Source organism: Streptomyces sp. NPDC088194 (genome assembly GCF_040702025.1).
In the GTDB taxonomy this organism is placed as follows: Bacteria; Actinomycetota; Actinomycetes; order Streptomycetales; family Streptomycetaceae; genus Actinacidiphila.
In genome coordinates this window covers 1-91,235 of sequence record NZ_JBFBIV010000035.1, presented here as the reverse complement: position 1 = coordinate 91,235, position 91,235 = coordinate 1, and the positions used below count along the sequence as shown (strand labels likewise).

Here is a 91,235-nt window from a genome sequence, read left to right as displayed (position 1 = left end):
GCGGCGAGGTGTTCGTCGAAGGGGACGACCTGGACTCCGCGGCAGCGGGTCTGGAAGTGCGCCACGATGTCGTCGACCTTGATCATCTTGCCGGTCTCGCGGACGCCGGAGATGACGGTGATGCTGCGGGCGACGAGTTCGGCGTAGCCGTGGGCGGACAGCCAGTCGAGGGTGGTGCTGGCGCTGGACGCGCCGTCGACGGACGGTGTCGAGACGATGATCAGCTGGTCGGCCAGGTCGAGGACGCCGCGCATGGCGCTGTAGAGCAGGCCGGTGCCGGAGTCGGTGAGGATCACCGGGTACTGGCGGCCCAGGACGTCGATGGCGCGGCGGTAGTCCTCGTCGTTGAAGGCCGTGGAGACGGCCGGGTCCACGTCGTTGGCGATGATCTCCAGACCGGAGGGCGCCTGCGAGGTGAAGCGGCGGATGTCCATGTAGCTGTTGATGTAGGGGATCGTCTGCACCAGGTCGCGGATGGTCGCGCCGGTCTCCCGGCGCACCCGGCGGCCCAGCGTGCCCGCGTCCGGGTTGGCGTCGATCGCCAGGATCTTGTCCTGCCGCTCACTGGCGAGGGTGGAGCCGAGCGCGGTGGTGGTCGTCGTCTTGCCGACACCACCCTTCAAGCTGATGACCGCGATCCGATAACACGCCAGCACCGGCGTACGGATCAGCTCCAGCTTCCGCTTCCGCTCCGCCTCCTCCTTCTTGCCGCCGAGCTTGAACCGGGACGGCTGCGCGTTGGCACCGGGCTTCTTCGGCCTCGGCTGGTTGCGCAGCAGCCGCTCCGAACTCAGCTCGACCGCCGCGGTGTAGCCGAGAGGCGCGCCGCCCTGCGTGGTGCGCTGGCGCTGGTCGGGCGTCACGGTCGGCCAGCCGCCGGCCCGCGGGTCGACGGGAGGGCCGAATCCCTGCGGCACTCCGGGTTGCTCGGTCCGTGGGTCGCCGGGCGTGACACCCGGCTGCGGGGTGCCCGTCGGTGGTTCCGGCGGGCCGGAAGTCGCGGGTGCCGCCGGCACGGCGGGGGTCGCGGGTGTGGGCGCAGCGGGTGCCGCGGGCGCAGCGGGTATCGCGGTCACGGGCGCGGGCGCCGCGGGAGCCGCGGGCGGGCCGGACACCACGGGAGCCGCGGGCAGGCCGGGCGCCGCGGGCTGGTCCGACTGCGGGAACCCGTATCCGCTCCGCGCGGGCAGCCGCTGCGGCGCTCCCGCGGTCCCGGGCTGCGGCTGCTGGTTCTGCGGTAAACCGGCACCGCCCTGGAGGACGGGCCGGCGCAGAATCTGCGTGCGCGGCTCTTCCTCTTCTTCCTCTTCCTGCGACTGCTGCTCCTGCGGTGCGGTCGCCGGCACCGACGCCGCCGCCCCGGACGTCCCGGCCGCGGCTGCCGGCCCGGGCACCGCGTCCTCGGGCTCCGCGGTGTCCGGCTCGGCGGCGTCCGGCGCGCTCACCATGTACCAGGTGGGCAGCCGCGATCTGATCGTCAACTCACTGGTGCGGTCGGACTCTGACAGGTCGTCGCCAGGACCGGCCCCGCCCGCGCGGTTGTAGTCCCGATCGCTGCTCACGCTGCCTCCTGGTCTGCTGTCCTCAACCGCTCCGCACCCTTCCAAACAGTCCGTCGCCGCCCCCTGCCCCGTTCAGGGAAAGCCTAGGCAACCGATCGTGAACCTCACAGGCCCGCGCATCGCCGTTTGTGTTATAGCGGACGATCATGTGGGAGGGAAGCGCCCTACGGCAGCTGCGAAGTCTTGATCGTTGGGGTGTCTACGCAGGTCGGGTGAGTTGCTGGGGGGATGCGGACGGCGACCGTGATCATGAACGTATCTGACGACGGTCAAGAACAGGGGGCCGTGCAGCCCACGATAGCCGGGTAGAGGTGGACGAGGGCCTTCGGGGCGTTGAACTCCGCGGTCTCCGGGCGCTTTCCGCGACGCGGCCCGCGCCCACGATGTACTGGTGGACCCCACTCCGTCCACAATCCGGACCTCGTCACCATGGTCTTTCGCGTGACACCACCAAACGGGGTGTGGTGTTCGACCTGAAGGTACGGCGACCGGCAGACGATCTGGATGTCGAGGTGCAGGGGTTCTGCTGTCGCCGTGCAGCGTCGGATCACAGTGGGCGTGGAGGCGACGCTGGACATCAGCATGCTCCGCCGGCCCCGGATGCCCCCGTTCCCGGCTTCCCACGACCACGAACACCGGCCTTCCGCGCCCAACCGGCCGCCGTGTGACGGCTCACCCCGACTGCTCGAGCCGCACCCGCGACACTGCCGTCCTCCCGATCCAGCGCCTCGAAGAACCTCGCCTTCAAGCCCTCAAAATCCGCGATCCCCGCAACTCCCTGAGTCCAGGGTGTTGCGGGGATCGCCAGGACCCGCCTCAGCGGTGGCGGGGGCTTCCCGCGGTTGCCGGGGGTGTCGCGTCGCTGGACCTGGTCCGGGTACGCGGAGTTGTCCCAGATGGCGGGTGACCGGCCAGGTCTGGGTGACGGCGCGGTGCACATGCCGTCATGGCAGAAAATGTGCCTCGTCGAAGAGACGCGGCGGCTTCCTCCTCACGGAGAGATTTCAGGCTGCCGCGTCGAAGGAGGACTTCCGGGCGGTCGCACGTCGGGAGGCCGCAGCGGGGCGGCGCCGACCGCGGGAGGCCGGGCCGCGCCTGCCACGCTCAGCCGCCGGCGCGGTGATCGTCACGGGAACACCCGAGGGGGCCTGGGCGCCGGTGATCCGGCTCAGGTCCTCCCCGCCGGGGCACACCTGCGTGGTCTGAGGGGCGATGCCGGCGGCTGCCATGAGGCGGGCCATGGCGCGGCGCTGGTTGGGGGTGATCAGCGTGACGACGCTGCCGGACTCGCCGGCCCGCGCGGTGCGGCCGCCGCGGTGGAGGTAGTCCTTGTGGTCGGTGGGCGGGTCGACGTTGACGACGAGGTCGAGGTTGTCGATGTGGATGCCGCGCGCCGCGACGTTCGTCGCGACGAGCACGGTGACGTGCCCGGTTTTGAATTGGGCCAGGGTCCGGGTGCGCTGTGGCTGCGACTTCCCGCCGTGCAGGGCTGCGGCCCTCACCCCGCTGTTCAGCAGATCCCGCGTCAGCCGGTCGACGGCGTGCTTCGTGTCCAGGAACATGAGCACCCGGCCCTCGCGCGCCGCGATCTCGGTCGTCGTCCGGTGCTTGTCCGCGCCGTGAACGTGCAGGACGTGGTGTTCCATCGTCGTGACCGCGCCGGCGGACGGGTCGACGGAGTGGACGACCGGGTCGGTGAGGTAGCGGCGGACCAGGAGGTCGACATTGCGGTCCAGCGTGGCGGAGAACAGCATCCGCTGGCCCTCGGGACGGACCTGGTCCAGGAGTGCGGTGACCTGGGGCATGAAGCCCATGTCAGCCATCTGGTCGGCCTCGTCCAGCACGGTGATCGCGACCTGGTCCAGTCGGCAGTCCCCACGGTCGATGAGGTCCTTGAGGCGGCCCGGGGTCGCGACGACGACTTCCGCGCCACCGCGCAGTGCACTGGCCTGCCGGCCGATGGGCATTCCACCGACGACGGTGGCCAGACGCAGCCTCACCGAGCGGGCGTAGGGGCTGAGAGCATCCGTCACCTGCTGTGCCAGTTCGCGGGTTGGCGATGGATCAAGGCCAGTGGCTGGCGGGGCTCGGCGCGCTGCCCGGCGGTACGGCCCAGCAGGGCCAGGCCGAAGGCGAGGGTCTTGCCGGAGCCGGTGCGCCCCCGCCCGAGAACGTCACGGCCCGCGAGGGTGTTCGGCAAGGTCGCACCCTGGATCGGGAAGGGGACTCTCATGCCGTGCACGGTGAGCGCGGCCGACAACGGTGCGGGCATGTCGAGTTCGGCAAAGGTGTCGACGGCAGGCAGCGCCGGAGTGGTCGTCCTCGGCAGGGCGAACTCGCCTGAAGCCGCTGCGGGCCGCCGGCCCTGGCCGCCCGGGCGACTCGGCCTCGCGGATCGGCTCGAAACGGGTGCGCCGAAGCGGCTGCCCCGGCCCGAACCTTCGCCGGAGCCGTAAGCGGACCTGGCGGTACGGCTACGCGAGGCGCGGTAATTCGTACGTGTGGAGTTCAATGGAAACCTTCCTTGATACGGGCCAGGCCACGTATCAAGGAATTCTCGCAGCGGAAGAAAGCGGCGGGGAATCTCAGGAACGGGCCGAACGGAATACGAGAGGAGAGCCGGTGCCGAATCCGACTACGGGTGCAGGCGATTCAACGGGGTCACGTCACGGGACGTGAAACAAGACGTCGCCGCATGCGGATTCAAGGTTTTGCGTTCCTCGAAAGACATCCGCGGACACCTGCCCACACCAGCGAATGAAAACCCCGGGAGATGGAGGAATGACGGGGGAAGCCCCGCTGGGGCCCGCGGCCCCTTGGGATGTGGGCCCCGGCTACGACGTACGCGTCGGCTCAGACGGGAACGATGTTCTCGGCCAGCGGGCCCTTCGGGCTCGACGCGATGTCGAAGGTGACCTTCTGCCCTTCGAGCAGCTCGCGGAGGCCGTAGGCGGCGATGTTCGAGAAGTGGGCGAAGACATCGGCTCCGCCATCGTCCTGTTCGATGAAGCCGAACCCCTTGGCCGCGTTGAACCACTTCACAGTGCCAGACGCCACGTCATTATCTCCTCTGGGGCAGTACACCGGTGTCCGCGATCCACGGACACCGGGTCGCCGCGATGATGCCCCACCCGGAAGATGACCGGAAATACAAAATGCTTCGCGCGGCCGAAGAAGCCGACCGGGCGTTGAAGCTTCGGGAACCACAACTGCAACTGAGATCGACAGTAGCACACGGAAATGGCGTGCACCCGGATCGTGACAGCACTCTGTTCACACCCGTAGAACACTCCTCGCGCGGCACGTCAAATCCTCATCCAGCGGTTATAGATATTGATCCATCCGAAGCGTCGCCTTTCATAAGTTGCCGGCGAACACCTCCACGATGTCCGGCGGACGGAGAGGATCGCTCCGGGGCCTGCCGCACAGCAGAACGTCCACCCCGAAAACGTGGGGAGAGGAGAACCGCCTCCCCACGGCCGGTCTTCTCCGCTGCGGCCGTTGGGCCGGTGGCCCTCCCGGTCATGTGGCTGCGAGGAGGATGACCGTGTCATGCGAGGCGAAGGCGGCGATGGTGGACGGTGGCCGTCCTCCCGGTGGCCGGCCGGCCGGTGGTGCCCACGGGCGAATCGAGCGCGGTCGTGTGGAGGGCGCCGGGCGTGGCTCCGGGGGTGGTGGAACTCCTGCCCGCGCGCCGGCAGTTGGGCATCTTCACCATGGCCACGTACGACGAATTCGGTGGAAGGGTGCAGCCTTGAGCTTCCGCGGAATGCGGGTCACTTGCCGGTCGGCTCCTGGGACGCGGCCTGGCGGTACGCCTCGTTGAGGCGTTGGGCTTCTTCAAGTTGGTCTTCGAGGATGATGATCCGGCAGGCCGCCTCGACGGGGGTGCCCTGGTCGACGAGTTCCCGTGCACGGGCGGCGATGCGCAGCTGGTAGCGGGAGTAGCGCCGGTGGCCGCCCTCGGAGCGGAGCGGGGTGATCAGGCGGGCTTCGCCGATGGCGCGCAAGAAGCCGGGAGTGGTGCCGAGGAGTTCCGCGGCGCGGCCCATCGTGAAGGCGGGGTAGTCGTCGTCATCGAGCCGGCCGAACGAGTCGTCTGCTGTCATTGCACCTCTCTGTGGAACGCGTGGAGGGGTCCTGGCACCGTACGGCGCCAGGACCCCGAAGGAACTACTACACCATCTGCCGGCCTCGGTACTGCGCCGACCTTCTGTTTCCGCTGGCCCGACCGTGCTGCTGTCGGGGCTGCGGGGATCGCGGTTGCTTGACCGGAGACCACCTCACTATCGATGTCCTGCGGTACCCGGGCCCTCAATTTCCGCCCGGGCGATCCTGATGGCGCCTGGCCCCTCCGTTCTTCCCTCTGGGATCGATCACTTACCAAGCGGGTACTGCGTACTGCTGGTGATGCGAACTGCTCCGTGGCCTGCGGTAGCGCCACTCTCCGGCAGCCGGCCCCGTTGCCTGTCTTGCGTCTGCTCTGGCCTGGAACCCCACCGCCGAACCTCCCGGTGCGCGCGCCCGCAGCCGACGCCTTCACCGAGGTGCTGCTCACTGACTTCACTGCTGAGTACTGCGAACTGCACATACCGAACTGCTACTGCGTGAACTGCGGTACTTCTCACGGCGGCCCCTGATCGCTGCGGGCCACCCGGTCCGGTCGTCAGCCCCGTCGCCATCTGGCAATCCGGCTTCGGATCTCCACCACCGCACCGTCCTGCAACTGCGGGTACTGCTGCCCGGCAGTTCGTCTCTGCCGGGCCTTGCTCGATCTCGGCTACAAGAGAAACCATAGCCACACCGCCGCCCAATGTCTACTCCGGCCGACATAGATTTCCGCATGTCGGCCGAGAAGGTAGTCACCCTCAACCACCGCATGGAGACTCAGCGGCTTCCCTCCCACCAGCCGCACACGCCCGGACCAGCACCGGCACGCCGGTCTCGACGATTCCCAGACACAACAGCTCCGCATCTGACGCCGTGAAGGCTCAGGCGGCCACCCTCCGCAACCCGACCCCGCACGGTTGACGCACCGCGAGGCAGGGCGCAAACACCGGGCAGACACATCGCGGTCACTCCTCGTGCGCCCGGACCGGACATCAGCTCGGCGGTATCGCAGGGCACTCCCCGGCAAAGCCGCGCGATACGGGCTGCCACACGCCGTGGTCCTCACGCACGCTCAGCCGATCCGCCTGCCCCGCGGTCTCGATCAGCTGGGCAGTGGTCAAATCCCGCGGAGCCTACTGAGACGCCATCCGCTTTCCGAACGTGATCGCTTGGTTCGGGCTGGGTGGGCATGAACTCCGGCTGGCGGCGGGAGAGATGGGGACGGTTCGTTCACTCGCGTCGCGCGTGGAGGTGGCTGGTGCCGTCGGTACTCGGTCTGTTGGAAGCCCAGGCGAAGAAGGTGCGGGAAGAGGTCGCACGGTTGCAGGAGGGAGGCCGAGCGGGTGCAGGCCGCGCTCGGCGAGGCGGAACGGGCTCTTCAGAGACTGGTGGATGCCCGTGCAACGGTGGCCGAGGTGCCGGCCGAGCCGCCTTCCGTAGTCGATGAGCCGCAGCGGGGTTCAGTGGCTTGCTCGGTGGTGCCCCACCGGACCGACGGCATGACGGTGTCGGCGCTGGCGCCGGACTACCAGCGGATCGTGTCGGTGCTGGAGTCGGAAGCAGGCAGGGAGGGCATGCGCTGTCAGCAGCTGGCCACGGCTCTGGGGCTTCAGGTGGTTCCAGCGAAGGTCGAGGGGCTGCGGTCGAAGGCAAAGCGCCTGGTGGAGCGGGGGTGGGCTCGGCAGGCGCGGCCGGGAGTGTTCACCGCGCTCGTGGTGCCGGCCGGCTGAAGGCGCCGCGGCGACGTCCGGCCAAGCGGCCGCTCATGAGCAGCGTCATCGACCACAGCACCATGGCCTCGTGCATCACGGGCAGGGTCTCGTAGTCGCGCACCAGGCGGCGCGAACGCATCAGCCAGCTGAGCGTTCTTTCCACCACCCACCTGCGCGGCAGCACCACGAATCCCGTGGTGTCGTCGGTGCGTCTGACGATCTCCAGGGTGAGTGGAGATTCTCGGCTGCCCAGTCGACCAGCCGCCCGGCATAGCCGCCCTCCGCCCACACCCGGCGGATGGAGAAGTACATCTGTCGCAACCGCTCAAGCAGCGGGACACGGCGTCGCGGTCCCGCACGCTCGCCGCGGTCACCGCGACGGCCAAGACGCGGCCGAGGCAGTCCACCACCAGGTGCCGCTTGCGGCCACCCACCCTTCTTCCCGCCGTCCCAGCCGGACGTGGAGCGCGGGATGTTCGCCGCTGCCCGCAGTGACTGCGAGTCCACAATCGCGGCCGTCGAGTCCGGTGAACGGCCCTCCTTGTCCCGCACGCGATCACTCAGCCGGTCGTGGAGCTCGGCGAGCAGACCTGTCACCTGCCAGCACCGGGCGAATGCATGCACACGTCGGTACGGCGGGAAGTCCACAGGCAGATTGGCCCACTTGACGCCGCTGTCGACCACGTAGCGGACGGCATCCAGCATCGCACGGTGGCAATAGCTCTCCGGCCGGCCGCCCCCGTCCTTCAAGCCACGCGGACGCCGGCAGCACCGCCCGGATGACCTGCCATTCCGCATCCGTCATGTCCGAGCCGTAACACCGCACGCGCTCCGGTCCGTCGGCCGCGTTGCCGAACCTGCGCGCGAGGCAGTCAAACGACAGGGACGGCGAGTTGGACTCCACACAGGTGAGCGCGAAAGACTGCGGCAACAGAGCCTCCTGGTGATCGGTTCGGTTCGCACCCCCGACCAACCAACAGGCCCTGCCGTCATGCGCCGGCCCTCGCGCGATCACCCGAACAGGAACCCTGTTCGACCAGACCAGCCCCGCCATCGACAAGCGGATGGCGTCTGAGAGACAGTTCCATGAACGGCAGTTCGCGGATGCCGAAACCGCGATTGCAAATCAACGCGCCGAGCACGGCGGAAAACCTGGTCTCGGCGGGACGGCGGCCCGGCACTTGCCGGCCTGCGCAGCAGCCATCACGAGGCGGCCCAACGTTCGTTCGGGCACCGCGGTCGCGTGTTGACGGGATGCCACAAGTCAGCAGGCCCAACGCAGCGCTCCACCTCAAGGCCGTCCGCCGTCCGGGCTCGGCTCATCATCCGGCTGAGAGCGTCCGGTGCTGTCGCCGGACCACCGCGCGGACAGTCCCGCGTCGAGCTTCCGCCGCGCGCACCGCGCGCTCCCCGGGAACAGCCCGCTGTCCCTCACCCGTCCCCGCTGCGCTCCCCTTGGGTCTCCGCAAGCACCACCGGCCGGACCGGCGGACCGACGAGGCGCAGGAAAAGAGGAAACCCCAGGTCGCAGGCTATGCGCCCTGGGGTTCAATGGAGCCGCCTTCGGGATTCGAACCCGGGACCTACGCATTACGAGACCGTGAGCGATCCTGTTGCGTGGTGCCCGCTCGTGCTGCCTGGTGCTGTCCCGCCTGATCAGAGCACATACGGCTTGTTGGCCTGTGCCGCCCCTTGCTACGTCGTCCAAGGGCGTCCGGCCCCCGCCCGGCCACCGGGAGGATTTCGCGCCACCGGCACGGCGCGCCCGGCTCCTTGTCGAACCTGGTGCGAGGGAGGACATCCCTTCGGCAGCAGGATCCTACCGACACTGTTCAGGTCGGTGGCCGGCCCTCTGTCCGATCAGCAAGCAGCCGATGGGTGTCTCGTCAGGCGGTGCTCAGCGGCCGCGGCGCTTCATATAGAGGTCGAAGGCCCGGTAGATCTTCGGCCGCAGCGGCAGATCCCACTCGCCGGCGTACCGTACCGCCCGGCCTCCGGTGCCGACCTTGAACTGGATCAGGCCGACGTGCGGGTCGTCGGCGTCGAGGGTGGGAGTGATACCGCGCAGGTCGTAGACGTCACAGCCGGCGGCCAGCGAGTCGCGGATCATCGCCCATTGGCACGCATTGGAGCCGCGCACCTCGCGTTTGCCGGTGGAGGAGGCGCCGTACAGGTACCAGGCACGGGCGCCGACGCGGACGAGGATGGCGGCGGCGACCAGGTCGCCCTGGTGGTGGGCCAGGTAGAGCCGGACCCGCTCGGGATCCTCGGCGCGCATCGCCGCGAACATGGTCTTGAAGTAGCGCAGCGGACGGGGCGTGAAGCGGTCGCGCTCGGCGGTGTGGACGTAGAGATCGTGGAAGCCCTTGAGGTCGTCGCCGACCGTGACCTCGACGGCTTCCTTGGCGGCCTTCTTGATGTTGCGGCGCCAGAGCTGGTTCATGCCGCCGAGCAGGTCGGCCTCGGTGCGGCCGGCCAGCGGAAGCTCGTAGACGAACTGCGGCTGACCGGCCCCGAAGCCGTCCTCCGGGCTCTGCGGCAGCCAGCCGCGGTCCCTGAGCCGGCCGGTGATAGAGGCGCCGACCTGGTCGATTCGCGGGTCGGGCAGGTCGGTGAGCCGCTTGACGCCCGGGTCGGCGACACCCTCCTTGACCTGGGCGGCGCTCCAGGTGTGCGTGCGCACCGGCGGACCGAGCCGGATCGCGAACGCGCCGCGTGCCTTGAGGTGGGCCGCCAGCGGGTCGAGCCACGCGTCGATCCCGCGGTGCTCGCCGGTCGCGCCGACTTCCCCGCTCTCCCCTGCCCAGTCGACCACCGGGCCCTGGGGCAGGTACGCCAGGGTGAAGCGCTCGAGCCGCGGCACCGGCCGATGGAGTACGAGCGCGGCGCCGACCAGCTGCCGGCCGTCGTACCAGCCGAGGGACTCACTGCGCCACTCGGTCTTGACGCAGCCCCATCCCGGGGTCTGCAGAAAGCTGACCGACCGCTGGGCTCGTACGAACGCCAGGTGCTCGGCGGCACTGATCGGCACCACGGTCAGCGGCACGCCCGCGGCACGGGCCGCACCCTCGACACCGGCTCCTGCCGTACGTACGGGTTCTCGTCGAGCGGATTCGCGGTAGGACATGGCTGCCAGTCAAGGAAGCACGGGGTTGCCGCGACGTATGGGGTTTTCGATATACCGACGATATGCCGGGGCTCGTAGCATCGACAGCATGCGTGTGCTGATCGTCGAGGACGAGCCCTTTCTGGCGGAAGCCGTCCGCGACGGCCTGCGCCTGGAGGCGATCGCGGCCGACATCGCAGGTGATGGCGACACCGCGCTGGGACTGCTGAGCATCAATGCCTACGACATCGCCGTCCTCGACCGCGACATCCCCGGGCCTTCGGGTGACGAGATCGCGAAGAGCATCGTCGCTTCCGGCAGCGGCATGCCGATCCTCATGCTCACCGCGGCCGACCGCCTCGACGACAAGGCGTCCGGGTTCGGACTCGGCGCCGACGACTACCTGACGAAACCCTTCGAACTCCGCGAACTCGTCCTCAGGCTCAGAGCGCTCGCCCGCAGACGTGCCCACAGCAGGCCCCCCGTGCAGGAGATCGCGGGCCTGCGGCTCGACCCGTTCCGCAGAGAGGTCTACCGGGACGGCCGCTACGTCGCGCTGACCAGGAAGCAGTTCGCCGTCCTCGAAGTCCTGGTCGCGGCCGAAGGCGGGGTCATCAGCGCCGAGCAACTCCTGGAACAAGCGTGGGACGAGAACGCCGACCCGTTCACCAACGCCGTACGCATCACGGTCTCCGCACTGCGCAAGCGGCTCGGTGAACCCTGGATCATCGCCACCGTGCCGGGCGTCGGCTACCGCATCGAGGCGCAGCCGGGGACCGGGCAGGGAAGAGGCAACGATGGAAACCACGGAGTCTGTGGGTAGAGCCCCCGGTCTGAGCGTTCGCCTCAAACTCACCCTCAGCTATGCCGGATTCCTGATAGCAGCCGGCCTCCTGCTACTCGCCGCGATGGGCGTGTTCATCCTGCGCTTCGGGCGGGTGGGACCTCCCCACTCAGGGTTGGTGTTCACGTCGCAATCCGCCGACCTGGCGCGCGGCTTCGCCCCGACGGCCATCGCGGTCATGGTGGGCCTGCTGGTCTTCGGGCTCCTCGGCGGATGGATTCTCGCGGGCCGCATGCTCGCGCCCCTGACCCGCATCACGGCCGCCACCCGGATGGCGGCGGACGGGTCGCTCTCGCACCGGATCCGGCTGCCTGGCCGCAACGACGAGCTTCGCGAACTCGGCGACGCCTTCGACGCGATGCTCGCACGGCTCGAGGCGCAGGTCGCCGCGCAGCAGAGATTCGCGGCCAACGCCTCGCACGAACTGCGCACACCGCTTGCGATCTCGAAGACGCTGCTCGAGGTGGCCCGCACCGATCCGTACCACGACACCGACGAACTCATCGACCGCCTGCACGCCGTGAACACCCGGGCGATCGACCTCACCGAGGCCCTGCTCCTGCTCAGCCGCGCCGACCAGCGGTCCTTCGCCCGGGAACCCGTCGACCTGTCCCTCCTGGCGGAGGAAGCCACCGAAACGCTCCTCCCGCTGGCGGAGAAGCACGGTGTCACCCTCGAGACCGACGGTGACGCCGCCGCCACGACCGGATCGCCGGCGCTGCTGCTGCAGCTGACCACGAATCTCGTGCACAACGCGATCGTCCACAATCTGTCCGGACCGGGCGGCACCGTGTGGATCCATACCGGCGTCCGTCCGAGAGGTGTGGTGCTCACCCTCGAGAACACTGGCGAGCGGCTCACCCCGGGACTGGCCGCGTCGCTCACCAATCCGTTCCAGCGCGGCACCGAACGCGTGCACACCGACCACGCGGGCGTCGGCCTCGGCCTGGCGATCGTCAAGACCATCACCCACGCGCACGACGGCACGCTCACCCTCACCCCGCGCCCCGAGGGAGGGATCCGCGTCACCGTGGAACTGCCCGGGACGGCCCCGCGGGCCGACGTGCTCACCGGACCCGCTGGACCCGCCGGCTCCACCAGCTGATCCCGGCCGCCACCGGCCGGTGGTCGCTGCCGGCGAACGCGCGGCCGTCCATCGTGCTGTTCAGGTCGCCGAGCAGCAGTGCCAGCCCGGCGAGCACCGGGCCGCGCTTCCAGATGCTCCGCGTGCGCTCTGCCGTGCCCGCCATTTGCCCCGTACGTGCTGCGTCCGCCGTGTCCGCCTGCGCCATCGTCCGTCCTCGCTATGTGATGGGGAAATCGAAATAGGTGTCCGGATAGGGTTCGTCCCGCAGGGTGTAATGCCACCACTCGCAGGCGTAGGAACTGAAACCGCATTCCTCCATGAGGGAACGCAGGTGCTGACGGTTCGCTGTCTCGGCTGGCGTGATTCCCCGCGCACCGTGATGCGAGACCGAATCCATCAGGTCGTGGCCGCCACCCATGGGGGTGAGTTCACCGGTGGCCAAGTGATAGAGCGTCAGGTCCACGGTACTGCCCCGGCTGTGGCCCGACTTGGCGGCGACATATCCCTTGTCGAACATCTCGGCCCTGTCGATGTTCGGATAGTGCCGCGGCTTCGTCCGGCCGTCCTCCGACTGCTCCGACCAGCGCAGAAAGCAGTCCACGGCGCGCTGCGGGCGGTAGCCGTCCCAGAGCAGCAGACCCAGGCCGAGGGTTTCCGCCTTTTCCCGCGCTCTGTCCAGGGCACCGCACAGCGCCCGCGTGCCGACGATTCGATTGGCCAGATACCCGTCCACCGGTTTGCCGGTGAAGTTGTCCCAGGTGGCGTATTTGGCGTCCCAGCGTATTCCGGGTACGTGCTCGTCCACAAATCCGAAGTCCTCTTTCATCGGCCCTTGCCCGCCAGCGCCAGCGCCACCGCCCGGTCGATCACGGCGGCGAGCGACAGCCCGGCGGCCGCCATCATCCGCGGATAGCGGCTGTACGAGGTGAGACCGGGCAGCGTATTGACCTCGTTGAGGATTACCTCTCCGTCCTCCTTGAGGAACAGGTCCACCCGCGCCAGCCCACCGCACCCCATGGCCCGGTACACGGCCTTCGCCGTCTCCTGAACGAGCGACCGCGACTCCTCCGGAATGTCGGCGGGCACGATGGGCGTCGAGTTGTCGGAACCGCTCTCCGGCCGGATCTCTTGATGGATCCGAAAGAAGCCGTGCGACAGCGCGATCCGGTCCACCTCGCCCGCGAACAGGTCGAGATCGTTCCCCAGGATCGAGCAGCCGACCTCGCTGCCGACCACGGCCTCCTCGACCAGCACCTTCGAGTCGTACTTCCGGGCCGCCTCCACCGCGCTCGGCAGCTCTTCTCCCCGCGTCACCTTGCTGACGCCGAAGGACGACCCCGAACGGGCCGGCTTCACGAAGACGGGGTAGGTGAACCGGCAGGGATCGACCTCCTCGCCCGCGGTGAGCGTCCAGAAATTCGGCGTGCCGATTCCGGCGCTCCGCGCGACCGTGTAGGCGAGGGATTTGTCCAAGCACAGCGCGGAACTCTGGACGTCGCAACCCACGTACGGAATGCCGGAGAGCTCCAGCAGACCCTGAATCGCACCGTCCTCGCCGAACCTGCCGTGCAGGACGGGCAGGACGACATCGAGACCGATGGTTCCGAACCGCCCCTGCTCCATGACGAGCAGTCCGCCGACGCTGCTGTCCGCCGACAGCACGGCCGGCCGGAGACTGCCGCTCTCCCACTCGGCGTCGGGTCCGTCGCAGAGATTCCACGCACCGCTCTTCGAGATCCCGATGTAGAACGGTTCGTACTTCGTGATGTCGAGGTTCCTTGCGACCTCTTGTGCGGACTTGACCGAGATGGGGTGCTCTTCGGAGGCTCCGCCGAATATGATGCCGACCTTCATCTTAGCCATGCTGATTCCCTCTTTCGAATGTCAGGCAGTTGACGATGGAGTTCTCGACGGTGTCCCTCAGGGCATGGTCCGTGTAATACGCGGTATGCGGACTGATGAGCACATTCGACAGTCCCTGCAACCGCGACAGCGGCCCGCTCACGGCGGAGGTGTTCCGGCGGTCGACGTAGAAGACCCCTTCCTCTCCTTCGAGGACGTCCAGCGCCGCACCGCCCAACCTCCCGCTCTCCAAGGCCGGCACCAGGGCCTCGGTGTCGATCAGCCCGCCGCGACCGGTGTTGACGATGAAGGCGCCGTGCTTCATCCGCTCGATACGCCGGCGGTTCAGGAGATGGTGCGTTTCCGCGGTGAGCGGAGTGTGGAGCGTGACGATGTCGCTCCGCCGCAGCAATTCATCGAGCGGAACGTATTCCGCGGCGGTCTTGGGACGGTTGTCGCAGGCCAGCACGCGACTGCCGAATCCCCGCAGCCGGTCGAGCACTGCCGCGCCGATGCGCCCTGTTCCCACTACCCCGACGGTCAGATCGCGCAGTTCCCTGCCGCGCACATCACCCAACCGGTAATCATGACCGTCCACCCGGCGGATCATGGATTTCGCGTGGCGCACCGCCATCAGCATCAGCATCAACGTGTAGTCGGCCACGCTGTCCGGCGAATAGGAGACACTCCCGACGGAAATGCCGACGCTCTCCGCGTATGTCACGTCGATGTGGTTGCAGCCGATGCTGCGCGTGGAGATGTAGGTGACGCCGACCCGGCTGAGCGCGAGGAGGGTGGTATTGGCGATCCGCGTTTTATGACCCACGCTGACGCAGCGGTTCCCAAGTGCCAGGTCGATGGTGGCTTCGGATACCGCGGCCTCGGTGATGACGGGCGTTACGCCGAAACGCGGCGCCATCGCCCGGAACAGGAGGGCCTCGTCCTGACCGCAGGAGTAGACGGTGATTCCGGTGGTCGGGACGGGCAGGGAGAATACGGAGGACGTGGCGGGCGGGGAGGCCGGCGATCGGGTGCGGCTGTCCGCCGTTCGTGCGGGTTCGTTGTAAGTCACGCATCGAATTCAAGAGAGCCTGGTGTTGCCCCCGCGTATGCGGTTTTCGATACACCGGCGATACACCGCGCGCCCTTCACTGGACCCATGATTCCTCTCAGCCTCCACGAGATCGCGGCGGTCGTCCACGGCAGGGTCATCGGCGGCGGGGCCGTCGGCGGGACGGGCGAGATCGAGGGCGAACGCGACGGCACCCCGACCGTGACGGTGACCGCACCGGCCGTGCTCGACGGCCGGCTGGCCGAACCGGGTGGCCTCTTCCTCGCCTTCGCCGGCGAGCACACCGACGGCCACGACCACGCCGGCCAGGCCGGCCTGAGCGGTGCGGTGGCCGCGCTCGGCTCCAGGCCCACGGCGCTGCCCACCGTCGTCGGAGAGGACGTCCAAGCCGCGGTGCAGGCGCTCGCCGCCCACGTCGTGGCCCGGCTGCGCGACGGGCTGACCGTCGTCGGGCTGACCGGCTCCCAGGGCAAGACCGGCACCAAGGACCTGCTGGCAGCGGTACTTTCGGAGGCCGCCCCGACGACCGCCACGCTCGGCTCGCTCAACAACGAGCTGGGCGTACCGCTCACCATGCTGCGCGCCGACGCGGCGACCCGGTACCTCGTCCTCGAGATGGGCGCCCGGCACGTCGGTGACATCGCCGCGCTCACCGGCCTGGTCACGCCCGACATCGCCGTTGTGCTCAACGTCGGCCAGGCCCACCTCGGCGAGTTCGGGTCGCGCGCAGCCATCTCCAGGACCAAGGGCGAACTCGTACGGGGACTGGCCCCCAACGGCACCGCCGTTCTCAACGCCGACGACCCTCGAGTGGCCGCGATGCGCTCGTTCACCGACGGTCCCGTGCTGACCTTCGGGCGGGCGGAGCACGCCGATGTGCGGGTGCTCGACCTGACGCTGGACCGGCTCGGCCGCCCGTCCTTCGCTCTGCGGACGGCCACCGCCTCGGCTTCCGTTACGCTGCCGCTCGTCGGCGCCCACCAGGCGCTCAACGCGTCGGCCGCCGCCGCGGCGGCGCTGGCGGCTGGCATACCCCTCGACGTGTCCGCGGCGGCACTGGCCACCGCCGCACTGTCGAAGTGGCGCATGGAGCCGCGAGAACTCGCCTGCGGCGCCACGCTGCTCAACGACTCCTACAACGCCAACCCCGACTCCACCCGGGCCGCCCTGAACGCCCTCGACACGCTGGCGGTGACCGGGAGCGGGCGCCGTATCGCCGTCCTCGGCGAGATGCGCGAACTCGGCGACGAGAGCGCGGCCGAGCACCGCGCCATCGGGGAGTACGCCTCCTCCCGCGCCGAGGTGGTGGCCGCGGTCGGCGAGGCCGCCCGGCCGATCGCCGACGCAGCGGCGACCCGGACGGGTGTCTTGGCGCTGACCCTCGCCGACAACGACGCCGCCGTCGACTGGCTGCGCGACCACCTCGCCGCCGGCGACGTCGTCCTCGTCAAGGCCTCCCGCGGCGCGCACCTCGACGAAGTCGCCGCCGCGCTCCCGTAGTCCGGCTGACGAGGGAATTCCCTGTGCACCCGATGATCGCGAGTGACGTTCCGCAGGCACGTGTCGGCGGCTCGAAGTGGGCGGGAGGACGGCAGAACGAGTCGGCACGCCTGCGAAGGGGCGGCGGGTTCGAGGTCAGGCCGTACGGCGGTGGTGCCGGCGGGGGTGCTCGGAAGCGGGCTGTGGGTGTTCCGGACGACGTCGTCGACCGACAGTGTCCCGCGTCCCGCGACGCGCTCGGGCGGGCAGGAGTCCGGCGTCGCGATGCGTATCCGGGGCGCCGTCGTGCGAGGCGCTGCTCGGCCGGACCTCGCAGAACCGCTGGGGACGCCCGTGGAGACCCCGAAGGCCGCGAGTAGATCGGCGGGCGGACGGCGCGGCCCCGCGATCCCTTACACCGACCGCACCCTCCGACTCGACTTCCGGCTCGACGGGGAGCGACTCCGACAGCAGCCCGGCGCCCTGGCCCGCGTGCTCTGAACTCCAAGGGCGGCGACGACTCCTTCGCACGCTCGCTGCACGAATGGCCACCGGTCGGCCACCGGCGAACCCAAACGGCGTGCCGGGACGAATCCGAGGGCGGCCACGTGAGCGCGGACAAGGAAAACCCCAGGTCACGGCGAGTGAGTCCTGGGGTTTCGTGGAGCCGCCTTCGGGATTCGAACCCGAGACCTACGCATTACGAGCACGCAAGAGAATGCCCCTATGCTTCACTCCCCGTCCCCGTCTTCCCTATTTTACCAGGTCAGAGCACCTATGGCGTCTTCGGTGACGATGATCCTTACCGGGGTTTCACCGTCCTTCCGGCCCCATCTTGGCCCCAGGTCGGCCACATCAACCATCCCTCATAGGGGTGACGCGCTGGCTTCCCAGGTCAGCGCAGGACTCGAACCGATCTCCAGCGCATCGCCCTTGCAATGCAACGAGGCTCTACCTCGGTGAGGTAGAGCCTCGTGAGCGCGTGGGCGGCGCGTGCCAGCAACCACCCCTTGCCACAGGCGGCCATCGCAAGAGAGGTCCGCCAACGACTCTACGGGAAGAGAAGGCCGCGGCGCCGGCGTCGGGGCTTGGTCTTCGCTGGGGCTGGCGGGAGGTGTAGAGGCGGCGGGGCTCTCGCAGGGCATCACCGGTAAGAAGACGGTTCCACTCCATCCAGTACCGGAGCTTCCCGCACTCTTCCGTCGAGACGGCCGGCCACTCCGACCTCGGCGCCGAGCTGAAGATCTGGCTCTCGGGCACCGCGGCCTCCATCGAGAAGACGTTCACCAAGGGCGTCGACATCTACGAGGTCCAGGCGATCCTCACCCAGTTCGTCGCCAAGTAGACGGGCACGAGTTGCTGCCGCCGGCCCGCAATACGGACATCATCGTCCACGTCCTGCCTCCAAGCTCTTAGGATCGTTTGGTCACGATACGTTGGGGAGAGGCCGGTGGGACGAGCGCGATGCGCAAACAGACAGCGGATCCAAACACGATGCAGTCCCCTGTACCGGCTCCGGGTCAGCGAGTGACGGTACGCAACCGCCCCTGGGTCGTCATCGACATCCTCCGCTCGACCGCCGCCAGCGACGATCCGGCCCGTGCCGCCGAGGCCGCGCCTAGCCACTTGATCACCCTGGCTTCGCTGGAAAGCGATGGCCGCGACGAGGAACTGCGGGTGGTCTGGGAGCTGGAGCAGGCCACTGATGTCCACAACCAGTACGAGCTGCCCTCACCCAAGGGCGGGTTTGACGACCCCGGTCGCCTGGACGCCTTCCTGGACGCGGTGCGCTGGGGGGCCATCGCCTCCGCCGACAAGACGGCCCTCCAGGCACCGTTCCGCTCGGGCGTCGAGATCCAGGACTACCAGCTGGACCCGGTGGTTCGCGCCCTGTCCATGCCGCGCACGAATCTGTTGATCGCGGATGACGTCGGCCTGGGCAAGACGGTGGAGGCCGGCCTGGTGATGCAGGAGCTTATGCTGCGCCACCGTGCCCGCTCCATGCTGATCGTCTGCCCCGCCGGGCTGACGCTTCAGTGGCGGGACGAGATGCGGGACAAGTTCGGCCTGGACTTCCGCATCGTCAACACTCGGATGCTGCGTGAGCTGCGCCGCTCGGCCGGGCTGTACGCCAACCCGTGGACACACCATCCGCGCCTGATCGTCTCGATCGACTGGCTGAAGCGAGAGCGCCCGCTGCGGATGCTGCGGGAACTGCTGCCGCCGGTCCCGGAGTACCCCCGGGCGTTCGACCTGCTGGTGGTGGACGAGGTGCACACCTGTGCGCCCTCCGGTACCGGAAAGTACGCGGTGGACTCGCAGCGCACGCGGGCCGTGAAGCTGCTCGCGCCGCACTGCGAGCACCGCCTCTTCCTCTCCGCGACTCCGCACAACGGCTACCTGGAGTCCTTCACCGCGCTCCTGGAACTGCTCGACGACCACCGTTTCGCACGGGGCATCAAGCCGTCTGAGGAGCAGCTGCGCCGGGTGATGGTCCGCCGCATGAAGTCGGATCTCCCGCCGCTGTGGAACGGCAAACCGCGCTTCCCCAGGCGGGTGCCGCACGCCTTGGAGGTGGAATACACCGACGGTATGCGGGAGGCATACGGGAAGCTGGCGGCGTACGCGCGCTCGCGCCGCGACGGCCAGGGGGACGGGAAGTCCGGCCGGACGGCCGCCGACTTCGTGACGACCCTGCTGAAAAAGCGCTTCCTGTCTTCCCCGAAAGCGTTCGCGGAGACGATCAGCACCCACCTGAAGACGATGACGTCACGCACGGCCGGGCCTACGGACGAACCGGCCCCAAGCGTCCGGGTGCTGCGACCCCTGATCGACGGGATCGAGGACGCTGAGGAGGAGAACGAGCAGGAGCAGGCGGAGGCGGCGGCCCGAGCCCTGACTGCCGCCCGCCAGGCCATGCGCCCGCTCTCGGACCACGAGCACAGGCTGCTCAAGGAACTCGACGCGTGGGCCGTGACCGCAGGGAAGCGGCCGGACGCCAAGTTCGCCCGCTTCCGTGAGTGGCTGGACGGCATCGTCTGTCCGGACGGCCCGCTGGGCGACTGGGAGGCGGAGCGGGTCATCGTCTTCACCGAGTACCGCGACACCCAACGCTGGCTGTACGGCCAGCTGCTCGCCGCCGGATACCCCGCGGAGCGGATCGCGCAGCTCTACGGCGGCCAGGACCAGGAGGAGCGGGAACAGGTCAAGCAGGTCTTTCAGGAGAGCCCCGACCTGTCCCCGGTCCGTATCCTGCTCGGCACCGACGCGGCCAGCGAGGGCATCAACCTCCAGGCGCACTGCCACCGGGTCCTGCACTGGGAGATCCCGTGGAACCCCAACCGGCTGGAGCAGCGCAACGGCCGTGTGGACCGGCACGGGCAGAGGGCCGACCAGGTGGACGTGTACCACTTCGTGCCGCGCGGCTGGCAGGGCTTCGACCCGGCCCACGACCACCAGACGGACTCCGGCTACGAGGACGGCGCCCTGGAGGACGAGCTGCACTTCCTCGCCGTGGCCGCCCGCAAGACCGAGCGGATCCGCGAGGACTTGGGCAGCGCGGGCGAGGTGATCGCCGCGCAGGTCGAGCAGAAGATGCTCGGCCGGCGCTCGAGCTGGACCACCGCCGACGCGGAAATCACGAAGCGGTCCGGCAGGGCCGTCCTGAAGGTCGAGCGCGACCTGGCCCGCGACCTGGAGCGGCTGGTGGATGCCCTGGCGGACAGCCGCATGCAGCTGCACCTGACCCCGGAGACCGTCGAGCGTGTCGTCCGTACGGGCCTGCTGCTGGCCCACCGCAAGGATCTCACAGAGATTCCCGACCCCCAGTCCGGCCGGGGCGCCCGCTGCTTCCGGCTGCCCGAATTGCCCGGCGCCTGGGCACGCGCCCGCAACGATGGCCTGCGCCACCCGCTCACCGGCAAGGAGCGCCCGGTCGTCTTCGATGAGGCGGAGGCCCGCGACCGCACGGACGTGGTGCACCTCCACCTGGGGCACCGCCTGGTCCAGATGTGCCTGCGCCTGCTGCGGGCGGAGCTGTGGTCGAGCGGCGCGAGCGCCCGCCTCTCCCGTGTAACGGCCCGGGTGGTGCCGGACGGTGTGCTGCGGCAGCCGGCGGTGGTCGCGCACGGCCGGGTGGTCATCACCGGCAGCGGTGGGACGCGGCTGCACGAGGAGGTGATCACCACGGGCGGGCTGATCGAGGGCGGCACGTTCGTTGCCGGGAAGATGGAGGACGTCGACGGGTGGCTGGCCGAGGCCACGGAGGAGCTGCCCGCAGAGGCCGTCCTCTCCGAACTGACCGACCTCTGGCCCCAGCTGGAAGACCGTCTCACACGCGCCCTGAGCAACCGGGCGAACCGGCGCTTCCGCTCACTCGAGACGATGCTCGCCGAACGGTGCGAGCAGGAGGTCGAGGGCATGCGCGCGGTCCTGGAGGACCTGGGCCGTTCGATCCGGGCCCGCCTGGACGACAGGGGATACTGGCAGCAGGAATCGCTCTTCGACATCGACGACGAGCGCCGCCAGCTGCGTGCCGACCGCGAGGCGCTCCTGGAGCGGCTGCGGAGGCTGCCGGAGGTGACGCAGACGGAGACGGCCGCACTGCGCCGCCGCTGGTCCGATCCCTCGCCCCGCTGGTTCCCAGTCGCCGTGACCTTCCTCGTCCCCCGTTCCCTCTCCGCCACCGCCCGCCAGGAGAACCGCTGATGCCGCCCGCCGCCCGCACCTCCAGGAGGATTCCGCCGAAGGGCTCGGTCCCCACCCCAGCCCAGCAGCACGAGGACTGGCTGCGGCTGCTGCGCCCCGACGGCCCGTTCCTCTCGCTGCCGGTGTTGGTCGACGCGTTCCCGCAGGGCCTGGACACGGTCCCGCCGGAGACGTGGGAGCGGCTACGGCAGGCCTGGGCGGAGGTCCAAGAGGACCCGGCACTGCTGCGCTCCGCGTGGGAGACGTTCGTGCTGGCGGAGCTGCTGGGATGGCGGGCGCCCGGCCTGCGCGAGGGTGCCGCGATCCCCGAGTCGCTGTGTGCCGGCGTCAACACGCCCGACGCGGTCCTGGTCGGCCCCGGCCGGTCGGGCGGTCTGGCCCCGCGCGCTCTGTTCTTCCTCACGGCCGACTGGGAAGGCCCCCTCAACCGCCCGCGCGGCGAACAGCCCGGCCTCGCCGATCGCGCGGCCGAACTGTGCCGCGCCCGCGAGGTGCCGCTCGCCTTGCTGACGAACGGCCGCGAATGGGCCCTGGTCCACGCCCGGCCGAAGGAAGCGACGACGATCGCCGTCTTCGACGCGGACCTGTGGACCGAGGAACCAATCCTTGCTCGCGCATTCACGAGCCTGCTCACCGCGAGCCGTGTGGTCCGCCCGCCACTGGACGCGGAGGGCAAGCCCTCCGATTCCACGGCAGGCCTGTTCGCCCGCACCGCCGACGCCCAGTCCGAGGTCACCGACACCCTGGGCCGCCAGGTGCGCGAGGCGGTGTCCCTGCTGGTGGCGGAGGTGTCTCGGCTGGACCGCGAGTCGGGCGGCGACCTGCTGCGGGGCGTACCGGCCAAGCAGGTCTACGAGGGCGCGCTCACCGTGATGATGCGCCTCGTCTTCCTCCTCTACGCCGAGGAGCAGCGCCTGCTGCCCTCCTGGGACAAGCTGTACCGCGACTCGTACGCCGTCGGCCCCCTGCACGACGAGCTTGCGAAGGCGCAGAACCTGCACGGCGACGAGCTGGGTGACCGGGTGGAGGCGACCTGGCCGCGCCTGCTCGCGGTGTTCGCCGCGATCCACGGCGGCAGCACTCACGACCAGCTGTGGATCCCGCCCTACGGCGGCTCGCTCTTCGACCCGTCCCGCTTCCCGTGGCTGGTCCAGGCCAAGGTGACGGACCGGGTGGTGTACGAGATCCTCGACGCCCTCCTCACCCTGCGCGCCCGCAGAGGCTTCAAGGGCAAGGAGCGCCTGTCGTACAAAGGCCTGGACGTCGAGCAGATCGGCCATGTCTACGAGGGTCTGCTGGAGTACGGCTGCCACTGGGCGGAGGAACCGTACGTCGGGGTCTCCTTCGGCCGGGACCGCAAGTACGAGGCGGTACTGCCGCTGGCCCGCCTGGAGGAGTGGTCGGCGGCGAGGACGATCGCCGACCAGGTGGCGGCGGCGGCCGGCGCAAAGCCAGCGACGGTGGAGGCGGCACAGGCCACGTCCGGCACGGTGACGGTCGAGCTGGAGACAGCGTGCGGCAGCGACCCCGTCCTCGTCGAACGGGCGGCCGCCTTCTCCGGCCTGTACGGCACCGACCTGCGCGGCGAGCCGAAGGTGTGGCCTGCGGGCTCAGTCATCATAGTCCGTTCGGGAAATCGGCGAGACACCGGCACGCATTACACGCCGAAGGCGCTGGCCGAGGAGGTCGTGGAGCACACGCTGGCCCCGCTGTGCTTCTCGCCGGGCCCGGCGGAGGGTGCGGAGACGGGTGTCTGGCGGGCGAAGAAGGCCGAGGAGCTGCTGAAGCTGCGGGTGCTGGACCCGGCGATGGGTTCCGGCGCGTTCCTGGTGTCGGCGTGCCGGTACCTGGCGGACCGGGTGGTTGAGGCGTGGCTGCGCGAGGCGGAGCTTCCGCCGGAGATCGCACGGGACGTGGACCGGGACGACCACGAGCAACTGCACCAGATCGCCCGGCGGTTGGTGGCCGACCAGTGCCTGTACGGCGTCGACCGCGACCCCATGGCTGTGGAGCTGGCCAAGCTGTCGCTGTGGCTGGTGACGCTGGCGAAGGGGCGGCCGTTCTCGTTCCTCGACCATGCGCTGCGGTGCGGCGACTCGCTGATCGGCGTCATCGACGTGCGCCAGGTCCGGCAGTTCCATTTGGACTGGCAGGACCGGCAGTTGAGCCCGGAGGTCGCACGGGCGCTGGAGAACACGGAGTCGCTGCTGTCCCGGGCGGCCGAGCTGCGACGGCAGATCGAGTCCACGGCGGTCACGGACATCCGGGTGGTGCGGGACAAGGCCAAGCTGCTGGCGCAGGCGGAAGCCCTGAGCGGCAAGCTGCGGCTGGCGGCGGATGCCGTGGTGGGGGCTGCGCTGGCCGCCGAGGGCATCTCCGACGAGGAGGCGTCCGAGATCACCGGCGAGGAGAACGTCGGCGGGGCACGGGGCGCTGCGCGGTTCCGTGACGCCAAGGAGGACGCCAAGAGCCGGGCGTACCGGTACCGGCTGGAGGCTGTGGCGGGGCTGGTCGCCACAGCGCTGGGGGACGACGAGTCGGCTGCGGAGGTTGCGGCTGCGCAGGCGCAGGCGCAGGCGCAGGCGATTGTGGCGGGGTGGCTGAACGGGCCTCGGGCGGAGGCGGTTCGGCCGTTGCATTGGCCGTTGGAGTTTCCAGAAGTTATGGGGGGCGGCGGCGCTGCCGGGTTTGACGCGGTGGTGGGGAATCCGCCGTTTATGGGTGGATTGAAGATCACCGGCGTGCACGGGCACGCCTATCGCGAGTACCTGGTCAACCGGCTAGCCAGCGGCACACGTGGGCACGCTGACCTCTGTGCGTACTTCCTGCTGCGAAACCTAAGTATCGCACCGGGACGGCGCACGGGCATTATCGCTACGAAGACGATCGCGCAGGGCTACACCAAGGAAGTGGGGCTTGAACAGGCGACGACGAACGGCTGGACCGTTAGCCGGGCAAACAGGTCTCAGCCCTGGCCCGGTACGGCCAACGTCGAGGTTGCCCTTGTCTGGCTGGCTCAGAACTTGGGATCCACCGAAGCCGTATCCCTTGACGGCAAGCACGTAGATGGGATTACCCCGCTCCTCACAGCCCGTACGCAAGCCACTGGCAAGCTCCATCACCTCGTGGAAAACGAGAACCGAGCATTCATCGGATCGTACGTTTTGGGTTCCGGATTCCTCCTTGAACCTGAACAGGCCCAGGAACTCATGGAAAAGAATTCTGCAAATAAGGACGTCTTGTTTCCATACTTCAACGGCGACGATCTAAACCAGCGAACCGGGGCACCAGCGCGACGTTGGGTAATCAACTTCCGCGGATGGTCCACCGAAGAAGCATCTCGGTACGAGGATGTCTTTGCGATCGTTGAACGCGAAGTAAAGCCGCTACGCGCGAAAAACAAGAGACCAGCGCGCCGAGACCGCTGGTGGCAGTTCGCTGAGCGTGCACCGCAGTTGTACGAGTCCATCGCAGACCTTGAGCAGGTCATCGTTATTGGCCAAACAACCAGTACGCAACTGCCTGCACTCATGCCTAGCGCCTCTGTCTTCGACCAGACGTTGATCGTCTTCCCGACGGACAGTCACGCAGAACTGGCCTTCCGTAGCAGTGAGTTCCAATTTTGGTGGACCGTCCGATACGGTCCTACCCGTACCGCAGATTTGCGCTATACACCAACGACCTGCTGCGCACCGCTTCCTGCCCCAGAACTGAACGAGGAACTTGTCAGCCTGGGCAGGGCAATGGAAACCTTGCAGAAGCGTGTTGGTCTCGCACTCACACCGCTGTCGCAGAGCATCCACTCACCCAAGGAGACAGCCTCCGACATCATCGCGCTCAGAGACCTCCACCGCAGGATCGACCATGCCGTGTTGGCCAGCTATAACTGGGACATAGATCTTGAGTATGGCTTTCACGAGACCCGGCGCGGAACCCGCTACACCATGTCACCAAGGGCCCAGACGAAGGCACTGGACCTGCTGCTTCAACTGAACCACGCACGGTACGAGGAGGAAGTTAAACGGGGAGAGCACACGCCGGAGGCAAAACGGCGGAGGGCTGCCGCCCGTAAGGCCAAGGGGAAGACTCGGGCCGCCACGCGTAATTCCAGTGCTGCCCAGGGACACTTCGACGAGGGCACTCTGTTCGCTCAGCCCGACGCACTTTTCTGAGCCGTACGGCAATTCCCCGCGCCCGGCTGGGCCCGCGGGATCCGTCCCGTCATCGCCGGACGAGGCGTCGTACATGGCTCCGGCCTGGGTGTTTTCCGCTGGGTGGTAGAGCGCACCATCGCCTGGCTGCACGGATTCCGCCGCCTGCGGATCTGCTGGGAACGACGCGACGACATCCACGAAGTCTTTCTCGGCCTCGCCACCTGCCTCATCATCCACCGCCACGTCCAACGCCTTTGCTAAGGACCTCTTAAACCACACCAGCCAGCACGGTTTCCTGCAACTGACCCGGCGATCGCACCACCCGTGAGACGGCCAGCCGCAGTCGCGCCCGGTTACACGCCCCCGGACGAGCCCTCGCCACGCCAGCGTCGCCTCCTCGCCGTCCCGAAGCCATCGTGCCGCTCGCCCGACCTCCTCCATGCCGCAGCCGACGTCGTCGCCGGCCTGCGCCGCCACGACCCCCGCCTGCTCCTGTCCGCCACCGAGGCCGAACACCTGGTACCCGGCGTCGCTGCCTGGCTGGAGCGCGACCTCACCCCCACCGCCGTACGCCATGCCCTCACCGCGAACCTGCCGAACAATTCCCTGATCCGCCCGGCCCCGCTCCTCGCTCACCGCTTGACCGCCTGACCGCCTGACCGCCCAGCTTCCGCCCCCGCCGCCGTTCCGGCCCCCGGACCCTGAGCCCCGCCACCTCCTCCAGACCTGCGACCACGGCGACCACGCCTTCCGGGCACCGCAACCGGGTAGTGCCGTGAGTGCAGAGAGGTGGACGACCAAGTGCCGGAAATCTCTGACGGGGTAAGACCCGCACGGCAGGATGATCCGTGGCTGCAGAACTCGCCGTCATACTCCGCACCCTCACGGCGTCCATCCGTACCCGACAGGACTTCATGTGCTGCCTTCCTTCGCCGCGAACGGCTTCCTTCCGCTGGGCCGCTATTCCGTCTCCTTCGAGGAGGCCGAGGCCATGTTGGTCGGCGCGCCGGAGTTCCAGGACTCAGACACACGCCAGTCACTGTGGGACGGACTGCACGCCTTTCTGGATCCCTTCTTCACGCTGGAGGACGCGTACGGGGACGTCATGGACGGGCACACGCTCATCCACAGGCTGTGGCTCGGCGGCAGCTTCGTAAGCGCGAAGACCGATCCGCGGAACATCGACGCGACCCTCCTGATCGACGTGAGTGCCGAGCGCGCCGTGCGCGGCAGACCCGGCTCCAAATGGCTGACCACCGCTTTCCAGAGCCGGGACAACATGCTGCGCAAGTTCGGAGTCTCACCGGTCAGGGTCGGGTACCAGCCCGTCGGCCATGTCTTCCGGCCTGACCGCTTCACCGCCGAGGAACGGACATACTTCATGGAACGGGGTGTGTGGGACGACTGGTGGCAGCGATGCCGACTGCCCGGCCAGACGGACCGCTCCCCGTCGCGCGAGAGTGCCGCCCCGGCACGCGGATACCTGGAGGTGCGACTGTGACCACCGGCGACAGCTGGCGTGAGCGCAGGCGTGCGCTGCTCGGGGACGATCCGGCCGCGGCCGAGAACGCTGCGCGCCTCCTCGAGGAAATGGGCACCGAAGAACGGGACGACGAGGAGGTCGAGGCGGAGCACCGGGCCAGCCGTCTCGCCGCGGTACGTGCCTACGAGCCCGACGCCCGCCTCGACGAGGAACTGCGGCTCCGGCTGACCGGGCCGGACACTGAAGGGGGTGCACTGCGCTTCCAATGGGGCGACGCTCTGCTGAATCCGGTAGAGAACGCCATCTCCGTCGCAGCGGGCACTCCCGTTCAGCTGGAGCTCACGGGCATCTCAGCCGGCAGCACCGTGGTCCATGCGCGTCCCGTGCCGTCCGCCGCTTTCTCGGAGCCCCCGGCCATGGACGCTCCCGCCACATCGGCCACGAGTACCGGCATGCAGATGCTCATCAGACTGCTCGGCGCGCTCGAGGCTGAACAGGACGTGCGTGAGTGGTCGCGTCTCTTCGACGCGGTGGACACCCTGGCACGGGCCTTGAGCAAGTACGAGCTCGATTTGGGGATGACCTGGTACGGCGCTGACGGAGACACGCGCAGGGCTCAGCTCACGGAGCGCGGCAGGCGCTATGTCGAGCGGCTTCGTGAGACGAGGCCCCGCGACCAGGAGATCATCATCTCGGGCCGCATCACTGAGCTCCGCGAAAGCGGCTGGGTGAAGGTCAAGACGGGCACAGCCAGGAACGCGCACGCTTACGACGTCCACTTCGAGGAGCCGGAGGCACTGCTCCGCATGCGTCCAAGCCTCGGCGACAACGTGCACTTCCGGGTCCGCTTCCGTCAATGCCTCGATGCGGTGGGAATCGCCCGATCAACCGAGTACAAGTATCTCGGCCCGGCGGCGGAACAGTCTTCTCTGCCGCTTGAACCCTGATCAGAGCGACCCGAGGACGAAGATCCCGCCGCGGCAGGGGCTCTTCTGGAGCCGACCGCCGTACTGGACGAAGCCATGAAGGCAGTATGCGGCTGCCTCCACGCCCTCCGCACAAGCCCCTACTCAGGCCTTACCACGAAGTCCCGAACTTCTCGCATTCGCATCCCCGTACCCCGCGGCTCCACGTCACCGCTGACCGCGACCTCCCACCCGTTGCGCCCTGCCTCGGTGGCCCTGTCGATGTCCTGCGCCCGCAGCACCACCCGGACGCTCCGATGCCGCTGGGAGTCATCGTGGAGGAAGGAACCGTAGACCGTCGCCTCACGAGGGTTCACATCCCAGTGCAGCTTGGTCACCACCCCGTGCAGGATCGCGTTCTCCTCACGTCCTAGCCGCTCGCGCAAGTTCTGCGCCACGGCCTCCAGCGCCACTACATGACGTCGGTTGATCACAACCGGCGGTGAGGGCTGCTCCACCGGCCGCTCGGCCGACCACGCGAAGGCGAGGGAGAAGACACGGCGCTCCTCGCCCGCGATCCTCACCAGGGCCTCGCACAGGTTGGCGGACAGGCCGGCACCCGACATGTGCTCGACGCGCGGCACGGAGTCCTGGGCCAGGGTCAGCTCGGCGGCCTCGTGCGCGCAGGTGACACCCGCGTACAGCATCCGGGACACCCGGCGGGCGAACGGTTCGGACCGCTGCGCCGCCAGGCTGCGCTGCCGAGTCAGCTCCGTCTCGTCGAAGAGAGAGCCCTGGCCCCTGCGGTCCTGTCTGCCGTAGGGGCCCTCCGGCAGGGGGACGTGAGCGGCGACGACGTAACTGCCGACACGGGTCTGGTCCAGGCGTACCGACGCCACATGGTCCTTCACCGGCTGCGGTTTCTGTGCGGGCTGTACCGCGCGAGGGCCCAGCGCCGAGGACGCCGCCGCCGTGTGCAGGTCCTTCAGGCCGGTCAGCGCCGACACCAGGTCGAGCAGGGGAGCCGTACCCGAAGGGCCGGGCGGCACCAGGCGCAGGAACTGCCAGTCCACCGGGGGCAGGCGCATCTCCCGGAGGATGTCACCGGCGGGCCGCGCCTCCACCACGGCCAGCGTCTCCAGGATGTCGGCGACCCGACCGGCGTAGTCACGGCGGCGCCGCACCGGCACCAGCAGTTCGTAGGGCGGGCCCGGCTCGTCGCGCGGCCTCCACTCCCACAGCTCTGCGCCCGACAGGTCCCGCTCCGCGCTCCAGCCCTTGCCACTCAGATAGCGCCGGACGACCTCGGGCGCGAGGGTCGCGGCCCGCTCGAACTCCGCGTCAGTGATCACCGTCATCCCACCCCCACCAGCTCCCGGTAGTCCTCGGCGAACAGATCGTGCAAGGAGTCGGCGGTCAGCAGGTTGGCACGCGGGACGTAGACAGTGCGCGTACTCGAACCCGATGTGCTGTCCGGTGCGAGGGGCTCCTGATCGTGCAGGCACAGCCAGTACGCGGCGTGGCTCAGGCGTAGCCGCTCCTCGGTGACGTGCGACCAGGCATGGGGGTCGACCGGAGCCAGCACGAGGAACAGGAAGCGGGGCATCTCGTAGTCGGTGCCGGCCAGCTGGTTGTAGTTCTTCACCTTGAGCGGATAGCGGATGTGGTCTTCGTGGAGGTCCGGCGACGCCGTGCACTTGACCTGCGCCTCAATGGCCGGATATTTACGGGTCCCCCTGCGCCCGGCGTACCCCAACTGCCAGTCCACTCCGACCCGGTCGCGCTCCTTGCGCGTCACGTCGAGGTTGGCCGCTGTGGCCAGCATGCGGATGAACTCCTCACCGAAGGCACCCCGATGGCCGTTGTCGCCGAAACCGTGCGATCCCTGCACCCAGGCGGGCGCGGGCACAGGACTGCTCGGCCCAGTGGATTTCGGGGCGAACAGGCGCTTCAACAGGTCGTTCGGCTGCTGGTGGGGGATGCCACCGGTCGTGCTGTCCGTCATCTGCCCCCGATCACCCAACGCACAGGGCACGTGCGGTCCTCGTGCACCTGTGTACCCCTCGTTCAACGCACAGTAATGGAGGTCACACCTTCGGCCAATAGCCTTGATCAGAATCAGGCCGCACCAGTCCGCCCCGGACGGCCCTGAGAACAGCCGACCGCCGACCTAATGATCGGCTCCGTTACGGGAAGTCCGTTCACGATGTCAGCGCATCGGCCTACTCTGAGCCCGTGACCCAGCAGCCTCTCACCGGCCCCGATCCCGAGCCGGCCGTCGACCCCGCCGCACCGGTGCTGTCGGCGCCCACGCACCGGCAACTACGGGACAAGCTCGCCGAGCTCGTCGTGCGCGACCTCCTCGGGCCCAGCGGGGACGAGCAGGAGGAGTTGTCCGAGGGCAACCCCCTGGATCACTACATCATCGGGCGCCTGGCACCCGGTAGTGTCCGCGACGAGGACGGCCCCGACCTGCGGACCGTCGGCAAGGTTGTCGAGCCCGAGACGCTCGAAGAGCCGGGTATGGCCCCCGAGCAGGAGCCCGAGGCTGGTGACCCCGACCCGTCCGCGCCCTCCATGCCCAGCCTGCATCCGTCGACGCTGGGACTGACCCTGCGGGTGGCCCGCGAAACCCAGGAGCTGAGGGTCGACTGCGCCTGGGCGCGATACGAGCGCGGCGAGTCGGAGATCGAAGGCAACTACCGGCGGGTGTGGCGCCGCGTGCCGTGCTCGGGCACCGTCACCGTGAAGCTGGCGGAGGGCAGACTCGCCGCCCAGGCGGTGCACCCGAGGGACTACCCCCACATCGTCGTACGCGGCCGGGCCCGGCTGCATGAGGGCTCCTGGCTGGTCTCGCTATTCTTGGTCAACGGGCAGGAGAACAAGCCCGGTTGCGCGCACTGGCTGTTCCAGGCCTCGATGACGGTGGCGGGCGCCCCCGGCACCGCTCCCTTCCTGCCGCGCCGGGCCGTCGAACTGCCGGGCGACGACCACGACGAGCGGCGCTCGCTCGCCATGGCCTACCGCTTCCACCCGGAGTTCGCCGTCGGGCACGGCACCGGTGTGCACGCCGTGCCTGCCCCGGCCGACCCACGGCGCGCCGTGCGCCTGTCCACGACGGCCACCCCGTCGTACGAGATCCCGTACACCGACGTCCCCGACCCCCGCCGTGACCGCCGCGACCAGGACCTCCCCGAACTCAGCGACCTCGTGCTAGACATGCGTGAGCTGAGCCGAGTGGAGGCCGCTCCCCTGCGGGCCGCGCTGCAACCCCTCGTCGACGGGTACCGGACCTGGATCGAGCGTCAGCGCCGGTCCGTGGACAATCCTGCCGTCGGCCTCGACGCGTACCGGGCCGAGGCCCTGGAGAACCTGCGGCTCGCCGGTGTGGCGGCCGACCGCATCCAGGCCGGCATCGACGTGCTGCGGGACGACCCCGACGCCCTCGACGCCTTCCGCTTCGCCAACCGTGCCATGTGGCACCAGCGTGTGCACACCATCGCGGCCGCGGACCGGCGCCGTGCGCCCGCGCTGACGCTGGACGAGGCGGTCCAGGCCGTCGACCTGCCGGAGAACCGCAGCTGGCGTCCCTTCCAGCTGGCGTTCCTGCTACTCAACCTCCCGTCGCTCGCGGACCCCGCTCATCCCGAGCGCGCCGACGACCGCGGGGCACTGGCCGACCTGCTGTGGTTCCCGACCGGTGGCGGAAAGACCGAGGCCTACCTCGGTCTGACCGCGTTCACCCTCGCCATCCGCAGGCGCAAGCCGCATCTCGGCGGCCTCGACGCGGAGCACGGCGTGGCCGTGATCATGCGGTACACGCTGCGACTGCTCACCATCCAGCAGTTCCAGCGCGCCGCCGCAATGATCTGCGCCTGCGAGGTGATCCGCCGCGAGGAACCTTCCCGCTGGGGCGACAACCCGTTCCGCATCGGGTTGTGGGTGGGTGGCCGCGTCACCCCCAACACCACCGACCAGGCCGCCGAGTGGGTCAAGGAACGCAAGAAGGACAAGGGGTTCAGCGGCTTCGGACGCACCGGTTCACCGCACCAGCTCACCAGCTGCCCCTGGTGCGGCGCGAAAATGGAGGCGGGCCGCGACATCGCCGTGGAGCCCACCCTGCGCCGGACGCTCATCACCTGCCCCGACGCCTACGAATGTCCCTTCGGGGCCGCCGCCTTCGGGCTGCCGGCCGGGCAGCAGGGACTGCCAATCCTCGTCGTCGACGAGGAGATCTACCGCCTCCCGCCCAGCCTCGTCATCGCCACCGTCGACAAGTTCGCCCAACTGCCCTGGCGCGGGGAGACCCAGGCCCTGTTCGGCCAGGTGTCCCGCCTGTGCACGCGCCATGGATACGTAACCCCGTCCGCCGTCGACAACGACTGGGAATCGTCCAGCCATCCGCCGGGCCATGGCCACGAGGCTGCTTCCACCGTGGACGCGCAGCGCGTACGGCCGCCTGACCTGATTGTCCAGGACGAGCTGCACCTCATCTCCGGCCCGCTCGGCTCCCTCACCGGGCTCTACGAGACAGCCGTGGACCTGCTGTCCACCTGGGAGCCCGACCCGGGCCGCAGCGTGCGACCGAAGGTCATCGCCTCCACCGCCACCGTGCGCCGGGCCGACCGGCAGATCCACGACCTCTTCGCCCGCCGCACGGCCGTCTTCCCGCCCTCCGGACTCGACGCCGACGACACGTTCTTCGCCCGTCGCCGCGACACCGCCGAAACCCCCGGCCGTCGTTACGTCGGCATCTGCGCCCAGGGTGTGCGCACCAAGTCCGTGGCGATCAGGGTGTTCGTCGCCCAGCTCGCCGCCGCACAGTACCTGTACGACACCTACGGTCCCAGCGACCTGACCGACCCGTACATGACGCTCGTCGGCTACTTCAATAGCCTGCGCGATCTCGGAGGCATGCGGCGACTCGTCGAGGACGACGTGTCGGCGAGGCTGCTGCGAGCCGACCGCCGAGGGCTCGCCTCCCGCCGTATCGGGGAACCCGCCGAGCTGACCAGCCGCATGGCCTCCGAGGCCATCCCTGACATCCTGGCCAAACTCGACCTCACCTTCGGCCGCAGGCCCAAGGGATCCCCCCGGCCCATCGACGTCCTGCTCGCCACCAACATGATCGCCGTCGGAGTCGACGTCGCCCGGCTGGGCGTCATGGTCGTCAACAACCAGCCCAAGTCGACCGCCGAGTACATCCAGGCCACGAGCCGCGTCGGCCGCCGCGCACCCGGTCTCGTCTTCACCCTTCTCAACTGGGCCCGGCCGCGCGACCTGTCGCACTACGAGACCTTCGAGTCCTTCCACGCCAGCATCTACCAGCATGTCGAGGCCCTGTCCGTCACGCCGTTCGCCGACCGTGCCGTGGACCGGGGGCTGACCGGTGTCCTCGCCTCCCTCGTCCGCAATCTCAAGCCCGACTACAACCCCAACCGCGGCGCCCAGTGGGTGGACCGTCGCGGCGAGGTCGTCAGTCATGCCGTGCGCTCCCTGGAACTGCGCGCCCGGGACGTCCTGGCCGACCAGCACGTCGTCAACGAGGTGCGCACCCGGCTCGACGCCCGCCTCGATTATTGGGAGCAGAAACGCCGCGCACCCGGCGCCGTCCTCGGGTACCGCGCGGCAAAGCGGCAGGGCGACGTCGCCCCGCTGCTGCTAGAGCCGGACAGCGGCCCGTGGCGGCTTATGACCTGCCCTACCTCACTGCGCGAGGTGGAACCCCCGATCCGGCTGATCTTCACCGGTGCGACGGGGCCGGAGCCCGACGAGGAACCGCCCTACGCACCGCGCGCGCAGGACGACGACCACACCGGCCCGGCCGACGGTGACGACGACCCCTGGGAGCGGACATGAGCAGCCCCACCACTCAAGCACTGCGCGTGGGCGAACTACGGCCGAGCCAGCTTCTGCACACCTACGGCATCGGCGCGGTCACCGACTTGCCCAACCTCTCGACCATGGTGATGGGCCTCGACGAGTGGGACCCCGTCCGTGCGCGCGTCCTGACGGAGGACCGTCTCCTGGCCGCCGTACGCCGCCGCCTCGGCGGCTCGGTCACCGCGCTGCGGACCCCGCCCCACCTGCCGGAAAACCCTGCTGACCCGTACGGTGATTGGACCAGGACGGGTGTGCCGGTCGCCCTGTTCCCCCGGTGGCTGCGCTGTTCCCGCGAGCGGTGCAATCAGCTGGCACCGGCTTCCAGCGGTCTCTTCCAGCTGCGGCCCAACCTGTACCGGCCGGAGAAGACCAAGTACGTCCACACCAACTGCGGTGGTCCGGGAAAGGGCCAGCCGACAGCCCTGCCCGCCCGGTTCCTGGTCGCCTGCAAGGACGGGCACATGGACGACTTTCCCTGGGTCTACTTTGTCCACAAAGGCGGCAGCCACTGCGACAACCCTACTCTGAGCCTGACCGAGTCGGGTACGACCGGTGAAGCCGCCAATGTCTTCGTGCGCTGCACGTGCGGGGCGGTCCGTTCCATGGCAGACGCCATCGGTCAGGCCGGGGAGAGCAACCTGCCGGCCTGCCGCAGCCACCACCCGCACCTCGGGACCTTCGCGCCGGGCGGTTGCCGCGAGTTCGCGCGGACGATGGTGTTGGGCGCCACCAACAGCTGGTTCGCCTCCCAACTGAAGGTCTTCAGCATTCCGCGTGCCGAGGAGCCGCTGACCCAGGCGGTCAAGGAGCACTGGCAACTACTGTCCCCACTCGCCGCTGTCCCGTCGCAGGCCGCGAAGATGCTGCTGCCCACGCAGGCCTGCTGGCCCGAGCTGGAGCAGTACGGGGCGGACGCGGTGTGGGCTGCCATCACCCGGGAAGCACAGGCGGTCACGGGCGAACCGGAAGAAGAGGACGAGGAGTTCGACCTCATCACGCCCGAGTGGCGGGCTTTCACTCATCCACGCGACCACACCTTGCCGGACTTCACCACGGTGCGGGAACGGCGCGTGCCCGACGGGACCGCCGACTGGCTGGACAGTGTGGTCCTGGTCCACCGGCTGCGCGAGGTGTCGGCGCTCACCGGCTTCACCCGGATCGAGGCTCCCGAGTGGCTCCCCGACGAAGAGCTGCGCACCCGCCCCGGAGCGCCCCTGAGCCGCAGCGACCCGACCTGGGTTCCCTGTGCCGAGCTGCGGGGTGAGGGCGTCTTCCTCGCGCTCAAGGAGAAGCCACTCGCCCAGTGGGAGCGACGCCCAGCAGTGCTCGCCCGCGAAAAGTTCCTGAAGGAGGCACACCGGGACTGGTGCCTGGCCCGCGGCGTGGAACCACGCTGGCCAGGAATCAGGTATGTGCTCCTGCATACTCTCGCCCACGTCCTGATCCGCCAGTTCGCTCTGGACTGCGGATACGGGGCGTCAGGGATAGCGGAGCGGATCTACGCCCGGTCCGGGACCGACCCCATGTCCGGCATTTTGCTCTACACCGCCGCCCCCGACAGCGAGGGAACCCTGGGTGGACTCGTCTCGCTCGGACGCGGTGAACGGCTCGGGCCCGCCATCGCCGCCGCCCTCGAGGAGGCCAGGCTGTGCAGCTCGGATCCGATGTGCGCGGAACACGATCCGCGCATCCATGCCCGATTGCACGGGGCAGCCTGTCATGCGTGCCTGTTCGCGGCGGAGACGTCCTGCGAGCGGGGCAATCACTACCTGGACCGCGCGCTGCTGGTGGAGACACTGGCAGACGACAAGTGCGCGTTCAGGCCGTGAACCAGCCGAGTGGGACGCCGGACCGGGAGGGGGCGAGCAGACCGTCGTCCCATCCGGCGGATGTACCGATGGCCCGGAGCGGCACACCGCCGCGTCGCCTCGGGAGGCTCCTCGCCACTCTGTGCGAACGTTTGCCGGACGAACGCCTTGTCGCTGTCGGGCAGGTCCTTGAGACGGCGGCCGGCCCGGATGACGTCCTGGTCAGCCACTTTATTGCGGCCCAGACTGCCGCCGGTCTGGCACGGCAGCTCTTGGAGATCACCCATGCCTGGCACGCTGAGGCACCTGGCATGACTGGAGCCGGACTGGCTTTGGCTCTTGCCACGGCCAGGTCGTACCCACGGCCCAGAGCACCGCAGGTCGTCATCCGCGGGCCCATGAGCGCGTCGGTTCCGGCACGGCTGACGAGTGGTGTCGCCGTGGAGGTGATCCGCTCGGCAACCACGTCGCTGCTCATCGCCAGCTTCGCTGCCCACGGCGTTCGGGACGTCGTAAGAGAGATTGCGCAAGCCGTCGATCGAGGCGTGCACGTCGATCTCATGCTCGAAGAGTCCACGCAGGCAGCGACGGCCTTTGCCGCTCTGCCCAAGGGGGTCCGCATCTGGTATCGGGCGGAGGCAGTGGGCGTGCTGCACGCGAAACTGATCGTTGCCGACCGGCACACAGCCCTGTTGGGCAGCGCCAACCTCACCGACCGCGCCTTGTCCGACAATATCGAGCTCGGTGTAGTGCTTCGAGATCCAAAGCTCGTGGACCCTCTGATCCAGCATTTTCGCTGGTTGCTGGTACCTGAGAACAACGTGATGCGCCGTGCGTAAACGACTCAGACGCAGGCCTGGCTCAAAGCAAAAGAAGGCGCCCGGGACCGACAAGGTCCCGGGCGCCTTTGCGATCCGTGTGCCTGCCACTTCGGCTGCGGCTTGCGCACCGACAGGTGGGAATTCGCGTAGGCGGGCTCGTCCAGCTCAGTCGGGGCGCCCATCATCAGGTCCTGGGCGTTGCCGTTGAGCGGGAAGGGGATCGTCTCGCGGATGTTGGGCTCGTCCGTGATGAGCATGACGATCCGGTCGACGCCGGGTCGATGCCGCCGTGCGGCGGGGGCTCGCGCCTGGGCGAGGGCGCGGTTGACGGTTCGTTGGTGGGCGTTGGTGGGTCTGAGGTCTCCGCCTGGTGGACGCCTCAGGCCGGTGGTGACCCATGTGCCAGCGCCCTGGCAGGGGCGGTCGGCGTTAAGCCCGTGGGCGCAGAACCGATCCATGGGTCTCGAGTTGATCGGAGTGGGAAGCAGCCTGCTGGTCGATGCACCTCGCGCACCCTAGCTGCACCATTCCGGCAAATTGGGCAATAGTCGACCAATGCTGGAGCCCTTCCTGCTCGCTCCCTCGGCCCCATATAACGATCGTTAACTGGTGGACTAGACCTCTCAAGAGCGCGATCAAAGCAAAAGCCCAGATCAGAGGGTATCCGACCTGGGCTAGATGGAGCCGCCTTCGGGATTCGAACCCGAGACCTACGCATTACGAGTGCGTTGCTCTGGCCAACTGAGCTAAGGCGGCTTGGTGCGGGGTGTGCTGCTGGGCACAAGGGTGTCAGCAGCAGCGGGGGAAAGTCTACAGGGTTGAGGAGGGTGCTCGGGACCGTGGGGGGATCATGGGGAGGGGCTGGTCAGGAGCACTTCTTGTGGGCGGGGGGGACGGTGCCCGCCAGCAGGTAGGCGTTGACGGCGGAGTCGATGCAGGAGGACCCGCGGGCGTAGGCGGTGTGGCCGTCGCCGTTGTAGGTGAGGAGGTGGCCGGAGCTGAGCTGGGCGGCCAGCGACTGGGCCCAGGCGTAGGGGGTGGCGGGGTCGCGGGTGGTGCCGACGACGAGGATCGGGCCGGCCCCGTCCGCGGTGATCTTCGCGGGGTGCCCGGTCGCGGGGACCGGCCAGTAGGCGCAGCCGAGGGAGGACCAGGCGAGGGTGGTGCCGAAGAGGGGCGACGCCTTGCGGAAGGAGGGCAGGGCCTTCTCGACGTCGGCGGGGGACTTGAACGCCGGGGGCAGGTCGAGGCAGTTGACCGCGGCGTTGGCGTACATGAGGTTGCTGTACTTGCCGGAGTCGTCGCGCTCGTAGTAGCTGTCGGAGAGCTGGAGGAGTGCCTCGCCCTGGCCCTTGGTCGCGTCGGCGAGGGCGCTGCGCAGGCTCGGCCAGGCGGACTGGTCGTACATCGCGGAGATCACACCGGTGGTGCCCAGGGCCTCGGTGAGCGGGCGGGCCGCGTCGCTGGTCTTCAACGGGTGGGCGTCGAGGGACTTGAAGAGGGCGGTGAGGCGCTTGCCGGCGTCGGCGACGGAGGTGGTGCCGAGCGCGCAGCCGGCGCGGGCGACGCAGTCCTTGGCGAAGGCGTCGAAGGCGACCTCGAAGCCGCCGGCCTGGGTACGGCTGCTTTCCAGCGCGCTGATGGAGGGGTCCATCGCGCCGTCGAGCACGACGTGGCCCACGTTCTTGGGGAACAGCCCGGCGTAGGTGGCGCCGAGGAAGGTGCCGTACGACTTGCCGACGTAGTTGAGCTTCGGGTCGCCGAGGACGGCGCGCAGGACGTCCATGTCGCGGGCGGAGTCGACGGTGGAGACGTGGCCGAGCAGCTTGCCGGAGCGGCGGTTGCAGGCCGAGTCGAAGCCGCGGTCGGCGGTGGTGAGGGCGTTGATCTCGGCGCGGTCGTCGGGGGTGGTGTCGACGGCGGTGAAGGCGTCCATCTGCTTGTCGCTCAGGCACTCCACGGGCTCGCTGCGGGCGACGCCGCGCGGGTCGACCCCGACCATGTCGTACCGCGAGGTGACGGCGGAGGGGTAGCCGAGGGCCGCGTACTGGAGGTAGTCGATCGCGGAGCCGCCGGGGCCACCGGGGTTGACCAGGAGGGAGCCGAGCTTCTTGCCCTTGCCGGTGGCCTTCTTCCGGGCGACGGCGAGCTTGAGGTCGTCGGCCGCCACGGGGTGGGCGTAGTCCAGCGGGACCTTCAGGGTGCCGCAGTCGAACCCGGGCACGCCGCAACTGTGCCAGCTGATCTTCTGCTTGTAGTACGACGACAGGTCCGCGGAGGAGGTACTCGACGCGGAGGGCGCGGACGAGCCGGCCACCGACGACGACGCGGAGGGCGCCGGCGAGGAGGCCGCGGCCGCCTTGTGGCCGCTCCCTCCCGAGCATGCGGTCAGCAGCAGTCCGGTCACCGCGATCACGGTGGCGGGGATGCGGAGCAGGCGCGTGGGGTGCGTGGCGGCGGGCATCAGCGGCTCAGGTCCTCCCGTTGGGTGAGGCGAGCGTATCCGGCGGAAGCCGTCGAGGTTCGCCAACCCTGTCGCCTTTTGAGTGATTCCGGGTTTTACGGGTGGTTTCAGGGTGTGACGTGGGGGTGGCTGGGCATCGTGGAGGTGTGGGCGCGGGGTGAAGGGGTTCGCGGTGGTGTCGGCGGGGTTCGCCGGGCCGTGGAGGTGGGTGCGGGCGCGGGTCTGGGTGCGGTGACCGGCGCGGATGTGGATACGGGTGCGGATGTGGATACGGGTGCGGTGGCGGGTTTGCGCGCGGGTGCCGGTGTGTGGGCGGCGGGTGCCCTGGAGGTGGGTGCGGACGCGGAGTGGGGTGCGCGCGGGGGCTTGGTGGGCGCGGTGTGCGTGGTGCCGGTCGGCGTGGCGGTTGACGTACCGGTCGGCGTGGCGGTGACGGTCGGTGCGAACGGCGACCCGGGCGTCGGGGTGAGGCTCGCCGTCGGGGTGCGGGCCGGGCCGTCCAGCTTCTCGGTGAGATACGCGGCGACCTGGGCCGGCAGGTCCTTCGCACGGGGCACCCCGTCGAGCAGCCTGACCTGGTCGCCGGTCGGCCGGAGCGAGGTCCGCAGCCGTACCGCGGAGGCCCGTTGGCCGGCCTGCGCGGTGGTGGAGGCGAGCAGGAGGGAGGGATAGCGGCCGGTCGGGCGGGTCATGGCCGGGTAGTCGCCGGAGATGCCGACGGCGGCCGCGTAGCGGTCCGGGTGGGACAGCGCCTCGCGGACGGCGCAGGGTGCCTGCGAGCCGATCCCGATCACACCGTGCGCGGTGCGGGCGGTCAGGGTCCGGTAGCGGGCGGCCACCTCGGTGAGCACGGCCGCGGAGTCGGCGGCGCACCGGGGCGGAGCGACGAGCAGGAAGGAGTTGGCGCGGCCGCGGTTCGCCTGTCCGGCGAACGCGGAATACAGGCCAGAAGCGGCGGAGGAGCCGGCGGAGGAGGTGTGGACGATGACGACGGGATAGGCGACGCCGGACGCGGACGGGGTCGTGTAGTGGCGCGGCAGCCATACGCGGGTGCCGTCGCGCAGTTCCTGCAGGGTGCCGCCCGCGGGGTGGCCGAGGACGCGCAGTTCCGGCGGCGGCGGTGCGGGCTCGGGAGTGCGGGCGGGCGGCGACGGCATGACGTCGGGCTCGCGTGCGGCCACGGCGCGGGTACGGACCGGGCCGGCCGCGGCATCGTGCACGAGCGGCACGGCGACGGTCGCGGCGAACAGCGCGGCCACGCCCGAGGCGCCCGCGCGCAGCAGGGTGCCGCGATGGTCGACGGGCAGTTCGTACACCCGCCCGGCGCGCTCGCCGTACCAGTGCCGCAGGGCCCGTACCGCCAGCAGTGCGGTCGCGCCGAGGGCAGCCAGCAGGAGGAGGACGAGTACGGCGTCGGCCACGGCGGAGCCCCTTCGGGACGGCTGCGGCCCCGCGGGGACACGGCGAGCGGCGGGGACGCTGCCTGCACCTTGCATCCGCGGGTGCCCGGCGGGCGGGACCCGGGTGCGCCCGGGCCTCGTGATCACCCGAAGGCAGCACAGGGGGCGGGGTGCGACGGGTGGAGTCCGGGCTCGTACGGGAGCAGGGCGGGAGCGGGGCTGATGGTGCCCGGGTGCCCGGGTGCCCGGGTGCCCAGGCGCCGGCTCGGGCTCAGGGTTCGGGCTCGGGGCTCGGGCTCGCCGTACGGGCAGGGGCGTGGCAGGCGGGACCCGTGACGTCCGGGCACCGCCGAACCGTGCCCCGTGGGACCCGGGCATGCGTGGCGGCGGCGTCCGGGCGACCTCCACGGTGCGCGCGGCACGCACGGCACGCACGACTCGCACGGCGCCCACCGCCGTCGCCACACCCGCACCCGACGCCGTACCCGGGCGCGAACGGGTGCGCGGGTCAGCCGGCGCGGAGAGCGAGGGTCATGGCCTCGACGGCGAGCAACGGCGCCACGTTGCGGTCGAGGGCCTCGCGGCAGGCGAGCACCGCGTCAATGCGGCGCAGGCTGTGCTCGGGCCGGGAGGAGGCGGCAATCTGCTCGATGCCGTCGAGGAGGTCGATGTTGGCGACGCGGTCGGGGGAGCCGCCGAGTTGGAGGTTGAGGACGTCGCGGTAGAAGCCGGCGAGGTCGGTCAGTGCGAGGTCGAGGGTGTCGCGCTGGGTGCGGGTGGCACGGCGCTTCTGGCGGTCGGCGAGGTCCTTCATCACTCCGGCGGTGCCGCGCGGCATCCGCCCGCCGGTGCCGGACGCGGCGCCCAGGGCGGCGCGCAGTTCCTCGGTCTCCTTGGCGTCGACCTCTTCCGCGACGGCCTTGGCGTCCTCGCCGGCGGCGTCCACGAGTTCCTGTGCGGCGCGCAGGCAGCCGCCGATGTCGGCGACGCGCAGCGGCAGGCGCAGGACGTTCGCGCGGCGGGCGCGGGCGGACTCGTCGGTGGCCAGCCGGCGGGCCCGGTCGATGTGGCCCTGGGTGGAGCGGGCGACGCGGGCGGCCAGGTCGGGGTCGATGCCGTCCCTGCGGGTGAGGACGTCGGCGACCGCCTCCGGGGAGGGGGTGCGCAGCGTCAGCAGCCGGCAGCGGGAGCGGATCGTGGGCAGCGCGTCCTCCACGGACGGCGCACACAGCAGCCACACCGTACGGGGGGCGGGCTCCTCGATCGCCTTGAGCAGCACGTTGGCGGCGCCCTCGGTGAGCCGGTCGGCGTCCTCCAGGACGATCACCTGCCAGCGGCCGCCGGCCGGGGAGAGCGAGGCGCGGCGGACCAGGTCGCGGGTGTCCTTGACGCCGATGCTGAGCAGGTCGGTGCGGACGGTCTCCACGTCGGCGTGGGTGCCGATCAAGGCGGTGTGGCAGCCGTCGCAGAAGCCGCAGCCGGGGGGCGCGCCCAGCTTCCGGTCCGGGCTGACGCACTGGAGCGCCGCCGCGAACGCCTTCGCCGCGGTGGCGCGGCCCGACCCGGGCGGGCCGGTGAAGAGCCAGGCGTGCGTCATCCGGGAGGCGTTGGCCGCGGGGGCGCCGGGCGGCTGTTCGGCGCCGTGGTCAGGCGTCACGAGCGCGTCCGCGGCCTGGGCGGCCGAGGCCAGTTCGGCCACCACGGCCGGCTGCCCCACCACGTCGTCCCACACGGCCATCGCGCCCGCACCTCGCCTCACGTCCGGCATCCGCCCGGCCGGCGTCTGCTCGTGTCCTGGTCTTCCGGGTACCACCGCGGTACCTCTGCCGCGAGCCGCTGCCGTACCCGGCGCACCCGCTCCCCCATTCTGCGGGACACCCAGGACACTCGGGCCACCTCGCCGGGCTTCAGCCGGCCCTCGCCGGGCCCTCGCCGGGCCCTCGCCGGACTTCCGCCAGGGCTACGTCCCGGTCGCCCCGTCCGCCCCCCCGGCCGTCCCCCCGGCCGTCCCGTCCCCAGCGCCGGCCGTCCCGTCCACGCCCGCCCGGGCACCCCGCTCGCCCCCGCGCCCCAGGCGACCGCCCACCGCAACGCACCGCCCCAAGGCGCCCTCCTCACAGGGTGAGCCGCTGCACTCCCCCGGCCAGCGCGCGCTGTTCTGGCGCGTCCGTCCCCGTCCAGCACGAGCCGCGGCGCCCGAGCAGCCGGCGCAGCCACAGCTCGGTGGCCACGATCTCGCCGAGCCCTTCCAGCGCGAGCACCTCACCGCTGCCCGCGGCGCCGCCCGAAGCCCCGCCGGAGCCCGCTGCCGCCGAGGCCGCCGCGCGGAACGCCCCGCGCAGCACCCGCGCGTCGACCAGCCCCGCGTCCGCGAGCAGCGGCGCCTCGAAGAGGTCCAGCAGTGGGTCGAGCGCGCTGCGCAGCCCGATCCGGGCGGCGGACGACCCCGCGGCCGCCGGTGACCCGCTGCCCCAGCCCGGCGGCAGCCCGTGCACGCCGGCGCCGGACAGCGCCACCCGCAGCACCTCCGCGCGCGCCCCCGGCCGGACCCGCAACGCGCTCGGCAGGGCCTGGCAGGCGCGCACCACCTGGTTGTCGAGGAACGGCGCGTGCAGCCGCTGGCTCGGTACGGTCGCGGCCTGCTCCAGCACCCGGTAGTCCGCGGCGTGCCGGGCCAGGGCGGCGCGGGCGCGCCGTTCGCCGGGCCGTTCCAGCGGCCAGGGCCGGTGTGCCGCGTCCTGAAGGCGAACCGATACTTCGGCCAGCGCTTCCCCGGTCAGCCAGCGCGCCGCCGGGCCGGAGCGCACCCACACCATCGCGGCCAGTGACGCGGTGAGCGCGCCGCCGCCGGGACCGTCCGGTCCGCCGAGCCCGAAGTCCCGCCGCAGCAGCGCGGACGCGACGTCCTCGACGCCCTGCCGGTACGGCGTACGGGCCAGCCGGCGCGCGGCGCGGTAGACGGTGAGCGGCACGGTCACGGAGGTGAGCGACCCGGTGAGGGTGCCGCCGCCGTCCGCCCGGGTGAGCGCGGCCACCGGTCGCAGCAGGTGGCGGCGGCGCCGGTCCATCAACAGGTCGGCCAGCCGCGCCGGATGGGCGTCGAGCACCTGCCGGGCGCCGTAGCCGATCAGGTGGTCGGCGCCGCCCGCCGCCAGCCGTCGCCGGTGGCGTTCGGCGCTGACCAGCGCGGGCCCGGGCTCGTCGGTGAGCGCGCCGAGCCCGCCGGAGCCCTCGGACCAGCCGGAGACGAGGTCGGCGTAGGGCAGCGCCTCGGGGCCGCCGGGCACCACGATGTGCCGCAGCCGGGGGTCGGCGGCCATCTCCCGGGCCCGTTCGAGTTCGGAGAGTTCGGCCGCCGAGCCGTGCGCGCCGTCCGCGCCGCCGAGCCCGCCGACGAGGTCGTTGAAGGTGACCGCGAGCAGCCGCTCCCCGGCGAGCGACCCGGGCGCGCCGGGCAGCGTGCCGGGCATGCCGGGCAGCCCGGCCGCGAGCAGCGCCAGCGTGGAGGACGCGATGCCACCGGAAAGGTCCGCGCCGATCCCGGGCGCCGGCCCGGCCCCGTCCAACGCGCCGTCGGGCACGAAGCGCGGCTGCGCCAGCCGGACCCGTACCGCGTCGAGCAGCGCGTCGCGTACGCCCTCCACGGCGGCCAACCCGTCTGCGGTGCTGGCCGGTTGGTGGCCGACGGCCAGCGACGCGGTGGGCTCGTAACCGGCGATCTCGGGTGCGCCGTCGCGAAGGATCAGCGCGTGGCCCGGCGGCACCCGGCGCACCCCCAGGTACGGCGTGCCGTCGAGCAGGGCCTCGGGCGCGTCCGGGCAGGCGAGGGTGGCCGCGAGGTGGGTGACGTCGAGCCCCGCCTCGATCAGGTCGGCGAGCGGGAGTGCCGCGGTGGCGTACGCGGTGCCGTGCCGCCAGCGGGTGTGGAAGACCGGCAGCGCGCCGGCCAGATCGCCCAGCACCGTGATCCGGCGGCCGAGTTGGAGCACCGCGGTGTAGCTGCCGGGCCACGCGGTGACATGCCGCAGCGCGCCGCCGCGAGCCGCGACCAGGCCGAGCCGCAACTGCGCGTCGGTGGCCCCGCACCGCCCGAGCACGGCCAGCCGGGCCACGCCCCGCGAACTCCCGTACGAGGCCGCGCCGTACGCGCCCGCGCCGCCGTAGGAGTCGACGCCGCCGTGGCCGTTCGCGTCCCCGTAACCGCCGCCGTACGCGGCGCCGGCGCCGTATCCCGCCGAACCATTGGCCCTGGCACGGGCGTTGGCGTCGGCGTGCACGACCCGCACCTCGTCGGGGCGCCAATCCCCCACCGCCCACAGCGGATCGGGGTCACCCCACAGGAGTTGCGCGCCGACGGGCTGGAGTGCGCGGGACCGCGCGCCGGGCAACGGACCCGCAGTGGCACTGCTCCACCCCACCAACCACCGCATCGCCGCCTCCACAGGCTGTGGACAGCCGGCACGGCTCGGCTCCGCTGCTCCCGCTGCTCGCCCCGCCGGGCCGCCACGTCTGACGTCCGAAAGACCATGCTGCCACGTGGAGACGCGCAAGGAGGCGCATGGGTGCACCAAGGCAGGCCGGGTCGCGCGCTCGGCCGGGGGGCGAAACCCGCCCGAACCGACCCGCGCGTCAACCGGCGGCGGCCCGGCGGCGAAACGTCTGGTTCGCGCCAAAGTCCGCGGCACATGCCGCAGTTGATATGCCTCGACAGCGCCGGGCAGGTCGCCTGCGGTGATCGGTGACGGTCACGGAACGTGTCCCGGAGCGGCCACCCGCCCGGGAATCACCTTTACAGAATCGGCCACGGGGTCAACGGCCCGGGAGGCGTTCGGACGCCGCCCGGGCCGGTCCGCCACCCGCGGGGATTGTGGCAGCGGAACCCCGTGGCCCGCTCCACCCCGGCATAGCCGCCTGCCGGGGTCCACGGGCCGACCCATGGCACCATGCAAGCCCAACGGCACAGCACGGCACAGAGCGCACGGCCGGGCGCACGGCCACATATACCGGGAGCACACGCCGGATCGTGCGCGCATCGCACGCCGGGCGCCCGAGGGCACCCGTCCGTTTCCGGCCATCCGGCACGAGCCTCTTAACGGTCGGGATGCGGCGAACTACGCTGGGTGTACCCGGTTCGCACACGTACGCGCGGCTCGGGTGCCCGGCACACGCACCGTACCGGCCGCACCGCGGCTTCCGCGGTGGCCGAATCGGGCTCCAGGGGAGGGTGAACCCCGTACCCCATGACATCACCAGGCCGGGCCGGCCTGCCCCCAGCGGCATCACGAGGTGAACCGCAGTGAACAGAGAACACCGCGGGCCGAACGAGAAGCTCGGCACCCTTCTCGCCATGGCGGGCATCAGCAACGCCGGACTCGCCCGCCGGGTCAACGACCTCGGCGCGCAACGCGGTCTGACGCTGCGTTATGACAAGACATCGGTGGCCCGCTGGGTCACCAAGGGCATGGTGCCGCAGGGCGCGGCGCCGCATCTGATAGCCGCCGCCATCGGCAGCAAGCTCGGCCGGCCCGTGCCGTTGCACGAGATAGGTCTGGCCGACGCCGACCCCGCGCCCGAAGTCGGCCTCGCCTTCCCGCGCGACGTCGGCGAGGCGGTGAAATCGGCCACCGATCTGTGGCGACTGGATCTCGCCGGGCGCCGCGGCCCCGGCGGCAGCGGCATCTGGCAGAGCTTGGCCGGTTCTTTCGCAGTGAGCGCTTACGTCACTCCCGCCTCCCGCTGGCTGATCACCCCGGCCGACGCCACCGTGGCCCGCGACGCCCCCGCCCCGGGCATGGCCCACGTCGGCCACACCGACGTCACCAAACTCCGCGAGGCCGCCGACGACGCGCGCCGCTGGGACTCCAAGTACGGCGGGGGCGACTGGCGTTCGGGCATGGTGCCGGAGTGCCTGCGGGTCGAGGCCGCGCCCCTGCTGCTCGGCTCCTACAGCGACGACGTCGGCCGCGCGCTGTTCGGCGCCACCGCCGAACTCACCCGGCTGGCAGGCTGGATGGCCTTCGACACCGGCCAACAGGAGGCCGCGCAGCGCTACTACATCCAGGCGCTGCGGCTGGCCCGCGCCGCCGCCGACGTCCCGCTCGGCGGCTACGTCCTGGCGTCGATGTCCCTCCAGGCCACCTACCGCAACTTCTCCGACGAGGGCGTCGACCTCGCCCAGGCCGCCCTGGAGCGCAACCGCGGCCTGGCCACCGCCCGCACCATGAGCTTCTTCCACCTCGTGGAGGCCCGCGCGCACGCCAAGGCCGGCGAGGCCGCCGCGTGCGGCGCCGCCCTGTCCGCGGCCGAGGCGCTGCTGGAGCGCGCCCGCGCCGGCGACGCCGACCCGAGCTGGCTCGGCTTCTACTCCTACGACCGGCTCGCCGCCGACGCCGCCGAGTGCTACCGCGACCTGCGCCTGCCGCGCCAGGTCCAGCGGTTCACCGAGCAGGCCCTGGCCCAGCCCACCGAGGAGTTCGTCCGCTCGCACGGCCTGCGGCTGGTGGTCTCCGCGGTCGCGGAGCTGGAGTCGGGCAACCTCGACGCGTGCTGCGCCGCCGGCGTCAAGGCGGTCGAGGTGGCGGGCCGGATCTCCTCCGCCCGCACCACGGAGTACGTCCGCGACCTCCTGCACCGCTTGGAGCCGTACAACGACGACCCCCAGGTGCTCGATCTGCGCGAGCGCGCCCGCCCCCTGCTGGCGGCCCCGGCGTAGGAGGCAGGGCGGCGCTCAGCGGCGGGGCCGGCGGAGCGGCGGAGCGGCGGCGGTGCCGACACGGGTACGGGCGCGCCGGTACGAGCGCCGGGTGCCGGTGTCGGTGTCGGTGCCGGATTCGGTGCCGGCGGTACGGGTGCCCGCAGCGGCACGGTGACCGGCGTCACCCACTCCACCCGCGTGACCTGCGTTACTCCCGCGTCCCGCCCGCCCCGCGTCGCCCCGCCGCCCCGCGCGGCCCCCGTAGAATCGACGGCATTGTGTCGACGCCGTCCTCCACCCCCGCACCCGCACCCGCCCCCGCCCCCGCCGTGATGTTCCCGTCCGGGCCCGCGCCCGATCCGGCCGGGTCGCGCGGCGAGCACCGCATCCGCAGCTTCCACGCGCGGCGCGGTCGGCTCACCAAGGCGCAGGCGGCGGCGATCGACCGGCACTGGGCGCGCTGGGGCGTGGAGCTGGACGGCTCCCCGCTGGACCCGGCCGGGCTGTTCCCCGCCGCCGGCGGCGCCCGCCTCCCGGTCGTCGTCGAGATCGGCTTCGGCATGGGCGACGCGACCGCCGCGATGGCCGCCGCCGATCCCGCGACCGGCATCCTCGCGGTCGACGTGCACACCCCCGGCCAGGGCAACCTGCTCGCCCTCGCCGACCGCGGCGGGCTGACGAACATACGGGTGGCCAACGGCGACGCGATCGTGCTGCTGCGCGACATGCTGCCGCCCGCCTCGCTGGACGGGCTGCGGGTCTACTTCCCCGACCCGTGGCCGAAGGCCAAGCACCACAAACGGCGGCTGATCCAGCCGGAGTTCCTGGCCCTGGTCACCCCGCTGCTGCGGCCCGGCGCGGTGGTGCACTGCGCCACCGACTGGGAGCCGTACGCCGACCAGATGCTGGACGTGCTGACCGCCGCACCGGGTCTGGCGAACCGGCACGGCGACGGGTTCGCGCCGCGCCCGGAGTTCCGGCCGATGACGAAGTTCGAACGGACCGGGCTGGCGAAGGGCCACGTGGTGCACGACCTGCTGTTCGTCCGTACCTGAGCCCGTGCGGGGGCCGGGTTGTCCCGTACTCTCGCGCGGCGCCGTCCCGCCCCCGTACTGTCGTCATGGTGACGACGTTTTCGTACCCTTCCGCGCCTGACTCCCCCACCGGGGACGACGCGGCACGGGAGCCCACCACGGTGCACTACGGGCCGCGGCGCGCCTTCTGGGAGAGCCGGGCGGTGCGGACGGGTGCGCTGTTCACCGGGCTCGCGGTGTGCGGAGTGGTCATCCTGGCGGTGCTGCGGCACCACATCGGCACCGAACCGTTCCTGGTGGGCATGGCCCTGGCGCTGCTGCCGGTGCCGCTGATCATCTGGGCGTACCTGTGGTTCGACCACGTGGCGCCCAGCCCCTGGCAGAACATCGTCTTCGCCTTCTCCTGGGGCGCGTGCGCGGCCACGCTGGTGGCGATCTTCGCCAACGAGTACGGCGCGAAGCTGCTCGCCACGGCGTTCTCCGCGACCCAGACGCAGTCCGACCAGTGGGGGGCCACGTTCGTCGCGCCGCTGGTCGAGGAGACCGCCAAGGGCAGCGCGCTGCTGCTGCTCTTCCTGTTCCGGCGCCGCCACATCGAGTCGCTGCTCGACGGCATCGTGCTCGCCGGACTGACCGCGACCGGCTTCGCCTTCACCGAGAACATCCTCTACCTCGGCACCGCCTTCGACCAGGACAAGGCGCTGGGCGGCGACGGGATCGGCACCACCGTGGCCACGTTCATCGTCCGGGTGCTGATGACGCCGTTCGCGCACCCGCTGTTCACGTCGATGACCGGGATCGGCTTCGCGCTGGCGGCCACGATGCGGCCGGGGATGCGCTGGCGGTGGCGGTGGGTGCCGCCGGTCTGCGGCTGGCTGATGGCGATGGTGCTGCACGGCTCGTGGAACGGCAGTTCCGAGCTGTCCCCGATCGGCTTCCTGACGACGTATGTGTCGGTGATGGTGCCGGTGTTCGGGCTGGTGCTGTGGCTGGCGTTCTGGTCGCGGTCCAACGAGTTGCGGACGATCCGCCGGCACCTGCCGCCGTACGCCGCCGCGGGCTGGCTGGCGGTGGGCGAGCCGAACGCGCTGGGCACCATGCGGATACGCGCGGAGGCCAAGCGCGAGGCGAAGCGGCTGGTGGGCGAGCAGGCCGCCCGGGCGGTCCGCGACTACATCGCGTTCGCCACCCACCTCGCGTTCCTGCGCGCGGCCGCCGAACGCGGCGCCCCCGAGCCCGACTTCACCGCACGTGAGGCCGAACTCCTCTCCCACCTGTGGCACCGCAGGGCGCTGGCACAGCCGGCCCTGGCCCACGCGGTGGCGCTGGACCAGCCGGTGACCCCGCAGTGGCCGCCGCGTATTCCGCCGCCCCGCGCGGGGCAGTGGGGCCCGCCCGCGCAGTACCCGACGTGGCCGCCGCAGCCTCCGCAGCCGTACGGGCCGCCGCAGGCGTACGGTTCGGCCCCGCCGTACGACTCACCGCCCCGGTACGACTCACCGCCGCCGTACGACGCCCCGCCCCCGTACGACTCACCGCCGCCGTACGGCCCTCCGCGGCCGTACGACCCGACGCAGTCGGCGCGGCACGTACCGAAGCATCTCTAGGCCCTCCGGCCGTACTTGAGGGGCTCTGCGGGCGCGCAGGGGACCGGCCGGTGCGCCGGTCGCATGACGTTGCGCACCGTACCTCCCACTTCACCCCCAATGCACCCTTTCAGGTGATTGATTTCCTGGACGGATTCGGCCTGGAAATCCAGTGATGCTGCTGTAACACTCTGTGCCGGATGGGTCGTTTCTCGATCCAGGGGGGCTCCTACGCGTCGGGGGACGCCGATCGCGGCGCGCGGCGAGCCAGGGAGGTCGGTCTGGCGATGAAGTCCGAACAACCGGCGGGCGTGGCGACGCAAGAGCCGCACGCGGCCCCGTATGTCGGCTACACGGCGGGGGGCGCAGGGATGGGCATGGGAACGGGAACCGGAGCAGGTACGGGCACGGGTACAGGTACGGATCAGGGGGCCGGTGGGCTGCCGGAGCGGGTGCAGGTCACGGTGGACCAGTTCAGCGGGCCGCACGCCGGGGAGTTGGTGCTGCGCGAACTGGCGGCCGCGGTGCGGCGATCCGCGGACACGCTCCACCAGGACCCGCCGCCGCTGGACCGGGCCGAGCTGGAATGGCGGTTGGAGGCCGACGCGGCGCTCGCCCGGCGCGGTGTCCGGGTCCGGGCGGTGTACCCGCGCGCGGTGCTCGGCGAGCCCGTACGCGCCCGTTTCCTCCAGGAGTTGTCCGACGCGGGCGTCATCGTCCGGGTGATCGACCATGTCGCGCACGACATGCTGATCTTCGACCGGCACACCGTCTGCCTGCCGGCGAGCGAACGGCCCGCGCCGCGCGCCGGGTACGGCCAGGCGGGGCCGGACGACCTGGACGGCGCGACCGGCGCTTCCCGCTCCCCCGACGCGCCCCACGCTCCCGACGGACCCAACGGGTCCGAACCGCCCGGCCCTTCACTGCTCCGCGTCCGCGGCTCGGCCCTGGTCCGCTCCTTCACCGCGATCCACGAGTCGTACTGGCAGCGCGCCACTCCGCTGCCGCTCGCCGGCGCCGGGTTGCGGCATGCCGCGCTCGGCGAGTTGGAGCGGGCGGTGATCCGGCTGATGACGAGCGGCTACGGCGACGACCGGATCGCCCGCAAACTCCGCATCGAGCGGCAGGCGGTGGAGGATGTGATGGCCGCGCTGATGGAACGCCTGGGCGCCGGCAGCCGTTTCGAGGTCGGGTACAAGCTGGCCCGTGCGCTCGATCCGTCCGAGCTGTCGCCCGGACACGGATGACGGCCGCCTGCCGCCCGGCCGGAGCGCGGGCCGACCGGGACGGCCCGAGCGCCGCGGCGGTCGGACCGAACTCTTCGAGAGGGAAGTGTCGTTGAACGACCGTCAGGCCATGCGGAACCTGCTCGCCCGTGCCCGCGCCCGTCAGGACCCGGCCGCGCTCGGGCTGGCGCCCCGCGCCGAACCGCGCGGCCGCAAGGTCGAGGGCCTGACCCACGAGCACATGACGCGGCTGCTCGGCTGGCCCGAGCACAAGTACGGCTATGTCGAGCGCGGCCGGCTCGCGGTCATCGACACCGAGATCCTCGAACCGATCGCCCGGATACTGTGCCTGACCGAACAGGAGTGGGAGTCGCTGGTGTTGTACGCCACCGGCACCCCGCCCGCCTTCCCGCTCGATCCGCAGGTCGGCCGTTCCGTCCCCCGGCCGTGGCGGCGGGTGCTGGCCGGCAGCCGGGACATCGCGTACGTCAGCGACGCGGCATGGGACCTGGTCGCGTACAACTCCGCGTTCGCCCGGCTGTTCACGCCGCACGGCGTGCCGGGCAACGTGATGCGGTGGATGCTGCTCGCCCCGGCGGCCCGGGTCACCCTCGCCGACTGGGCGAACAGCTGGCTGCCGCTGCTCGTGCCGCAGTTACGAGCGGCGGCCACCGCCCGCCCCAACGACAAGACGCTCCAACGGCTGATCGCCGACATCCGGCGCGACCCGGTGGTGGGACCGTGCTACGACGCCCCGACCACGGAGTACCTCCAGCCGCGTGCGGAGGGGGCGCGGCCGCTGCTGCACCCCGAACTCGGCCCGGGCTGGGCGACGATGTGCGCGGCCGGACCGTTCGGCGTGCCGGGCGGACGGCTGATGTTCGTGCTCTTCGACCGGGGCGAGCAGCCGGGGCCGCAGGAGCCGATGCACGCTCCCGCGACGACGGGTCCGGTGGACCTCGACACGGGTCCTGACTCCGGTCCAGACCGCTCCGCAGGTCCTGGTTCCGATCCTGGTCCCGCTTACGTAGGTTGAGCCTGGTTCCGTAGGTTGAGCCTGCGCCCGGGCGCGGCTCCGTACCCGGCGACGACCATCCCCGCGATTGCCTTCCGCCACGACATCAGCAGACTGGGACGACATGAGCATCGAACCACCGCGCAGCCTGAGGGCGTTGACGCCCGCGGTCCACGCATGGCTGCCCGACGGCCACGACACCTGGGGCCTGGCCAACTGCATCCTGATCACCGACCAGGACAGCGCGCTCCTGGTCGACACCCCCTACACCACGGACCTGACGCGGCACCTCCTGAACCTCACCGCCGAGGTACTCCCGCCGGGCGTCGCCATCACCACGGTCGTCAACACCCATGGCAACGGCGACCATTCGTACGGCAACGGGGTGTTCACGGCGGCCGGTGCGGAGGTGGTCAGCACCGACGCCAACAGCGAGCACCTGTGCAAGGAGCCGAGTCCGGCCCAACTCGCGCGCCTGGTGGCGGAGAGCGACCCGGACACGCCGCTCGGCGCGTACCTCCACCGGCACTTCAGCCGCTACGGCGACTTCGGGGTGAGCGAGGCCGTGCCGCCGACCCGCACCTTCAACGGCCGGCTCGACCTCGAAGTCGGCGGTGTGGCCGTCGAGTTGATCGAGGTCGGTCCCGCGCACACGGCCGGCGACCTGATCGTCAACCTGCCCGGCGAGGGCGTGGTCTGCTCCGGCGACGTCATCTTCTGCGAGGACCACCCGGTGCACTGGGCCGGGCCGCTCGACGAGATCCACCGGGCGGTCCAGCGGGTGCTGGCGTGCGAACCGCGCATCATCGTGCCCGGGCACGGTCCCGTCATGACGCCCGCGGACGTGGCCGCCAACGCGGAGTACCTGCTCCGGGTCCGCGACCGTATCCACGCCTCCCACGCGGCCGGCCATCCGCTCGCCCAGGCCGCCGCCGAGCTGATCGCCGCCGAGACCAACCCCCGCTGGGGGCTCACCGAGCGGCTCGCCATCCTCACCGCGCTCGAGTACCGCGTCCTGGACGCCGACACGTCCCCGGTCGACATGATCTCCCTGGTCGACCTCGCCGCCCGGCACGCGGCACCGGCTCCTCGGACCGCCAAGTCGCCTGCCCTGTGAAGGACTTCCCCGCGCCCCGGTCAGGGGCGCGGGGAACGCTCCGGGCCGGGCCCGGGCCGCGCCGCCAAAGCCGACGGCCCCGGCGCCGGGGGGGTGGTCGCCAGGGCCGCCGGGGCGGTGGGGCCGGTCATACGGAAGGAACGCGGGGCCGCCGGGTTCCGCTCGCCCGCTCGACGCGGGCGGCTCGCTAGACGGTGACGTCGTGGGCGCGCAGCCAGGGCAGCGGGTCCACGGGGGCGCCGCCGTCGGGGCGGACCTCCAAGTGGAGGTGCGGCGCGGGCACGTTGCCGGTCGCGCCGACCCGGCCGATCGTGTCGCCGGTGGTGACCCGGCCGTCGGTGACGACCATGGTCGACAGGTGGCAGTACCTCAACTCGGTGCCGTCGTCGAGGGTGAGGACGACCCGGTAGCCGTCGCTGCCGGCCCAGCCCGCGGAGGTGACGGTGCCGCCGTGCACGGCGTGCACGGGGGTGCCGGTCGGCGCGGTGAAGTCCTGCCCGTTGTGCAGGTTGGCCCAGGGGTCGGTCTCGCCGAAACCCGCGCCGAGCGCGGCGCAGGCGACCGGCTTGATGTAGGAGGCGGCCAGCCGGGCGAGGCGCTCGGCCTCGGCGCGGGCCGCCGCGGCGGCTTCCTCGCGGGCCTTCTCCTCGGCTGCGGCCTTCGCCGCGGCGACCTGCTCGCGCACCTTGCGCTCGGCGGCCTCGCGGGCGGCCTGCTCGGCCGCGGCCTTCTCGACCGCCTCGCGCTCGGCGCGGGCGGTGGCCTCGCGCTGGGCGGCGACCTGGCCGAGGATGCGGGCGCACAGCGCCTCGCCGGGGTCGGCGGGGGCGGTCCCGGCCTCGCCGGTCCGGCCGGTCTCGGTGGTGTCGGCGATCTCGGGTTCGGCAACGGGCTGCGGCAGCAGGGTCGTTGCCTCGGCCTGCGCGGGAGCGGGGGCGATCGGCTCGGCCGGAGCGGGGGCCGGTGCGGAAGCCGGCGCCGGGGCCGCGGGCACGGTCAGCGCCGTCGGGTCGTACGTCGGCAGGCCGGCGAGCGCGGCGCCACCGGGTCCGGCGTCCGGCAGGGGGTACGGCGCGGGGCGCCCGGCGGGCTCGACGGCCGGCGCGGGGGCCAGGCCCGCCGCTCCGGCACCGGCGAACGCGGCGAACGCGGGAGCCGGGACGCCGGAAGCGCCGGTGGCGGCAAGGGCGTTGGCCCGCTGACGCGGAAGTCGGAAGTCTTCCCGCTCCTGGCCGGCGATGTCGCCGTCAGGCCGGGCGGGGGCGTAGGCAAGCTGGTCGGACGCCACGACGGGCGCTCTCCTTTCCTTCCCTCTCGCCTACCGGGTTAGCTGACGGGTTCGGAGGAAGAAGGTCTCCTACGGGCCTGACTGCTGCCCGATTCACCCCATTTTCACGGGTCCCCGGTTCCCGCGGACGGGATTCGGCAAGCGCGCGGTCCGCCGTCCTGGCGGCGGCGGTGACGACCGCGCTGCGTTATCGAACGTTAATAGAGCCGGAGGCGTTTTCCAAGCCGAATCGGAGAGTTGGGCATGGGAACAAAATGCGCAGGGTATAGGCAGAGTAGGCAAATCGGTCAGGCGATGTGGCCGGGCGGTGATGTGAGCGTGCATCAGTCGTTATCCGAACGGGGACCAGTGTGATTACTTTGCGTGAGTGGGCGAACTCGGCGCGCAGGCGGCTGCGCGGGGCCGTGCGGCAGGTCCGCCAATGGCGTGGACCTCTGCCATTGCGCGAACCGCTTGGCAGGCCAAGGACCCGGGCCCCACGATGGGCGAGCCCGATGTTCTTGTCATGGACCCGACCACCTCGCGACCTCTCAGGGAGCCCGCCATGGAACGCCCCAGCAGCCCCCGACTCCCCCACACCCGACGGTCCTTGCTGCGCGGCGGCCTCGCGCTGGGCGCCGCCGCGGGCGCCGCGTTCGCCGGCGAGCTGTGGACCGGCAGCGGCCGTGCCGCGGCGGCCGCCGCCGTCGACTACCCCGGCGCCACCTGGGCTCCGGCCAGCACCGCCAACTACACGGCGTCCAACCGCCCTTCCACCTACGCGATCGACATGGTCGTCATCCACGTCACCCAGGAGACCTTCGCCGACACCATCACCCTCTTCCAGGACCCCGCCCACGCCGCCACGGCGCACTACGTGGTGCGCTCGGCCGACGGCGCCATCGACCAGTGCGTCCGCGAGCATGACGTGGCCTGGCACGCCGGCAACTGGGACTACAACACCCGCAGCATCGGCATCGAGCACGAGGGCTGGGTCGACGACGCGTCCTGGTTCACCGACGCGATGTACCACTCCTCCGCCGCCCTCACCACCGAGATCTGCGACAAGTACGGCATCCCGAAGGACCGTCAGCACATCATCGGCCATGTCGAGGTGCCGGGCACCGACCACACCGACCCGGGCCCGAACTGGGACTGGGTGCGCTACATCCGCCTGGTCAACGGCGGCTGACCGCCACTCAGCCCTCTGCTTCCGCCTCGGCCTCGGCCTCGGCCTCTGCCTCGGCCCTCGGCCGGGGCCGGCGCGGCGCGGGCAGCGGAGTGCCGGGGCCGTCGAGGGCGTCGGCGAGGAGGCGTTCGGCGGGGATGCCGCGGATCGCCGCGTCCAGCACCTGCACGGTGTGGGCGACCGGCATCCGCTCGCCCATCCCCGCGAGGGTGCCGGCCACCTGCATCCAGCAGCCCGGGTTGGCGGTGACCATCAGCCGGGCGCCGGTGGACAGCACCGCGCGTGCCTTGCGCTCGCCCAGTTCCCGGGCCGGTTCGGGGTGCAGGAGGTTGTACGTCCCCGCGCTGCCGCAGCAGATCTCCGGCTCGGGCAGCTCGCGCAGCTGCACGCCGGGCACCCCGCGCAGCAGCCGGCGCGGCTGGTCGCGGACGGACTGGGCGTGCGCGAGGTGGCAGGCGTCCTGGTAGGCGACGGTGAGCGGCAGCGGGTGGCGCGGGGCGAGCGGGCCGATCTCGTCGAGGAGTTCGGTGATGTCGCGGACCCTGGCCGCCAGCGCCTCGGCCCGCGCCGGCCAGTCGCCGCCCTCGTCGCGCAGCAGGTGGCCGTACTCCTTGAGCTGGGAGCCGCAGCCGGCCGCGTTGACCACCACGGCGTCCACGTCCGCTGCCTCGAAGGTCTCGATGACGTGCCGGGCGAACCGCACCGCCTCCGGGAGCCGCCCGGCGTGTGCGGACAGCGCCCCGCAGCAGCCCTGCCGGCGCGGCGCCACCACCTCGCAGCCCTCGGCGGTCAGCACCCTCACGGTGGCGGCGTTCACGTCGGGGAAGAAGGTGCCCTGGACGCAGCCGGTGAGCAGGCCGACCGTACGTCGGCGGGTGCCGGTCGCCGGCGTCCGCTCGGACAGCGCGGGCGCCGGTCCCAGTCTCGGTGCCAGCGCCTCCATCGCCCGCAGCACCGATGGGAGTCGGCGCAGCAGCCCGACCCGGGCGAGCAGGCCGCGCAGCCCCGAGGACTGGTAGGCGCGCAGGGGGCCGCGCAGGGCGCGCAGCCGGCGGGGGTAGGGGAAGAGGCCGTAGACGAGTGCGCGGATCAGCCGCTCCCGGCGTGGGCGGGTCGTACGGCGCTCCAGTTGCCCCCGGGTGGCCTCGATCAGCTTGTCGTACTGCACCCCCGACGGGCACGCGGTCATGCACGCCATGCAGCCCAGGCACTGGTCGAGGTGGTGCACGGCGGTCGCGTCGAGCAGGTCGCCCTCCAGGCCGCCCTTGATGAGGTCGATCCGGCCGCGCGGGCTGTCCATCTCCTCGCCCCACAGCACGTAGGTGGGGCAGGTCGGCAGGCAGAAGCCGCAGTGCACGCAGTCGCCGGCGAGTGCGGCGTCCGGCGGGTCGCACCCGTCGAACGCGCCCCCGGGCAGCCCGAATCCGGGCATGCCGAGGCCGACCGTCGCCGCGTCAGCGCTGGCCGCGACGGTGGCTCCGAGCGGTGCCGGGGGGACGGGTGGCGGGGAGGCGGGTGGCGGGGAGGCGGGCCGCGGCGCTTCAGGTTGGGGGGCGTCCGGCTGCGGCGGACCGGGCTGCGCGGAGTCCGGGTTCCCGGGCGGCGGGGTGGCGGTCATCGCGGTCCTCCCGGCAACGGCCCCGCCGCGTTCCACGGCGAGTTCACCGGCTCTGCCGGCACCGGCTCTGCTGCGGCGGGCCCCGCCGTCACCCGGTCCGTGACGTCTCGTGCGCCGGGTGGTGGGCAGGGAGAAGTCGGCCGCATCGCGGGCGGTTGGGGGTGATGCGGGAGGGTGGAGCGCGAGGCGGGGGTCATCAGAGTCCTCCCAGAAGGCGCCCCGGGGACAGGCGCCGGGCGGGGTCGAAGCGGTCCTTGACGCGGGTCATCAGGGTGAAGGCGTCGCCGGGCGGGCCCCAGTGGTCGAGCGCCGGGCGGAGGGCGGGGTCGGCGGCGAGCACCACGGCCGAGCCGTCGTAGGGGGCGAGGGCGGCGCGCAAGGCGGCGAGGTCGGTTGCGGCGGGCACAGCCGCGTACGCCACGCCCACCGCGGCCGAAGCCGTGCCGGACGCGCCCGGTGGCAGCGCGTCGAGCACGTGCGGGAGGGCGGCGGGCGCGAACGCCAGCCGCAGCACCAGCGGTCCGGCCGGCCGTGTGCCGAACCACGCGGGCGGGGCGTCGCCGACCTCCACGGCCAGGCCGCCGGCTTCGCCGGCCAGCAGTTCCGCGCACCGGGTCGCCTGGTCGTGGACCGAGGCCGGGATGCTCTCGAAGAGGGCCACGAGTTCGCCGGTGGTGGCCGACGTGCCGCGCCGCCAGCGCAGTTCGAGGGCGGTCGGGGTGAGGGTGGAGCGGGCGACGAGGGCGGCGAGCCGGCCGGCCCGCGCGCTGCCGTCCACCCGCGCGGTGACCGTCGCGGCGGCCGGCGGCAGCGGGTGCAGCCGCCAGGTGGTGGAGGCGATGACGCCGAGGCCGCCGTGGGCACCGGTGTGGAGCTTGCCGAGGTCGTAGCCGGCGACGTTCTTGACCACTTTTCCGCCGGAGCGGGCGACGGTTCCGTCGGCGAGCACCACGGTGACGCCGATCAGCAGGTCGCGCACGGTGCCGTAGCGCAGCCGGCGCGGCCCGGAGGCGTTGGCGGCCACGACGCCGCCCAGCGTCGCGCCCTCCTCCGGCGGGTCGAGGGCCAGCATCTGCCCGTGCGCGGCGAGTTGGCGTTGCAAGGCGGCCAGCGGTACGCCCGCCTCCGCGACGACCACCAGGTCCCCGGGGGCGTACTCGGTGATCCGGTCCAGCGCGGTGGTGCGCAGCAGCAGGTCGCAGGAGGTGGCGGGCGCGGCCCAGCCAACCTTGGTGCCGGCGCCGACGGGGACGAGCGTGCCGGTGGTGGACCGCAGCAGGTCGGCCAGCTCACCGACCGAGCCGGGCTGGGTCGAGGCAGGCCGGGCCGCGCCGGGCTGGGTCGGGGCAGGCGCGGCGGAACCCGGGTCCCACGAGCCCGGCTCACCCGAACTCCGCTCGCCCGAACCCGACCCACCCGACCCCGGCTCACCCGAACTCCGCTCGCCCGAACCCGCCCCGGCCGAACTCGGCTCACCCGAAAACTGCTCACCCGCAGCGGAATCGGCCCCGCTCACCTCAGAACACCTCGCCCAGTGCCGCGTCACGGCCCTCGTCCTCGGCCGCCGTCCGTACCCCCGGTCGTTCCCCGCACAGCCGCGGGGTGGGGAACTGCTTGCCGGGGTTGGCCAGCCCGGCCGGGTCGAAGGCGCAGCGCAGCCGGTGCATGGTGTCGAGGTCGTCCGCGCTGAACTGCGCGGTCATCTTGGACTTCTTCTCCACCCCGACACCGTGCTCGCCGGTGATCGACCCGCCGGAGGCCACGCACAGGTCGAGGATGGCGAACCCCAGCTGCTCGGCGGCGTGTGCGGCGCCCTCGACCTTGTCGTCGAAGAGGATCAGCGGGTGCAGGTTCCCGTCGCCGGCGTGGAAGACGTTCGCCACGCGGATGCCCGCCGCGTCCGCCAACCTCCCCACCTCGTCGAGGACCTCGGGGAGCTTGGTGCGCGGGATCACGCCGTCCTGCACGTAGTACGCGGGACTGATCCGGCCGACCGCGGCGAACGCGGACTTGCGGCCCTTCCACATCAGCGCGCGTTCCTCCGCGTCCCGGGCGATGCGGGTCTCGAAGGCGTGCCGGGCGGTGGCGATCCGTTCGACCTGGCGGAACTGCTCGTCCACCTCCACCCGGGGGCCGTCGAGTTCGATGACGAGGACGGCGACCGCGCCGCGCGGATATCCGCAGCGCACCGCCGCCTCGGCGGCCTCGATCGCGAGGGCGTCCATCATCTCCACGGCCGCCGGCAGGATGCCCCCGGCGATGATGTCGCTGACGGTGCCGGCCGCGTCCGCGACGCTGTGGAAGCCGACCAGCATGGTCTGGACCGACTCCGGCGCCTGGATGGTGCGGACGGTGACCTCGGTCGCGATACCGAGGGTGCCCTCGCTGCCGACGAAGGCGCCCAGCAGATCGAAGCCGGGGTGCTCGGGGGCGGTGCCGCCGAGGTGCACCACCTCCCCGTCGGGCAGCACCACTTCGGCGCCCATGACGTGGTTGACGGTGAAGCCGTACTTCAGGCAGTGCGCGCCGCCGGCGTTCTCCGCGACGTTGCCGCCGATCGAGCAGACCTGCTGGGAGGACGGATCGGGCGCGTACGCCTGGCCGTACGGCGCGGCCTCGCGGGTCACCCACAGGTTGATCACGCCGGGTTCGACCACCACCCGGGCGTTGTCGGGGTCGACGGAGCGTACGGCCCGCAGCCGGGAGAGCACGATGAGGACGCCGTCGGCCACCGGCACCGCGCCGCCGGACAGCCCGGTGCCCGAGCCGCGTGCGACGAACGGCACGCCCGCCTCGGCGCACAGCCGTACCGTCGCGACGACGTCCTCGCGCCGCTCGGCGAGCACCACGACCGAGGGACGGACCCGTACGGTGGCCAGCCCGTCGCATTCGTAGGTGCGCAGTTGGGCGGGGTCGGTCAGCACCTTCGCGGCGCCGACGGCGGCCCGGAGCCGGCCGGCGAGCCCGCTCGCCCGCGCGGCGCTCACGATGCGCCCGCCGGGTGCGGGAGGGCGGCGTGGACGGTCCAGCGAGTTGACGACACGGATTCCACCAGTCGGTAGGTTCCTATCGAATGGTGGAAACGATGCGCGTGCCGTCGTCGGCATGTCAAGACCACCGCGCCCGCGGACCCACCGCTCGCACCCGAGCGGCGGCGCCTGTCCGGCGGGCGTGACCGGCCGCGCTGCGCGGGGGCGACCGCGGCGGAACGGGCCGTTCGTACGGTGCGAGGGCCGGCCGTACCCGAGGGGGCCCGCGTCCGTGACCGCGACCGCGCCCCGCCCCCGGCCGCGCTCCGCCCCCGGCAGCGCCCTGCCCCTGGCGGCGTCCCCGCGGCGCCTCCGTGAAAGCGGCTGCGGCAGAGGTCAGTTCAGGCTCTGGGCCGCCAGCTCGTAGTCCTGCGCCTGGGCGGGGGTGAGCACTTGGGAGACGCGGACCAGCGAGGTGCCGACGTAATAGTGGTACTCGCCGGCGCTCGCGGAGCCCTGCGCGCCGGTCTCGATCGCCTTGGCGCGGGCGTGCGCCTGCGCGGAGGTCGCGAACGTCTCGACGCTGCCGCCGCGCACGATCGCGTCGGACTTGGTGCCCTCGACGTCGGCGGGCTGGACCCGAGAGTCGGAGAACGCCACCTTGGACAGGTAGCCGTGCGTCTTGCCGAGCAGGTGGTCCGGGTCGGTCGCCGCCGTGTACACGACCGTCGTCGTCATGGTGGACACGCTCTGCTCCAGCGTCGACGCGACCTGCTCCGCCGACGTCAGCCCGACCGCGACCGGCTGCTGCGACGTCGCCGCCGCGCTTCCCCCGCTACCACCCGACGAGCACCCCGTGAGCAGCACGCAGGCGGCGATCACCGCCACGGCAGCGCTGGTACCGGTGGTGCGGAAGGTGGTGCGGATGCGCATGTTTCCCCCAGATCGGGACGCGAGGGGCACACCGTAACGCCGCCGTTCCGGTTTCCGGGAGCCCCGGGAAGGCATCCGGTCCGTCAAGACCTGATAACGGGCACGGCAGCTCCCGCTGGTCCCGCCGTCGATCAGCCGCGCAGCGGTGCGGCCAGCGCCTTGCGGAGCCGAGCGCGGGCGAGCAGCCTGCGGGTCTCGCGCTTGCCGGGCTCGTGGTAGATCACGAAGTCGTCGAACCGGTGCACGCCGGGCCGGTCGGCGACGGAGACGGCCGCGTCGCGCACCGCGACGAGTTGCCCGACGGTCATCGCGAGGGCCCGCTCATCCGGCTGGAAGGTGGCGCCGAGCGGGTAGTCGCGGCCGGGTCGGCGCTTCATCTCGACGTGGCAGCCCACCACATGGCTGATCCGACGCGCCTGGGCGAACTCCACCATCCGCCGCACCGTCGCGAGGAAGGCCGGGAAGTCGGCGACATAGAGCCGGCCCGGGAGAACCGTGTCACCGGTGAACAGGATGCCGGTCCAGCGGTCGTGGAAGGTGACGGACGACTCGTGGTGGCCGGGCGTGCCCAGCACGTCGAGCACGCGGCCGCCCAGGTCGAAGCCGACCTGCCCGGTGGGCCAGCTCTCTGCGAAGCCGAAGAAGTCCCGTACCGCGTCCGCCTCCTTCGGCACCACCCTGGTCGCCGGGCGGTCGGCGAACTGGGAGTCCCCGGCCACATGGTCGCCGTGCGCATGGGTGTGCGCCACCACCAGTTCGTACCCCTCGCGCGGGTGCGCGGCCAGCCACTCGTCGATCAGCCCGTCCACGGTCGCGCGCAGCGGGAACAGCTCCGGGTCCGCGGTGGCGCCGGAGTCCAGCAGCAGCGCCCGCTCGTTGCCGAAGAGGAGGAAGACGAAGGGTGCCTCGTAGTTCACCGCCTTGCTCTGCCGCAGCACCAGCGTGTGCTCGTCGTACCGGTGCACCTGGATACGCGGTTCCCGCTGCCATCGGGTGCGCACCCCATGTATCCAGTCCACGTCGAACGAGCCGGCCACCGGTGCGGCGGTCTCGAAGTCGATGTCGGTGTCACCTGTCGTGGCCATCGCTGTCCCCTCCCGTCATGTACGCCCGCGCCGCCGCGGAAGCGGCGGCCGAATCCCCGCCCCGGCCCTCGGACGCCCCCTCGGGCACGCCCTCGACCGGATCACCCGTCATCCCGTCCAAGGCCCCGACCGGAGTCGCGGCCATGAAGTACCGCACGAGCCGTCGCTCCGACGACGCCCCGCCCGCCGCCGCGTCGCCGACCTCGACCCCCGGCTCCCCGCGCGCCTCCGCCCGCGCGAGGTAGGGCCGCAGCAGCTCCTGCCACTTCCGCTCTATCTCCGGCATGTCGTCCGCGGAGACGACCGCGAGCCCACTCACCACGCCGGCCTTCCCCCGCCACTGCGGGCTCTCCTCGCTCCGGCGCTCCGCGTACCGGAGGATCGCCGCCATCTCCCGCTCCACCACCGTCCGTTCCAACCGTCGTCCGATCGCCTCCGCCGCGGCCGTGTCCGCCCCGGCCACATCGACCCGCATCTCCCTGCTCCCCTCGACCAGCCGCCACCTCCGCTCCCGCCGGTCCTCCCCCGGCTCCGCCTCCTCCACGAAGCCGTACTTGCCGAGCTGACGCAGGTGGAACGAGCAGTTGGCCTGCGGCACGCCCAGCGCCCGCCCGCACCAGGCCGCCGTCGCCGACTCCACCATCGACAGCACTTCCAGCAGATCCAGCCGCAGCGGATGCGCCAGCGCCCGCATCGCCTTGGGATCATTGAGCTTCATACCCCAAAGGGTACTTTGACATTCGCCACTGTCAACGCTTTCTTTGGCATCTCCTCCGATCGGCCCAAGCCGGACCCGCCCGACCGCCCCGGACCGCCCCGGACCAAGCCGGACGGCGCCGGACCGATCCGGCCCAGCAGCCCCAAGCCGACCCACACCGGTGGGAGGAGGTGCGGAGAAGCTGTCACAGCACGGTCACAGCGACGGGCACGCGCCCCCAGGTGCGGCAAGGTGACGGCATGCGTACCCGAATCGCCGCCGCGGCCGTGGCCGCCGCCGCACTCGCCACGTTCTGCGCGACCGCGTGCTCGTCCAGCAGCGACGACAAGAACGCGTCCGACAAGGCCACCACCGCGGCGCCGACCACGACGGGTTCGGCCGGCCCGAGCACCGGCGCGGCCGTGCCCCGCCCCCCGGCGCCGAGCGGTGTGAACCGGCAGACCTACCTGGCCGCTCTGAAGGCGATCGACCCGTCGCTGGCGGCCGACCCCAACCAGGTGATCGACCAGGGCCGCACCCAGTGCACCGAGATCAACGGCGACCCGCAGACCGCCGACCACCTGGCCGCCGAGCGGTTCGGCAGCCCCGGCCACCCGCTGACCGACGCGCAGGGCGCGGCGATCGACGCGGCACTCAAACTGACCGTCTGCAAGAGCTGACCGCCCGCGCCAACCCAGCAACCGCCGACCGCCGAACGGCCAACGACCACCGGCCCCCCGGCCAACGACCACCGGCAACCGGCCACGCCCGCACCCCTGACCGCATCCCCGCCCGCGCCGTCCCGCGCGAGCTCCCGCGCCCGTTGCCGTACCACCGCCACCACCACCGCCACCGCCACCCGTAACGCACGCACGTACGCGCTTCGCCCGCCACGCCACCAGGCCCGCGCGGGAACGGGGAGCCGCGAACCGTACGTCGCGGGAGCCGAGTTGCGCGTGAGGCACTTCGCCAGGTATCCACAAGCCTTAACGCTGCGGGAAGGTGACGCCATGGCAGGACTGACGGACGCCTGGAAGCGGTCCGCGCTCGGACGCTTGTCGAAGCAGGCGGCGCACATCGAGCTGATGCACCGTTCGATGGGCTTCGCCGCGCTCGGCTTCGTCACGCTGATGCCGCTGCTCGTCGTGGTCGCCGCCGCCACTCCCTGGGAGAACCGGCCCGGCTTCGCGCAGTGGGTCATCGACGGCATGGGCCTCAACGCGCATGGCGCGCAGAGCATGCGCAGCATGTTCGCGGCGCCCAACCACATCCTGAGCGCGACCGGCGCGTGGAGCCTGGCCTCGGCGGCGTACTTCGGGCTGTCGTTCGTGGCGAGCGTCGAGACCGGCTACCGCAAGATCTGGGACCTGCCGTCCGGACCGTGGCACCGCGACTGGCGCCGCGCGGTGTGGCTCGCGGTGCTGACCGCCTACCTGTTCTGCGAGTCGCAGAGCGCGGCGGTCCTGGGCAGCGGCCTGATGCCGAGCGTCGCGCGCGCCGTCCTCACCTTCGTGCTCGGCGTGCTCTTCTTCGCCTGGGGCCAGAACTTCCTGCTCTACGGCTCCGTCCGGGTGCGCACCGCGCTGCCCGGCGCGGTGCTCACCATGCTCGGCCTCGCCGGCCTGCGGATCTTCTCGCACCTGTTCTTCGCCCCGCTCGTCGTCTCCAACGCGGTCACCTACGGCCCGGTGGGCAGCGTGCTGACCGTGGTGACCTGGCTGGTCGGCGTCGGCTTCGTGGTCTTCGGCGGCGCGCTCGTCGGCCGCCACGTCCGCGACGGCCGCACCCTGCGCCGGGGCGGCGAGATACCGCGTCCGCCGCAGCCCGAGGGCTGGTTCGAAGTGCCCGAGGCGACCATCCCCGCGCTGCCCTGGCGCTCCGACGGCGCGGGCGGCGCGATCGACTGAACGCGCCCGCGGCGCCGCCCGGTCGGCCTCGCTCGCGCCCAAGGTGCCCATGCCCTGCGGCCGTTGCCCACGGCGCCGGACCCCTCCCGTACGGTCCCGGTCCCGCGTCCTCCCCCACCCTCCCCTACGCTCCGCGCCGGACCGCCGACGCTGCGCCGCCACCGGCCCCGTACGGCGTGATCACGCAGGCCAGGATGCGGAACTCCGTTCGTAGGCAGGACTGTTGACGTGAGACGCTGTCACCCGTCGGGCGTTCGGGGGCGAGGCGGACGGGCCCGTCACGGAGAGAGGAGCGCAGCGTGACGCAGAACGGCTTCCGTGCCGAGGAGATCGACACCAGCAGGCCGCATCCCGCGCGGATCTACGACTACCTGCTGGGCGGCAAGGACAACTACGAGGTGGACCGCGAGGCCGGCGACCAGCTCATCGACGTGGCGCCCGAGGCGCGGATCGGCGTCCAGTCCAACCGCCTGTTCCTCCAGCGCGCCGTCCGGCACGTGGTCGGCGCCGGCGTCCGGCAGATCCTCGACATCGGCACCGGGCTGCCCACCTCGCCGAACGTCCACGAGGTCGCCCAGGAGGTCGCCCCCGACGTGCGCATCGCGTACGTGGACAACGACCCGATCGTGAACACCCATGCCAGCACGCTGATGAGCGGCGCCGGCACGACCAGCATCGTGCTCGCGGACCTGCGCGACCCGCGGGCGATCCTGGACCACCCCGACGTCCACCGGGTCATCGACTTCGACCAGCCGGTCGCCCTGCTCCTCGTCGCGATCCTGCACTTCCTCACCGACGCCGAGCAGCCCGCGCAGGTCGTCGCCACCCTGCGCGACGCGCTCCCGGCCGGCAGCTACCTGGTGCTGTCCCACGCCACCAGCGACTTCAACGACCGTAGCGACGCGCAGGACGCCTACCGAACCGCCACCGCGAGCATGAACCTCCGCACCCGCGCCGAGGTCGAGCACCTCTTCGAGGGCTTCGAGCTGGTCGAGCCGGGTCTGGTGCAAGTCCCGTTCTGGCGGCCGGACTCCAAGCCGCCGCGCAGCGCCGGCGAGATCGGCATCTACGGCGGCGTGGCCCACAAGAACAGCTGACCCCACGCTCCTCTCCTTCCTCCCTCCGCACGGGTCGCGCGGCCTACCCGGTCACCGGCATGTCGCCGGGGGCAGTACCCTCTTGAGCCTCACGGCCCCTCCTCACCGGTCCCCGGGCGCTTCCCGGGTCCTGCCCGGTTTCCCGACGCCGGCCTCTCTCGCGGGAGATGCGCCCGCACGGGTGCCGTGAGCCCCGGCAGATCGGCCCGGCTGCCGGCGGAATCCGACGACGGATCAGGGCGTCGAGGGGTTGCGAGCGGCAACTCCTCCACAAGGGGCAGCGCGAGGGGCGGTTTCAGGTGGACGACCACGAGGACACGGGCGCGGACGCGGGTACGGGCATACCCGGCGGGGCCGGCGAACCGGCCGGACCGCAGCAGCCGGCCGGGGCAGGCCCCGGACCGCAGAAGCCCGCCGGGGCACGCCGTCCCGCCCGGAAGACCGCCCCGAAGCCGGCGGCGAGGAAGGCCCCCGGGAAGCCCTCGGCCGAACCGGCTGCCGCGAAGGGCGCACCGGCGGCGCCGAGCGCGCCTTCCGACGGCACCGCATCTCCCGAACCGGCCGACCCCGCAGGCGAAGTGGCGGACGGCGACAGCGCACCGGCCGAGACGGAGTCGCGGACGGCTCCCACCGACGCGGGTGCATCGCGTACGAAGGCGGCACCGGCCCAACCCGCCGCGCGGGGACGCAAGCCGGCACCCGCCCGGGCGACGCCACCGGCCCAACCCGCGGCGCGGGCAAGGAAGTCGGCCCCGGCGAAGAAGACGGCAGCGGCGGGCGCGACCAAGGGCGCGAAGGCCACCGCCTCGCCGCGGTCCACACCCGCCCCGAAGTCCGACGCGGCGCCCGAGGCTCCCGTCGCCGCCCCCGAGGCGGCCACCACCGCACAGCCACCCGCACAGCCGCCCGCGCAGCCGCCCGTCCCCGTGGACGCCCCCACGGCAGCCCCCTGGCAAGTGCCGGGCTACGCCCACGAGTCGGTGCCCGGCGCCGGCCCTTCCAGCGAGGTGGTGCGGGCGACCCGCGAGGCCGACGGCGTCCCGGTCGCGATCACCTACCTGGCACCGGCTCTCGCCGAGGACCAGTCCTTCCGCGCCACTCTGCGCGCCGAGGCCGAGCGGCTCGGCACGCTCGAATCGCCTTACGTCGCGCGGCTGTACGCGTACGTCGAGGACGGCCCGCACGCCGCGATCGTCCGCGAGCCGGTCGAGGGCGCCGTCCTGGCCGCCCTCCTGAGGGAGAACGGCGCGACCACCCCCGAGGCGGCGCTGACCGTCCTCAAGGGCACGCTGCTCGGGCTGTCCGCCGCCCACGAGACGGGAATCGCGGGCGGCGCCGCCTGCGACCCCGCGCACCTGCTCGTCACCGCCGCGGGCACCCCGTCCCTCGTCGACCTCGTCGACCTCGGCGGCACGCCCAGCGCGGCACCCGGTACGCCCGGCGAGCCCGTTGACGTCGCGCCCGTCGATGTCGCGGCCGACCTCCACACGGCAACGGCCGCCTGCCGCGCATGCCTCACCGGCGAGCCCCCGCACGCGTCCGGCGCCGACTCCGAGGCCGACGTCCCGGCCGCGCCCGTACAGCCCCTGCTCGCCAGGGGTTTGGCCACCGACCCGGCCGAACGCCCGCAGAGCGCCATCGACTTCGCGGTCGAACTCGAAGCGGTCGCCGTGGCGGCCTACGGCGAGGCGTGGGAGGAGCGGGGCAGGCAGGAACTCGCCTCGCTGGTAGGCGTGTTGACGTCCCAGGTGGAAACGGTGGAGGCGGCGGAGCCGGTGCAGGGAGCCGTACCCCTACCGCTCCCCGCCCCCGCGCCGATCCCGACCGGGGGCCCGGCGCACCCCGACGCCGCCGGCACCGCAGGCACCGCCACCGGCGCGGGCATCGGCGGCCTGGGCATCGGCCGTACCGAGGCCCCCGGCCGCGGCACCGACGACGGCGACGACCGCCGCCTCGGCCGCCGCACCAAGGCGCTCCTCATCGCGGTGGCCGCGGTGATCGTCGCGGGTGCCATCACCGCCACCGCCGTGGTGATCGGCGGCAAGCACGACGCCGCCGCCGCGGACACGACGCCGACCGCCACGGTTCCGCGTTCCTCCGCCACGACGCCGCCGCCCACCACCACCTCGCCCTCGGCGGACGCCACCACCGCCTCGCCCACGGCCAGCACCCCTCCCTCGACGCCCACTTCGGCGCCCGCCGCCCCGTCCACCCCGCCGACGACCGCGGCCACCACGCCCACCGCGCCGAGCCACCCGCCGGCCACCCACGCGGCCCCTCCGCCGAAGCCGCACGCACCGCACGTCGCTTCCGTGGCCATCACGGGTGTCCAGTGCGACGCCGGCGGTCGTACGGACACGGCGAACGCCACGATCCGCGTCCGCTACGACGGCAGCGCGGGCACCGTGCGGGCCACCTGGTGGCGCAGCGCCACGGGCACACCGCGGGGAGCGGTCGATCTGGTCTCTCCGCAGACCGCGCAATTCCCCAAGGGCGCATCGGGATTCGCCTACACCGTCAAGCTCTCGGACGTCGCCAAGGACCCCGACCGCCCGTACGTCGGCATCACCGTCTCCACCAGTCCCGCGGCCGGCTCCGGCAACAACTCCTTCGCGGTCGTCTGCCGTTGAGCCGACGGCCCGCTGAACCGACGGCCCGCCCGCACACCGTGTGCGGGCGGGCCGTCGTGCCCTCGGCTCTGCCGGCTCAGGCCGGCGACAAGCGGTAGAGCGCGGCCGCCCCCGCCTTCAACTGAACGTGCAGCGTGGCCCGGCGGGCCGCGCCGCTGTACCGGCCGGTGGCCGGCACGAAGTCCGCCACGCCCCCGACGTTCGTCCGGTTGATGCCGAGGCGCACCGAGGCGGCGGCGTCGGGGTTGCGGTTGGTGACCAGCAGGTAGCGGGTGCCGTCGTCCTGCGGGTTCCTGAACAGCCCGATGACGGCGGCGTCCCCGGTCGCCGACGTCAGGTGGTCGCCCGGGGCGAAGGCCACCGCGCTGGGCGGCAGCGGGGTGTCGTTGGCGTGCTGGACCGACTCCGAGACGAGCGGCTTGAGTTGGCGGCCGACCGGCTGGAGCCAGTTGCGGTTCAGCTTCCGGGCCGCGCCGTACAGCGGGGTCTGCTTGCCGTCGGGGGTGATCAGCGCCTTGGTGAAGCCCTCGCCGCGGGCCGGGTCGGGGGTCCAGTAGGTGAAGTACTGGATGCCCTTGCAGCCGTACGCCAGGCTGATGTTGGTCTGCCAGGCCAACTGCGAGGCGGTGGGCACCCGGTGGTTGTTGAAGCCCACCGACTGGATGTAGGTCCAGGCCGGAAGACCGGACTTCAGGGACGCCTCGCGGTAGATCGCCCAGTTGTCGAAGTAGTTGAGGTCGATGCCGTCGGCGAGGATCGGGTAGCGGTCGAACGAGATCAGCGGCGGCTGGACCGTGTCGATGTACGCCTGCACGAAGGCCGCGTAGCCCGGGCCGTTGCCCGGCACCAGGTTGGAGTACGGCAGCAGGCCCGGCGCGACCTTGCGCACGATGCCGGTGAGCGCCCCGACCGTGGGGAACCTGGACTGGGCGGGCTCGTCGAAGACGTTGAACCCCGCGAGCGAGGGGTGGCTCGCGTAACTGCCCAATGCGGACTGGACCCATGAGGTCGCGTCGGCGGTGGTGAGGGAGGACGGCACGCTCCGGTCGTCGGTGACCGCCATGTACTGCGCGATCGCCTGGACCCGCGGGTCGCCGGCTATCAGCACCTTCAGGCCGACCTGGTCGGCCATCTGCAGGGCGTAGCCCCCGCTTTGCGGGTCGAACTGGTAGTTGCCGGTGATCAGGAAGGTGAACCCGGCGTCGCTGATCTCCTGGTAGCGGTCGAGCGTGGTCTCGTACGGGTGCGGCGGCCAGAACAGCCCGATCGGGAAGTCCGGCCCGCCGGTGAGCGGAAGATCGGCGCTGCTCGCGGCGGCCGGTTCGGTAGCGGCCGAACTCGCCGTGGCGGAAGCCGAGTTGCCCGCCGGCGAGTTGCCCGCCGACGGGTCGGCCGCCGCCGCCCGGCCGGCGGCCATCCCGCTCGCGGCGAGCACGCCGGCGCCAAGGCCCGCGGCCTGCAGCAGCGTTCGGCGGTGCATCGGCTGCGAAGTACCGGAGATGGAGGGGTTCTGCTCTGGCATGGCCTACTCCGATCGTTGGAACGCGTGAACGAGGAGGGGGGCTTCAGGTCCGATCGGTGCGCCGGCGTGCGGAGTTCGGCGGGTGGGGGCTCCGGCGGGGCGCCCGGGAACAGTCCCGGACCCGCCCGCATCGGTTCGACGGCCGCCGGCGACCGTATCGGGACGCACACATGCTGGCAGACCATGATGGTTCAATCAACCATTGTGCGCGCACTTGATGAATGAACCATGCAGAGTTCCACGGCGCGGGGTTCAGCGCCCGGCCCGGAGTTCGACACCCACGGCAACGTTCGGCACCCCACGGCAGCGTTCGGCGCCCCCGGCCGGGTTCGGCGCCCACGGCGGAGTCCGGCGCCCCACGGCAGCGTTCGGCACCCGCCGCGAAGTTCAGCGCCCGCGCCGCCCCTTCACCACGTGCTGCCCCGCGATGTGCCCGGTGAGCGCCATGGACGCGCTCGCCCGGCCGTACGACAGCTGCGCCACCCGCACGTACAGGCAGTCGATCAGCACCAGCACCGAGTGCCGGGCGCCGATGCTGCCGGCGCGGAAGGAGGTCTCCGCGGTCGTGGAGATCAGCCGGACCTCCGCCGCCCGCGCCAGCGGCGACCTGGGGTCGGCGGTGATCGCCACCGTGGTGGCGCCGCGCTCCCGGGCGAGTTCGAACGGCTCGATGGTCTCCCGGGTGGACCCTGAGTGGGAGATGCCGATCGCGACATCGGCCGGGGTGAGCAGGGCCGCCGACGTCTTGGCGGCGTGCACCTCGTTCCACCCGCGCACCGCGCATCCGATCCCGAACAGCCGCAGTTCGGTCTCCACCGCCACCGCTCCGCTGCCGCCGACGCCGTACACGTCGATCCGCCGGGCCCGCGCGATCGCCTGGGCCGCGCGCTCCACCGCCGCGAGGTCGATGGTGTCCAACGTGCGCTGCACCGCGCCGAGATCGGCCTGGCCGACGACGGTGACCACCCGCCGCAGGTCGTCGTCCGGGGAGATGTCCGGCCCGATCTCCGACGTGCCCCAGGTGGACTCGTCGCCGCGGGCACCCTCCCGGGCCAGCTCGATCAGCAGGTGCTGGTAGGAATCCAGGCCCACCGCACGGCAGAACCGCGTCACCGTCGGCTGGGAGGTGCCGGTGCGCCGCCCCAACTCGGCCGCCGAGCAGCCGATCACGGAGGCGGGATCGGCGAGCACCAGCTCCGCCACCTTCCGCAACGAGCCCGTCAGGTGCGGCAACTCGGCCCGGATCAGCGCCGTGACGTCCGCGCGTGCGCCCCCGTGGCCGAAGCCCTTGGCATCCATACGGCTCCCCGATCGCTCACGCCTGCCGGCCGTTCGGAAGCCCATGATGTCATGCGATTACGCCATTCAAATCACATCGCCCGTGCGGATTGGATCATTCAGAATCCGCTCGCAGGTCCTCCGGCGCGATCGGCACGCCACGGCGGGCGAGCAGGGCCTTCAGCGACTGGATGATCGGGAAGACCTCGTTGTTGAGGTCGGCGCCCTGGGTCTCGTAGGCGCGCTGCTCGGCCTCGACGATGACCCGGTCCTGGCCGAAGATGCCCTCCGTGAACAGCGTGATGACCGGCCAGAGCAGGTGGATCACGCCGGGGATCGGCGGCTTCTGCACCATGATCAGGCCGAAGGTGTGGTTGTGGTGCTGGGCCCGGTCGGTGGGCACATACGCGTTCCACAGGTCGAGCGCCGGGGGCTCCTCGCGCTTGCCGTCGGTCCAGTAGCGCAGCGTCTGGTACGGGTAGCCGGTGCGTATCGTCATCAGGTCGGCGTACTTGTCGTCGTTGCCGCTGCCGATGATCAGCCGCTCGCCCAGCGACTGCTTGCCCGAGGTGCGGGAGAAGGAGTAGTCCGCCTCCAGCCAGTCCTCGCCCTCGCGCACGTCCAGCAGCTTCGCCCGAATCCGGCCCATCAGGCTGCGGTGCAGGAACTGGTGGTTCATGTCCATCAGGTTCTCGTGCATGAACGAGTAGTGGCAGGCGATGTCCCGGTCCAACACCCGTGTCTTGTAACGGCGGTCGCCGTGGTAGGGAAGCTCCGGCACCGGGGTGACCTCGGCCAGCTCCTGGTTGCCGGGGAAGACGAACACGAAGCCGTGCTCCTCCCGGCAGGCGTACGCGCGCACGCCGTTGGGCAGCGTCCGCTTCCGGTCCAGGTACGGGATGCTCACGCACGCGCCCGTCCGGTCGTACGCCCAGCAGTGGTAACCGCACTGCAACTGCTCGTCCTTCACCACGCCCATGCTCAACGGCACCTGGCGATGGGCGCAGCGGTCCTCCAGGGCGTACGGCGCGCCCTTCTGCGGCCGCACCAGCACGAGTTCCGTCCCCGCGAACTTCACCGCCAGCGTCTTGCCCGGCTTCAGGTCCCGGGACCGGGCCAGGGGGTACCAGAAGTCCGGGTCGATGCCGGTGGTCCGCGTGGTGGGGACGTCGCCCTCAGGGGCCACATCGCGGTATTTGCGCAACGGGGGCTTCGCCTTCGGCAGCGTCATATGATCGAACGTACCCGGCGGCTCCGGTCCCGTTCCGCCCAGCGTCGGGTATTGAGTTGGTCAAATCTGCCGTCCGCGACGACCGCTCGACGAACGCCGCAGGTCCCTCGACCTCCGTACGGCCGGCCCCGCGCCGCCCTCCCCCTCCGCCGGTGCGGCCGCCCGCTCGGCCTCTCCGCTCGGCCCCTCTGCCCGGCTGCCGGCGCCCTCCGTCAGGTGCTGCGGGAAACGCTTTGTAACGTACCCGCGCCCCCATCGCGTCATTGAAGTGTGGCCGACGGGAGGAGCCAATCGGAATGCGCGCTGCAGCGATACGGGCCTATCAGGAGTTCGCCGCGGCCCGGACAGGTCACCTGTTCCGATCCGCGTGCCTGCTCACCGGCGGCGACACGCACCTCGCCGAGGATCTGGTCCAGGAGACGTTGGGGCGCCTGTACGTCGCGTGGAACCGGATGAGCGAGGTCGACAATCCGGCCGGCTACGCCCAGACCACGTTGGTGCGCTTGTTCCTCAGCCACCAGCGGCGGCGGAGCAACCGGGAACGTCCGGCCGCGGAGCTGCCCGATCGCGTCTCCGTGGACGCCGGGGGCGACGCCGCGCTCCGGGTGGTCCTGCTGGCGGCGCTGGCCGCGCTGGGGCCCAAGGACCGGGCCGTGCTCATCCTGCGCTACTGGGAGGACCGCAGCGTCGAGGAGACCGCCACGGTTCTGCAGGCGAGCGCCGGCGCGGTGCGGACGCGCTCCACCCGCGCGCTCGCCCAGCTCCGCCGCCACCTCGGCGACAGTCACGCCGACCTCACCACCGGCTGAACCACTCCGCCGGCGGCTCCCCTTCGCGCGGCGAAGCCGCCTCACCCACCTCACCCACCTCACCCACCCGACCGCACGACCCGCCAGTTCCCGACCTCTCCGAAGGAGACCGTGATCCGCCATGCCCGTTCCTGCCGACGACACCCCCGACACTCCCGACTCCGCTGAGGCCGCGGCCTTCGCGGACGCCCTCCACCACATCGCCGACGGCCTGGCGCCCGCCGACCGCCACGCCCTGACGGCGGCCGGCCACGCCCGCGGCCGCTCGCTGCGCCGCCGCCGCACCGCCGCGGTCACCGCGGGCGTGGCCGTGCTGGCCCTCGCCGGAGGCGGCGGCCTGCTCGCGGCCACCTCCGGCAACGGCACCGGCCACGCCGCGGCGAACGGGACCGGGGTCGCCGCCCCGAGGTTCCCCAGCGACGCGCAGCTGACCGCGGCCACGCGGGCCCCGCAGTCGTTCACCGCGCGGCAAGTGGAGAACCTCCTGGTCTCGCTGCTGCCGCACGGCAAGATCTCCGGCCGGGACGGCCGCGGCACCGACGACACCGCGCCGTACGCACAGGTGGTCTTCGACGACGGCCACGGCCCGGCCGAGATCAGCGTCGTCGTCCAGGCGCGGAGTGGCGCGCCGGCGGACTGCGGGGCGGCCCGAGCCGCGCACGACTACTGCCGCCAGACCACGGTCCCCGGCGGCACGCTCACCGTGTGGAAGGGCTACGAGTACCCCGACCACCGGGCCGACACCAGGGAGTGGATGGCCGAGTTCCATCGCAAGGACGGCGCGCTGGTCTCGGTCACCGAGTGGAACGCCCCGGCCGAGAAGGACTCTCCCGTCAGCCGGCCCGCACCGCCGCTGAGCACGAGCCGGCTCGCCGCGATCGCCACCGCCCCTGTCTGGGCCAAGGTGATCGCTGCCGTTCCGCCCGGGACGAAGTAGCCCACGGCCCGGCCGCGCCGCCGCCGAGCGGCCCGGTGCGCGAGGGCCCGCCGCCCAGGCAGGCGGCGGGCCCTCCCCCCGGTGTCCGCCGGCGGCGTACGACGCGCCCCGAGGCCGGCGGGAGTGCGGCCGCGGCCGCTCAGTGGCGGCCCTTCGCCACCAGGAAGACGGGGTTGGTCAGCGCTGCCATCGGGCCGAACAGGAGCGCGTCGCCCATGGTGTTGCCCTGGCCCGGGGTGCCGTCGGCCATCGGGTGGCGGACCTCGGCGCGGACGTACGCGGCGAGTGAGGCGGTCGTCCGCCACACCACCGTGCCGGTGCCCGCGGCGTTCAGCGACTCCTGGTGCATCTGCCCCTCGTCGGTGACGAACCGGACCGTGCCGCCCGGCACCCCCTCGACGTCCAGCCGGACGTCCACGGGCGCGTCCGCGGGAACGCTCAGCTTCTCCCCGATGCCCGCCTGCTTGCCGTTGCCGCTCGCGGTGAAGGTCAGCTTGACGGCGGAGGACTCCGCGATCCAGCTGTGACCCGCGCGGATGCCGGCCAGCACCGAGTCGGTGGCCAGGTCGTCGGCGTGGACCACGTTGTGCGGCAGGCCGATCACGTTGGGGTCGCTGTGCGCGTCGCTGTTGCCCATCGCGGGCAGCCAGCGGGTGCCGGTGCGCACCGCCTCGCCCAGCTTCTGGTCCCACGTGCTGACCGCGTGCTCGTCGTCGTACGTCCACGGGCCGGTCCACACCTCGGTGGCGTCGGCGTCGTCGAAGCCGAACTTCCACTGGCTGGCGATGTACGCGCAGTACATGTGCGCGGGCACCACCAGTCCGCCGGCGCGGTGCACCTGGCGGGAGAAGCGGGCGAACGCGTCGTCGCGGGAGCGGTAGCGCCAGTCGATCCAGTCGCCGGCCGGCAGGCCGAGGGCCAGCCAGTGCCCGTTGCGGGTGGTGACCTCCTCGCCGGTCATGATCAGCAGGTCGGGGCCGGCGTACTCCCCCCACACCGCGTGCGAGGACGAGGTGTTGTGGTCGGTGGAGACGATGAAGTCCAGGCCCGCGGCCCGGGCGCCGTCGGAGACGTCCACCGGCAGGTGCTTGCCGTCGGAGTAGACGGTGTGCAGGTGGCAGTCGCCGCGGTACCAGTCCCGGCCGCGGCCCTTGGCGCGCTGCGGCGGGAAGTTCGTCTTGAAGGCGGGGCCGGGGGCACCGTAGGTGAGGGTGATCCGGACCTTGTAGTTCAGGCCCTGCGGCGCCACCTGGTAGGGGCCGAGCACGATGTTCCAGGTGCCGCGGCCGACCGGACCGGGCAGGTACCCCGGTGTGGCGTCGCTGTTGCTGATCGTGAACTCCGTGCGGAACCCGCCGGACCAGCCGCGGAAGCCGCGCCCGCCGAGCTCGATCCCGCGCTCGTCGAAGATGCCGATGTCGCAGGAGTTGGCCGGCACGCCCGAGGGGACGGTCGGCTTGTCGTACGCGTACGACACGTCGATCCGCTGGACTCCGCGGGGGATCTCCACCGGGAGGTAGACGAAGTCGGCGACGCCGGTCTCCAGGAAACCGGTGACGACGCGGGTCTCCTGGCTGCCGGCCGGAGGCGTACCGCCGGCCGAGGTGCCCGCCGCGGCGTCGGCGTCGGCCGCCTGCGCGAACGAGACCGGGGCCAGGGTGATGGCGGCGGCGCCGGCGATCCCGGCGGCCAGCACGCGGCGCCGTCCGAGCCGAGCGGCCGAGGCATCGGCATCCGCGGCGCCCGCGCCATCCGCGGTCCCGGGGACGAGGGGGTCGACGTTGTGCTCGCAATGCCCGTCAAGGCACATGGGTTGTCCTCACGAATTCGATGGCTGCTACGTGGAAGCCCTCGGCGGAGGGACCCACCGCGACTCTTTTCGCCGCCGGGGAACGGTGGGTGGACTGGGCATGGCCTGACCGTCAAGAGCCCGTGGAAGGTGAGCGTCGGACGAGCCGGTGATGTCGGTGTTCCCGCAGGTCCGGTCCCCATCGGCCTCCCTCCGTCCCGGCGGTGGGTGAAGGGCGACGCTCGTACGGCCGAGCGACGCTCCCGGCTGCTGCCACCGGCTGCCGCGCCCTGCCCGCGCCCCGCCCGCGCCCGCCCACGCCCCGCCCACGCCCTGCCCAATCGAGGGGGCCCTGCCGGATCAGGGCGTTGGCTGGACTGGCTCCGCCGTCCGACCGGGTGGCGGAGCGATGCACGGCCATCGGAGATCCCGATGCCGACGGAACCAACCGAACCGACCGAATCAACGGAGAGAGTCGCCCATGTCCATGCTGGACAAGCTCAAGCAGATGCTGAAGGGCCACGAGGACCAGGCCGGCCAGGGCATCGACAAGGCCGGGGACTTCGTCGACGACAAGACCCAGGGCAAGTACCAGAGCCAGGTCGACACCGCCCAGGACAAGCTCAACGATCAGCTGGGAGGGACCGACAGGAAGGACGACAACCCGCCGCACCAGTAGTCCGGTAGTCCGGGTCCGGGCGGGCGACACCGGCGGCAGCCGCGGAAGCTGCGGAAGCTGCGGGCGTCGCGTGGCCCTCCCGCCCTCCGGCTGAGCGGACACCGCTCCGGACGTGTCCGAGCAGCCACCTCGGACACGTCCGGGCTCCCCGTCACCCGGCGCCCGTACCGGCCGCGCCCTGGACACCGAGTCGAGCCCCGGCCGCGCGAGCGGGCGAGGCCCTGGTGTCACGCGGACGCGGCGGATGCGGCGGCCGTGACGCGGGCGCGCAGGATGTCGCCGGGGAGAGTGTCGGCGGACTGCCAGGACGCTCCCGTCACCTCTTCCTCCTGGAGCACGACGTCATCGACGGTCGTGGTGAACAGGAAGCGGAAGTCGAAGTGCCGGTGGTCCGGTTCGCCCTTCGAGGGGTTGGCGGGGATCGGGTGGGCGTCGATGTGGAGTGGCACCGGCGACTGGGCGGTCACGTCGTCCGCGCCGATCGCGGTCTCCTCCGTGAGCTCTCGGAGTGCCGCCAGCATCAGCGTGTCGTCCTCGGGCTCCAGGTGGCCGCCGGGCAGGAGCCAGCGGTGGAGTGCGCGGTGCTCGATGGTGAGGACCCGGCCGTCGGGGCGGAGCAGGACGGCGCCGGCGGTGACGTGACCGCGGAACTCCTTACGCGAGGTGATCCCGTCGCCGGCCTCGTCCAGGACGTCGTTCAGCCCCGCGAGGGCCTCTTCGTCCTCAGGGTGCTTCTCCAGGTAGACGGTGAGCATGTCGCGCACGTGCCGTGCCGTGATGGTCATGCGGCTCCTCCTTCGGTGACGGCTCCTACCGGCTGATCCACGTGCCGAACGCTTCCACCAGGTCGGCGTAGAACTTCTCACCCGGTACGGCTCCGGGGTTCCTGCCGGCCTCGTAGAAGGAAACGTTGGTGAACCCGGCGGACGTCGAGGCGTGGAGATTCTTGTAGAACGCCAGCTTTCCGCGCCCGAAGCCCACGAACAGCCAGAACACGCCCAAGCCCGCGGTGTTTTGGAGGAGGGCGCGGAACTCCGACTTGTCCCAGGGATCGTCGCCGACCTGGACGATGACGAACGCGGGGTCCGTGGCGCCGGACTCCTGGTAGTGGTTGACCGCAGCACGCATGGCTGCGCCGACGTTGCCCCAGCCCCAGTCGACCTGCGTGTGCAACTGCCCGATCCGGCCCCGGAAGTTGTCGAGCCGGATCTCCGCCATGAACGGTTCGTTCCCGCTGGAGAAGATCACCGGCACCGTGCCGTCGTCGTCGAGGTTGACCGCCATGGCAAGGACCCGCTCGGCGAACGCCTGGACCGCGAACGACTCGTACAGTTCCGCCATGGCCCAGTCGTGATCAAGGATGAGATAGACCGCCGCACGTCTGTCGGCTGCTCCGGAGCGGGTCAGCACCTCACGTGCCTGGCGTGTGGTGGGCAGCAGAGCCGGGGCCCGCGTCTCGACGTTCGGCAGGGTCGCCGAACCCGCGCTCAGCGAATCCCCGCTCAGCGAATCCCCGCTCGGCGAACCGCCCTTCGACGAACCGCCGCTCGACGAACCGCCGTTCGGCGAACCGCCGCTCGACGTGGCCGCAGAAGACGCTCTCGGGTCGGGTGACCGCGGTACGGCCACTTGCGGTTCGGGGTCCACATCAATGCCGTAGTCCGTGGCCAGACCGGCCAAACCGGTGGCGTACCCCTGACCCACGGCCCGCAACTTCCAGCCCCCTGACCGCCGATAGAGCTCGGCGAGTACGACGACGGTCTCCCCTGCCGCGAAGTCCGGTGGAGTGAACGTCAGTCGGGTGCCGTCCCCCTGCCCGGCGGTGAGGACCGGCGCGGCGGTGAACACCGTCCCCGGCGACGACGGGTCCACGCTCGCGACCACCACCACGGTCGCGACATCCGCGGGGATTCGCGGCAGGTCGACGGTGACGGTCTCGCCCGCGAGGCTTACCCCGCTCTGCGCCGGGTGGTGGTAGAAAACCAGGTCGTCGTCGCTCCGCACCTTGCCGTTCGGCCCGAGCAGCAACGCCGAAACGTCCACGGGCGTCTCCCGCGTCGCCACCTGTAACGCCACGGCCTGCGTCTCCAGCCCCGCGTTCCCGCCCTTGCTCAGAGATTCTGCTTCCATACGCGTCGAACATCCCCTCATGCACGCGTCACGCCCACGCCCCGCGGACACACACCGTATCGACGCCATCACCCCACCGAGCGCCAACCCCCGAACCGACCCTTCCCGCACTGGACTCAGCCGGTGGCTCGTGGCGGACCCAGCGAACGGGCGAAGTCGTCGAGCGTTCGGAAGTCGTCCTCGCGCAGGCCGATCCGGGGGTTGACGTGGTGGAGGAGGCCGGGCGCGTGGTGGCCCAGCACATCTCGTAGCCGAGCCGGAGCAAGGCTCTCCCGTGCTCCGGGTTGAGCCACACCCTGAGGGGCTTCCGAGAAGCCGGGAGTCCCAGGCGTGCCACGGCGGCCAGGTCCTCTCGGGGCACCCTGAGGGTGGTGTACCCGGCGGGACGCCTCTCCGCCTGGGCCGCATAAGGGTTGAGGGGCCCGTCAACGTCGAGGAACAGTAGCGGTCGGCTCACGCTCTCCCCCTGCCATGCTCCCCGTCGGACAAACCCGCGGCAGCAGCGCCCCACCCGCCCGAAGGCGACCGGGGCACCCGTATCCGCTGGTCAGAGGCACCGTCTGGCGCCCGGACGCGGTAGGCGGCGTGGGACTCGAACCCACAACCAATGGATTAAAAGTCCCGGTCAGGGCGTGGCGGGTGATGGTGGACGGTGGGCCGCCATCCGAAAGCCGCAGTTCAGACGGCAACGGGCCGTCGACGTGTCTGACTGAAGGCGCGGGGTGCCAGCACGTCCGCTCACGCACGCCAAACGCCGCATCCCTACCCGGTCACAACAGGCACGATCACAGCCGCCACCGCCGACAGGAGCCCGCCAACGGCCATCAGCGCCTCAAACTTCTCCTTCGGCGAGGGGAAAAGCGCGCGCGACACATTGCCAGCACGGTGACGCAACACGATCATCTTCGCCTTCTGCCAGCGGTGCTGCCGCATGCTGCACCCCATCAAGATGCCGGAGGCGTTGCGGCGGCAGTAGGTCCCGTTGCGATTCACGGCTCCGCACCAGGCCGGGGCCTGAAACCCCGCATACACAAAAACAGCCAAGGACAGGGCAACGATCAAAGCAGGTGCGGCGCCTCTCCCCCACGAGACGACCAGAGCGGCGATGGCGAGGTACCCCCAATATGCGCGAAACGCCTTCATGGCGGAAGACCATACTGAGGACGCCGAGTTACTGACAGTGAATATTGAGCCATGCGCGAGCAACCATGTTGTCGCTTTCGCGTCCCCGGATAAGCTCTCTCCGTGACTGACTTCGTGCAGGTGTCCACCGCCACCGAGACGCGGGAGCAAGCAGTTCAGTTGGCGGAGTCGGTCGTACGGGCGCGGCTCGCTGCCGGGGCGCAGGTGGTCGGGCCGGTGACGTCGGTGTTCTGGCACCTCGGGGAGTTCGGGACCGGGGAGGAGTGGCAACTGCTCCTCAAGACGACAGCGGAGCTGTATCCCGCACTCGAAGAGCACCTGATGGCGCACCACTCCTGGGACAAGCCGGAAGTTGTCGCCGTACCGATCACCGCAGGTTCGCCTCTCTACCTGCGGTGGGTGGAGGACAGCATCGCTCCGAGCCAGAGCCGGTAGGCGTCAGCCCGCCGCCTGTTCCAACACGGCTGCCACCGTTGGTGATTGTTGATGAGCCGCAAGCCTGGTGAGTAGTGGAGCCAACCGGGCGCGCGGGCGGACGGAGGCAACGCCGTCAGCAAGGTCCAGCGCGCGGCCTGTTGCGGCGGCGGCCTGTTCGACTTCTCCCGCGGTGAGGTACGAGTCCGCGAGCCACGACGTGTAGAGCGCCTTGTCCCGAGCGTGGCTGTCATCGTACGAGGCGAGCGCGCTCTCCAGGACGGGAACGGCCCTCAATGGCCTACGCAGTTCTGTCCAGCACCGGCCGGTCATGATCTGGAGTTCCGTGTGATCGACCCAGGCGACCCAGTCCGGTTGGGGAGAACCGTCCACACTCGCGAGTGCTTCCCGCGCGGACTCCAGAGCCCGCTCGGTCTCGGTCGCCAGCCCGGCAACGGCGCAGGCCCACGCGAGCCGTTCGTGGAGGAGAGCCCGCACCCCGGCCGGCGCCCCTGGTCCGATAGTGCGGCACGACTCCCGGGCAGTCTCCAATCCCGCACCGCGGTCACCATCCACGGCCTGGTACGCGAGGAAGGCCAGTGCATTCCCGGCGAGTTCGCTGTCGCCGGCTTCGAAGGCCGCCGACCGGCTCTCCTCGTAGAGCCCGCGCGCATCCGCCTCCCGGCCGCCGTCGAAAGCCGCCCAGCCGGCCTGCTGCGCCTGCTCGGCCAGGACGGACAGCAGCCCCCACCGCGTCTCCTCCGTGCAGGAACCGTCTCGCAGCAGTGCTTTGGTCGCTTGGTACTCACCCATGTACACGCGGTACGTGTCACCGCCGCCGAGAACGTCGTCCAAACGCCTCAGCCGAGCGGTGCGGCGTCGCAGCCGCTCGGGCAGGTCCTTACCGAGGCGGCGGCCGTAAGCGGGCCGGGCAAGGTCGGGAACCGCGGCTGCCAGCCCGGCACCGGTACTCGCACGGAGAAACTGCCTGCGCTGCACGACGTCCTGGTCCTCATCACTCAACTGGTCCTGTACAGGCGAATTGGCGGCCGCCGCCTCCCATGGACGTACCGCGAGGCCGAGCATCGCTCCCGGAATGCGTAAGGCGTCCGCGATGCACGCCACCTTCTCGAAGCTGGCGACCCGCCCCTGTCCACGCGCGAGGGTGCCCACCCGCTCCGGCTTGATGCCGCACTCGGCGGCGATCTTCGAATAGCTGATGCCGCCCAGCACACGCGCCAGCCGGAATACTGCTCCGAAGTCGTGATTCCTGATCGCCGCCCGCATGTCCGCGTGCTCCAGTGCGGAGCGCGGCAACGCGGTCGGTGGTCGATATCCGGTCATCAGCCGCCCCGTTGTGCCTGCTCAGCCGAGTGTGCGCCGTCGCACGCCAAAAAGCGTACCCATCATGGGGATAGCCGCGCCGGGGAAGCGGGCGGTCGGACATGCGTCGGACCGTGGGTGCGCACAGCAGGCGCACACCCGTACTGAGGGGCCTGCTCTCGTCCGCAGTCCTCGTTCACGGGAGAGCCGATGTCCGCGACGTACGTACACCAAGCCAAGCGACTGCTGCCGGGTTCACCCGTAGGCGTACCGTACGTGACCCTGTGGAGCGGGGAGCGGGACGGGCCGATGCCCGTCGTGGCGCGGCGGGACGGGCGGGGCATCCGGTACGCCGACGAGCGGGCGTACGACCGGGACCAGCGTGGCGTGCTGTGGGCGCGTACGCCGTCCCAACCCGGGCGTGGGGAACCGCGGTTCGGGGCGGTCCACAGCCTGCGGCAACGCCTCGCGATGGCCGGACTGCGCTGCCAGATCTGCGGAGGGCCGGCCGACCGCACCCCCGACGGCGTGCTCTGGCTCATCGACGCCCGCGCCGAGGAACTCCTCCCCGGCGAGGAGGACACCGCCCACCCGCCGGTCTGCCGCCCCTGCGCCCAACGCTCCACTCGCGCCTGCCCCCACCTGCGCGAGAACCACACCGCCGTCCGCGTCCGGACGTTCACCCCCAGCGGGGTCAACGGCGTCCACTATGTCCCCACCCGCACCGGCCCCAAGCTCGCGGACTCCGGCCCCATCGCCTTCAACGACGCACGCCTGCCATGGGTCCGCGCCCACCAACTGATCACGCACCTATCCGACTTCACCCCGATCGACCTCAACGACCCGAATGCCTGAAGGCTGTTCCACCCGACCCGACACCCCGCCCGAGGAGCCTGCATGCCCGCCACGGATCAGCCCCGTACCTGGACCATCACCACGGACACCGGCTTCAGCATCAGCGGCCACCTCCCGCCCTGGGCCACCGACGACCCCAGCGAGCACCAACTCCCCGTCGACCGCCTCGGCATCGCCCTCAGCGACATCAACCACCATCAGGAGATCCACGGCCAGACCCTCCCGCTGCGCACCCCCGATCCGTGTCACCCCGACGCCCAGAGCGTCACGGTCTTCCGCGGCAGCATCGACTGCGACCCTTACGCGACCGAGCCCGACCTGCGCGTCCCGGTCTTCAACTTCCACCTCGTCGACGACTACCGCCTCGAAGCCCTGGGCCCCGACGACATCACCGAACTCGCCACGACCTTCCGAGCCCACGCGGACCTCCTCGACCACCACGTACGACCCGCCCTCATCCAGGCCCGCCGCGACTGGCAACTCCACAGCACGCTCCCTCGCGCTGCCGCTGGACCCCACCCCTCGGAACGCTGACGTGCGGTGCCCAGGCGACGCACCCGGCCCCGCCGGCCCCACCACGAACCCGAGGCCGCCACCTGGGCGCGGGAGAAGGCTGGACTGACCCAACGCGCCCTGGCCGCACACATCGCCGAGATCGCCGACGCCCGCAACTGCCCCCTCGTCGTCCTTTCGCGGGTGAAGCACGCCTGGGTGATGCCCCAGAACTCAAGCGCGGGCGGCCTGGACCGCAACAACGCCGCCTTCGCCTCGACGGCCGCGCTCAAGGCGTGGGCCGACAAGTCCAGCACCCCGACCAGTCCGGAGGAGGAAAGCATGCCCACCGCCGCCGATGTCCCGGCCTCGCGCCGGGCGGGGGCCTTCGTGCGTTCAGGACCCGAGCATTGTCGTCCGAGTGACGCGCATTCTCGGGGTCTGCCGCTGTCGGTGGCCTCGCCTACGGTGGGAGTCCCTCCACTTGGGCGGTGCGATGGACCGGCCCCGTCAACAGCGCGACGGGGGCCTCAACACGTCAGGGCGTCGATGGCTCGCACGATCAACGCGCGGGCCTCCGCCCCGTACACCGCTTGTCGGTGGAAGGCACCGAACGCCTTCACGTACTGGGCCACCTCATCGGGGGCGGTGATCTTCACCGAGGCCGACAGCGGTTCGTGGTCCACCCTTGCGTCGTCGAAAACGGTGAACGACTCGATCGGCCACGTATCCCGTTGCGCGGCGAAGGGAACCACCCCGAGCGACACGGCGGGAAGATCCATCGCGGACAGCAGTGAGCCGAGCTGGCCAGCCATCGCTCCCGCGTCGCCGAGCTGGTAGCGCAGGACGCTCTCCTCGATCACTATCGCGAAGCGGCGGCCGCTCTCCCGGATGATGCGCGATCGGTCGACGCGGGCCGCGACCGCAGCATCCACATCATCGGGAAGGCCGCGGAAGGTGGCGATGGATCGGAGCAGGGCGGCTGCGTAGCCGGGGGTCTGGAGGAAGCCCGGGACGACGTTGGAGCAGTAGACGCGGAAATGCGTGGTCCGCTGGAACAGTGGCACCGGAGACTCCTGGAGCTGCCGGAGCCCGGTGCGTTGAAGCCGGCGCCACTGGATGTACATCGAGTCGGCCTGCCGGTTTGCGGCGACCAAGTCGGCCGTCAGGGCTTGCGCTCCGCACGCACGACACCATGCCTCGATGTCGCTGTCGGATGGTGCCGTGCGTGCGTTCTCGATGCGCCCTGACTTTGCCTCGCTCCACCCGCACCGTGCCGCTACTTCCCGCTTGGAGATACGGGCGTCGAGCCGTATCTCGCGAAGCCGCGCGGCCAGGCGTTCGCGGGCTGCCTGGACGCTGGATGACGGAGATGTTGGAGGCATGTCGTGCTGTCGTGCTCGCTCTATCGAATCTCGTACTGGTCGTGCGGTGTGGCTCGCTCCCAGACGCGCTCGAACGCTGCTGCGTTGAGGGAAATGAGGGCCGGGTCGTCGTAGTACTCATCGCCCCGGAAGTCGCCGTTCCCGGCGAAGTCGTGCACCCGGATCACGGCACCGTCGAAGATCCAGAAGTCACAGCCTGGCATGAGAAGGTCCGCAGTCAGCCGCCGGGGCAGCCACCGCACCTGTTCGCCGGCGGCCACGTTGGAGTGCGTGACGTAGTGCTCCCAGCGGATGTACTCGGTGACGGGCTCGGACACGACCCGGGCGCGGCGCACCACGACCCCGCGCGCGACCGCCTCGGCGATCTGGTCGTGAAACGGTCGCCACCAGGAGGCCCGGTCGGTCCAGTCGATGCGCGCGCCCTGCTGCCACTCCTCGAACCGAGGGTTGCTGTAGTAGGCGTCGCGCATCTCCAAGTGCACGGCCGACTGCTTGGCGCCGGCTAGTAGCTCATCGAACGACGCCGGAATGCTCGGCGGCATCGCACGCCTCCCTCATGATCTGGGCCATCCGGGCGGGGACGCGGACGACAGCCTCGTAGTCGGGAAGAGGTCCGGTCGAGCGGACCTCTTCGTTCAGTGCATCGTCGGCTTTCCATCCCTGGATGACGAACTCCTGCTTCTGGTCGTCGAACCAGACCCTCGGGCAGTTCTTCTCGTCGGTGTTGGGGTCGATCCCAATGAACCGTAGCGCCATGACGAACTCCTCTGCCGAGCTGCTTTCACGGACTTGCACCAGAGTCCGGCGGCCTTGATGGCGAGTCAAGGGGGCAAAGAGGCCAGGGAACTGACCAGAAATGCCGCGTGCAAGTTGGTGCTAGTTCATGGCGCGCGCAATCTGCGCCCTTCTACCGTCGGCAGCAGAATGCCCCGCGACCGTGCGACCGGCCGGGGCAGCGGCCACGCCAGCAAGGGGCGCAGCATGCGGCAGTCCACGGTTCGGCGGTCCGCCGTCGGACGTCTGCTCGATGGGGAGTTGCGTATCCCGCGGGTGCGGTCACTGGAAGCGGCGTGCGCCGAATTGGCCGCGCGTCCGCTCGACGTCACGCTCGCCGAGATCCGCCAGGCCCTCGAAGAGCCGGTCGGTGGCGAGGGCAGGCGGCGCCTCCATGTGCTCGTCAGCACCCTGTATCACCGCGCCGGCGCATCACTGGACCTCACGATCGCGCTGCGCACCGAGATCGAGGCGGCACCGGCCGCCCCACCCACCGAGGAGTGATCACCATGTCCTGTGGCGTTCCCGGCTGCCGTAAGGGCGGCTGCACCACCGACCCCAAGCCCACGCCCCCGCCCACCGGCAACCCGACCGAGTCCTGACGATGTCGACCGCCCCCGCGGGATTCCACCACGCCCGCCCGCCGGTCGTGTGCTGCTCGACGACGCTGCTGCTGCCGCTGAGCACGCTGGCCGCCGCCATGCGGATGACCGCAGACTCCAGCGCCGTCGACAGGGCCGTGCAGTGCTGCCTCCCGCACGAGACCGGCACGCACTACGGACTCGTCGCCGAGATCGACCCGACGCACGCCGTGTGGGCCGTGTGGGGACGGGACGGCAGCCCGCACCTCCGAGTCCTCGCCGACTGCCCCGAAACGAGCCCGGACCGGATGGACGGCTGCACCCTCTACGCCCGACACCGCGGCCCCCACACCTGGCACACGAGCAGCACCAACCACACCCCGCCCCGCTCCGCCATGACCGCCCTGCCCCGATAGCTGCCGCGGTTGGTCCCGCGGCACGGCCGCCCGACATCAAACGGGCGACCACCGGCCCCGGCGCACACGCCGACCCCTGCCGCGCCGGGGCCAACCACCACCAGCCACACCCGTGGAGACGGGCATGCCAGCCACCCCCGCGCCGGAGCCGGACGACAACGACATGGCCGACATCGCCCAACTCGCACAGGCCGCCGGCGCCGCGAGGCGGCCGCAGCGGAGATCAGGAACATCTCCGACCAGCAGCAGGAGCCCTGACCACCAAGCGCCCGGCAGGCCCCCCAAGGCGGCCGGGCGCGGGTCTTGCCGTCCTCGGCAACCGTTGCCGCCTGAGCAACGGTTGGCCGCCGGGGGTCCGGACCAGCCCCGACCCTTTGCGGCGTGACCTCCTCCCAGCCCCCCGAAACACCGAGGACCCCAGGCGACCTGTGGTCTGACCTGGGGTCCAGCGGTAGGCCGCGTGGGACTCGAACCCACAACCAATGGATTAAAAGTCCACTGCTCTGCCAATTGAGCTAGCGGCCCGCACCGACAGCATAACGGGGTGGGGGGTGGGAGGGGTGCAGGGATTCGCGGGGGGGGTCGGTGGAGGTCAGTCCGGGGGCCGGTGGAAGGTGAGGAGGGAGAAGAGGCCGGCGGCGGTCACGAGCAGGGCCGCGACGGTGAAGACGGTGTCGATCCGACCGAAGTGGACCCCGAGCAGGGCGCCGTGGAAGTGCAGCAGGACGGTGCTGGTCAGGAGGGAGACCAGAGCCATGGACAGGACGGAGGCGAGCTGGATCGCCGGGTTGATGAACGGCGGCGGGCCCGGACCCCGCGCTCGCACGCGGGGCCCGGGCCCGGACCAACTGGATTACCGGAAGCGGCGGTCAGCCGTTCCGCTTCCACCGCGGCTTGCGGTCACCGTACGACGTCGGCGCGTTGTCGCGGCTGTACGACGACGACGGACGGCTGTCGCGCTCGCCGCTGCCGCCGAAGGACGGACGGCGGTCCCGGTCGCCGTACGACGGGCGGGAGTCGCGGCGGTCGCGGTTGAACGGCCGGTCGTCGCGCCGCTCGTAGGACGGGCGCCGGTCGTCGCGGTTGTACGCGGGACGGGCGTCGCGGCGGTCCCGGTCGCCGTAGGACGGACGGGAGTCGCGGCGGTCGTCGCGGTTGTACGCCGGGCGGGCGTCACGACGGTCCCGGTCGCCGTACGACGGACGGGAGTCGCGGCGGTTCCGGTCACCGTAGGACGACGAGGACGAGGACGAGGAGGACGGGCGGGAGTCGCGGCGGTCGTCCCGCCGGTCGTCGCGGTTGTACGCGGGGCGCGCGTCACGACGGTCGCCGCCGCGGTCGTCCCGGCGGTCGCGGTCGTTCCGGTACGAGGGACGCGAGTCGCGGCGGTCGTCCCGCCGGTCGTCGCGGCGCTCGAAGTTCCCCCGGTCGTCGCGCCGTTGGTACGACGACCGCTCCTCGCGCGGCTCGGGCACGGCCGCCGCGGCGGCTGCGGCGGCGGCTTCCGCGGCGAGTTCGGCGGCCTTCGCGGCCACCGCCTCCTCCGGGTCCTCGCCGCGCTCGCGGGCGGAACGCGCGGTGAGCCGGTCCGCCTCCTCGCGCAGCTCGTTCGCCCGGCGCTGCACCCGCTCCAACTGCTTGGTCAGCTCGGCGACTTCGCGCTCGGCCTGGGAGGCCGCGTTCTGCACCGCGTCGGCCTGCACGTCGGTGAGCGAGCGCGCGCCGGTGATCCGGGCCACGTCGTCGTCGAACACGCCCGCGCCGCCGATGACATGGCGCGAGGCGTCGACGCCCGCGTCCTCCATCAGCCGGAAGATCTGCTTGCGCTGGTGCGGCAGGGCCAGCGAGACGACCGTGCCGGACTGGCCGGCGCGGGCGGTACGGCCCGAGCGGTGCAGGTAGTCCTTGTGGTCGCCGGCCGGGTCGACGTTGAGCACCAGGTCGATGCCGTCCACGTGGATGCCGCGGGCGGCGACGTCGGTGGCGACCAGCACGTTGACGTGCCCGCCCTTGAAGTCCTCCAGGGTGCGGGTCCGCGCGCCCTGGGTCATGCCGCCGTGCAGCGCGTCGGCGCGCACGCCGGCCTCGATCAGCTGCTCGGCGACGCGGTCGGCGCCCATCTGGGTGCGGACGAAGATGATGGTGCGGCCCTTGCGGGCGGCGATCGCCGCGGTGACCGGCGCCTTGTCCTTCGGCTTCACGACGAGCACGTGGTGGCTCATGGTGGTCACCGCGCCCTGGGCGGCGTCCACTTCGTGGGTGACCGGGTCGACCAGGTAGCGGCGGACGAGGGTGTCGATCTCGTTCTCCAGGGTGGCGGAGAACAGCAGCCGCTGGCCGCCGGCCGGGACCAGGTCCAGGATCTCGGTGACCTCGGGCAGGAAGCCCATGTCGGCCATCTGGTCGGCCTCGTCGAGGACGGCGATCTGCACCTGGTCGAGCGAGGCGGCGCCCCGGTTGATCAGGTCGCGCAGCCGGCCGGGGGTGGCGACCAGCACGTCCACGCCGCGTTCGAGGGCGTAGATCTGGTTCTGCATGGAGGTGCCGCCGCAGACGACCTTCATCTTCAGGCCGAGCACGTCGCCGTACGGCTGGAGGGCGTCGGCGACCTGCATCGCCAGCTCGCGGGTCGGGGTGAGGATCACACCGCGGGGGTGCTTGCGCTCGGTGCGGCCGCCGGAGAGCAGCGTGAGCAGCGGCAGGCCGAAGGCGAGGGTCTTGCCGGAGCCGGTCTGGCCGCGGCCGAGGATGTCCTGGCCGGCCAGGGCGTCCGGGATGGTCGCGGCCTGGATCGGGAAGGGGCTGACGACCTGGTTCTGGGTGAGCTTGCGGACGATGGCCTCGGGGAGGCCGAGGTCGGCGAAGGTGACGGTGGGCTCGGCGGGCTCTTCGGCCTCGGCGGCGTCGCTGAGCTCGTCGGCCTCGGTGGGCGCCACGGCGTCAGTGGACCGCACGGCGTCGGCGGACCGCACGGGCGCCGCGGACTCCGCGATCTCGGCCGGCTCGTCGGCGACGGTCACGGCCGTGGTCACGGTCGCGGTGGTGCTTGCCGTGACGGCGGCGTCAGCCGCGTTCTCGGGCAGGGTGGAACGGTCGGCACTGTCATTGGACATGCTGAAGCTAAACCTCTCGGAGACTTACGGCACGCGCCAGCTCCGCAGGTTGCTTACAACCGCCTCGATGCGGTCAGCCACAGGAGAAAAGGAACGCGCCACGGGGCGCGTATCAATCAGGCGCCAGGCAGGTGGGATCAAACGATCTACCAGCATACGCATCAGGCGTCACTTTCGCGAATCACCTGTTGAAAGCACGTACGGGCCGGTGTTTCACGGCGTCCGCGCCCGCGTCGGCACCGGCGGAATCGCCCGCCCCGCCGACCCCGCCGGCACCCGCGGCGTCGCCCGCGCCCGCCGTCGGGTCGGCGGGTCCGGTGGGCGCCGCGGGGGTGCTCGGCGGGGCGGGGTCCGACGGGCGGCCCGAGGGCGCGGCGCTGGTCGGTACGGCGGTCGGCGAGCCCTGGGCGGTCGGCCGCGGCTTTCCGGTACCGGGTGTGACGCCGGTCACCCGCGTCGCGCCGCCCGACGGGGTCGCGCTGCTGCCGGGCGAGGCCGCGCCGTCCCGCCCGGAGTGCGGCGACTTCCCGGCGTACGCCCCGCCCCGCTGCGGCGCGTACGGTCCGCCGCCGGACCGGGCGTCCGCGCCCCCCGCCGCGCCGGCCGGGGCCCGGGTGGACGCCTTCGAGTCGGGCGACTCGCCGCCCGTGCTGACGCAGGCGGCCACGCCCGCGGCCACGAGCGTCACCAGGGCGGCGGCGCGCACGCCGGCGCGGACCGCCGCACGGGGCGGGCGCGGGGGGCGTACGGGATCGGAGGCGGGCTCGGCCGGCCCGGCCGGTGGGGCGGGGGCTGTGGGGGCGGCGGGGACTGGCAGCACGTCGGCACCTCGGGTGGGGGTCGGAGCCGGGGCGCGCGCACGTCATGCGGCTGCGCCGGCAGCTTCTCGCTCCGCCGCGCGCGCCCGGGGGTGTCGCCCTGACCAACGCGGACGCGGCCCGCCAGGACACGCCCGCGCCCGCCCGGGCCGCCAGGACACGCCCGGGCCGGGCCGGGGCCCGCCCGCACCCGTACGTACGGTCAGCCGTAGCCCAGCGCGTGCAGCCGTTCGTCGTCGATCCCGAAGTGGTGGGCGATCTCGTGCACGACGGTGACCTCCGTCTCGGCCACCACCTCCTCCCGGGTGGCGCACATCCGCAGGGTCGGGCCGCGGTAGACCGTGATCCGGTCCGGCAGCACCCCCGCGTACCACTCGCCGCGCTCGGTCAGCGGGGTCCCCTCGTACAGCCCCAGCAACTCCGGGCTGCCCGGCTCCGGTTCGTCCTCGACGAAGACCGCCACGTTGTCCATCAAACGGGTCAGCTCGGCGGGGACCCGGTCCAGCGCCTCGCCGACCAGTTCCTCGAACTGCTCCCGGCTCATCTCCAGCACGCCCCCATTCTTCCCGCCCCGCCCCCGCCCATCCCCCGCAACCCGCCCCCGCGCCGGCACCATCCGCACCGCGCCACCCCGCCCAACCGTTTTGCCGTTCCCCCGACCCATCCCCTATGCTTCCGGGGTCCCCGAAGTGCGCCGCGAGGCCACCACGGCAGGCCCCAGCCCTCATCGTCTAGTGGCCCAGGACGCCGCCCTTTCAAGGCGGTAGCACGGGTTCGAATCCCGTTGGGGGTACCACAGAATTCCGCGCGTTCGCCTGCTGGGCCGCCGCGTGCCGGACGGCATGAGCCGCACCTGGCCGCCTCGGTTCTTCCCACGGCTTCCACCACTTCCACGACGGCACCGCCGCGCCTCGGACCAGGCGGCGCAGCGAGCAGATCCGCGCGCCCTCGGACTGCACGACCTCGGAATGCCCGGCCTCAGATCCGCCCACCCCGGGACCGCGCATGCCGCGGCCCGCGGGGCGTTCCCGGAGTGAACGCCC

69 protein-coding genes, 3 tRNA genes, 6 pseudogenes and 1 riboswitch are annotated in these 91,235 nt (G+C 71.5%); of the genes and pseudogenes, 35 read left to right on the top strand and 43 right to left on the bottom strand.

The features are described 5' to 3' along the window. The 4 genes and pseudogenes from AB0399_RS20890 to AB0399_RS20875 form a co-directional block, all read right to left on the bottom strand. The coding region (locus tag AB0399_RS20890) for a MinD/ParA family protein (protein ID WP_366412348.1) at nucleotides 1–1,562 on the bottom strand (1,562 nt) is incomplete at its 3' end. Nucleotides 1,563–2,566: 1,004 nt separating this feature from the next. Then, nucleotides 2,567–4,074: pseudogene (locus AB0399_RS20885) on the bottom strand (DEAD/DEAH box helicase). A 341-nt stretch (nucleotides 4,075–4,415) separates the two neighbouring features. Continuing rightward, nucleotides 4,416–4,619 carry a cold-shock protein gene (locus AB0399_RS20880; protein ID WP_366412347.1) on the bottom strand — a complete coding sequence of 68 codons (204 nt, stop codon included), beginning with the start codon at nucleotides 4,617–4,619 and terminating at the stop codon, nucleotides 4,416–4,418. Between the two features lie 719 nt (nucleotides 4,620–5,338). Then, nucleotides 5,339–5,671: a MerR family transcriptional regulator gene (locus tag AB0399_RS20875; protein WP_366412346.1), complete on the bottom strand. Its 333-nt coding sequence runs from the start codon at nucleotides 5,669–5,671 to the stop codon at nucleotides 5,339–5,341. Nucleotides 5,672–7,015: 1,344 nt separating this feature from the next. Between AB0399_RS20875 and AB0399_RS20870 the strand changes: the two genes are divergently transcribed. Next, nucleotides 7,016–7,402 carry a hypothetical protein gene (locus tag AB0399_RS20870; protein WP_366412345.1) on the top strand — a complete coding sequence of 129 codons (387 nt, stop codon included), beginning with the start codon at nucleotides 7,016–7,018 and terminating at the stop codon, nucleotides 7,400–7,402. Here the strand turns inward: AB0399_RS20870 and AB0399_RS20865 are convergent. The 3 genes from AB0399_RS20865 to AB0399_RS20855 form a co-directional block, all read right to left on the bottom strand. Further along, complete coding sequence (locus AB0399_RS20865; RefSeq protein WP_366412351.1) at nucleotides 7,374–7,637, bottom strand: transposase; 264 nt, start codon at nucleotides 7,635–7,637, stop codon at nucleotides 7,374–7,376. The two genes, AB0399_RS20870 and AB0399_RS20865, sit on opposite strands and share 29 nt — an antisense overlap. After that, entirely contained in the window at nucleotides 7,523–8,089 is a 567-nt protein-coding gene (locus AB0399_RS20860) for a transposase (protein WP_366412344.1), read from the bottom strand. The genes AB0399_RS20865 and AB0399_RS20860 overlap by 115 nt, the downstream gene beginning before the upstream one ends. A 1,192-nt stretch (nucleotides 8,090–9,281) precedes the next feature. Then, the gene (locus AB0399_RS20855) at nucleotides 9,282–10,511 is read right to left on the bottom strand and encodes a peptidoglycan bridge formation glycyltransferase FemA/FemB family protein (RefSeq protein ID WP_366412343.1); all 1,230 of its coding nucleotides are present in this window, start codon (nucleotides 10,509–10,511) and stop codon (nucleotides 9,282–9,284) included. 88 nt (nucleotides 10,512–10,599) lie between these two features. Between AB0399_RS20855 and AB0399_RS20850 the strand changes: the two genes are divergently transcribed. Together AB0399_RS20850 and AB0399_RS20845 are read left to right on the top strand one after the other, a co-directional pair. Beyond that, a complete protein-coding gene (locus AB0399_RS20850; RefSeq protein WP_366412342.1) occupies nucleotides 10,600–11,313 on the top strand; it encodes a response regulator transcription factor in 714 nt (237 codons plus the stop codon). Next, nucleotides 11,288–12,439, top strand: coding sequence for a HAMP domain-containing sensor histidine kinase (locus tag AB0399_RS20845; protein ID WP_366412341.1), 1,152 nt, complete (start codon nucleotides 11,288–11,290; stop codon nucleotides 12,437–12,439). The genes AB0399_RS20850 and AB0399_RS20845 overlap by 26 nt, the downstream gene beginning before the upstream one ends. On the opposite strand, the gene AB0399_RS20840 is transcribed toward AB0399_RS20845, so the two are convergent. Genes AB0399_RS20840 through AB0399_RS20825 form a run of 4 tightly spaced genes read right to left on the bottom strand, consistent with a single transcriptional unit; the run spans nucleotide 12,402 to nucleotide 15,251 of the window. Further along, a complete protein-coding gene (locus AB0399_RS20840) occupies nucleotides 12,402–12,584 on the bottom strand; it encodes a hypothetical protein (protein ID WP_366412340.1) in 183 nt (60 codons plus the stop codon). The two genes, AB0399_RS20845 and AB0399_RS20840, sit on opposite strands and share 38 nt — an antisense overlap. Nucleotides 12,585–12,638: 54 nt before the next feature. Then, a complete protein-coding gene (gene vanX, locus AB0399_RS20835; RefSeq protein ID WP_366412339.1) occupies nucleotides 12,639–13,247 on the bottom strand; it encodes a D-Ala-D-Ala dipeptidase VanX in 609 nt (202 codons plus the stop codon). Then, nucleotides 13,244–14,284 (bottom strand): D-alanine--(R)-lactate ligase, encoded by a 1,041-nt coding sequence (gene vanA, locus AB0399_RS20830; protein WP_366412338.1) that lies wholly within the window; start codon nucleotides 14,282–14,284, stop codon nucleotides 13,244–13,246. The genes vanX and vanA overlap by 4 nt, the downstream gene beginning before the upstream one ends. Further along, on the bottom strand, nucleotides 14,277–15,251 hold the full coding sequence (locus AB0399_RS20825; protein ID WP_366412350.1) for a D-isomer specific 2-hydroxyacid dehydrogenase family protein: 975 nt from the start codon (nucleotides 15,249–15,251) through the stop codon (nucleotides 14,277–14,279). Before AB0399_RS20825 ends, vanA begins: the two co-directional genes overlap by 8 nt. 171 nt (nucleotides 15,252–15,422) lie before the next feature. Between AB0399_RS20825 and murF the strand changes: the two genes are divergently transcribed. The 9 genes and pseudogenes from murF (at nucleotide 15,423) to AB0399_RS20780 (ending at nucleotide 28,105) form a co-directional block, all read left to right on the top strand. Next, nucleotides 15,423–16,835 carry a UDP-N-acetylmuramoyl-tripeptide--D-alanyl-D-alanine ligase gene (gene murF / locus AB0399_RS20820; protein ID WP_366412337.1) on the top strand — a complete coding sequence of 471 codons (1,413 nt, stop codon included), beginning with the start codon at nucleotides 15,423–15,425 and terminating at the stop codon, nucleotides 16,833–16,835. 42 nt (nucleotides 16,836–16,877) lie between these two features. Next, complete coding sequence (locus tag AB0399_RS20815; protein ID WP_366412336.1) at nucleotides 16,878–17,315, top strand: DUF6215 domain-containing protein; 438 nt, start codon at nucleotides 16,878–16,880, stop codon at nucleotides 17,313–17,315. A 636-nt stretch (nucleotides 17,316–17,951) separates the two neighbouring features. Next, a pseudogene (locus tag AB0399_RS20810) lies at nucleotides 17,952–18,159 on the top strand (PH domain-containing protein); the annotation flags it as partial. Nucleotides 18,160–18,278: 119 nt separating this feature from the next. Then, nucleotides 18,279–21,521, top strand: coding sequence for a DISARM system SNF2-like helicase DrmD (drmD, locus tag AB0399_RS20805; RefSeq protein WP_366412335.1), 3,243 nt, complete (start codon nucleotides 18,279–18,281; stop codon nucleotides 21,519–21,521). Continuing rightward, the gene (locus AB0399_RS20800; protein WP_366412334.1) at nucleotides 21,521–25,693 is read left to right on the top strand and encodes a DNA methyltransferase; all 4,173 of its coding nucleotides are present in this window, start codon (nucleotides 21,521–21,523) and stop codon (nucleotides 25,691–25,693) included. Before drmD ends, AB0399_RS20800 begins: the two co-directional genes overlap by 1 nt. Nucleotides 25,694–25,726: 33 nt before the next feature. Continuing rightward, nucleotides 25,727–25,936, top strand: a pseudogene (locus tag AB0399_RS20795) (transposase); the annotation flags it as partial. Between the two features lie 117 nt (nucleotides 25,937–26,053). Continuing rightward, nucleotides 26,054–26,501: pseudogene (locus tag AB0399_RS20790) on the top strand (helix-turn-helix domain-containing protein); the annotation flags it as partial. A 90-nt stretch (nucleotides 26,502–26,591) separates the two neighbouring features. Further along, on the top strand, nucleotides 26,592–27,176 hold the full coding sequence (locus AB0399_RS20785; RefSeq protein ID WP_366412333.1) for a hypothetical protein: 585 nt from the start codon (nucleotides 26,592–26,594) through the stop codon (nucleotides 27,174–27,176). Next, nucleotides 27,173–28,105: a hypothetical protein gene (locus AB0399_RS20780; protein ID WP_366412332.1), complete on the top strand. Its 933-nt coding sequence runs from the start codon at nucleotides 27,173–27,175 to the stop codon at nucleotides 28,103–28,105. The genes AB0399_RS20785 and AB0399_RS20780 overlap by 4 nt, the downstream gene beginning before the upstream one ends. A 119-nt stretch (nucleotides 28,106–28,224) precedes the next feature. On the opposite strand, the gene AB0399_RS20775 is transcribed toward AB0399_RS20780, so the two are convergent. Both AB0399_RS20775 and AB0399_RS20770 read right to left on the bottom strand, forming a co-directional pair. Next, nucleotides 28,225–29,421: a hypothetical protein gene (locus AB0399_RS20775; RefSeq protein ID WP_366412331.1), complete on the bottom strand. Its 1,197-nt coding sequence runs from the start codon at nucleotides 29,419–29,421 to the stop codon at nucleotides 28,225–28,227. Then, complete coding sequence (locus AB0399_RS20770; protein WP_366412330.1) at nucleotides 29,418–30,068, bottom strand: DUF4365 domain-containing protein; 651 nt, start codon at nucleotides 30,066–30,068, stop codon at nucleotides 29,418–29,420. The genes AB0399_RS20775 and AB0399_RS20770 overlap by 4 nt, the downstream gene beginning before the upstream one ends. A gap of 230 nt (nucleotides 30,069–30,298) precedes the next feature. Between AB0399_RS20770 and drmA the strand changes: the two genes are divergently transcribed. The 3 genes from drmA to drmC all read left to right on the top strand — a co-directional run bounded on the left by drmA (nucleotide 30,299) and on the right by drmC (nucleotide 36,593). Beyond that, on the top strand, nucleotides 30,299–33,922 hold the full coding sequence (drmA, locus tag AB0399_RS20765) for a DISARM system helicase DrmA (RefSeq protein WP_366412329.1): 3,624 nt from the start codon (nucleotides 30,299–30,301) through the stop codon (nucleotides 33,920–33,922). Further along, on the top strand, nucleotides 33,919–35,775 hold the full coding sequence (locus tag AB0399_RS20760) for a DUF1998 domain-containing protein (protein ID WP_366412328.1): 1,857 nt from the start codon (nucleotides 33,919–33,921) through the stop codon (nucleotides 35,773–35,775). Before drmA ends, AB0399_RS20760 begins: the two co-directional genes overlap by 4 nt. Nucleotides 35,776–35,906: 131 nt before the next feature. Continuing rightward, nucleotides 35,907–36,593, top strand: a complete 687-nt coding sequence (gene drmC / locus AB0399_RS20755; protein WP_366412327.1) for a DISARM system phospholipase D-like protein DrmC — start codon at nucleotides 35,907–35,909, stop codon at nucleotides 36,591–36,593. A gap of 5 nt (nucleotides 36,594–36,598) precedes the next feature. Here the strand turns inward: drmC and AB0399_RS20750 are convergent. The 6 genes and pseudogenes from AB0399_RS20750 to AB0399_RS20725 form a co-directional block, all read right to left on the bottom strand. Next, nucleotides 36,599–36,873, bottom strand: a pseudogene (locus AB0399_RS20750) (amino acid--tRNA ligase-related protein); the annotation flags it as partial. A 381-nt stretch (nucleotides 36,874–37,254) separates the two neighbouring features. Next, nucleotides 37,255–37,331 (bottom strand) — tRNA-Thr (locus tag AB0399_RS20745). 109 nt (nucleotides 37,332–37,440) lie between these two features. After that, the gene (locus AB0399_RS20740; protein ID WP_329367930.1) at nucleotides 37,441–39,039 is read right to left on the bottom strand and encodes an alpha/beta hydrolase; all 1,599 of its coding nucleotides are present in this window, start codon (nucleotides 39,037–39,039) and stop codon (nucleotides 37,441–37,443) included. A gap of 107 nt (nucleotides 39,040–39,146) precedes the next feature. Then, the gene (locus AB0399_RS20735) at nucleotides 39,147–40,460 is read right to left on the bottom strand and encodes a hypothetical protein (RefSeq protein WP_366412326.1); all 1,314 of its coding nucleotides are present in this window, start codon (nucleotides 40,458–40,460) and stop codon (nucleotides 39,147–39,149) included. Nucleotides 40,461–40,947: 487 nt separating this feature from the next. Then, nucleotides 40,948–42,177: a DNA polymerase III subunit delta' gene (locus AB0399_RS20730; protein WP_328465516.1), complete on the bottom strand. Its 1,230-nt coding sequence runs from the start codon at nucleotides 42,175–42,177 to the stop codon at nucleotides 40,948–40,950. 376 nt (nucleotides 42,178–42,553) lie between these two features. Beyond that, complete coding sequence (locus tag AB0399_RS20725; RefSeq protein ID WP_366412325.1) at nucleotides 42,554–44,869, bottom strand: asparagine synthase-related protein; 2,316 nt, start codon at nucleotides 44,867–44,869, stop codon at nucleotides 42,554–42,556. Nucleotides 44,870–45,735: 866 nt separating this feature from the next. Between AB0399_RS20725 and AB0399_RS20720 the strand changes: the two genes are divergently transcribed. The 6 genes from AB0399_RS20720 (at nucleotide 45,736) to AB0399_RS20695 (ending at nucleotide 53,111) form a co-directional block, all read left to right on the top strand. After that, nucleotides 45,736–47,151 (top strand): MFS transporter, encoded by a 1,416-nt coding sequence (locus AB0399_RS20720; protein WP_328465521.1) that lies wholly within the window; start codon nucleotides 45,736–45,738, stop codon nucleotides 47,149–47,151. Between the two features lie 314 nt (nucleotides 47,152–47,465). After that, on the top strand, nucleotides 47,466–48,188 hold the full coding sequence (gene trmB, locus AB0399_RS20715) for a tRNA (guanosine(46)-N7)-methyltransferase TrmB (RefSeq protein ID WP_366412349.1): 723 nt from the start codon (nucleotides 47,466–47,468) through the stop codon (nucleotides 48,186–48,188). A 65-nt stretch (nucleotides 48,189–48,253) separates the two neighbouring features. Then, entirely contained in the window at nucleotides 48,254–49,774 is a 1,521-nt protein-coding gene (locus AB0399_RS20710; RefSeq protein ID WP_366412324.1) for a PrsW family intramembrane metalloprotease, read from the top strand. A gap of 356 nt (nucleotides 49,775–50,130) precedes the next feature. Next, on the top strand, nucleotides 50,131–51,000 hold the full coding sequence (locus AB0399_RS20705; RefSeq protein WP_366412323.1) for a hypothetical protein: 870 nt from the start codon (nucleotides 50,131–50,133) through the stop codon (nucleotides 50,998–51,000). A 91-nt stretch (nucleotides 51,001–51,091) separates the two neighbouring features. Then, nucleotides 51,092–52,015 (top strand): helix-turn-helix transcriptional regulator, encoded by a 924-nt coding sequence (locus AB0399_RS20700; RefSeq protein WP_366412322.1) that lies wholly within the window; start codon nucleotides 51,092–51,094, stop codon nucleotides 52,013–52,015. Nucleotides 52,016–52,118: 103 nt separating this feature from the next. Next, complete coding sequence (locus AB0399_RS20695; protein ID WP_329367915.1) at nucleotides 52,119–53,111, top strand: MBL fold metallo-hydrolase; 993 nt, start codon at nucleotides 52,119–52,121, stop codon at nucleotides 53,109–53,111. Between the two features lie 187 nt (nucleotides 53,112–53,298). Here AB0399_RS20695 and AB0399_RS20690 read toward each other — a convergent pair whose 3' ends face one another. After that, a complete protein-coding gene (locus AB0399_RS20690) occupies nucleotides 53,299–54,399 on the bottom strand; it encodes a M23 family metallopeptidase (RefSeq protein WP_366412321.1) in 1,101 nt (366 codons plus the stop codon). A gap of 12 nt (nucleotides 54,400–54,411) precedes the next feature. Then, a riboswitch (cyclic di-AMP (ydaO/yuaA leader) is annotated at nucleotides 54,412–54,549 on the bottom strand. Nucleotides 54,550–54,943: 394 nt separating this feature from the next. Here AB0399_RS20690 and AB0399_RS20685 point away from each other — a divergent pair. Next, entirely contained in the window at nucleotides 54,944–55,570 is a 627-nt protein-coding gene (locus tag AB0399_RS20685) for an N-acetylmuramoyl-L-alanine amidase (protein WP_366412320.1), read from the top strand. A 7-nt stretch (nucleotides 55,571–55,577) separates the two neighbouring features. Here AB0399_RS20685 and AB0399_RS20680 read toward each other — a convergent pair whose 3' ends face one another. The 6 genes from AB0399_RS20680 to AB0399_RS20655 form a co-directional block, all read right to left on the bottom strand. Further along, nucleotides 55,578–56,999 (bottom strand): heterodisulfide reductase-related iron-sulfur binding cluster, encoded by a 1,422-nt coding sequence (locus AB0399_RS20680; RefSeq protein ID WP_366412319.1) that lies wholly within the window; start codon nucleotides 56,997–56,999, stop codon nucleotides 55,578–55,580. A gap of 382 nt (nucleotides 57,000–57,381) precedes the next feature. Next, nucleotides 57,382–58,701 carry an FAD-binding oxidoreductase gene (locus AB0399_RS20675; protein WP_366412318.1) on the bottom strand — a complete coding sequence of 440 codons (1,320 nt, stop codon included), beginning with the start codon at nucleotides 58,699–58,701 and terminating at the stop codon, nucleotides 57,382–57,384. 1 nt (nucleotide 58,702) lies between these two features. Beyond that, complete coding sequence (locus AB0399_RS20670; RefSeq protein WP_366412317.1) at nucleotides 58,703–60,172, bottom strand: FAD-linked oxidase C-terminal domain-containing protein; 1,470 nt, start codon at nucleotides 60,170–60,172, stop codon at nucleotides 58,703–58,705. 378 nt (nucleotides 60,173–60,550) lie between these two features. Next, entirely contained in the window at nucleotides 60,551–61,087 is a 537-nt protein-coding gene (locus AB0399_RS20665; RefSeq protein ID WP_329367907.1) for a hypothetical protein, read from the bottom strand. Nucleotides 61,088–61,218: 131 nt separating this feature from the next. Continuing rightward, nucleotides 61,219–62,172, bottom strand: coding sequence for an MBL fold metallo-hydrolase (locus AB0399_RS20660; protein WP_366412316.1), 954 nt, complete (start codon nucleotides 62,170–62,172; stop codon nucleotides 61,219–61,221). Beyond that, the gene (locus AB0399_RS20655) at nucleotides 62,156–62,890 is read right to left on the bottom strand and encodes a helix-turn-helix domain-containing protein (protein ID WP_366412315.1); all 735 of its coding nucleotides are present in this window, start codon (nucleotides 62,888–62,890) and stop codon (nucleotides 62,156–62,158) included. The genes AB0399_RS20660 and AB0399_RS20655 overlap by 17 nt, the downstream gene beginning before the upstream one ends. Nucleotides 62,891–63,129: 239 nt before the next feature. On the opposite strand from AB0399_RS20655, the gene AB0399_RS20650 reads away from it, so the two are divergent. The 4 genes from AB0399_RS20650 (at nucleotide 63,130) to AB0399_RS20635 (ending at nucleotide 68,503) form a co-directional block, all read left to right on the top strand. Continuing rightward, a complete protein-coding gene (locus AB0399_RS20650) occupies nucleotides 63,130–63,549 on the top strand; it encodes a hypothetical protein (protein WP_329367901.1) in 420 nt (139 codons plus the stop codon). A 330-nt stretch (nucleotides 63,550–63,879) separates the two neighbouring features. Next, nucleotides 63,880–64,776, top strand: a complete 897-nt coding sequence (locus AB0399_RS20645) for a YhjD/YihY/BrkB family envelope integrity protein (protein ID WP_328465549.1) — start codon at nucleotides 63,880–63,882, stop codon at nucleotides 64,774–64,776. 299 nt (nucleotides 64,777–65,075) lie between these two features. Further along, nucleotides 65,076–65,873: an SAM-dependent methyltransferase gene (locus AB0399_RS20640; RefSeq protein ID WP_366412314.1), complete on the top strand. Its 798-nt coding sequence runs from the start codon at nucleotides 65,076–65,078 to the stop codon at nucleotides 65,871–65,873. A 299-nt stretch (nucleotides 65,874–66,172) separates the two neighbouring features. After that, nucleotides 66,173–68,503, top strand: a complete 2,331-nt coding sequence (locus AB0399_RS20635; protein WP_366412313.1) for a hypothetical protein — start codon at nucleotides 66,173–66,175, stop codon at nucleotides 68,501–68,503. Between the two features lie 76 nt (nucleotides 68,504–68,579). On the opposite strand, the gene AB0399_RS20630 is transcribed toward AB0399_RS20635, so the two are convergent. From AB0399_RS20630 to AB0399_RS20620, 3 genes are all read right to left on the bottom strand, one after another. Continuing rightward, complete coding sequence (locus tag AB0399_RS20630) at nucleotides 68,580–70,025, bottom strand: hypothetical protein (protein ID WP_366412312.1); 1,446 nt, start codon at nucleotides 70,023–70,025, stop codon at nucleotides 68,580–68,582. A gap of 387 nt (nucleotides 70,026–70,412) precedes the next feature. Next, a complete protein-coding gene (locus tag AB0399_RS20625) occupies nucleotides 70,413–71,324 on the bottom strand; it encodes a MurR/RpiR family transcriptional regulator (protein WP_328465557.1) in 912 nt (303 codons plus the stop codon). A gap of 94 nt (nucleotides 71,325–71,418) precedes the next feature. Further along, a complete protein-coding gene (locus tag AB0399_RS20620; RefSeq protein WP_329367891.1) occupies nucleotides 71,419–72,534 on the bottom strand; it encodes an aromatic ring-hydroxylating dioxygenase subunit alpha in 1,116 nt (371 codons plus the stop codon). Between the two features lie 296 nt (nucleotides 72,535–72,830). Between AB0399_RS20620 and AB0399_RS20615 the strand changes: the two genes are divergently transcribed. Both AB0399_RS20615 and AB0399_RS20610 read left to right on the top strand, forming a co-directional pair. Continuing rightward, nucleotides 72,831–73,343 (top strand): SigE family RNA polymerase sigma factor, encoded by a 513-nt coding sequence (locus AB0399_RS20615; RefSeq protein ID WP_329367889.1) that lies wholly within the window; start codon nucleotides 72,831–72,833, stop codon nucleotides 73,341–73,343. 121 nt (nucleotides 73,344–73,464) lie between these two features. After that, entirely contained in the window at nucleotides 73,465–74,280 is an 816-nt protein-coding gene (locus tag AB0399_RS20610; protein ID WP_329367887.1) for a hypothetical protein, read from the top strand. 139 nt (nucleotides 74,281–74,419) lie between these two features. Here AB0399_RS20610 and AB0399_RS20605 read toward each other — a convergent pair whose 3' ends face one another. Continuing rightward, nucleotides 74,420–76,090 (bottom strand): CehA/McbA family metallohydrolase, encoded by a 1,671-nt coding sequence (locus AB0399_RS20605; protein WP_366412311.1) that lies wholly within the window; start codon nucleotides 76,088–76,090, stop codon nucleotides 74,420–74,422. A gap of 460 nt (nucleotides 76,091–76,550) precedes the next feature. Between AB0399_RS20605 and AB0399_RS20600 the strand changes: the two genes are divergently transcribed. Beyond that, entirely contained in the window at nucleotides 76,551–76,748 is a 198-nt protein-coding gene (locus AB0399_RS20600; protein ID WP_329367883.1) for an antitoxin, read from the top strand. Nucleotides 76,749–76,975: 227 nt separating this feature from the next. On the opposite strand, the gene AB0399_RS20595 is transcribed toward AB0399_RS20600, so the two are convergent. The 4 genes and pseudogenes from AB0399_RS20595 to AB0399_RS20580 all read right to left on the bottom strand — a co-directional run bounded on the left by AB0399_RS20595 (nucleotide 76,976) and on the right by AB0399_RS20580 (nucleotide 80,021). Next, entirely contained in the window at nucleotides 76,976–77,533 is a 558-nt protein-coding gene (locus tag AB0399_RS20595; RefSeq protein ID WP_366412310.1) for an NUDIX domain-containing protein, read from the bottom strand. A 25-nt stretch (nucleotides 77,534–77,558) separates the two neighbouring features. Continuing rightward, nucleotides 77,559–78,878, bottom strand: a complete 1,320-nt coding sequence (locus AB0399_RS20590) for a VWA domain-containing protein (protein ID WP_366412309.1) — start codon at nucleotides 78,876–78,878, stop codon at nucleotides 77,559–77,561. A 116-nt stretch (nucleotides 78,879–78,994) separates the two neighbouring features. After that, nucleotides 78,995–79,335, bottom strand: a pseudogene (locus AB0399_RS20585) (hypothetical protein). Nucleotides 79,336–79,640: 305 nt separating this feature from the next. Then, complete coding sequence (locus AB0399_RS20580; protein ID WP_366412308.1) at nucleotides 79,641–80,021, bottom strand: hypothetical protein; 381 nt, start codon at nucleotides 80,019–80,021, stop codon at nucleotides 79,641–79,643. Nucleotides 80,022–80,123: 102 nt separating this feature from the next. On the opposite strand from AB0399_RS20580, the gene cutA reads away from it, so the two are divergent. Then, nucleotides 80,124–80,456, top strand: coding sequence for a divalent-cation tolerance protein CutA (gene cutA, locus AB0399_RS20575; protein ID WP_366412307.1), 333 nt, complete (start codon nucleotides 80,124–80,126; stop codon nucleotides 80,454–80,456). 3 nt (nucleotides 80,457–80,459) lie between these two features. Here cutA and AB0399_RS20570 read toward each other — a convergent pair whose 3' ends face one another. After that, nucleotides 80,460–81,779: a helix-turn-helix domain-containing protein gene (locus tag AB0399_RS20570; protein WP_366412306.1), complete on the bottom strand. Its 1,320-nt coding sequence runs from the start codon at nucleotides 81,777–81,779 to the stop codon at nucleotides 80,460–80,462. Between the two features lie 189 nt (nucleotides 81,780–81,968). Here AB0399_RS20570 and AB0399_RS20565 point away from each other — a divergent pair, with 189 nt between their 5' ends. After that, entirely contained in the window at nucleotides 81,969–82,613 is a 645-nt protein-coding gene (locus AB0399_RS20565; RefSeq protein WP_366412305.1) for a hypothetical protein, read from the top strand. A gap of 42 nt (nucleotides 82,614–82,655) precedes the next feature. Continuing rightward, on the top strand, nucleotides 82,656–83,147 hold the full coding sequence (locus AB0399_RS20560; RefSeq protein ID WP_366412304.1) for a hypothetical protein: 492 nt from the start codon (nucleotides 82,656–82,658) through the stop codon (nucleotides 83,145–83,147). A 488-nt stretch (nucleotides 83,148–83,635) separates the two neighbouring features. Here the strand turns inward: AB0399_RS20560 and AB0399_RS20555 are convergent, their stop codons facing one another. The 3 genes from AB0399_RS20555 to AB0399_RS20545 are packed head-to-tail and all read right to left on the bottom strand — an operon-like array spanning nucleotide 83,636 to nucleotide 85,246. After that, the gene (locus AB0399_RS20555) at nucleotides 83,636–84,490 is read right to left on the bottom strand and encodes a helix-turn-helix transcriptional regulator (RefSeq protein WP_366412303.1); all 855 of its coding nucleotides are present in this window, start codon (nucleotides 84,488–84,490) and stop codon (nucleotides 83,636–83,638) included. Nucleotides 84,491–84,510: 20 nt separating this feature from the next. After that, the gene (locus AB0399_RS20550; RefSeq protein WP_366412302.1) at nucleotides 84,511–85,032 is read right to left on the bottom strand and encodes a DUF6879 family protein; all 522 of its coding nucleotides are present in this window, start codon (nucleotides 85,030–85,032) and stop codon (nucleotides 84,511–84,513) included. Then, nucleotides 85,001–85,246 carry a hypothetical protein gene (locus AB0399_RS20545; RefSeq protein WP_366412301.1) on the bottom strand — a complete coding sequence of 82 codons (246 nt, stop codon included), beginning with the start codon at nucleotides 85,244–85,246 and terminating at the stop codon, nucleotides 85,001–85,003. The genes AB0399_RS20550 and AB0399_RS20545 overlap by 32 nt, the downstream gene beginning before the upstream one ends. A gap of 225 nt (nucleotides 85,247–85,471) precedes the next feature. Here AB0399_RS20545 and AB0399_RS20540 point away from each other — a divergent pair, with 225 nt between their 5' ends. Together AB0399_RS20540 and AB0399_RS20535 are read left to right on the top strand one after the other, a co-directional pair. Further along, nucleotides 85,472–85,768, top strand: a complete 297-nt coding sequence (locus AB0399_RS20540; protein WP_366412300.1) for a hypothetical protein — start codon at nucleotides 85,472–85,474, stop codon at nucleotides 85,766–85,768. Between the two features lie 100 nt (nucleotides 85,769–85,868). Then, on the top strand, nucleotides 85,869–86,261 hold the full coding sequence (locus AB0399_RS20535) for a hypothetical protein (protein WP_366412299.1): 393 nt from the start codon (nucleotides 85,869–85,871) through the stop codon (nucleotides 86,259–86,261). A 452-nt stretch (nucleotides 86,262–86,713) separates the two neighbouring features. On the opposite strand, the gene AB0399_RS20530 is transcribed toward AB0399_RS20535, so the two are convergent. The 5 genes from AB0399_RS20530 to AB0399_RS20510 form a co-directional block, all read right to left on the bottom strand. Then, nucleotides 86,714–86,786 (bottom strand) — tRNA-Lys (locus AB0399_RS20530). Nucleotides 86,787–86,853: 67 nt separating this feature from the next. Continuing rightward, the gene (locus AB0399_RS20525) at nucleotides 86,854–87,018 is read right to left on the bottom strand and encodes a hypothetical protein (protein ID WP_366412298.1); all 165 of its coding nucleotides are present in this window, start codon (nucleotides 87,016–87,018) and stop codon (nucleotides 86,854–86,856) included. Nucleotides 87,019–87,130: 112 nt separating this feature from the next. Further along, entirely contained in the window at nucleotides 87,131–89,374 is a 2,244-nt protein-coding gene (locus tag AB0399_RS20520) for a DEAD/DEAH box helicase (protein ID WP_366412297.1), read from the bottom strand. A gap of 181 nt (nucleotides 89,375–89,555) precedes the next feature. Next, nucleotides 89,556–90,194 carry a hypothetical protein gene (locus tag AB0399_RS20515; RefSeq protein ID WP_366412296.1) on the bottom strand — a complete coding sequence of 213 codons (639 nt, stop codon included), beginning with the start codon at nucleotides 90,192–90,194 and terminating at the stop codon, nucleotides 89,556–89,558. A gap of 200 nt (nucleotides 90,195–90,394) precedes the next feature. Then, on the bottom strand, nucleotides 90,395–90,745 hold the full coding sequence (locus AB0399_RS20510) for a metallopeptidase family protein (RefSeq protein ID WP_328465595.1): 351 nt from the start codon (nucleotides 90,743–90,745) through the stop codon (nucleotides 90,395–90,397). A gap of 167 nt (nucleotides 90,746–90,912) precedes the next feature. On the opposite strand from AB0399_RS20510, the gene AB0399_RS20505 reads away from it, so the two are divergent. Continuing rightward, nucleotides 90,913–90,988, top strand: a tRNA-Glu gene (locus AB0399_RS20505). The last annotated feature ends 247 nt before the right edge of the window (nucleotides 90,989–91,235 follow it).

What these genes read in the sequence shown, in the direction of transcription:
- AB0399_RS20685 (WP_366412320.1), top strand. Translation starts at nt 54,944, where the DNA reads ATGGAACGCCCCAGCAGCCCCCGACTCCCCCACACCCGACGGTCCTTG.
- murF (WP_366412337.1), top strand. Translation starts at nt 15,423, where the DNA reads ATGATTCCTCTCAGCCTCCACGAGATCGCGGCGGTCGTCCACGGCAGG.
- AB0399_RS20850 (WP_366412342.1), top strand. Translation starts at nt 10,600, where the DNA reads ATGCGTGTGCTGATCGTCGAGGACGAGCCCTTTCTGGCGGAAGCCGTC.
- AB0399_RS20775 (WP_366412331.1), bottom strand. Translation starts at nt 29,421, where the DNA reads ATGACGGTGATCACTGACGCGGAGTTCGAGCGGGCCGCGACCCTCGCG.
- AB0399_RS20600 (WP_329367883.1), top strand. Translation starts at nt 76,551, where the DNA reads ATGTCCATGCTGGACAAGCTCAAGCAGATGCTGAAGGGCCACGAGGAC.
- AB0399_RS20650 (WP_329367901.1), top strand. Translation starts at nt 63,130, where the DNA reads ATGCGTACCCGAATCGCCGCCGCGGCCGTGGCCGCCGCCGCACTCGCC.
- AB0399_RS20615 (WP_329367889.1), top strand. Translation starts at nt 72,831, where the DNA reads ATGCGCGCTGCAGCGATACGGGCCTATCAGGAGTTCGCCGCGGCCCGG.
- AB0399_RS20565 (WP_366412305.1), top strand. Translation starts at nt 81,969, where the DNA reads ATGTCCGCGACGTACGTACACCAAGCCAAGCGACTGCTGCCGGGTTCA.
- AB0399_RS20655 (WP_366412315.1), bottom strand. Translation starts at nt 62,890, where the DNA reads ATGAAGCTCAATGATCCCAAGGCGATGCGGGCGCTGGCGCATCCGCTG.
- vanX (WP_366412339.1), bottom strand. Translation starts at nt 13,247, where the DNA reads ATGAAAGAGGACTTCGGATTTGTGGACGAGCACGTACCCGGAATACGC.
- AB0399_RS20860 (WP_366412344.1), bottom strand. Translation starts at nt 8,089, where the DNA reads ATGCTGGATGCCGTCCGCTACGTGGTCGACAGCGGCGTCAAGTGGGCC.
- AB0399_RS20595 (WP_366412310.1), bottom strand. Translation starts at nt 77,533, where the DNA reads ATGACCATCACGGCACGGCACGTGCGCGACATGCTCACCGTCTACCTG.
- AB0399_RS20725 (WP_366412325.1), bottom strand. Translation starts at nt 44,869, where the DNA reads ATGCGGTGGTTGGTGGGGTGGAGCAGTGCCACTGCGGGTCCGTTGCCC.
- AB0399_RS20800 (WP_366412334.1), top strand. Translation starts at nt 21,521, where the DNA reads ATGCCGCCCGCCGCCCGCACCTCCAGGAGGATTCCGCCGAAGGGCTCG.
- AB0399_RS20570 (WP_366412306.1), bottom strand. Translation starts at nt 81,779, where the DNA reads ATGACCGGATATCGACCACCGACCGCGTTGCCGCGCTCCGCACTGGAG.
- AB0399_RS20620 (WP_329367891.1), bottom strand. Translation starts at nt 72,534, where the DNA reads ATGACGCTGCCGAAGGCGAAGCCCCCGTTGCGCAAATACCGCGATGTG.
- AB0399_RS20580 (WP_366412308.1), bottom strand. Translation starts at nt 80,021, where the DNA reads ATGAAGGCGTTTCGCGCATATTGGGGGTACCTCGCCATCGCCGCTCTG.
- AB0399_RS20770 (WP_366412330.1), bottom strand. Translation starts at nt 30,068, where the DNA reads ATGACGGACAGCACGACCGGTGGCATCCCCCACCAGCAGCCGAACGAC.
- AB0399_RS20550 (WP_366412302.1), bottom strand. Translation starts at nt 85,032, where the DNA reads ATGCCGCCGAGCATTCCGGCGTCGTTCGATGAGCTACTAGCCGGCGCC.
- AB0399_RS20680 (WP_366412319.1), bottom strand. Translation starts at nt 56,999, where the DNA reads ATGCCCGGATTCGGGCTGCCCGGGGGCGCGTTCGACGGGTGCGACCCG.
- AB0399_RS20555 (WP_366412303.1), bottom strand. Translation starts at nt 84,490, where the DNA reads ATGCCTCCAACATCTCCGTCATCCAGCGTCCAGGCAGCCCGCGAACGC.
- AB0399_RS20840 (WP_366412340.1), bottom strand. Translation starts at nt 12,584, where the DNA reads ATGGCGGGCACGGCAGAGCGCACGCGGAGCATCTGGAAGCGCGGCCCG.
- AB0399_RS20845 (WP_366412341.1), top strand. Translation starts at nt 11,288, where the DNA reads ATGGAAACCACGGAGTCTGTGGGTAGAGCCCCCGGTCTGAGCGTTCGC.
- AB0399_RS20660 (WP_366412316.1), bottom strand. Translation starts at nt 62,172, where the DNA reads ATGGCCACGACAGGTGACACCGACATCGACTTCGAGACCGCCGCACCG.
- AB0399_RS20705 (WP_366412323.1), top strand. Translation starts at nt 50,131, where the DNA reads ATGGGAACGGGAACCGGAGCAGGTACGGGCACGGGTACAGGTACGGAT.
- AB0399_RS20875 (WP_366412346.1), bottom strand. Translation starts at nt 5,671, where the DNA reads ATGACAGCAGACGACTCGTTCGGCCGGCTCGATGACGACGACTACCCC.
- AB0399_RS20520 (WP_366412297.1), bottom strand. Translation starts at nt 89,374, where the DNA reads ATGTCCAATGACAGTGCCGACCGTTCCACCCTGCCCGAGAACGCGGCT.
- AB0399_RS20855 (WP_366412343.1), bottom strand. Translation starts at nt 10,511, where the DNA reads ATGTCCTACCGCGAATCCGCTCGACGAGAACCCGTACGTACGGCAGGA.
- AB0399_RS20590 (WP_366412309.1), bottom strand. Translation starts at nt 78,878, where the DNA reads ATGGAAGCAGAATCTCTGAGCAAGGGCGGGAACGCGGGGCTGGAGACG.
- AB0399_RS20760 (WP_366412328.1), top strand. Translation starts at nt 33,919, where the DNA reads ATGAGCAGCCCCACCACTCAAGCACTGCGCGTGGGCGAACTACGGCCG.
- AB0399_RS20535 (WP_366412299.1), top strand. Translation starts at nt 85,869, where the DNA reads ATGTCGACCGCCCCCGCGGGATTCCACCACGCCCGCCCGCCGGTCGTG.
- AB0399_RS20710 (WP_366412324.1), top strand. Translation starts at nt 48,254, where the DNA reads ATGGTGACGACGTTTTCGTACCCTTCCGCGCCTGACTCCCCCACCGGG.
- drmD (WP_366412335.1), top strand. Translation starts at nt 18,279, where the DNA reads ATGCGCAAACAGACAGCGGATCCAAACACGATGCAGTCCCCTGTACCG.
- AB0399_RS20540 (WP_366412300.1), top strand. Translation starts at nt 85,472, where the DNA reads ATGCGGCAGTCCACGGTTCGGCGGTCCGCCGTCGGACGTCTGCTCGAT.
- AB0399_RS20730 (WP_328465516.1), bottom strand. Translation starts at nt 42,177, where the DNA reads ATGGCCGTGTGGGACGACGTGGTGGGGCAGCCGGCCGTGGTGGCCGAA.
- AB0399_RS20610 (WP_329367887.1), top strand. Translation starts at nt 73,465, where the DNA reads ATGCCCGTTCCTGCCGACGACACCCCCGACACTCCCGACTCCGCTGAG.
- vanA (WP_366412338.1), bottom strand. Translation starts at nt 14,284, where the DNA reads ATGGCTAAGATGAAGGTCGGCATCATATTCGGCGGAGCCTCCGAAGAG.
- AB0399_RS20525 (WP_366412298.1), bottom strand. Translation starts at nt 87,018, where the DNA reads ATGGCTCTGGTCTCCCTCCTGACCAGCACCGTCCTGCTGCACTTCCAC.
- AB0399_RS20545 (WP_366412301.1), bottom strand. Translation starts at nt 85,246, where the DNA reads ATGGCGCTACGGTTCATTGGGATCGACCCCAACACCGACGAGAAGAAC.
- AB0399_RS20630 (WP_366412312.1), bottom strand. Translation starts at nt 70,025, where the DNA reads ATGCCAGAGCAGAACCCCTCCATCTCCGGTACTTCGCAGCCGATGCAC.
- AB0399_RS20695 (WP_329367915.1), top strand. Translation starts at nt 52,119, where the DNA reads ATGAGCATCGAACCACCGCGCAGCCTGAGGGCGTTGACGCCCGCGGTC.
- AB0399_RS20625 (WP_328465557.1), bottom strand. Translation starts at nt 71,324, where the DNA reads ATGGATGCCAAGGGCTTCGGCCACGGGGGCGCACGCGCGGACGTCACG.
- AB0399_RS20740 (WP_329367930.1), bottom strand. Translation starts at nt 39,039, where the DNA reads ATGCCCGCCGCCACGCACCCCACGCGCCTGCTCCGCATCCCCGCCACC.
- trmB (WP_366412349.1), top strand. Translation starts at nt 47,466, where the DNA reads ATGTTCCCGTCCGGGCCCGCGCCCGATCCGGCCGGGTCGCGCGGCGAG.
- AB0399_RS20645 (WP_328465549.1), top strand. Translation starts at nt 63,880, where the DNA reads ATGGCAGGACTGACGGACGCCTGGAAGCGGTCCGCGCTCGGACGCTTG.
- AB0399_RS20665 (WP_329367907.1), bottom strand. Translation starts at nt 61,087, where the DNA reads ATGCGCATCCGCACCACCTTCCGCACCACCGGTACCAGCGCTGCCGTG.
- AB0399_RS20605 (WP_366412311.1), bottom strand. Translation starts at nt 76,090, where the DNA reads ATGTGCCTTGACGGGCATTGCGAGCACAACGTCGACCCCCTCGTCCCC.
- AB0399_RS20560 (WP_366412304.1), top strand. Translation starts at nt 82,656, where the DNA reads ATGCCCGCCACGGATCAGCCCCGTACCTGGACCATCACCACGGACACC.